Annotated in this window: 96 protein-coding genes and 2 tRNA genes (1 of these 98 running past the window's edge); 43 read left to right on the top strand and 55 right to left on the bottom strand. The window is 72.5% G+C overall.

Annotation, left to right across the window (positions count from 1 at the left end):
* The 3 genes from DPM19_RS25030 to DPM19_RS25020 all read right to left on the bottom strand — a co-directional run.
* Window positions 1-776, bottom strand: the 5' portion of a protein-coding gene (locus DPM19_RS25030) for a Cmx/CmrA family chloramphenicol efflux MFS transporter (protein WP_111870469.1). The gene continues 400 nt to the left of window position 1, outside the view; only the first 776 of its 1,176 coding nucleotides appear in the window; it begins with the start codon at window positions 774-776; its stop codon lies beyond the left edge, outside the window.
* Between the two features lie 301 nt (window positions 777-1,077).
* Window positions 1,078-3,363 (bottom strand): molybdopterin-dependent oxidoreductase, encoded by a 2,286-nt coding sequence (locus tag DPM19_RS25025; protein WP_111870468.1) that lies wholly within the window; start codon window positions 3,361-3,363, stop codon window positions 1,078-1,080.
* A gap of 181 nt (window positions 3,364-3,544) precedes the next feature.
* Complete coding sequence (locus tag DPM19_RS25020; protein WP_111870467.1) at window positions 3,545-3,967, bottom strand: MerR family transcriptional regulator; 423 nt, start codon at window positions 3,965-3,967, stop codon at window positions 3,545-3,547.
* A 28-nt stretch (window positions 3,968-3,995) separates the two neighbouring features.
* Between DPM19_RS25020 and DPM19_RS25015 the strand changes: the two genes are divergently transcribed.
* Window positions 3,996-4,682, top strand: coding sequence for a methyltransferase domain-containing protein (locus DPM19_RS25015; protein WP_111870466.1), 687 nt, complete (start codon window positions 3,996-3,998; stop codon window positions 4,680-4,682).
* Between the two features lie 64 nt (window positions 4,683-4,746).
* Here the strand turns inward: DPM19_RS25015 and DPM19_RS25010 are convergent, their stop codons facing one another.
* The 5 genes from DPM19_RS25010 to DPM19_RS24990 form a co-directional block, all read right to left on the bottom strand.
* Window positions 4,747-5,535: a VOC family protein gene (locus DPM19_RS25010; protein ID WP_111870465.1), complete on the bottom strand. Its 789-nt coding sequence runs from the start codon at window positions 5,533-5,535 to the stop codon at window positions 4,747-4,749.
* Between the two features lie 115 nt (window positions 5,536-5,650).
* A complete protein-coding gene (locus DPM19_RS25005) occupies window positions 5,651-7,399 on the bottom strand; it encodes a class I adenylate-forming enzyme family protein (protein ID WP_199485271.1) in 1,749 nt (582 codons plus the stop codon).
* Window positions 7,400-7,465: 66 nt separating this feature from the next.
* Entirely contained in the window at window positions 7,466-9,631 is a 2,166-nt protein-coding gene (locus tag DPM19_RS25000; protein WP_111870464.1) for an acyl-CoA dehydrogenase, read from the bottom strand.
* Window positions 9,632-9,639: 8 nt separating this feature from the next.
* Window positions 9,640-10,503 (bottom strand): amidohydrolase family protein, encoded by an 864-nt coding sequence (locus DPM19_RS24995; protein ID WP_111870463.1) that lies wholly within the window; start codon window positions 10,501-10,503, stop codon window positions 9,640-9,642.
* Between the two features lie 11 nt (window positions 10,504-10,514).
* Window positions 10,515-11,693, bottom strand: coding sequence for an amidohydrolase family protein (locus tag DPM19_RS24990; RefSeq protein ID WP_111870462.1), 1,179 nt, complete (start codon window positions 11,691-11,693; stop codon window positions 10,515-10,517).
* Window positions 11,694-11,851: 158 nt separating this feature from the next.
* Between DPM19_RS24990 and DPM19_RS24985 the strand changes: the two genes are divergently transcribed.
* A complete protein-coding gene (locus DPM19_RS24985; RefSeq protein WP_199485270.1) occupies window positions 11,852-12,478 on the top strand; it encodes a TetR family transcriptional regulator in 627 nt (208 codons plus the stop codon).
* Window positions 12,479-12,491: 13 nt separating this feature from the next.
* Here the strand turns inward: DPM19_RS24985 and DPM19_RS24980 are convergent, their stop codons facing one another.
* The 6 genes from DPM19_RS24980 to DPM19_RS24955 all read right to left on the bottom strand — a co-directional run bounded on the left by DPM19_RS24980 (window position 12,492) and on the right by DPM19_RS24955 (window position 18,280).
* The gene (locus DPM19_RS24980) at window positions 12,492-13,343 is read right to left on the bottom strand and encodes an SDR family oxidoreductase (protein ID WP_111870461.1); all 852 of its coding nucleotides are present in this window, start codon (window positions 13,341-13,343) and stop codon (window positions 12,492-12,494) included.
* A gap of 220 nt (window positions 13,344-13,563) precedes the next feature.
* Entirely contained in the window at window positions 13,564-14,880 is a 1,317-nt protein-coding gene (locus tag DPM19_RS24975; RefSeq protein WP_111870460.1) for an ABC transporter substrate-binding protein, read from the bottom strand.
* A 10-nt stretch (window positions 14,881-14,890) separates the two neighbouring features.
* Entirely contained in the window at window positions 14,891-15,916 is a 1,026-nt protein-coding gene (locus DPM19_RS24970) for a branched-chain amino acid ABC transporter permease (protein ID WP_111870459.1), read from the bottom strand.
* The gene (locus DPM19_RS24965) at window positions 15,913-16,806 is read right to left on the bottom strand and encodes a branched-chain amino acid ABC transporter permease (RefSeq protein WP_111870458.1); all 894 of its coding nucleotides are present in this window, start codon (window positions 16,804-16,806) and stop codon (window positions 15,913-15,915) included. Before DPM19_RS24965 ends, DPM19_RS24970 begins: the two co-directional genes overlap by 4 nt.
* Window positions 16,807-16,808: 2 nt before the next feature.
* The gene (locus tag DPM19_RS24960) at window positions 16,809-17,519 is read right to left on the bottom strand and encodes an ABC transporter ATP-binding protein (RefSeq protein WP_111870457.1); all 711 of its coding nucleotides are present in this window, start codon (window positions 17,517-17,519) and stop codon (window positions 16,809-16,811) included.
* Complete coding sequence (locus DPM19_RS24955; RefSeq protein WP_111870456.1) at window positions 17,516-18,280, bottom strand: ABC transporter ATP-binding protein; 765 nt, start codon at window positions 18,278-18,280, stop codon at window positions 17,516-17,518. The genes DPM19_RS24960 and DPM19_RS24955 overlap by 4 nt, the downstream gene beginning before the upstream one ends.
* Before the next feature lie 526 nt (window positions 18,281-18,806).
* On the opposite strand from DPM19_RS24955, the gene DPM19_RS24950 reads away from it, so the two are divergent.
* Complete coding sequence (locus DPM19_RS24950) at window positions 18,807-19,367, top strand: SDR family oxidoreductase (protein ID WP_111870455.1); 561 nt, start codon at window positions 18,807-18,809, stop codon at window positions 19,365-19,367.
* Between the two features lie 16 nt (window positions 19,368-19,383).
* Here DPM19_RS24950 and DPM19_RS24945 read toward each other — a convergent pair whose 3' ends face one another.
* Window positions 19,384-20,310: a hypothetical protein gene (locus DPM19_RS24945; protein ID WP_111870454.1), complete on the bottom strand. Its 927-nt coding sequence runs from the start codon at window positions 20,308-20,310 to the stop codon at window positions 19,384-19,386.
* A gap of 622 nt (window positions 20,311-20,932) precedes the next feature.
* Here DPM19_RS24945 and DPM19_RS24940 point away from each other — a divergent pair.
* From DPM19_RS24940 to DPM19_RS24895, 10 genes are all read left to right on the top strand, one after another.
* Window positions 20,933-21,718 (top strand): MlaE family ABC transporter permease, encoded by a 786-nt coding sequence (locus tag DPM19_RS24940; RefSeq protein ID WP_111870453.1) that lies wholly within the window; start codon window positions 20,933-20,935, stop codon window positions 21,716-21,718.
* A complete protein-coding gene (locus tag DPM19_RS24935; RefSeq protein ID WP_111870452.1) occupies window positions 21,718-22,584 on the top strand; it encodes an ABC transporter permease in 867 nt (288 codons plus the stop codon). The genes DPM19_RS24940 and DPM19_RS24935 overlap by 1 nt, the downstream gene beginning before the upstream one ends.
* Window positions 22,581-23,603, top strand: a complete 1,023-nt coding sequence (locus DPM19_RS24930) for an MCE family protein (protein ID WP_111870451.1) — start codon at window positions 22,581-22,583, stop codon at window positions 23,601-23,603. Before DPM19_RS24935 ends, DPM19_RS24930 begins: the two co-directional genes overlap by 4 nt.
* A gap of 1 nt (window position 23,604) precedes the next feature.
* Window positions 23,605-24,753, top strand: a complete 1,149-nt coding sequence (locus tag DPM19_RS24925; RefSeq protein ID WP_111870450.1) for an MCE family protein — start codon at window positions 23,605-23,607, stop codon at window positions 24,751-24,753.
* Window positions 24,754-25,794, top strand: coding sequence for an MlaD family protein (locus DPM19_RS24920; protein WP_111870449.1), 1,041 nt, complete (start codon window positions 24,754-24,756; stop codon window positions 25,792-25,794).
* Complete coding sequence (locus tag DPM19_RS24915) at window positions 25,791-26,834, top strand: MCE family protein (protein WP_111870448.1); 1,044 nt, start codon at window positions 25,791-25,793, stop codon at window positions 26,832-26,834. Before DPM19_RS24920 ends, DPM19_RS24915 begins: the two co-directional genes overlap by 4 nt.
* Window positions 26,831-27,847, top strand: coding sequence for an MCE family protein (locus tag DPM19_RS24910; protein ID WP_111870447.1), 1,017 nt, complete (start codon window positions 26,831-26,833; stop codon window positions 27,845-27,847). The genes DPM19_RS24915 and DPM19_RS24910 overlap by 4 nt, the downstream gene beginning before the upstream one ends.
* Complete coding sequence (locus tag DPM19_RS24905; protein WP_111870446.1) at window positions 27,844-29,109, top strand: MCE family protein; 1,266 nt, start codon at window positions 27,844-27,846, stop codon at window positions 29,107-29,109. The genes DPM19_RS24910 and DPM19_RS24905 overlap by 4 nt, the downstream gene beginning before the upstream one ends.
* An 18-nt stretch (window positions 29,110-29,127) precedes the next feature.
* Window positions 29,128-30,027: a nuclear transport factor 2 family protein gene (locus DPM19_RS24900; protein ID WP_111870445.1), complete on the top strand. Its 900-nt coding sequence runs from the start codon at window positions 29,128-29,130 to the stop codon at window positions 30,025-30,027.
* 71 nt (window positions 30,028-30,098) lie between these two features.
* Window positions 30,099-30,767: a TetR/AcrR family transcriptional regulator gene (locus tag DPM19_RS24895; RefSeq protein WP_111870444.1), complete on the top strand. Its 669-nt coding sequence runs from the start codon at window positions 30,099-30,101 to the stop codon at window positions 30,765-30,767.
* 19 nt (window positions 30,768-30,786) lie between these two features.
* On the opposite strand, the gene DPM19_RS24890 is transcribed toward DPM19_RS24895, so the two are convergent.
* From DPM19_RS24890 to DPM19_RS35415, 7 genes are all read right to left on the bottom strand, one after another.
* Window positions 30,787-31,677 carry an enoyl-CoA hydratase/isomerase family protein gene (locus tag DPM19_RS24890; RefSeq protein WP_111870443.1) on the bottom strand — a complete coding sequence of 297 codons (891 nt, stop codon included), beginning with the start codon at window positions 31,675-31,677 and terminating at the stop codon, window positions 30,787-30,789.
* Between the two features lie 81 nt (window positions 31,678-31,758).
* A complete protein-coding gene (locus DPM19_RS24885; RefSeq protein WP_199485269.1) occupies window positions 31,759-32,529 on the bottom strand; it encodes an SDR family NAD(P)-dependent oxidoreductase in 771 nt (256 codons plus the stop codon).
* A gap of 249 nt (window positions 32,530-32,778) precedes the next feature.
* Window positions 32,779-32,851 (bottom strand) — tRNA-Glu (locus tag DPM19_RS24880).
* 125 nt (window positions 32,852-32,976) lie between these two features.
* Window positions 32,977-33,048, bottom strand: a tRNA-Gln gene (locus DPM19_RS24875).
* Window positions 33,049-33,141: 93 nt separating this feature from the next.
* The gene (locus tag DPM19_RS24870; protein WP_111870441.1) at window positions 33,142-33,906 is read right to left on the bottom strand and encodes a fumarylacetoacetate hydrolase family protein; all 765 of its coding nucleotides are present in this window, start codon (window positions 33,904-33,906) and stop codon (window positions 33,142-33,144) included.
* 288 nt (window positions 33,907-34,194) lie between these two features.
* The gene (locus tag DPM19_RS36820; RefSeq protein ID WP_111870440.1) at window positions 34,195-35,652 is read right to left on the bottom strand and encodes a cellulose binding domain-containing protein; all 1,458 of its coding nucleotides are present in this window, start codon (window positions 35,650-35,652) and stop codon (window positions 34,195-34,197) included.
* Between the two features lie 80 nt (window positions 35,653-35,732).
* The gene (locus DPM19_RS35415; protein ID WP_158566883.1) at window positions 35,733-36,098 is read right to left on the bottom strand and encodes a hypothetical protein; all 366 of its coding nucleotides are present in this window, start codon (window positions 36,096-36,098) and stop codon (window positions 35,733-35,735) included.
* 261 nt (window positions 36,099-36,359) lie between these two features.
* Between DPM19_RS35415 and DPM19_RS24855 the strand changes: the two genes are divergently transcribed.
* Window positions 36,360-36,713, top strand: coding sequence for an antibiotic biosynthesis monooxygenase family protein (locus DPM19_RS24855; RefSeq protein ID WP_111870438.1), 354 nt, complete (start codon window positions 36,360-36,362; stop codon window positions 36,711-36,713).
* Between the two features lie 40 nt (window positions 36,714-36,753).
* On the opposite strand, the gene DPM19_RS24850 is transcribed toward DPM19_RS24855, so the two are convergent.
* From DPM19_RS24850 to DPM19_RS24815, 8 genes are all read right to left on the bottom strand, one after another.
* Window positions 36,754-37,038, bottom strand: a complete 285-nt coding sequence (locus DPM19_RS24850; protein WP_111870437.1) for a GNAT family N-acetyltransferase — start codon at window positions 37,036-37,038, stop codon at window positions 36,754-36,756.
* A 38-nt stretch (window positions 37,039-37,076) separates the two neighbouring features.
* On the bottom strand, window positions 37,077-38,654 hold the full coding sequence (gene cimA / locus DPM19_RS24845) for a citramalate synthase (RefSeq protein WP_111870436.1): 1,578 nt from the start codon (window positions 38,652-38,654) through the stop codon (window positions 37,077-37,079).
* Window positions 38,655-38,895: 241 nt separating this feature from the next.
* Entirely contained in the window at window positions 38,896-40,008 is a 1,113-nt protein-coding gene (locus DPM19_RS24840) for a branched-chain amino acid aminotransferase (protein ID WP_199485268.1), read from the bottom strand.
* Window positions 40,009-40,154: 146 nt separating this feature from the next.
* The gene (locus DPM19_RS24835; RefSeq protein ID WP_111870434.1) at window positions 40,155-41,210 is read right to left on the bottom strand and encodes a 3-isopropylmalate dehydrogenase; all 1,056 of its coding nucleotides are present in this window, start codon (window positions 41,208-41,210) and stop codon (window positions 40,155-40,157) included.
* Between the two features lie 248 nt (window positions 41,211-41,458).
* Window positions 41,459-43,051, bottom strand: a complete 1,593-nt coding sequence (serA, locus tag DPM19_RS24830; RefSeq protein ID WP_111870433.1) for a phosphoglycerate dehydrogenase — start codon at window positions 43,049-43,051, stop codon at window positions 41,459-41,461.
* Window positions 43,052-43,203: 152 nt separating this feature from the next.
* Complete coding sequence (locus tag DPM19_RS24825) at window positions 43,204-45,792, bottom strand: FtsX-like permease family protein (RefSeq protein WP_111870432.1); 2,589 nt, start codon at window positions 45,790-45,792, stop codon at window positions 43,204-43,206.
* Window positions 45,789-46,505, bottom strand: coding sequence for an ABC transporter ATP-binding protein (locus tag DPM19_RS24820; RefSeq protein ID WP_111870431.1), 717 nt, complete (start codon window positions 46,503-46,505; stop codon window positions 45,789-45,791). The genes DPM19_RS24825 and DPM19_RS24820 overlap by 4 nt, the downstream gene beginning before the upstream one ends.
* Window positions 46,502-47,083, bottom strand: coding sequence for a PadR family transcriptional regulator (locus DPM19_RS24815; protein ID WP_111870430.1), 582 nt, complete (start codon window positions 47,081-47,083; stop codon window positions 46,502-46,504). Before DPM19_RS24815 ends, DPM19_RS24820 begins: the two co-directional genes overlap by 4 nt.
* Window positions 47,084-47,224: 141 nt before the next feature.
* Between DPM19_RS24815 and DPM19_RS24810 the strand changes: the two genes are divergently transcribed.
* Complete coding sequence (locus DPM19_RS24810; RefSeq protein ID WP_233510721.1) at window positions 47,225-47,974, top strand: hypothetical protein; 750 nt, start codon at window positions 47,225-47,227, stop codon at window positions 47,972-47,974.
* Window positions 47,975-48,062: 88 nt separating this feature from the next.
* Here the strand turns inward: DPM19_RS24810 and ilvC are convergent, their stop codons facing one another.
* The 4 genes from ilvC to DPM19_RS24790 all read right to left on the bottom strand — a co-directional run bounded on the left by ilvC (window position 48,063) and on the right by DPM19_RS24790 (window position 54,331).
* Window positions 48,063-49,046: a ketol-acid reductoisomerase gene (ilvC, locus tag DPM19_RS24805; RefSeq protein WP_111870429.1), complete on the bottom strand. Its 984-nt coding sequence runs from the start codon at window positions 49,044-49,046 to the stop codon at window positions 48,063-48,065.
* 60 nt (window positions 49,047-49,106) lie between these two features.
* Window positions 49,107-49,631 (bottom strand): acetolactate synthase small subunit, encoded by a 525-nt coding sequence (ilvN, locus tag DPM19_RS24800; RefSeq protein WP_111870428.1) that lies wholly within the window; start codon window positions 49,629-49,631, stop codon window positions 49,107-49,109.
* Between the two features lie 5 nt (window positions 49,632-49,636).
* Window positions 49,637-51,385 carry an acetolactate synthase large subunit gene (locus tag DPM19_RS24795; RefSeq protein ID WP_267900912.1) on the bottom strand — a complete coding sequence of 583 codons (1,749 nt, stop codon included), beginning with the start codon at window positions 51,383-51,385 and terminating at the stop codon, window positions 49,637-49,639.
* A 195-nt stretch (window positions 51,386-51,580) separates the two neighbouring features.
* Window positions 51,581-54,331: a putative bifunctional diguanylate cyclase/phosphodiesterase gene (locus tag DPM19_RS24790; RefSeq protein ID WP_111870426.1), complete on the bottom strand. Its 2,751-nt coding sequence runs from the start codon at window positions 54,329-54,331 to the stop codon at window positions 51,581-51,583.
* 306 nt (window positions 54,332-54,637) lie between these two features.
* Between DPM19_RS24790 and DPM19_RS24785 the strand changes: the two genes are divergently transcribed.
* On the top strand, window positions 54,638-55,729 hold the full coding sequence (locus DPM19_RS24785; RefSeq protein ID WP_111870425.1) for a PQQ-dependent sugar dehydrogenase: 1,092 nt from the start codon (window positions 54,638-54,640) through the stop codon (window positions 55,727-55,729).
* Window positions 55,730-55,785: 56 nt separating this feature from the next.
* Here the strand turns inward: DPM19_RS24785 and gatB are convergent, their stop codons facing one another.
* Genes gatB through gatC form a run of 3 tightly spaced genes read right to left on the bottom strand, consistent with a single transcriptional unit; the run spans window position 55,786 to window position 59,096 of the window.
* Entirely contained in the window at window positions 55,786-57,270 is a 1,485-nt protein-coding gene (gene gatB / locus DPM19_RS24780; RefSeq protein ID WP_111870424.1) for an Asp-tRNA(Asn)/Glu-tRNA(Gln) amidotransferase subunit GatB, read from the bottom strand.
* Window positions 57,271-57,303: 33 nt separating this feature from the next.
* Window positions 57,304-58,797 (bottom strand): Asp-tRNA(Asn)/Glu-tRNA(Gln) amidotransferase subunit GatA, encoded by a 1,494-nt coding sequence (gene gatA, locus DPM19_RS24775; RefSeq protein WP_111870423.1) that lies wholly within the window; start codon window positions 58,795-58,797, stop codon window positions 57,304-57,306.
* Entirely contained in the window at window positions 58,797-59,096 is a 300-nt protein-coding gene (gatC, locus tag DPM19_RS24770) for an Asp-tRNA(Asn)/Glu-tRNA(Gln) amidotransferase subunit GatC (protein ID WP_111870422.1), read from the bottom strand. The genes gatA and gatC overlap by 1 nt, the downstream gene beginning before the upstream one ends.
* Before the next feature lie 183 nt (window positions 59,097-59,279).
* Here gatC and DPM19_RS24765 point away from each other — a divergent pair, with 183 nt between their 5' ends.
* Entirely contained in the window at window positions 59,280-59,525 is a 246-nt protein-coding gene (locus tag DPM19_RS24765; protein WP_111870421.1) for a DUF6458 family protein, read from the top strand.
* Here the strand turns inward: DPM19_RS24765 and DPM19_RS24760 are convergent.
* From DPM19_RS24760 to DPM19_RS24750, 3 genes are all read right to left on the bottom strand, one after another.
* Window positions 59,519-61,573 carry a putative bifunctional diguanylate cyclase/phosphodiesterase gene (locus DPM19_RS24760; protein WP_111870420.1) on the bottom strand — a complete coding sequence of 685 codons (2,055 nt, stop codon included), beginning with the start codon at window positions 61,571-61,573 and terminating at the stop codon, window positions 59,519-59,521. The two genes, DPM19_RS24765 and DPM19_RS24760, sit on opposite strands and share 7 nt — an antisense overlap.
* Window positions 61,574-61,787: 214 nt before the next feature.
* On the bottom strand, window positions 61,788-63,968 hold the full coding sequence (gene ligA, locus DPM19_RS24755) for an NAD-dependent DNA ligase LigA (RefSeq protein ID WP_111870419.1): 2,181 nt from the start codon (window positions 63,966-63,968) through the stop codon (window positions 61,788-61,790).
* A gap of 61 nt (window positions 63,969-64,029) precedes the next feature.
* Window positions 64,030-65,040: a methionine synthase gene (locus DPM19_RS24750; protein ID WP_233510720.1), complete on the bottom strand. Its 1,011-nt coding sequence runs from the start codon at window positions 65,038-65,040 to the stop codon at window positions 64,030-64,032.
* Between the two features lie 61 nt (window positions 65,041-65,101).
* On the opposite strand from DPM19_RS24750, the gene DPM19_RS24745 reads away from it, so the two are divergent.
* The gene (locus DPM19_RS24745) at window positions 65,102-65,656 is read left to right on the top strand and encodes a hypothetical protein (RefSeq protein ID WP_111870417.1); all 555 of its coding nucleotides are present in this window, start codon (window positions 65,102-65,104) and stop codon (window positions 65,654-65,656) included.
* 214 nt (window positions 65,657-65,870) lie between these two features.
* Here the strand turns inward: DPM19_RS24745 and DPM19_RS24740 are convergent, their stop codons facing one another.
* Window positions 65,871-66,338, bottom strand: coding sequence for a MarR family winged helix-turn-helix transcriptional regulator (locus DPM19_RS24740; RefSeq protein WP_158566882.1), 468 nt, complete (start codon window positions 66,336-66,338; stop codon window positions 65,871-65,873).
* Between the two features lie 98 nt (window positions 66,339-66,436).
* On the opposite strand from DPM19_RS24740, the gene DPM19_RS24735 reads away from it, so the two are divergent.
* A complete protein-coding gene (locus DPM19_RS24735) occupies window positions 66,437-67,612 on the top strand; it encodes a PP2C family protein-serine/threonine phosphatase (protein ID WP_146778984.1) in 1,176 nt (391 codons plus the stop codon).
* Here DPM19_RS24735 and mnmA read toward each other — a convergent pair.
* Window positions 67,609-68,685: a tRNA 2-thiouridine(34) synthase MnmA gene (mnmA, locus tag DPM19_RS24730; RefSeq protein WP_111870414.1), complete on the bottom strand. Its 1,077-nt coding sequence runs from the start codon at window positions 68,683-68,685 to the stop codon at window positions 67,609-67,611. The two genes, DPM19_RS24735 and mnmA, sit on opposite strands and share 4 nt — an antisense overlap.
* A gap of 123 nt (window positions 68,686-68,808) precedes the next feature.
* Here mnmA and DPM19_RS24725 point away from each other — a divergent pair, with 123 nt between their 5' ends.
* Window positions 68,809-69,843, top strand: a complete 1,035-nt coding sequence (locus DPM19_RS24725; protein WP_111870413.1) for a DUF695 domain-containing protein — start codon at window positions 68,809-68,811, stop codon at window positions 69,841-69,843.
* Here the strand turns inward: DPM19_RS24725 and DPM19_RS24720 are convergent.
* Together DPM19_RS24720 and DPM19_RS24715 are read right to left on the bottom strand one after the other, a co-directional pair.
* The gene (locus DPM19_RS24720) at window positions 69,831-70,688 is read right to left on the bottom strand and encodes a DUF1206 domain-containing protein (protein ID WP_111870412.1); all 858 of its coding nucleotides are present in this window, start codon (window positions 70,686-70,688) and stop codon (window positions 69,831-69,833) included. The two genes, DPM19_RS24725 and DPM19_RS24720, sit on opposite strands and share 13 nt — an antisense overlap.
* A gap of 68 nt (window positions 70,689-70,756) precedes the next feature.
* Window positions 70,757-71,908: a cysteine desulfurase family protein gene (locus DPM19_RS24715; protein WP_199485267.1), complete on the bottom strand. Its 1,152-nt coding sequence runs from the start codon at window positions 71,906-71,908 to the stop codon at window positions 70,757-70,759.
* A gap of 84 nt (window positions 71,909-71,992) precedes the next feature.
* On the opposite strand from DPM19_RS24715, the gene DPM19_RS24710 reads away from it, so the two are divergent.
* Both DPM19_RS24710 and DPM19_RS24705 read left to right on the top strand, forming a co-directional pair.
* Window positions 71,993-72,520 carry a TetR/AcrR family transcriptional regulator gene (locus DPM19_RS24710; RefSeq protein ID WP_111870411.1) on the top strand — a complete coding sequence of 176 codons (528 nt, stop codon included), beginning with the start codon at window positions 71,993-71,995 and terminating at the stop codon, window positions 72,518-72,520.
* An 82-nt stretch (window positions 72,521-72,602) separates the two neighbouring features.
* On the top strand, window positions 72,603-73,799 hold the full coding sequence (locus DPM19_RS24705) for an MFS transporter (protein WP_111870410.1): 1,197 nt from the start codon (window positions 72,603-72,605) through the stop codon (window positions 73,797-73,799).
* 51 nt (window positions 73,800-73,850) lie between these two features.
* On the opposite strand, the gene DPM19_RS24700 is transcribed toward DPM19_RS24705, so the two are convergent.
* The 7 genes from DPM19_RS24700 to DPM19_RS24670 form a co-directional block, all read right to left on the bottom strand.
* Entirely contained in the window at window positions 73,851-74,801 is a 951-nt protein-coding gene (locus tag DPM19_RS24700) for an electron transfer flavoprotein subunit alpha/FixB family protein (RefSeq protein ID WP_111870409.1), read from the bottom strand.
* Between the two features lie 20 nt (window positions 74,802-74,821).
* A complete protein-coding gene (locus tag DPM19_RS24695; RefSeq protein WP_111870408.1) occupies window positions 74,822-75,601 on the bottom strand; it encodes an electron transfer flavoprotein subunit beta/FixA family protein in 780 nt (259 codons plus the stop codon).
* Between the two features lie 217 nt (window positions 75,602-75,818).
* The gene (locus tag DPM19_RS24690) at window positions 75,819-77,318 is read right to left on the bottom strand and encodes a serine/threonine-protein kinase (protein WP_158566881.1); all 1,500 of its coding nucleotides are present in this window, start codon (window positions 77,316-77,318) and stop codon (window positions 75,819-75,821) included.
* Window positions 77,319-77,380: 62 nt separating this feature from the next.
* Complete coding sequence (locus DPM19_RS24685) at window positions 77,381-79,147, bottom strand: serine/threonine-protein kinase (protein ID WP_111870406.1); 1,767 nt, start codon at window positions 79,145-79,147, stop codon at window positions 77,381-77,383.
* A 241-nt stretch (window positions 79,148-79,388) separates the two neighbouring features.
* The gene (locus tag DPM19_RS24680) at window positions 79,389-80,333 is read right to left on the bottom strand and encodes an acyl-ACP desaturase (RefSeq protein ID WP_111870405.1); all 945 of its coding nucleotides are present in this window, start codon (window positions 80,331-80,333) and stop codon (window positions 79,389-79,391) included.
* A gap of 95 nt (window positions 80,334-80,428) precedes the next feature.
* Window positions 80,429-81,211: an SDR family NAD(P)-dependent oxidoreductase gene (locus tag DPM19_RS24675; RefSeq protein WP_111870404.1), complete on the bottom strand. Its 783-nt coding sequence runs from the start codon at window positions 81,209-81,211 to the stop codon at window positions 80,429-80,431.
* 30 nt (window positions 81,212-81,241) lie between these two features.
* The gene (locus DPM19_RS24670) at window positions 81,242-82,021 is read right to left on the bottom strand and encodes an enoyl-CoA hydratase/isomerase family protein (RefSeq protein WP_111870403.1); all 780 of its coding nucleotides are present in this window, start codon (window positions 82,019-82,021) and stop codon (window positions 81,242-81,244) included.
* Window positions 82,022-82,221: 200 nt separating this feature from the next.
* Here DPM19_RS24670 and DPM19_RS24665 point away from each other — a divergent pair, with 200 nt between their 5' ends.
* Window positions 82,222-82,788 (top strand): Uma2 family endonuclease, encoded by a 567-nt coding sequence (locus DPM19_RS24665; protein ID WP_111870402.1) that lies wholly within the window; start codon window positions 82,222-82,224, stop codon window positions 82,786-82,788.
* A gap of 12 nt (window positions 82,789-82,800) precedes the next feature.
* Here the strand turns inward: DPM19_RS24665 and DPM19_RS24660 are convergent, their stop codons facing one another.
* On the bottom strand, window positions 82,801-83,403 hold the full coding sequence (locus DPM19_RS24660; protein WP_111870401.1) for a Uma2 family endonuclease: 603 nt from the start codon (window positions 83,401-83,403) through the stop codon (window positions 82,801-82,803).
* 103 nt (window positions 83,404-83,506) lie between these two features.
* Between DPM19_RS24660 and DPM19_RS24655 the strand changes: the two genes are divergently transcribed.
* The 6 genes from DPM19_RS24655 (at window position 83,507) to DPM19_RS24630 (ending at window position 90,002) form a co-directional block, all read left to right on the top strand.
* Window positions 83,507-86,479, top strand: a complete 2,973-nt coding sequence (locus tag DPM19_RS24655; RefSeq protein WP_111870596.1) for a DEAD/DEAH box helicase — start codon at window positions 83,507-83,509, stop codon at window positions 86,477-86,479.
* Window positions 86,479-87,237, top strand: coding sequence for an SWIM zinc finger family protein (locus DPM19_RS24650; protein WP_111870400.1), 759 nt, complete (start codon window positions 86,479-86,481; stop codon window positions 87,235-87,237). The genes DPM19_RS24655 and DPM19_RS24650 overlap by 1 nt, the downstream gene beginning before the upstream one ends.
* 94 nt (window positions 87,238-87,331) lie before the next feature.
* The gene (locus tag DPM19_RS24645; RefSeq protein WP_111870399.1) at window positions 87,332-87,895 is read left to right on the top strand and encodes a hypothetical protein; all 564 of its coding nucleotides are present in this window, start codon (window positions 87,332-87,334) and stop codon (window positions 87,893-87,895) included.
* A 149-nt stretch (window positions 87,896-88,044) separates the two neighbouring features.
* Window positions 88,045-88,614 (top strand): NADAR family protein, encoded by a 570-nt coding sequence (locus tag DPM19_RS24640; RefSeq protein WP_111870398.1) that lies wholly within the window; start codon window positions 88,045-88,047, stop codon window positions 88,612-88,614.
* Between the two features lie 306 nt (window positions 88,615-88,920).
* A complete protein-coding gene (locus DPM19_RS24635; protein WP_111870397.1) occupies window positions 88,921-89,412 on the top strand; it encodes a SigE family RNA polymerase sigma factor in 492 nt (163 codons plus the stop codon).
* A gap of 38 nt (window positions 89,413-89,450) precedes the next feature.
* A complete protein-coding gene (locus DPM19_RS24630) occupies window positions 89,451-90,002 on the top strand; it encodes a hypothetical protein (protein ID WP_111870396.1) in 552 nt (183 codons plus the stop codon).
* A gap of 368 nt (window positions 90,003-90,370) precedes the next feature.
* On the opposite strand, the gene glgP is transcribed toward DPM19_RS24630, so the two are convergent.
* Window positions 90,371-92,947: an alpha-glucan family phosphorylase gene (gene glgP / locus DPM19_RS24625; RefSeq protein WP_111870395.1), complete on the bottom strand. Its 2,577-nt coding sequence runs from the start codon at window positions 92,945-92,947 to the stop codon at window positions 90,371-90,373.
* A 402-nt stretch (window positions 92,948-93,349) separates the two neighbouring features.
* Between glgP and DPM19_RS24620 the strand changes: the two genes are divergently transcribed.
* From DPM19_RS24620 to DPM19_RS24560, 13 genes are all read left to right on the top strand, one after another.
* Window positions 93,350-95,320, top strand: a complete 1,971-nt coding sequence (locus DPM19_RS24620) for an alpha-1,4-glucan--maltose-1-phosphate maltosyltransferase (RefSeq protein WP_199485280.1) — start codon at window positions 93,350-93,352, stop codon at window positions 95,318-95,320.
* A gap of 119 nt (window positions 95,321-95,439) precedes the next feature.
* On the top strand, window positions 95,440-97,164 hold the full coding sequence (gene treS / locus DPM19_RS24615) for a maltose alpha-D-glucosyltransferase (protein WP_111870595.1): 1,725 nt from the start codon (window positions 95,440-95,442) through the stop codon (window positions 97,162-97,164).
* 3 nt (window positions 97,165-97,167) lie between these two features.
* The gene (locus tag DPM19_RS24610; protein WP_111870393.1) at window positions 97,168-98,532 is read left to right on the top strand and encodes a maltokinase N-terminal cap-like domain-containing protein; all 1,365 of its coding nucleotides are present in this window, start codon (window positions 97,168-97,170) and stop codon (window positions 98,530-98,532) included.
* A gap of 260 nt (window positions 98,533-98,792) precedes the next feature.
* The gene (locus tag DPM19_RS24605; RefSeq protein ID WP_111870392.1) at window positions 98,793-99,638 is read left to right on the top strand and encodes a glycosyltransferase family 2 protein; all 846 of its coding nucleotides are present in this window, start codon (window positions 98,793-98,795) and stop codon (window positions 99,636-99,638) included.
* Window positions 99,635-100,705 (top strand): GNAT family N-acetyltransferase, encoded by a 1,071-nt coding sequence (locus DPM19_RS24600; RefSeq protein ID WP_111870391.1) that lies wholly within the window; start codon window positions 99,635-99,637, stop codon window positions 100,703-100,705. Before DPM19_RS24605 ends, DPM19_RS24600 begins: the two co-directional genes overlap by 4 nt.
* Window positions 100,702-101,709 (top strand): glycosyltransferase family 2 protein, encoded by a 1,008-nt coding sequence (locus DPM19_RS24595; protein WP_111870390.1) that lies wholly within the window; start codon window positions 100,702-100,704, stop codon window positions 101,707-101,709. The genes DPM19_RS24600 and DPM19_RS24595 overlap by 4 nt, the downstream gene beginning before the upstream one ends.
* Entirely contained in the window at window positions 101,706-102,473 is a 768-nt protein-coding gene (locus DPM19_RS24590; protein WP_233510717.1) for a polysaccharide deacetylase family protein, read from the top strand. The genes DPM19_RS24595 and DPM19_RS24590 overlap by 4 nt, the downstream gene beginning before the upstream one ends.
* Entirely contained in the window at window positions 102,470-103,804 is a 1,335-nt protein-coding gene (locus DPM19_RS24585) for a lipopolysaccharide biosynthesis protein (RefSeq protein WP_111870389.1), read from the top strand. The genes DPM19_RS24590 and DPM19_RS24585 overlap by 4 nt, the downstream gene beginning before the upstream one ends.
* 2 nt (window positions 103,805-103,806) lie before the next feature.
* On the top strand, window positions 103,807-105,993 hold the full coding sequence (locus DPM19_RS24580; protein WP_111870388.1) for a hypothetical protein: 2,187 nt from the start codon (window positions 103,807-103,809) through the stop codon (window positions 105,991-105,993).
* Between the two features lie 13 nt (window positions 105,994-106,006).
* Window positions 106,007-106,915 (top strand): glycosyltransferase family 2 protein, encoded by a 909-nt coding sequence (locus DPM19_RS24575; RefSeq protein ID WP_111870593.1) that lies wholly within the window; start codon window positions 106,007-106,009, stop codon window positions 106,913-106,915.
* Window positions 106,912-107,295: a hypothetical protein gene (locus DPM19_RS24570; protein ID WP_111870387.1), complete on the top strand. Its 384-nt coding sequence runs from the start codon at window positions 106,912-106,914 to the stop codon at window positions 107,293-107,295. The genes DPM19_RS24575 and DPM19_RS24570 overlap by 4 nt, the downstream gene beginning before the upstream one ends.
* Window positions 107,296-107,412: 117 nt before the next feature.
* Window positions 107,413-108,222: a hypothetical protein gene (locus DPM19_RS24565; protein WP_111870386.1), complete on the top strand. Its 810-nt coding sequence runs from the start codon at window positions 107,413-107,415 to the stop codon at window positions 108,220-108,222.
* Between the two features lie 127 nt (window positions 108,223-108,349).
* On the top strand, window positions 108,350-112,978 hold the full coding sequence (locus DPM19_RS24560; protein WP_146778983.1) for a hypothetical protein: 4,629 nt from the start codon (window positions 108,350-108,352) through the stop codon (window positions 112,976-112,978).
* 494 nt (window positions 112,979-113,472) lie between these two features.
* On the opposite strand, the gene DPM19_RS24555 is transcribed toward DPM19_RS24560, so the two are convergent.
* Both DPM19_RS24555 and DPM19_RS24550 read right to left on the bottom strand, forming a co-directional pair.
* On the bottom strand, window positions 113,473-114,060 hold the full coding sequence (locus DPM19_RS24555; protein WP_111870384.1) for a hypothetical protein: 588 nt from the start codon (window positions 114,058-114,060) through the stop codon (window positions 113,473-113,475).
* A gap of 5 nt (window positions 114,061-114,065) precedes the next feature.
* The gene (locus tag DPM19_RS24550; protein WP_233510715.1) at window positions 114,066-114,476 is read right to left on the bottom strand and encodes an ATP-binding protein; all 411 of its coding nucleotides are present in this window, start codon (window positions 114,474-114,476) and stop codon (window positions 114,066-114,068) included.
* 236 nt (window positions 114,477-114,712) lie between these two features.
* Here DPM19_RS24550 and DPM19_RS24545 point away from each other — a divergent pair, with 236 nt between their 5' ends.
* Window positions 114,713-115,219 carry a Scr1 family TA system antitoxin-like transcriptional regulator gene (locus DPM19_RS24545; RefSeq protein WP_111870383.1) on the top strand — a complete coding sequence of 169 codons (507 nt, stop codon included), beginning with the start codon at window positions 114,713-114,715 and terminating at the stop codon, window positions 115,217-115,219.
* Window positions 115,220-115,343 lie beyond the last annotated feature (124 nt).

The raw sequence follows: 115,343 nt of genomic DNA, 5'->3' as shown, positions 1-115,343 counted from the left end.
GCGGCGGTGACACCGGCGAGGGAACCGGCGCCGAAGAGCACCAGGGCGACGGAGATCCACAGCTCGCCCAGCCCGGCGGTCCCGGTCACGACGGGGGCGAGGAAGGTGAAACTGGCGAAGGTCGCCGCGTTCACCAGCGCGCCGAGCAGCATGGCCCGGAGCAACCGTGGGCTTTTCAGCCGGGCGAGCTCCGCTCGCAGGGCCGGCCCGCCGGCCGTGCCGTTCCGCGCACGGCGTGCGGGGATTCCGGCGAGGATGCCGATGGCCGCGGGCAGGCAGAGGGCGGTGACGGCCCAGAACGTGGCCCGCCAGCCGAGCAGCGTGCCGAGTACCGACCCCCCTGGGACACCGGCGATCGTGGCCACCGTGGTGCCCGAGAGCAGCACGGCGAGCGCGCGTCCCTTCCTGCCGGGCGGGACCAGCGTGGTGGCGGTCGTGAGGGCCACGGCGAGGAACCCCGCGTTCGCGAGCGCGGCGACCACCCGGGTCGCGAGCAGGATCGGGAAGCTCGTGGTGGCGGCGCCCACGGCGTGGGCCGCCGAGAACACCAGGACGAACCCGAACAGGCTGGACCGTCCGGGCCAGGTCCGGGCGAGCCCCGCCATGAGCGGGGCACCGACGACCATTCCGATCGCGAAGGCCGAGGTGAGCGTGCCCGCCGTTCCGACCGGGACGTCGAGGTCGGAGGCGATGTCCGGGAGGAGGCCGGCGAGCATGAATTCGGAGGTGCCCATGGCGAAGACCGCCAGGGCGAGCAGGTACAGCGGAAGAGGCATCGAGTGGCTCCGAGGTGAGGAGAAGGACGAGAAGGTCATCCCGTCACCGCGGTCAGCGCCCGGGGGCGCACCCGTCCGGCCGCGGAACGCGGCGGGACGGCGGCTATGAACTCAGTGGTTCAGGGGGCTGACGGCGTGACCGAAAGCCCCCACCTTGGCCGACTCGGGACTCGACATGGCCCGCACGCTACCCGACCGGCGCCCGGCCGGGCATCTCCGTTTCGCAGCCGCCGGCCTCCTCGGACAGCGCGCCCAGGGCGGTGCGTGAACGGCCGCACGCCGGGCAGGTCCTCGAAACGGATCACGTCGTCCTGCCCGGCCGTGCGGTTCTCTCCGAGACCGGTTCCCAGGGGGTGGCGGGGGTGACGGTCACCTCGAAGCCGTTGACCATGGCGTTACCGGAGAGGACGTCGACCAGGTGGCCGGGGGACAGGGTGTTGGTGTTGACGCCCGGCCGGGTGGCGGCGACCGCCAGGCGGGCGCCGTCCTTGCCGTGGCCCCAGCCGTGGGGGGTCGAGACGACGCCGGTCATGATGCCGTCGTCGATCTCCAGGGGGATCTCGATCGAGCCGCTCTGGGAGGTGACGCGGACGAGGTCGCCGTCGGCGAGGCCGCGGCCGGCGGCGTCCTCGGGGTGCATGAGCAGGGTGCAGCGGTTGGTGCCCTTCACCAGGTTCGGGACGTTGTGCAGCCAGGAGTTGTTCGAGCGCAGGTGCCGCCGGTTCACCAGGACCAGTTCGGGGCGGGGACGGTCGAGGCGTCCCTCCAGGCGGGTCAGGTCGGCGGTGATGTACGGCGGAGCGAGGACGAGCCGGCCGCTCTCGGTGTCGAGGACGTCACGGAGCCGGGGGCGCATCGGGCCCAGGTCGATGCCGTCGGGCCGGGACCGGACCTTGTCCAGGGTGAGGCCGTCGGGGTCCTCCCCGTACCGGTCGCCGAACGGGCCGGAGCGGATCTGCAGGTCGAGCAGCCGCATCGGCCCGCCCTCGGTGTAGTGCGCGCGGGCGGCCGCGCCGTCCACACCGTGCGCCATCGCGAGGACGTCGAAGAACCCGTCGTCGATGGTGGCGACGTCGAGGTCGGCCATCGGCGTGCCGAGGCAGGCCCCGGCGAGCCGGATCAGGATCTCCCACTCCCCCGGCCGTTCCTCGACCGGCTCGAACACCGGTGGGGAGAACTTCGCGCCGCTGCGCACCGCGAACATCCAGATCATGTCGTCGAAGTGCGGCGACTCCAGCGCCGAGAAGCCCGGAAAGATCACGTCGGCGTGCCGGGTGGTCTCGTTGATCCACAGGTCCAGGCTGATCATCGCGTCGAGCCGCGGCAGCGCGGCGTCGAGCCGGTCCCCCTCGGGCGAGGACAGGACGGGATTGCCGGCGACCGTGAACAGGGCGCGGATCCGGCCCTCGCCGGGCGTGGTGATCTCCTCGTGCAGGCAGGACACCGGGACGTGCCCGAGCACCTCGGGAGCCCCGCGCACCCGGCTGCGCCACCGGCCGAAGTTGGGCGCGCCCTTCTCCAGCCCGGGCATCGGCAGGTCGCTGACCGTCCAGGCCGCCGGGAGCGGGAACATCAGGCCGCCCTCGACGTCGAAGTGGCCGGTGAGGATGTTCACGACGTCGACCAGCCAGCTCGCGAGCGTCCCGAACTCCTGGTTGCACAGGCCGATCCGGCCGTACAGCACCGCGCGTCGCGTGGTCGCCAGCTCCCGGGCGAGGCCCCGGATCCGGTCCGCGGGGACGCCGGTGGCCCCGGCGACCCGTTCCGGGGTCCACGGCCCGGCCAGCCGTCCGAGCGCGTCGACGGCGTCCCGGCCGCCCTCGACCAGTTCCGCCACGTGCCCGAGCTCGACCAGGCCCTCCGCGAAGAGCACGTGGACCATCGCCATCAGGAACGCCGCGTCGGTGCCGGGCACGATCGGGATCCACTCGTCGGCCTTGGCCGCGGTGCCGGTGCGCCGCGGGTCGACCACGACGACGCGGCCGCCCTCCCGGCGGATCCGCGAGATCTCGCCCATCACGTCCGGGCACGCCATCAGCGAGCCCTGCGAGGCCTGCGGGTTGGCGCCCATGGCGATGAACAGGTCGGTGCGCTGGACGTCCGGCACCGGGATCTTCCACATGCCGCCGTACATCAGGTGGGCGCCGACGTTCTTCGGCCACTGGTCGACGACCCCGGGCGAGTAGATCATCGGGATGCCGGACATCCCGATGAGGATGCCGACGTACCGGCTCAGGTCGAAGGCGTGCGCGAGCGGGTTGCCGACGTACGCGGTGACCGCCTCGATGCCGTGCTCGGCGATGACCGGTGCGAGAAGCTCGTCGCAGCGCGCGTACGCCTCGGCGTAGGAGACCTCCTTGAACGTCCCGTCGGGCTGCTTGACCACGGGACGCCGCAGCCGGTCGGGATCGTGGTGCAGGGCGCCCAGCGTGGTGCCCTTCGGGCAGATGTGGCCCTTGGACCACACGTCGTCCGCATCCGGTGTGATCTTCTCGACCTCGTCGCCGCGTACATGGATCTTCAACCCGCACATCGCTTCGCACAGCGGGCAGGTGCGCCGATGCACCGCCAAGGGGATCTCGACCATGGCGTCACGGTACGCCTGGTTTCCAGCCGATGCTAGAACCTGTTTCAGTTAAGCCGGGGGTACGGCCGGAGTCCGTTTCCGGGGCCTGCCGAGGGGGCGTTCGACCGCTCACGCTGGATAGATGGCTCAGCCGGAACCATCACCACCGACCCGGCTCCGTACCCAATCCAGGAAACAGGTTCTAGCTCCGGTCGGCGGTGCGGCGGTCCGGTTCCGTCGCGGCAGGCGACTGCAGCCGGTCGGCCAAAAATCCCTGGAAATGCGGGCACGTCATGATGTCGTCGTGCGGGCATTCCAGGCCGCCCTCCAGCATGTCGAGTGCGGCCTGTGCCCGGGCGATCCGCGCCAGCAGCCTCTCGCGGTGGCGGGCCATCACCTCGTGGCGGGCCGGTGCGGTCCGGGCGGCCAGCATGGTCCGGATGTCCGCGAGCCCGAAGCCCGCCTCCTTCGAGATCAGGATCGCCGCCACCTGGTACAGGTCCGCGTCGGTGTAGCGGCGGCGGTCGCCCGCGCGGGCCGGTGCCAGCAGCCCTTCCGCCTCCCAGTGGCGCAGCACGTGCGTCGGCAGCCCGAACCGGGCCGCCACCTCGCCGATTGACTTCATGTCGACATTAAGTCGCACAATGACGACCATGTCCACGTTGCTTGCCGTCCTCGACGCTCTTGACGACCTGCCCCAGGCCCGCGACCTGCGGGAACGCACGTACCGAGCGCTGGGCGACACCGTCGTCGACGTCGGCTGCGGCGGCGGGCGCGCCGTCGGCGAACTGGCCGCCCGCGGGGTGCGGGCCATCGGCGTCGACCTGGACCCCGCCATGATCGAGATCTCCGCCGAGCGCTGGCCCGCAGGCGAGTTCCATGTCGCCGACGCCACCGCGCTGCCTCTCGACGACGGCTCGGTCACCGGCTACCGCGCCGACAAGGTCCTGCACACCCTCGACGAACCCGGGCGAGCCGTCGCCGAGGCCCGCCGGGTCCTGGCCGGGAACGGCCGCGCGGTGCTCGTCGGCCACGACTGGGACACCTTCGTGATCGACTCCGGTGACCCCGAACTCACCCGCGCGCTCGTCCACGCCCGCGCGGACAGCATGCCCAGCCCGCGGGTCGCCCGCCGCTACCGGAACCTGCTGCTGGACAACGGGTTCACCGACGTCACCGTCGAGGTCCACACGATCGTGTGGACGGGCGCCGCGGGCCTGCCGGTGCTCGCCACCCTCGGAGCGGGCACCTGGCTCGACGACCAGGCCGCCCGGGCACGCGACGACCGGCTGTTCGTCGCCGTCCCGGTCTTCCTCGCCGCCGGGACCCGCGCCCGCTGAGCACCGGCCCGGCGGCGGGCGATGCCCGGTTGCCGGACCTCGCGTCCGGCGCCCGGGCCCGAGGTCATGAAGGGACGATCAGCGAGAGCCCGAGGTCGGGCAGGTGGCCGGTCTCGGAGAAGCCCGGGGCGACCGGCGAGGCGGGCAGGTCCAGGTCTCCCCGCGGGCGGATGCCGATGGAGCGGACGCCGGGGCGGCCGGGCAGGTCCGGGCGGGCCGCGAGGATGACGTCGGCGCCCTGCGGCCAGGTGAACCGGGCCGCCTGCCAGCCGGGCTCGGCGTCGAGGGGTTCCTCGGTGCCACCGAGGATGTCGCGGAGGACGGTGCGGCCGGCGTCCAGCGCGGTGACCTGGGCGAGGACGAAGGTGACGTCCGCGGGGGGCTCGTCCTCCCGGGTGATCCAGGGGGCGGGCACTCCGTTGACCGAGTTGGCGTCGGAGGGGTTGATCGGCGACTCGACGAACTGGATCAGGAAGCCCAGGCCGGTGTCCCGGGGGTGCAGGAACGCCTCCATCCAGAGGTCGTTGGCGGTGTTGACCAGGATGGGTTCGATGCCGTGCCGGGATGCGGCGGCGAGGGTCGCCTGGATGTCGGTGACTTTGAACATGACGTGGTGGGGGCGGCTCGCCCAGCCGGACTGCTCCAGGAAGCGCCGGACGAACGAGTCGGGGGCGGAGCCGGGGGCGAGGAGTTCGATGCGCATGTCGTTGCCGTACAGGACCTGGCAGACGTTCATGTGCGGCAGGTGCGCCCCGTGGCCCCAGTGACCGCCGAGCGCGTCCGCGAGGACGGGGCCCGCGGGAGCCCAGTCGGGCATGGCGATGGCGATGTGGTCGAGCGAGTACGCCGGCATGGCGTCTCCTTCCTGCGAGGGGGTGCGCGCCCGCCGTGCCCCCGTGGGCGTGGACGGCGGGGCGCGTGGTCACCGGCGCGCCGCGGCGGGACGGGCCGCCGCGGCACGCCGGGGGCTAGGGCGTGCCGGACTCCTCCTCCAGGAGGCGTTTCATCACCTTTCCGGTCTCGTTGTAGGGCAGCGAGTCGCGGAACTCGACGTGGGCCGGGACCTTGAACGAAGCAAGCGTGGCGGCGGCCCACTCCCGGACGTCCTGCCCGGTGAGCGTCCGGCCCGACTCGGGGACGACGAACGCCTTGACCTCCTGGCCGAGGACCTGGTGCGGGACGCCGATGACGCACGCCTCGGCGATGTCGGGGTGCTCGACCAGGCGGTACTCGATCTCGATGGGGTAGATGTTCTCGCCGCCGCGCAGGATGAGGTCGCGCATCCGGCTCTCCAGGTAGAGGAGGCCGCCGGTGATGCGCCCGTAGTCGCCCGTCCGGTACCAGCGGCCGGGGGCCAGCACGGCCTCGGTGGCCCCGGGGTTGCGCCAGTAACCGAGGAAGACCCCGGGGCCCTGGATGTGGATCTCTCCGACCTCTCCCTCGGGCAGCGGCTCGCCATCGAGGTCGCGCACCTGCACCCGGGTGCAGGGGACGGCGGGCCCCACCGTGCCGGGGTGTTCCTCCAGCAGCGCGCCGTTGATGAGGGTGCCGGTGCCCAGGGTCTCGGTCATCCCGTAGCCGTTGCCCAACTGCACGCCGGGCATCCGCTTCTGGATGGACCGCATCAGCTCCGGCGCGAAGACCGCGCCGCCGCTGCCGGCCATGGTCACCTGATCGGTGCGGTACCGGTCGAAGTCGGGGTGGTCGAGCAGCCGCCAGTAGTGGGTGGGCACCCCGCTCCACTGCGTGATCAGGTGCTCGTCGGTGAGCTTCAGCACCCGCTCGGCGTCCCACCGCCCGGGGCCGGGGAAGACCACCTTGATCCCGACGACCGGGGCGACGGCGATGACGACGCCCGCGCCGGACACGTGGAACAGCGGGCTGGCGCACAGCGTCACGCGCTGGCCGTCGGGAGGCTGCTGCCGGTAAAGTCCGGCGTCCCGCATCGCGTTCACCGCGCCGCCGAGCATGCCGTGCATGGTGAAGTACACGAAGTTGCGGTGGGAGATCGTCGCCCCCTTGGGCCGGCCCGTGGTGCCGCTGGTGAACATGATCGCGGCGGGGTCGTCCTCGTGCAGATCCACCGGGGGCAGTTCGGTGGGCGCCCGGTCCAGGGAGAGCGCCGCCCGGTGCAGTTCCTCCAGAGCGACGACCGGGGTGCCGGTCCGCCGGATCCACGGAACGCCGGACACCCGCTCCAGGGGCCTGCCCGACCCCAGGACCACGGCGGGCTCGGTGAGCTCGACCCCGTGGTCCATCTCCGCGGGGGTCCACCAGCCGTTGAGGCCGACGAGGATCGCTCCGAGCGACACCGTCGCCCAGTAGGCCAGGACGTACTCCCTGGTGTTGGGGGCGGCGACGGCGACCCGGTCGCCCTTGGTCACCCCGTGGCGGTCGGCGAGCACCGCGGCGTAGGCGGCCGCCATGGCGTGCGCCCGGGCGAAGGTGAAGGTCTCCGGTCGCGGGCCGTCGAACACCAGGTAGGGCAGGTCGGGGGTGGTGGTGCGGGCCCGGTCGAGCAGTTCCGGGAGGCTCCGGGGACGCTGCGCGAACACCTCGACGGGTGTGCCGAGCACGTCTTCGGTGGTCCGTTCGAAGGGGGCGCCGGGGCCGCACAGCATCGCCCAGGACGCTTCGTCCAGCAGGCGGTCGCCGGGCCAGGTGAGGGTGACGGGCGCGGGGGCGCGCCGGCCGGGGTCGTGGAGAGTGTCGGTCACTGGGTCCTCCGGCGTGGGTGGGGGTGGAGGGGCCGCCCCGGGGCGGGGCCGGGGCGGCGGGCCGGGTCAGCCGCGGGGCAGCCCGAGGATCCGCTCGGAGATCACATTGAGTTGGATCTCCACCGTTCCGCCGCCGATGAGCTGGGGCGGGACGGAGAGGTAGGCGTGGACGGCGTCCCCGGCGGGCCCGTCCTCGGCGGCGCCCGCCGCCCCCGCCCAGCCCAGGGCGGCGTCGGAGACGGCGGCGACCTGCCAGCCGGCCGCGACCTTCGCGACGCTGGCCTCCGCGCCCGGCCGCAGGCCGGAGACCCGGCGCAGGGTGGCGCGCAGCCCCATGGCGGAGATCGCCTGGATTCCGGCCGTCAGCCTGCCGAACTCGCGTGTCACGTCCTCGTCGGCCGGGGCGCCGGCCGCGCGGGCGAGGGCGGGCAGGTCGAGGGTGGTCACGCCCATCCCGCCCATGCTGACGCGCTCGTTGCCGAGGGTGGTCCGGGCGAGGGACCAGCCCTGGCCCGGCTCCCCCACCAGCCGGGCGTCCGGGACGAAGACCTCGGTGAGGAAGACCTCGTTGAACAGGTGCCCGCCGTTGGCCTCGCGCAGCGGGCGGACCTCCACCCCCTTCGCTCGCATGTCGACCAGGAAGTACGACAGGCCCTTGTGCTTGGGGACGTCCGGGTCGGTGCGGGCGAGGCAGATCCCCCAGTCGGCCTCGTGCGCGCTCGACGTCCAGACCTTCTGGCCGGTGATCTGCCAGCCGCCGTCGACCTTGACGGCGCGGGTGCTCAACGAGGCCAGGTCCGAGCCGGCCCCGGGCTCGCTGAACAGCTGGCACCAGGTGATCTCGCCGCGCAGGGTCGGCGGGATAAACGCCGCGATCTGCTCCTCGGTGCCGTGCGCCAGGACGGTGGGCAGCGCCCAGTCACCGATCACCAGGGACGGTGCGGTGACCCCGGCGCGCTCGTACTCCTGTGCGATGACGATCTGCTCGGTGGGCGTGGCGGCGCGCCCGTACGGCTTCGGGAAGTGCGGCGCGACCAGGCCCGCCGCGGCGAGGTGCCGCCGCCGGCCGGGTTCGGGGAGCCCGGCCGCCGCGGCGATGACCTCGGCGACCTCGGCCCGGAACGCCATGTCCTCCTCCGGCAGGTCGATGGCGAAGTCGCGCTCCCGGGCGAGGGCGCCGCGGCCGAGGACGCGCTCCCACCCGGCCGGCGGGCCGAGCAGGCTGCCCAGGCTCATCCCCCGGCGCCAGTAGAGGTGGGCGTCGTGCTCCCAGGTGTAGCCGATGCCGCCGAAAAGGGTGATCGTCTCCAGGCCGAGCCGCCGCGCGGTGTGCACGCACACCAGCGCCGCCGTCGCGGCGGCGAGTTCGAGCTGGTCGTCGGGCCCGCCCACGGCGCGGGCGGCGTCCCAGGCCGCGGCGGCCATCGTCTCCAGTTCGACGAACATCCGGGCGCACTTGTGCTTGACCGCCTGGAACGACCCGACGGGACGGCCGAACTGCTCGCGCGTCTTGACGTAGTCGAGGCCCGTCTCCAGGCACCAGCGGACCAGCCCCACCGCCTCGGCGGCGAACAGCACGGCGGCGACGTTCCGGACCCGGTCGCCGTCCACCGCGACGAGCCGGTCCCGGGAGACCGGCAGCTCCCGCAGGGTGATGCGGCCCAGGCCGCGGGTCGGGTCGACGCCGCCGGAGGGGGCCAGGTCCCCGGGCGGCCCGTCCAGGAGGAACCAGACCTCGCCGTCCTCGGCCCGCGCGCCGAGCAGGAGCAGGTCGGCGCTGGCCGGGGCGAGCAGGTGGCCGGTGGTGCCGGTGACGAGGTAGCCGTCACCGGATCGCACTGCGGTCAGGCCGTCCGCGCTCAGCGCGCAGCAGCCGCGAGCCCCCGCGGCAAACCGGTCCAGGACCGACTTGGCGGTGGTGCCGCCGTCCAGCCAGGTCAGGACGGCGCTGGTCAGGACGGTGGGCAGGAACGGCCCGGGCAGCAGCCCCCGCGCCGCCTCCTCAACGACGACGGCGAGGTCCGCAGCCGTGCCGCCGGCGCCGCCGTGCTCCTCCGGCAGGTGCACCGCGAGCAGGCCCTGGGCGACCAGGGCATCCCAGCTCTCGGGCGGGTCGCCGGCGGCGAGCCGGTCCAGCGCCGCCCGGGTCCGCTCGCGGGGGGCGTGCCGGGCGACGAAACCGGCGACCGAGCCCGCCAGCTCGTGCTGTTCCTCGGTGAGTCCGATGGTCATGAACGCTCCTACTGGTCGAGCTTGAGCAGGCGGCGGGCGTTCTCGTGCAGGAACTTGGGCCAGACGTGCTCGCGGAAGGGAACGTTCGGCATGTCGGTGAAGATGCGCTCCAGCGAGAGCCCCATGGGGAAGTAGCCGCCGTACAGGACCTTGTCGGCGCCGCGGGTGTTGGCGAAGTCGACGATGGCCTGCGGGTAGTACTTCGGCGCGAACGCACTGGTGGAGTAGTACAGGTTGGGCCACTTGAGCAGCAGTTTGACCGCCAGGTCGGTCCACGGCTCGCATCCGTGCCGGGTCACGAAGACCAGGTCGGGGAAGTCGTACATGACCTCGTCGATGAGCTCGACGCGCTGCGGTTCCATCCGCAGCCGGGGCCCGGGCACCCCGGCGCAGACGAAGATCGGGATGTCGAGTTCCACGCACTTGGCGTAGAACGGGTACATCTTCTTGTCGTTGATGGCGACCTGCGGGAACGTCCCGGAGGGGAAGGCGCCGACCGCGCGGATCCCGAACTCCTCGTACTCGCGGACCAACTGGCGGACGCCGTCCATGCCGGTGTTGGGATCGACGTTCCCGGAGGCCACGAACCGGTCGGGGTGCCGTTTGAGCGCCAACCGGGAGGTCTCGTCCTCGACCCCGATCATGCCGCGTTCGATGTTGTGGCGGTCCATTTCGCGCAGCGTGACGCTGACGGGGTCCTCGGTCGGCAGGTCCTTGGGCACCTCCTTGAACATGTACTCGGCGGGGAACTCCATCTGTTCCTTGGACTCGGCGTCCTTGGTCTGCCTGCGGATGAAGTCGTACTGCGCGGTGCCCTCCTGCGGGAAGCCGATCATCGTGTCGATGACGGGAACGCCCTGGGGGAATGTCATGGCCGTGCCTTTCAGGCCTGGGGGCGGACGAGCGCGGCGGCGTTGTCGTGCACGACGAGCTGGATCTCGTCGTCGCTGTATCCGGACTGCTCCAGGTCCTTGACGAAGGCGAGCGGCTCGGCGAGACCCTCGACGTGCGGCCAGTCGGAGCCCAGCATGATGCGCTCGGCGCCGACCTGCTCCTTGAGTTCCGAGAGGTCGTTCTCGTGGAACGGGGAGATCCACACGTGCCGGCGGAAGGTCTCCCGCGGGTCGGCGTCCCACATCTGGGGGTTCTGCACGAAGGACTTCTTCAGCAGCTTGAACAGCGGCCCGAGCCAGTCGGACCCGGTCTCGATGGCGGCGACCCGCAGGTGGGGGAACCGGGAGAACATCCGGTAGGCGAGCATCGACGCGAGCGTGTCGGCGATGGGCGAGGGCGACAGCAGGCCGCGCAGCGGGGTGCCGCGGAACGCCTCGACCTCGCCGGACTCGCCCCACCAGGCGGTGATGTCGCTGTAGACGGTGTCGCCGCCGTGGTAGGCCACGACGATGCCGGCCTCGTTCACCCGCGCCCAGAAGGGGTCGAACAGCGGGTCGCCGGGGTTCTTCCAGCCGCGCTCGGTCCAGATCGGGCCGGCCTGCATCACCACGACGCGGGCGCCGCGCTCCAGCACCCAGTCGAGCTGGGCGACCGCGTTGCCGACGTCCGCGAGGGTCAGGTAGGGGGCGCCGAAGATCCGCTCCTTGTAGTGGAAGCCCCAGTCTTCGTCCAGCCAGGCGTTGAAGGCCCGGAAGGCCGCGGTCATCGCGGGCAGGTCGTGGCGCAGCGACTGCTCCATCCCGACGCCGAGGGTGGGGAAGAACAGCGCGCCGTCGAGGCGCAGCTCGTCCATCGCCTTGAGTCGCTCGTCGCGTTCGCGGTACTCCCTGCGGGTCGGCTCCAGCTCGCCGAACAGCGTGACGACCGAGCCGCCGGCGTTGCCCCGGAAGTACTCCTCCAGGACGCCGGGGCGGGCCAGCTTGCTGAACGTCGGGTCCGGGATGAACCGGTTGACCTTGCCGCCGACCAGCAGGCGGGTCTTGCCGTCGACCTGGGCCCACTGCATGGCCCGCTTGGCGTACTCCGGCTCGATGTGCCGGGTGAACGCGTCCAGCGCCTCGTAGTAGTGGTTGTCGGCGTCGAAGCCGCGCCATTCGCGCTCTGCCATGTGCGTACCCCTTTCCTGGTACCGGCCCGTCACGGGCTACGTGAAACCTGATTCTGAAACGTGGTTCTAGACATGTCAAGGGATCCTCCCTTCTCGATCTCCGCGGCGTGATGCCGGAAGGCCGATAGCTGAAACACGGTTGCCGTAAGCTGAGCGGCGTGAGTCACGACTTCTTCCGAGCGACGGTCGGCACCATGACCCCGAGCCAGCTCGCCCGCCGCCGCAGGCTCACCGAAACGGTGATCGAGATCGTTTCGGAGACCGGGCCGGAAAACCTCCAGATGCGCGAGGTCGCCGAGCGTTCGGGCGTGGCGCTCGGCACGGCCTACCGCTACTTCGCCTCCAAGGACCACCTGCTGGCCGCGGCGTGGGCCGACTGGCACGGGCGGCTCAGCGAGAAGGTGATCAGCGACCTCTCCAAGCAGCCCGGCGGGCGCTCGGAGGACGGCTCCGCCAGCGTCTGCGAGCGGGTACTCGCCTTCGTCCTGCGCGAGATGCGGGCGTTTCAGCACAACCCGAACTTCGCGCGGCTGGCCGTGCACCTGGAGGCGTGCAACGACCCGTACGTCAGCGAGACCCTGGTGGGCCTGGGCGAGGAGAACGAGCGCGTCATGCGCGCGCTGATGGGCGACCTGCCCGAGGAGGTCGCGCGCCCGGCCCGGGTGGCGATCAGCTCCACCCTCGGCATGGGGCTGACCTCGTGGACGACGGGCCGCACCACGGTGACCGAGGCGATGCGGAACATCGAGGAGGTCACCCGGCTGGTCATGCGCGACATCGGCTGAGGCGCGACGGCCGCTACCGGCCCCGGAGCAGAGGCGACGCGAGGTCGAGGCTGCCGGTGCGGATCGCGGCGGTGACCCCTCCGTCGACGAGGAGGTCCGTGCCGGTGATGAAACTGGCCGCCGGCCCCAGCAGGAACTCGGCCGCCGCCGCGACGTCGCCCGGGGTGCCGACCCTGCCGACGGCCGACCCGTCGATCATCTCCTTGAGCGCCGGCCCGTTCGGCGACTCCAGTTCGGCCAGCCCCGCCGGGGTGGAGACGACCCCGGGACTGATCGAGTTGATCCGCGCGCCCACATGCCCCCAGGACACGCTGGCCGCGCGCACCCGGAGCCGCCCGGCACGCTTGGCGAAGGCATGGGCGTGCTCACCGTCGGCGAACCGCCGGGCCGCCAGCATCGGCGACCCCGCCAGCTCACCGCTCGGCAGCTCGGCGAGCCGGTTCTCGTGCTCGTAGGGCAGTTCCTCCAGGCCGTGCCCGGCCATGCCCGTGATCACGACGCCGGCACCGCCCGAGGCGATCACCCGCCGGAACTCCTCCAGGACGTACGCGACCCCGAGGAGGTCGACGTCGATGATGTCCTGGACCGGCGCCCGGGCGGGCGAGAGCCCGGCGGTGTGGGCCAGCCGCAGAACCGGGCCGAGAGCCGCGGCACGCTCGGCCAGCGCGGCGACCGAGCCCCGCACCGACACGTCGGCGGGCTGGGCGACGACCTGCTGCCCCTCCCGGGAGAGCGCCGTCGCCGCGGCCTCGAGCACCGCCTCGTCGCGGTCGGCCAGGAGCAGGTCGTATCCGGACCCCAGCCGGCGGGCGATGGCGAGGCCCATACCGCCCACCCCGATGACCACGAACACGCCCTGCGCCATTCCGCTCCCTGCCCGACCGGCCGGCACCCGGCCGCCCACGGGAGACGGTCGAGGACCCGATCCAGAGTGGATTCTGGTTCTGAAATGCTATTCCACGAATGTGCGCCACGCCACACCCTGGAGCTCCGACTTTCCCCGGACCGGACACCTTACAGAAACCATGTTTCAATCTTCTCCGACCCGCCGGGGTCCGGGGCCGTCGACCCCGGACCCGGCGCGCTCAGCCGGTGACGGCCTCGTACTTCACCTGCCCGTCGATGTCGATCACCTCACCGAAGGGGACGAGGTGCCCCTTGCCGCGGTCGAAGCGGTGGAACCGCAGCCCTTCGAGCAGGTGCGGGTCGCCGGGCGTCGTCCTGATCTTGATTCCGGGAAGGGTGAACGTCGGCCCGGTGTAGTCGAGGTTGCGGGCGGACTCCATCACGCCGGCCCGGTCCATCGACTTGGCGTGCTGCACCGTCCAGTCGAACAGGCGCCCCTGGGTCCAGCCGAGCGAGGCGCTGATCGGGTCGATCTTGTCGGCACCGGGCGTCCTGCGCAGCCACTGCAGGTAGAGCTGGTATTCGGCGCTGTTCCGCACCACCTCGGGGTTGGTGAAGTCCTGGCCGGTGGTGCCGAGGATGAGCTTGTCGCCCGCCCCGGGCTGCAACTTGTTCAGCAGCGGCGTCGGGAGCTGCGACACCTGGATGACCTGCGGCTTCCACCCCGACTCGTGGACATGGTTCAGCGCCTGCAGCCCGGTCAGGCCGGACGAGATGTTGAAGTAGAGGTCGGCCTTCGTGGCGGCGAGCGTGGTGATCTGGTTCTTGACGTCGGGGTCGCTGGCCTCGAACGTCTCGGTCTTGACGACCTTGACCCCGGAGCCCGCGATGGCCTGGTCGAAGCCCTGCCGGTACGCCTTGCCCAGGTCGTCGTCCTGTTCGAGCACCGCCACGGTGGCGTTCGGGGTGGTGTCGCGGACGTACTTGCCGAGGATGCGGCCCTCGACCATGTAGCTGATGGACCCGGCGATCGCCCAGGGGTACTTCGGGTTCGCCAGCTCGGGCGCGCCGGTGGTGGCGAACAGTGAGGGGACGCACTGCTGGGCGATCACGGGCCGTGCCGCCAGGTTGCCGGCGGTGCCGAACTGCCCGAGCAGCGCGAACACCTTGTCCCGGTTGATGAGCTGGTCGACGTTGGCCTTGGCCTTGGTGGCGGTGTAGGCGTCGTCCTTGTAGACCAGCTCCACCTTGCGCCGCTTGCCGTCCGGGCCCTTGATCCCGCCCTGGGAGTTGATGTAGCCGAAGTACGCCTGCATCCCGTAGAGCTGCCCGCCGACGGAGACGTACGGCCCCGAGAGCGGCTGGGACAGCCCCAGCTTGATGGTGGTGTCGGTGAGACCGGTGGTGCCGTTGTCGGGGCAGTTCCTCGTCAGCCCCGAGCCGCCGGCGGCGGCGCCCGAGGTGTCGTTGACGGCGCCGCCGCCGCAGGCGCCCGCGGCGAGGCCGACGGCGCCGAGCGCCGCGGCCATGAGCATGATCTTCGGTCGGGGGTGCACGGCATCGCTCCTAGGGGTTCGGGGTGGAGGAGGTGAGCTGCGAGACGGGCCGCGCGGGTTCCCCGGCCGGCGGCGAAGGCTTCCGGGCGGTGGAGAACCGCTTCGCGAGCTGGGCGAGCCCGCCCGCCGCACCGCCCGGCAGGAAGTAGACGACGAGGATCAGGACCAGGCCGTACAGGACGGGCGTGAGCACCGGGTCGATCCCGGTCGCGGTGACCGCGTCGGGCACGTAGTGCAGGAACGCCGCGCCGATCACGGGCCCGAGCAGGGTGCCCGAGCCCCCGACGGCCATGCCGAGGAGCAGGTTGATCGAGACGAGGACGGTGAAGTCGCTCGGGCTGACGAACTGGTTGGTGACGGTGAACATCCACCCGGCCAGCCCGGCCATCCCCGCGCTGACGGCGAAGACCGAGATCTTCGTGGCGGCGACGTTGACCCCCGCGGTGTGCGCGGCGATCGGCTGGTCCCGGATGGCGATGATGGACCTGCCGAGGCGGCTCGCCCGGGTGTTGCGCACCAGCCAGAACGCCAGGACCGCGAGGGTGAGGAGCACCCAGTACCGCCAGGCCACGTCCGAGACGGCCAGGAACGCCGGGGCGCCGAGCGACTCGTCCAGGATCATGCCCTGGGTGCCGCCGGTCTCCTCGGTGAACCGGACCGGGAGCTGCGGGAACACCATGGCCAGGCCGAGTGTCACCAGCGCCAGGTTCATCCCCCGGATGCGCAGCGCGGGCACCCCGGCCGCCGCGCCGACGAGCGCCGCGACGAGGACCGACGCCGGCAGCGCCGCCCAGTACGACCAGCCGTGGCTCTGCACCGCGAGGGCGGTGAAGTAGGCCGCGATGCCCATGAAGGCGCTGTGGCCGATCGACGCCTGCCCGTTGAAGCCGGTCAGGACGTTGAGGCTCATCACCGCCACGGACAGATAGATGACCTTCTGGAAGGCGGAGATCTCGACGGTGCCGACGAAGAAGGGCGCCAGGACGAGCGCGCCCAGCAGCACCGCCCAGAGAATACGGTTCGTCGTCTTGTTCACACCCGCTCCACCGGAACTCGACCGAACAGGCCCTGCGGCCGGACCAGCAGGACCGCGAGGATGAGGGCGAAGGCCGTGGCCAGCTGCAGCTGGGTGCCGATCGCCGAGACGTAGCCGCTGACCAGCGCCTGGGTCACACCGACCACGACGCCGCCCACCAGCGCCCCGGGGGCGCTGTCAAAGCCGCCGAGGACGGCGGCGGCGAACCCGTACAGCAGCAGGGTCTGCATCATGCCGGGGCTGACGAAGACGGCCGGGGCCACCAGCGCGCCGGCCAGCGCGCCGATCGCCGCCGACAGCCCCCACCCGACCATCAGCATCCGGCTCACGTCGACGCCGAGCAGCCGGCTGGACTCGGGGTTCATGGACGCGCCGCGCATGGCCAGGCCGAGCCGGGTGCGCCCGAACAGCTCGCGCAGCAGCAGCGCCATCACCAGCAGGACCCCCACCACGCCGAGTTCCTGGTAGGAGAGCGACACCCCGCCCAGGTGCAGCGCGCCCGAGGGGAAGGGCGAGGCGAGGCGCTGGGTGTCGGCGGTGAAGATCCACGCGGCGAGCGCGTTGATCGCCAGGAACAGCCCGAGTGTGACGATCATCTGTCTGAGGTGGTCGGCCGACTCGAACGGGCGGATGACCACGCGTTCGAGCGCCATGCCGAACAGGAACCCGAAGGCCACCCCGCCGGCGATGCCCACCACGATGGGCAGCCCGATCCCGAACTGGTGGTCGGCCAGCTTCCAGGTGACGAACGTACAGAACATGGCCATCTCGCCCTGGGCGAAGTTGACCATTCCGGTGGCCCGGTAGATGAGGACGAGCGCGAGCGCGACGGCCCCGTAGAGCATGCCGTTGCCGATGCCGTCGATGACGCGTTGCAGGAAGAGAGCCACGATCAGACCCCCAGGTAGGCGCGGCGGACCGAGGCGTTGCCCGCGAGCTCGGGCCCGGTTCCGGTGAGGACGATGCGGCCCGACTCCAGGACGTGGCCGCGGTGGGCGATGGTCAGGGCGACCGCGGCGTTCTGCTCGACGAGCAGCATCGCCGTGCGCGACTCCGCGTTGATCCGGCCCAGCTCGGCGAAGAGCTCGGCGGTGACCTGCGGCGCCAGGCCCATCGAGGGTTCGTCGAGCAGGAGCAGCCGGGGCCGGGTCATGAGCGCCCGCGCGACGGTGAGCATCTGCTGCTCGCCGCCGCTCAGCCGGCCGGCGGCCCGGTCGCGCAGCGGGGCGAGCTGCGGGAACAGGCCGTAGGCGTGGTCCAGGGCGGCGGGGACCTCCCGCCGGGGCAGCCGGAGCCCGCCCATCCGCAGGTTCTCGTCGACCGTGAGGTCACCGAAGGTCCCGCGTCCCTCGGGGGCGTGACCGAGCCCGAGCCTGGCCCGGGCGTCGGCCCGCCTGCCCTGCAGTTCCTCTCCGTGCAGGGCGACGCTCCCCGCGGCGGGGATGAGCCCGCTGAGCGCGCGCAGGGTGGTGGTCTTCCCCGCCCCGTTCGCGCCGAGGATCACCACGATCTCGCCCTCGCCAACCGTGAAGCCGACCTCGCGCAGGACCGTCAGCGAGCCGTACCCGGCGGTGAGCTCGTGGACCTCCAGGACGGGGCTCATGCCGCCTCCCCGAGGTAGGCGGCGATCACGTCGGGGTCGCGCGACACCTCGTCCGGCGTGCCCTGGCAGATCCGGCGGCCCAGGTTCAGCACGACGACCTTGTCGGAGATCGACATGACCATGCCCATGTGGTGCTCGACGAGGACGATCGACAGCCCGAGCTCCGTGCGGATCCGCGCGATCAGGTCGCCGAGGTCGGCGACCTCACCGTGCGGCAGGCCGGCGGCGGGCTCGTCCAGCAGGAGCAGCCGGGGCCGGGACATCAGGGCCCGGGCCAGCTCGACCCGTTTGAGGGTGCCGTAGGGCAGCCCCGCGGCGAGGTGGTCGGCCAGGGACGCCAGCCCGAGCAGTTCGAGCACCTCACCGGCCTCCGCGCGGAGCGCCCGCTCGGCGCGGCGGTGCCGCGGCAGGTGCAGCGCGCAGGCCAGCGGGCCGGACCGCTGGTTCAGGTGGCCGCCCAGCAGCACGTTCTCCAGGACGGTCAGCCGGGGGAACAGCGCGAGGTTCTGGAACGTGCGGGCGACGCCCGCCGCGGCCACCGCGTGCGCCGGGAGCCTGAGCAGGTCCTGCCCGTCGAAGACGACCCGGCCGGCCGAGGGGCGGTAGAGCCCGGTGACGCAGTTGAACACGCTGCTCTTCCCGGCCCCGTTGGGGCCGACCAGGGCACACAGCGAGCCCTCCGCGACCTCGAACGACAGCTGGTCGAGCGCGCGGATGCCGCCGAAGCTCAGCTCCAGGTTCTCGACGCTCAGGCCCGGCATGTCGGCCCGGCTCCCTCGACCCGAGCGGCGGTTCCTTCCGGGGGTTCTCGGTGGGCGAGTGAGGTCCGCTGAGTCATGACCTGATCCCTTCGATGGCCCGGCGAACCGCCGAGCAGCGTGAAACCAGATTTTGAAACTCGGTTTCAGACATGTCAAGGACGGATTTCGCGGATCACCCCGAGAACGAGCCGAACGCGACCCGGTTCGCCGGATCACCGGCGAAACATCAGCCCGATCGGCGACGTAACCCCCTCATCACCTACTCGCGGGTAGTGAGTCCACCGGCCACCGGGCCACGGCCGCCCGGCCCACCTGCACCATCAGGACACCGAACAGGACACCGCACCTTGACATCAATTGAAACAATGTTTCAGAATCGGCTCGCATCACCTGGTCGGCACAGCCTCGTCGGGAGCACGTGATCCATGGAGTCCGCACCGTTGAACGGCCGGCGCGCCCTGGTCACCGGCGCGGGGCTCCCCGTCAACGGCGGCATGTCCGCCTGGTACCGGAAAGCAGGTGCCCGATGACCGACTTCTCGTTCCGCCGGGGAACGGCCATGGTGATCGGCGGCGGCGATCCCGCCGTGCAGGCCATCGCCTCGCGGTTCGTCCAGCTCGGCAGCATGGTGACGGTCCTGGGCGAGCTCCCACCCTGCCCGGCCGGCATCCCCGACATCACTCCCGAGCTGCACACCTGTGTCCTCGTGCTGCGGCCGGGAACGCCGCATCCCCGCGCCGTCGCCGAGCTGGTCTCCGCGACGCTCCCCCGGCTACGCCGCACCCGCGGCAGCGCCGTCGTGGTGACCTCCGCCGTCCGGGACCGGGAGCGCGACCTCGAACTGGACGACCTCGTCAGGAGCGTCGCCGCCGCCGAGCGCACCCACGGTGTCCGCGTCAACCGGGTGACCGTGGGGTCGCTCTCCGACGAGCTCCCCGTCGAGGACGAGTCGCCCTGGCCGCCCCTGTACGGCACCGTCGACGACGTCGCCGAGGCGGTCTGCTTCCTGGCCAGCGACCGCGCCGGGTTCATCAGCGGCCAGCACCTCGGTGTCGACGGCGGCCTCGGCCTCTCTCACGCGAGCTGATCCGGAAGAGGCCCGGTCACCAGGGCCGTTCCCGGTAGGGAGGCCAGGCGGGCTGCGGCCGGACTTCCTCCCTCCGCTTGGAGATCTCGTGGTGCGGCAGGACGGCGATCGCGAGGAAGGAGAGGGTCAGCCCCGCGATGAGGAAGCCCCGCGCCGGCTGCCCGGGCCATCCGTACCCGTACAGGACGATGGACGTGCCCAGCAGATAGGTCTTGGCGGTCACGGTCGCGATGATGCCGATCATGACGAGCCGGCAGCGTTGCAGGGCGATCTGCAGCTGGGCGATCCCCATCGCGGCCGCGGTGACGAGAAGGTACGGGTAGGGCGTGGCCACGAGCGGGGTGTCCGTGTGCCGGAGCAGCGTGATCCCCCCGAGCGCCAGCTCGGCGGTGCCGACCAGGATTCCCGCGCTGACGCCGTAGGCGACGCCGGTGAGCGGGCGGGCGTGCGTGCCGGCCGGGGAGAGTTCGCCGGCGGAGAACAGCGCCAGCGGCAGCACGAGCGAGGGCAGTGCGAGGGCCGCGAGCAGCGCCGGGGAGGGCAGGCCCGCGGCGGGCCCGAAGTCCGCGCCGGACAGCGCGACCATGAGCGCGGCCAGGCCGGTCAGCCCGACGCATCCCCATTCGCGGCGGTTGAGCCGCTCGCCGAGTTCGGCCGTCGCGAAGATGAGCAGCGCCGCCAGGCCGGCGAGCAGCGCCGGGTGCGCGGCGGGCAGCGTGAGGGAGGACAGGGCCATCCACTGCAGGGCCGCTCCCGCCACGGCGAGGACGGCGCCGCCGCACCATGTCCGGCTGGTGAGCATCGCGGCGGCCAGCCTGACGGGACGGGTGCCGCGCAGGGGTTCCATATCGCGGGCCGCGACCTTGAACGAGGCGATGCCGAGCAGGTAAGCGCTGCTCGAAACGACCGCGACGGCGGTCGCCCATGGTGTGTCCACGTCCATGACGGCTCCTGTCCGACCAGCTGAACCCTAGATGATTATTAGCGGACCGCCAATACCTATTGGCAAGTCGCCAATAATCATCTAGCGTTCCGGCTACCCGAGGCGGCGGAGCAGTGACGCACGGCCCTCCCCTCTCGTGCCGGCCCGTCCGGCCGCGACGAACGACCCCGCGTCGCCCACGAGAAAGGCGAAGGCATGACCGAGCGGAAACGACTCCTCGTGCAGCCGCTCACCCCGCGGTCTCGCCGCCGGACGCGACGGCACCGGAGCGCCCCGGTCCGCTCCCCCGGACCGGGGTGCCACCGCAAGGGCGGCCCCCCGGCATCGACCGTGCCCCGCGGCACCTCCCGGGACACGGTCGGTGCCCGGCCCATCACGCGCCACGCCGGCCTCAGCGGTCATGGAGCCAGATGTACCCCCACGCGCCGGCCCCTGAATTGTCACTTGGTGAGCAGTGACGGGGCGGATTTCATCACCCGGGGACTGTCGGTCCCCGGGGAATGCCGATCCTATTGACGTCTAGATGGAAACCATTGTCGAAGTGTCAACAACTCACTACTGTGGCCCCGCCGCCGGATCGGCGATCGGGTGGCACGGCACTCCAGGGAGGAGGTGACGGTCCATGGCGACGGTGCAGGTACCGGCACGGATCCACAACCTGCTCGGCGAAACGGGCGAACTATTCGTCATCGCGCTGGAAGGGCTACGGCGCACCTGGGACGTGCGCACCTGGTTCTGGGAGTTCGTCGAACAGGCCTGGTTCCTGGCCCGCGTCACGAGCCTGCCGGTGATCCTGGTGTCACTGCCGCTCGGCGCCACGGTCGCGCTCCAGGTGGGCCAGCTCGCCGCGCAACTCGGCGCGCAGTCGGCGACGGGCGGCGCGGTCATCGTCGGCCTGGTCCGCGAGGTCGCGCCGATCGCGGCCGCCCTCATCATCGCCGGCGCGGGCGGCGCGGCGATGACGGCCGACATGGGCGCCCGCCGCATCCGCGATGAGTTGTCGGCCATGGAGGCGATGGCGGTCAACCCGATCCACCGGCTGGTCACCCCCCGGCTGTGGGCGGGCAGCCTGGTGGCGATGCTGCTGGCGTCCCTGGTCATCATCGCGGGAGCCGCCGGCGGGTTCGTGTTCAACGTGCTGCTGCAGGACGTCACCCCCGGCGCCTACTTCGACGGCGCGGTGTCCCTGCTCCAGATATCCGACCTGATCGTCACGCTGCTGAAATCGTGGCTGTTCGGGCTGGTCGCCGCGATCGTCGCCGCCTACATGGGGATGAACTGCGCCACCAGCCCGGTCGGGGTGGGCCGCGCGGTCAACCGGGCGATCGTGGTCGCCTTCATGCTGGTGTTCGCCCTCAACTACGTGATCACGACGGTGTACTTCGTCGCGTTCCCGCCCAAGATCTGATGGCCGGCCCACTCCTCCCCACCCGGGTCGGCACCCGCACGGCGCGCTCCGCCGAGGCGGCGCTGCGGCGGCACAGCGACCTGGCACGGTGGCCGGTGTTCATCCACCGGGTGCTGCTGTACTCGGTGCGCGACCTGGTGTGGCGCCGCAGGTACGCCCGCGTGGTCGCGCGGCACGTCAGCGATGTCGTGGTGGGCACCGGCGCCACGGTCGTCGGCGGCGGCATGATCTTCGTGATCTTCACCATGGCGTTCTTCGTCGGCACCGAGGTCGGGCTGCAGGGCTACACCGGCCTGCGGTCCATCGGCGCCGAGTCGTTCATGGGGCTGGTCGGGTCGTTCGCCAACGTCCGGGAGATCACCCCGGTGATCGCCGCCACCGCCCTGGCCGCCCAGTGCGGATCGGCGTTCACCGCCGAACTCGGCGCGATGCGCATCTCCGAGGAGATCGACGCGCTGGAGGTGATGGGCATCGACTCCCTCGCCTACCTGGTGTGCACGAGGGTGGTGGCCGCGCTGATCGCGCTGGTGCCGCTGTACCTGATCGCGCTGTTCGCCAGCTTCTTCGCGACCCGGCTGATCAGCACCGAGTTCTTCGACCTGGCGCCGGGCGTCTACGACCACTACTTCCGGCTGTACCTGCCGACGATCGACCTGGTGTACAGCTCCATCAAGGTCGCGGTGTTCGCCTTCGCGGTGATCGCGATCCACTGCTTCTACGGATACCACGCCACCGGCGGCCCCGCCGGAGTGGGACACGCCGCGGGCCGCGCGATCCGGCTGTCCATCATCACCATCGTCACCCTGAACCTGCTGCTGTCCTACGTCTTCTGGGGCAGCGGTGCGACCGTGAGGCTGACCGGATGAACTACGACATCCCGCTCCGGCGCTCGCTCCTCATCTCGCTGGGCACCGTGGTCGCCGCGGCGCTGGCGGTGTACGTCCTGGTGGCCCGCCCGTTCCAGGCCGAGGGAACCCGGCTGACGGCCGAGTTCGGGCGGGCCGGGCAGGGCCTGGGCGACGGCGCCCCCGTCAAGATCCGGGGCGTGACCGTCGGTTCGGTGGAGCGGGCCGAGCTCACCGGCGCCGGACGCGCCCGCCTGACCCTGCGCCTGAACCCGGGCGTCCGCGTGCCGGTCTCGGCCACCGCGTCGATCGAACCCGCGTCGGCGTTCGGCCCCAAGTTCGTCGACCTGCTCCCGGGGCCGGGCGAGCGCGGCGGCCCCTACCTGGCCTCCGGCGCCGGCATCGCCCGCACCCACGACCCCCAGGACCTCTCCGACCTGATGAGCGACGCCGACGCGACCCTGCGCGCGATCGACCCGACCGAGGTGTCCACGATCGTGCGCACCCTCGCGCAGGGCCTGGACGGGCAGGGCGGGCGGCTGCGCGCCACCGTCGGCCACACCTCCACCCTGGTGGACGTCGCGCACCGGCGCCGGGCCGAGGCCCGCCGGTTCCTGGCCGACTCCGCCGACCTGACCGGGGCGCTGGCGGGAGCCGGCACCGGCGGCGACCTGACCGCCGTCGCCGGCGACGCCAACACCCTCATCACCAGCACGGCCGCGGGCGGGCGGGACCGCCTCGGGCAGTTCGCCGACCAACTCGCGGAGATCTCCGCGCTGGTGTCGCACGGCTTCGACAAGCGCGGCGGGCAGGTCGGCGAGGGCTTCCGGTCCGCCGAGCGCGTCGCCGCGCTGATCCACGCCCAGCTCGGCCTGACCGGGAACGCGGTGCGCACCGGCAACAAGCTGCTCCCGCAGTACGGGGAGCTGACCTCGCTGCCCGGCCCCGAAGGCAAAAACTACATGCGCACCCAGGGGTACCTGCCCAGCGACCCCTGCCAGCTGATCATCGGCCTGTGCGGTTCGACGGGAGGTCGCTGACATGGCACGACCGACGTTTCCGCGCCGCGCGCCCCGCCTCCCGGCACGGCTGTCCCCGCGAGGACGCGCCCGCGCCGCGCTGGCGACCCGCCTGGCGGTGTTCGTGACCGTGACCGGGCTGCTCACCGCGTACATCGGGGCGCAGATCGCCCGGGTGAACCTGGAGGACGGCTGGCCGCTGACCGCCACCTTCGACGACGCCAGCGGCCTGGAACCCGGCGACCAGGTGAAGATCGCCGGAACCCCGGTGGGGTGGGTCGACGAGCTGCGCATCGTCGACGGCCGGGCCCGGGTGCACCTCACCGTGAACACATCGGTCACCGTGCCCGCCGACAGCGAGGCCGCCATCCGCTGGCGCGACACCATGGGACGCCGGGTCGTCTACCTGATCCCCGGCACCAGCCCGGCGCAGATGCGCCCGGGCGCCCACATCACCCGAACCCGGTCGGTGATCGACTCGCGGGCGCTGGTCGACCAGCTCATCCCGCTGGCCCGCAGCGTCGACCCCGGCCAGGTCAACCAGGTGCTGATGTCGCTGTCGCAGGCGCTGAACGGCAACGCCGGCGAGCTGGACCAGCTGATCGTGAACGTGGAGGAGCTGTCGTCCACGATCGCGGTGCGCCGCGCCACCCTGCGGCGGATGCTGGCCGACTACGCGACCGTCACCGAGATCATCGCCCGCCGCGACAAGCAGATCGCCACCGCCGTGGACGACCTGGTCAAGCTGAGCGGAGCGTTCGCCGACAACCGCCGGCTCATCGACCAGGCCCTGGTCGAGCTGGCGACCATGAGCCGCACCTCGGACCAGGTACTGGCGGGCAACAGCCGGGAACTGGCGTCCGTCATCTCCCGGCTGTCCGACTTCACCGCCGGCGTGCAGCGCAACAGAGGCGCGCTGAACGCGGTCCTGGGGTCGGCGGCACCCAAGCTGCAACGCATCTTCGCCGCCGTCGACAACGGGGGCTACGCGGAGGCCTCGATCCCCTGCATCAGCCTCGCCGCCCCGCCGTGCCCCTACTCCACCCGCCTGCCCGGCCCCCGCGAGACCGGCACCGCCGGCGTCGCGCCGAGCAGCTCCGGAACCGGGGCGCGCATCGTTCCCCTCGACTCGTCCGACGCGCTGCGGCACCTACTGGTCGGAGGCGGCTGAATGGCGCTGAAATCGTTCCGCGACCGCAACCGGATCACCGTCGGGCTGGTGTCGTCCACCGCGCTGATCGCCCTGGTCGCCGGGGTCTACCTGGTCGGCACCCGGGGGCTGCTGCAAGACCGCTACACCGTCACCGGAGAGTTCGCCGACACCGGCGGGCTGCGCTCCGGCGACCAGGTGCGGGTCGCCGGCATCCGGGCGGGCGAGGTCACCTCGGTGCGCCCGGACTTCACCCGGGGACGCGTGCTGGTCACCTGGAAGATGGAGGCCGAGGTGGACCTGGGCCCGGCCACCCGCGCCGAGGTCAAGGTCACCAACCTCCTCGGCGGCCGCTACCTGCACCTGTCCGGCCCGGTCACCACCCCGCACCTGGCCGACCTGCCGGACGGGCGCCGCCGCATCCCCCGGGAACGCACCGCGACACCGGCCGCCGCCGACGACCTGCTGAGCACCACGACCACGACCATCACCCGGCTCGACACCCAGTCCATCAACCGGATCATGTCGGAGCTGGGGCAGGTGAACGCGCGCGACCGGGGCCGGCTCGGCCGCACCCTGAGCGACCTCGCCGAGCTGGCGCGCACCGTCGAGGAATCCGATCCGCAGATCGACAAGCTGCTCGTCAACGGCGAACGCGTGATGAACCTCGCCCGCGCCAAGGAGCAGCAGCTCTCCCGGCTGCTCACCAACGTGCAGATCATGCTCGACGAGCTGCGGCGCCGGCGCAACGAACTCTCGACCTTCCTGGGCAGCGGAGGCCAGACGGTCGCCGCGATGACCCGGCTGATCGACGAGCAGCAGCGGAAGCTGCTCCTCGTCATCGACGACCTGAACCGCACCCTGGGCACCCTGCGCCCCACCACGAAGAACTTCAACGAGCTGCTCGCCTGGGCGGGCCCGACGCTGAGCGGGCTGGCGGGCACGGGCGGCAACGGCCCGTGGCTGGAGGTCGTGTCCACCGGCCTCGGGCCGCTGTCGCCCCGGGACCTGGCCGAGCTGGCCCGGCAGGCGCCGGCCGGCGCCCGGAGAGGAGGATCATGAGACGTCTCACCGCGGCGGCGTGCGCGCTGGCCCTGACCGCGAGCAGCGGAGGATGCGCGGTGGTGGGGGCCGGCGACGACAGCTACCGGATCACCGTCCACTTCGCCCGGACGACCTCGCTGTACGAGCAGTCGCGGGTGCGGGTGATGGGCGCCGACGCCGGAAGCATCACCGGCATCCGGCACGAAGGCGGCCGGGTGCGGGTGGACCTGGCCATCGACGGATCGGTGCCGGTGCACCGGGACGCGCGGGCCGTCATCGCCTCCGCCGACACGCTCGGGGAACGGTACGTCCGGCTGGAACCGGTATGGCAGCCCGGCCAGCCCAAGGCCCCGCCCGGAATGGTCATCCCCCAGGAACGCACCGAACTACCCGTCGAGATCGACGACGCGCTCGCCGCGTTCGCCCGGCTGAACCGGTCGATCGACACGCAGCGGCTCGGCACGGCCGTGGGTCGCGGCGCCGACAGCCTGCAAGGCCACGGCGGCGACATCAACGAGGCACTGCGCGGCACCGCCTCCCTCACCCACAACCTGGCGGCCCACGACCGGCGGCTCGTCTCGCTCGCCGAAGGGCTGCGGACCCTGGCGGCCGACCTCAACCACCGCGACCGCCGCCTCGGCGAGCTCATCAACTCGTTCTCCACGACCAGCCGCTCGCTGGCCGAGGAACGCGCCCGGCTGAGCGAGTTCGTCGCGGGGCTCGCCGCCGTGATCCGCAAGAGCGACGTCCTGGTCACCGCCTACCGGGAGACCCTCCCCAGCACCGTCTCCGACCTGTCCAACATCGTGATGACGCTCAAAGCCAACGCCGGATCGCTGAACCAGGCCATCGCCGCCCTGGGCCGGTTCGCCGACGTGGCCGTCCAGGCGTGGGACCGCAAGAACCATGCCGCCACCATCCGCCTGGTCGTGCACGGCACCCTGCGCGCCTGGCTCCAGCCGCTGTTCACCGCGATGGGCTGGGGCACCGTGCCCTGCCTGCAAGGCAACCCCGAGCTGGCCACCTGCGCCGACCCGCCCCGGAGGGCGCCCCGATGAGAAGACGCCAGCCCCTGGCCGCCGTCCTCGCCGCGCCCCTGGCGCTGGCCCTGGTCACGAGCGGCTGTTCCCTCCAGACGATCGGCGCGCCGCGCGGCGACCTGACTCTCACGGCGACGTTCGACGACGTGCAGAGCCTGGTCGTCGGGCACAGCGTCCAGATCTCCGACATCCGCGTCGGCACCGTCACCGCCATCGGCCTGACCGGATACCGCAGCAAGGTGACGATGTCGCTGCGCGACGACCGCCGCATCCCGACCGGCACCACCGCGACCATCGCCAAGACGTCGCTGCTGGGCGAGAACTACGTGCGGCTGGACCCGCCCCCGGGGCGCGACCTGCGCACCGGGCCGTTCCTGGCCAGCGGCGCCGCGATCGGGCAGACCTCCGTCCAGCCCGACCTGGAACAGATCAGCCGGCAGCTCAGCCCCCTGCTGGCCGCGCTGGGCGGCCAGGACCTGGCGACGATCACCGGTGAGTCCGCGACCGCCCTCGGCGGCGAGGGAGACCGGCTCAACACCCTCATCAAGAAGGCCTCCGCCGTCTCCGACAGCTACGCGGCCGCGAGCCGGGACCTGGGCCGCACCCTGGACGGCCTCGCCCGCATCGGCGCGTCGCTGCACGCCGGGCGGCAGCAGATCGACCGGCTGCCCGGCGCCATCACGGTCGCCACCAAGCGGCTGCAGGACGACCGGGCCCAGCTCAAACGCGTCGTCGAGCAACTGCTGGAACTGGCCCGTTCGGTCAACGCCAGGATCCAGGGGCGCCACGCCGCGCGCCTGGCCACCCTGCTGCAGCGCGCCGACACCATGCTCGCCGCCGCCGTCCGGGGCAGCCAGGACCTCAAGGCACTGGCGAACGCCGTGCTCGCCTTCCTGCGCGGCCCGTCGGTCTCGCACAGCGGCCAGGCGCTGCTCTTCCTCTGGATCAAGGGCTTCCTGCCGCCGCCCGAAACCGCCGCCCAGGCCACCCAGCGGCGGCCCTGGACTGAGCTGATGGGGCCGCGCTCATGAGAGAACCCCGCATCCTCGTCAACCTGTGCTTCTTCGCCCTGCTCGGCGTGATCCTGGCGGTGTGGGCGGTACGGAGCATCATCAGCGTCGACGCGCTCGAACGGCCCTTCCATGTCACCGCGGACTTCGCCACCTCCCCGGGGCTGAACTCCGACCTGGAGGTCACCCACCTGGGCGTGCGGGTCGGCCGGGTCGGTGACGTCCAGCTGCGCCAGGGGCACGTGGCGGTGCGGCTCGACCTGAACCGGGACGCGCGCATCCCCGCGGACGTCGGGGCCCGGGTGCTGCGCAAGTCGGCCATCGGCGAGCCGTACATCGAGCTGACCCGGCCGTCCCTGCCGGCCCGGCCCGGGACCGCCGCGCTCAGGGAGGGCGACCGCATCCCCCTCGCCCGCACCTCCGGCACCGTCGACTACCAGGAACTGTTCGCCGGGCTCAGCACCACGCTGCGGTCCGTCGACCCGCGCGACGCGCGCACGCTGGTGCACGAGGCGGCCACCGGGCTGGAGGGCCGGGGCACCTCCATCCACGACATCATCGGCGACACCCACCAGCTCACCCAGACCCTCGCCGGCGACGCCGGGACGCTGGACGCGCTGTCGGTCGAACTGACCCGCCTCACCGCCACGCTCTCCGGCCACCGGCACCAGCTGGCCTCGGGCACCAACGACCTGGCCACGCTCACCGCCTCGGTGCGGCAGAGCCGCGCGAACCTCGACATCGTCCTGGCGGAGGGCCCCGGCCTGCTGCGGGACGCGAACCGGCTGCTGCGCGACGCGCGCCCCGGGCTGGGCTGCCTGCTCACCGCCGCCGGCACGCAGACCACACCGCTGCTCACCAACGAGAACTCGGCCCGGGTCCGGCACGTCCTGACGATGGTGCCCACGCTCCAAGCGCTGGTCACCGACGTCACGGCCCGGGACGCCTCCGGCGCCTACCTGCGCGTCATACCGGTGATCACCATCGGCGGGTCCAAGGCCGCCACCGAGTACAACAAGCCCGCCCCGCGGCCCGTACCGCCCGCCGTTCGCCTGTGCCCGGCGACGGAGAAGACCTCCGGGAAGCTCACGTCCGCCCGGAAACCCGTCGCGCGGGCGACCCCGGCCGCCGGGTCCACCCTGCCGGCCCAGCGGGTGAACTCCACCGGCGAGCCGAGCGCGACCGGACGCTGGCTTCCGCTGCTGCCGCCGGGGATCGGCGCGGCGGTGCTGCTGGTCGTCGCCGTCCGGGCCGCTCGAACCCGTTTCCGCACGCGCAGATGACCCCTTGGAAGGAGAGCAGTGCCAGCCGAGACGACGACCGGAGACCAGGACACCGACGCTCTGGAGACCGCGGAGCCGGAGACCACGGAGCCGGAGGACGCGAAGGCCACGGGACCGGAGGCGGACAAGCCTGAGAACGCGAAGGCCGACGAGCCGGAGAAGCCGGAGGCCGACGAACCGGAGGCCGCGAAGGCCGACGAACCGGAGGAGCCGCGGGCAGGCGGGGCGAAGAAGCCGAAGACACCGAAGAAGACGAAGACGCCGAACGCGAAGGCGAAGAAAGCGAAGGCGGACGAACCGGAGAAGGCGGAGCGCGAGGAGCACGATTCCTCCCGCCGCCGGGTTCTCTCGGGGGCGACGCTGCTCAAGGCCGCCCTCCCGGTCGCGCTGGTCGCCTCCGTCGTCACCGCCGGGCTGCAGTGGTACCAGGCCGACCAGGCCGCCCAGCGGGAGGCCGACCGGCAGGCCGTGCGCGCGCGGGCCGGCGAGTTCGGGCGGGCGCTGCTCAGCTACGACCACCGCAACCTCCAGGCGGCCCGGAACCGGGTGCTGTCGCTGGCCTCCGACGACTTCGCCAAGACCTACGACGCCGCGTTCACCGGCGGCCTGGAGGGCGTCATCGCCCGGCTCAAGGCCGACGCGACCGCGACCGTGCGAACCGTCTACCTCGGCGACATCGAGGGCTCCACGGCCCGGGCCATCGTGGTCATGGACTCGGAGGTGCGCAGCTCCGCCGGCACCCGCCGGGTCCTGGGCTCCCACCTGGACATGCGGCTGATCCGTACCGGCGAGCGGTGGCGGATCACCGAGGTGACCTCGATCGGAGCCGCCAACGAGACCATGGTCGACGGCGACGGCAAGCAGCGTCAGGGCGGCGGGGCACCGCTGCCGAACCCCTCCCCGTCGTCCGGCGGTTGAGGCGCCCGGCCGCGCCGTACCCCCCACGGGTAGGGTCGGGTACCGGTGCCGGTGACAACAGCGAGGACACGATGAGCGAGCAACGGGTGAACGGTACGACGCCGCGCCGTGTCCGCAAGGAACCCGACGAGCGGCGCGACCAGATCCTGGCCTGCGCGCGCGAGCTGTTCAGCCGCCGCCCGTACACGACCGTGTCCAATACCGAGATCGCCGCCGCCGCCGGGGTGAGCCGCGGCCTGCTGAACCACTACTTCGGTACCAAGCGCGAGCTGTACCTGGCGGCCGTGCGGCAGATGATGAGCGTGCCACCGGTTCCCGTCCCGCCGTTCGTGGCGGGCGCCAGCGTCTCCGACCGCGTCGACGAGAGCATCGACGCCTGGCTGGAACTCCTGGAACGCAACCGCGAGACCTGGATCGTCGCCCTGGACATGACCTCGGCGGGAGGCGACGTGGACCTGGGAGGCATCCTCGACAGGGCCCGCGACATCGCCGTCGACCACATGACCGAGGTCGTCGGCCTCACCCGGATGTCGCGGGAGCACCCGGAGATCCGGGCGGCCTTCCGCGGCTACTCCGCGATGGCGGAGGCGCTCAGCCGTGAGTGGCTCAAGCAGGACCGCCTGACCCGTGACCAGGTGCGCCTGCTCCTGCGGGAGGTCCTGCTCCACCTCATCGGCGACGTCCTCTCGTCCCTGGTGGAGAGCACGCCGGCGCCGGCCGCCGCGGCGTCGCCCGAGTGACCGCGCGTTCCGGCCGGTTTCAGGAGTCGGTGTAGGTGGGCGCGCGCCGTTCGAGGAAGGACGTGACCTGCTCGGTCTGGTCGCGGGTGTAGGAGGTGAGGATCTGGGTGCGGTTCTCCAGGTCGATGCCGGCCTGGAGGCTGGAGACCTCCAGCTGGCTCCACGCGACCTCCTTGGTCATCCATACACCCATCGGGCTGTTGGCGCAGATCTGGGCGGCGGTCTCCAGGGCCGCCTCGACGACGGCGCCGTCGTCGACGACCCGGCTGACCAGGCCGATGCGCAGCGCCTCCGCGGCCTCGACGAAGCGGCCGGTGAGCAGCAGTTCGTGCGAGAGCCCGGCGCCGATGAGGCGGGGCAGCAGCCAGCTGACGCCGATGTCGCAGCCCGACAGGCCGATGCGGACGAAGGCCGCGTTGAACTTCGCCGTCGCGGAGGCGATGCGGATGTCGCTGGCCAGGGCGAGGGCGAAACCTCCGCCGGACGCGGGCCCGTTGACCGCGGCGATGACCGGCTGGCGCAGGTTGCGTAGCTTCGGCACGAGCGCGGCGATGGCCTGCTGGACGTGCATGCCCGCCTGGGGGCTCCGCCGCCGGGCGGGTTCCTCCTCCGCGGCGGCCGGGGCGGCCGGGGCGGCCGAGGCTACGTCGCGGGCCGGGGGTTCGTGCAGGTCCAGGCCCGCGCAGAACGCCCGCCCCGCGCCGGTGAGGACGACGACACGGCAGGAGTCGTCCACGGCGACGTCGTCGAGCGCGGCGTGCAGGTCCTTGATCAGCTCGCCGGACATCGCGTTGAGCCGGTGCTCCCGGTCGAGGGTGAGCAGCCGGACGCCCGGTGCGGGCTCCGTCACGCGCACCGTCCGGCCCGATGCGGGGGTGTCGCGCAGGTAAGCGTCGCCGTTGGTCAGCATGGGGTTCCTTCGTTTCGTGGGGCGGTGCGTTCCCGCCGCAGGTTCAGGGGGTCGCCGGCGGGTCCCGATCCGAGCGTGTGATCAACGCGGAACCAGGCCGCCGTCGGCGAGGAGGACCTGCCCGGTGACGAAGCTGGCGGCGTCGGAGGCCAGGAACAGCGCCGGGCCGACCATCTCGTCGGGACTGGCCATGCGCTTCTGCAGGGCGGCCTGCTCCATGGCGCTCTGGAACTCGGGCGGGTTGTTGCGGACCATGTCGGTGTCGACGGTGCCGGGCGCCAGGGCGTTGACCCGGATGCCGCGCGGTGCGAACTCGGCGGCCATCGAGCGGGTGTAGGCCACCATGGCGGCCTTGGCCGCGGCGTACATCGACACGTACGGGGAGAACAGGAAGGCCCCGGCGGAGACCACGTTGACCACCGCGGCGCAGGGGCTGTCGGTGAGGTGGCCGAGCGCCTGCTGCACCAGGAAGACCGGGCCGCGGACGTTGACCTCCTGGGACTTGGCGAACGCCTCCGGCGTGATCGCCCCCAGCGGCGACGCGAGGGCGTTCGCCGCGTTGTTGACCACGATGTCGAGCCTGCCGAAGGTCTCGACCGTCCGCGTCACCAGGGCGTCCAGCGCCTCCAGGTCGCCCAGGTGCGTGGGAACGCCGAGGGCGGCCCCGCCCATCGCCTTCAGCCGCGCCTCGGTCTCGGCGCAGGCCTCGGCCTTGCGGCTGGCCACGACCACGCTCGCACCGGCGGCGACGAATCCCTCGGCGATCGCCCGCCCGATGCCCCGGGTACCGCCGGTGACGATCGCGACCCGGCCGGTCAGGTCGAACAACGACCGCAGCTTCTCTGCGTCCACAACGTCTCCGTCCGTCTGCCCCGAGCGCCACACTCCGCCGCCATATTCTGCGACATCCACCTCATGCGGAAGAGGGCGCCACCCCATCACCGGCGGAGCAATGCACCGAAGCCTTCACCGCGGTCCGGGTGGTCGTCTCGAACGGTCCATGCCACTGCGATCGTTGCACCATCGCCGACGACGACCGACACGTCCTTAAAACGCAAACCGCAGGCCGGGGATCATATCCCTGACCTGCGGTTTTAGCTGTACCCCCGAGCGGATTCGAACCGCCGTTACCGCCTTGAGAGGGCGGCGTCCTAGGCCACTAGACGACGGGGGCCGGACTTTTTCCCTTGCGGATCTGTTCCGCTTGGGCCTCGCCCAGCTTACCGGACGAGGTTCCCTAGTTCGAATCGATTGTCGCGAATCGCCTCGACAAGGGAAAAGGCCGATCTCTCGGCCTCGCTGGGGTACCAGGACTCGAACCTAGACTAACTGAACCAGAATCAGTCGTGCTGCCGATTACACCATACCCCAGTGCGGTCAGCGGGCCTTGGGCCGCTGGCGCGTGAGAGAGCTTACCGGACCTGGGGACCCTGAACCAAAACGATTACCCGGTCGATGAACCGCTCAGTCACGCGCGACGACCCGATTGGCGAGGGTGCCGACCGACTCCACGGTCACCGCGACCTCGTCGCCGATGGCCAGTGGTCCCACTCCGGCGGGCGTGCCGGTCAGGATGACGTCGCCGGGCAGCAGCGTCATCACCTGGCTGACGTGCGCGATCAGCGTCGGTACGTCGTGCACCAGCTGCGAGGTGCGGGCCCGTTGCCGGACCTCCCCGTTCACCGTGGTGGTGATCTCCAGGTCCGAGGGGTCGGCCTCGGTCTCGATCCACGGGCCCAGCGGGCAGAAGGTGTCGAACCCCTTGGCCCGGCTCCACTGGCCGTCGCGCTGCTGGAGGTCCCGGGCGGTGACGTCGTTGGCGCAGGTGTAGCCGAGGATCACCTCGGGGGCGCGCTCCACCGGTACCTCCCGGCACATCCGGCCGATCACCACGGCCAACTCGCCCTCGTAGTCGACGCGCTGCGACAGCTTCTCCGGGTACGCGACGGCCTCCCCGGGGCCGATCACGGCGGTGGAGGGCTTGATGAAGACCACCGGCTCTGCCGGCTGCTCGCCGCCCATCTCCTGGACGTGCTCGGCGTAGTTCTTGCCGATCGCCACCACCTTGCTCGGCAGGATCGGCGCCAGCAGCCGCACGTCGGCGAGCGCGAACCGTTGCCCGGTCGGCACCAGCTCACCGAAAGGGTGGGCCGCGATGGCGGCGACCTCCTCACCCTCGATCACCCCGAAGGACATCCCACTGTCAGTCGAAAATCGCGCAATACGCACTTAACGCCCCGTAAACCTCGATGGAACTTGGCCCGACGAGCCTAACCAGCCACCCGATCCGTCCCGCACCCCGGTCGGCCGTTGCCGGCACCGGCCGGCGGAGACCTCCCCGCCGCCCGCGACGCCCACCCCCGCCCCCGGGCACAACCCCATGATCCTTCAACATCCGGGACGCCAGGACACCCGGAATACCGAAGGATCACCCGAGCGAACATTCGGGTGATCCTTCGGGATCCGAGGTGCTATGACCCCTTCAAGGCTGACAGGTCATGGCTGCGCAGCGGCTCCTCAGAAGCCGCAGGGCTTCTTGTTGAACAGGCACTTCTGCGGGACCTGCGGGTGGCCCTCGGCGCCGTACCGGATCTCCCACGCGGCCCCCGGCGGGATCGGCGGGGCGTCCTTCAGGCTGCGGATGATCGCGTGCTCGCCGCGGCGGACCAGCTCGCCGCCCCAGATGTTCTTGACGTTGTCGCCGGGGGCGGTGAACGTCAGCTCCCAGGCCCGCAACGGCCTGGTGCCATCGTTGGTCACGGTGAGCAGGACCTCGTAGTAGCCGGGGTCCTGCTGGACGAGCCGGTACTCCAGCCCCTGTCCCGGGAGCACCGGGCCGATCGGCGCGGTGGGGGCGTCCGACGGCACGGGCGGGGCGCCGGACGGCACGGGGGCGGGCCCGCTGCCGGGACCCGACGGCACGGGGGCGGGTGCGCCCGGTGAGGGCGCGGGCTCACCGCCCGGGCCGCTCGGCTCCGGAGTGGGGGTCACCGACACCACGCCGCCGGGCAGTCCGGTGGCCGGTTCCTTGCCGGAGTTCGGCCACAGCAAAACCGCCGCCACACCGGCCAGCACGATGAGGGCGGCGGCTCCGGCGACGAGCGCCAGCACCCGCCGGCCACCGGAACGCTGCCGCCCGGGCGGGGGCGGCGGCAGGGGCGTACCCGCGGGCTGCTGCGCCGGCGGCAGCCCGGGCATCGGCCGGGGTTCGGTCCCGCTCTCGGATCCGAACTGGCTCGTCCACGGTCCCTCCGGCGGGGCGGGCGGCACCCCCTCGGACCGGGCCTCGCTCCGCCACTGTTCCTGCGGCGCGGGAGGTGGTGCACCCTCGGACCCGAACTGCGCCGTCCACGGGGTCTCCTGCGCCGGGGCCGGCGGCCCCACCGGACCCGGCTCGCTCCGCCACTGCCCTTCCGGCGCGGGCGGCGGCGTTTCCGCGGAGCCGAACTGCGCCGTCCACGGCCCTTCTGGAGCCGGCTCGGCGGCCGGGGCGGTGGGCTCCCCCGGCCCGGGCGCCGGCAGGCCACTGAGGCCGTACTGGATCGGGGGGAGCGCTCCGTCCGCGGGCGGCTCCCCCGGCCCGGGGGCCGGGGTTTCCGGGCCGTACCGGGTCGCCCGGTCCCGCTGCGGAAGCGCGTCCGCCACGGGCGGCATCGGCATCTCCTGCGGGACGGCGGGCGCCGGGGGGTCCTTCAGCATGTACGTGGGCGAGGGGAGTTCGGGCTCGGGTGCGGGGCGGGGGGCGGTGTCGGCCTCGGCCGTGCGCCCCGCCCACTCGCCCTCGCCGGGGGGAGCCCCCAGCTCGACCGGCACGTCCGTCACGGTGTCCTCGGCGACTCCAGGCGACGGCGGGTCCGTGACGGTGGACTCGGGGCCTGCCGGGTCCGCGGTTCCGGACTGGCCCGGAAGCGTGAACTCCGTGGTGGTCTTGTGATCCGGTGGCGTGCGCCCCGGCTCCTCCGGCTGGCCGTTCAACTGGTCACCTTCCACAGTGTTGGAACCCACTGAGTCCGACGACCGTAGCGCCTGAGCGGTTCATCCGGCTTTCGGACGCCCTATCCGACGGTGACCGAGTCCCCACCACGGCGGGCGGCCAGTCGCTGGTGCCGGTTGAGCGTATCGGTGATCAGCCCGATGGCCGCGGGGCTGGTCGCGTCGGAAGCCCGGGAGATCCACCGGATGGCCTCGGCCAGCAGTACCTCGGAGGACTCGGGCCGGTCGTCGGCGAGCCGTCCCAGCACGTCGGCGAGCCGGAGCGCCGCCCCGGGCCAGCCGGTTTCGGCCGCACGGCGGAACCAGCGTGCCGCGCGGTCCAGGTCGCCCTCGCGGTCGCACCGGTCACCGAGGCGGTAGGCGACCTCGGCCAGCGCCCGGCCCGCACGGCGCCCGTCGGCATCGGGAGGCGGCAGGGGGGCGGGCATAGATCAACTCCAGTGCAGGATCGAAGAGGCCGGTGTGGTGCCGGCACACATATCCTGGCCGCCGGATGGGCTGTGCGCCACTGATTTCACGGTATTCCACGGGATTTCTCGAAAGTCTCCCGGTGATCCGGTTCCCGGCGAGTGAGTCCTACCGTGATCTTCCCACCGGCCCGGATCACCGTACCGGCCGGCATGCCCGGACACCACCTCGCCCGGTGCCGCTGGATAGGCTCGATCACGCCCTACTGAGGAGGCCTCGCGATGTCCGTGGTGAAGATCAACGTACTGACCGTGCCCGAGGAGATGCGTTCCGAGCTCGAGCGGCGGTTCGCCGGGCGAGCCGGGCTGGTCGACTCGGCCGAGGGATTCGAGGGGTTCGAACTGCTGCGCCCGGTCGACGGCACCGACCGGTACTTCGTCTACACCCGCTGGCGCAGCGAGGAGGACTTCCAGCGGTGGACCGAGAGCCAGGCCTTCCAGCGCGGCCACGCCCAGGCCGCCGCCGAGCAGGCCGGCACGGGGCACGGGCATGGGCACGGGCACGGCGGCCCGGCCTCGTCCGGTGCCGAGCTGTGGTCCTTCGAGGTCATCCAGGCCGCCGAGCCCAAGCAGTGACCCCACGGCGGGCCGCCGGACGGCCGGCGGCCCGCCGGGGTCAGTCCCCGAGCAGGTCGGCGTACTCGGGATGCCGGTCCATGTAGGACTTGATGAACGGGCACAGGGGCGTCACCTTCCCGCCGTCCGCGCGCACCGCGTCGAGGGCGCCGCGGGCCAGCGCGCTGCCGACCCCCTTGCCCTCGTACGCGCCGTCCACCTCGGTGTGGGTGAACACGACCCGGTTGCCGGGGCGCACCCGGTACTCGGCGAACCCGGCGAGCGCGCCGTCCACCCGGATCTCGAACCGGTTCTCCGCGGCGTTGTTGGTGATCTCTCGACTCATGTCGGGATCAATGCCCGCGCGGGCCCGGGGATTCCCGTTCAGCCGACCTCGTATCCGGCGTGCAGCAGGCAGTAGGTGACGGCCTCCTCCAGGGCCTGCCAGGACGCGGCGATCACGTTGTCCTCGACCCCGACCGTGCCCCACTCCCCCTGACCGTCGCTGGACTCGACCAGCACCCGGGTGCGCGCGTCGGTGCCGTGCGTCCCAGCCAGGATGCGGACCTTGTAGTCGACCAGTTCCAGCCGGGCGAGCTCGGGGTAGAGCCGTTCCAGCGCGATCCGCAGCGCCCGGTCGAGCGCGTTGACCGGGCCGTTGCCCTCACCGGTGGCGACGATCCGCTCGCCCTTCGCGTGCAGCTTGACCGTGGCCTCGCTGACCATCGTCCCGTCGGGACGGCGCTCGACGATGGTGCGCCAGGACTCCACCTCGAAGTGCCGCTGCCGGACCCCGGTCAGCTCCTCGCGCAGCAGCAGTTCGAACGAGGCGTCGGCGGCCTCGAAGGTGTAGCCCTCGGCCTCCAGGTCCTTGACCCGGTCCACCACCTGCTTGGCCTTCTCGCCGGACAGGTCGTAGCCCAGCTCCCGGCCCTTGAGCTCCACCGAGGCGCGGCCGGCCATGCTGGAGATGAGCATCCGCATGTCGTTGCCCACCTGGGCGGGGTCGATGTGCTGGTAAAGGTCGGGGTCGACCTTGACCGCGGAGGCGTGCAGCCCGGCCTTGTGCGCGAAGGCCGAGACCCCCACGTACGGCTGCTGCGGGCCGGGCGTGATGTTGGTGACCTCGGAGACCGCGTGCGCGATCCGGGTCATCTCGGCGAGCTGCGGGTCGGTCACCACCCGCATCCCCCGCTTGAGCTGGAGGTTCGCCACGACGGTGAAGAGATTGGCGTTGCCGCTGCGCTCGCCGTAGCCGTTGGCGCAGCCCTGGACGTGGGTGGCGCCCGCCCTGACGGCGGCCAGGGTGTTGGCCACCGCGCAGCCCGAGTCGTCGTGGCAGTGGATGCCGGCCCGCGCCCCGGCCGACACCACCTCGTGGACGACCTCGGCGAGCTCGTCGGGCAGCATGCCGCCGTTGGTGTCGCAGAGCGCCACCACGTCGGCCCCGGCCTCGGCGGCGGTGCGGACGACCTCCAGCGCGTACGCCCGGTTGGCCTTGAAGCCGTCGAAGAAGTGCTCGGCGTCCAGGAAGACCCGTTGGCCCTCCGCACGCAGGTGGGAGACCGTGTCGCGGATCATCGCGAGGTTCTCTGCCAACGTCGTGCGGAGGGCCAGTTCGACGTGCCGGTCGTGGCTCTTGGCGACAAGGGTCACGACCGGCGCGCCGGATTCGCGCAGCGCGGCCACCAGAGGGTCGTCCGCGGCCTTCATCCCGGCCCGGCGGGTCGCGCCGAACGCGGTGAGCTGCGCGTGCTTCAGGTCGAGCTCGGTGCGAGCCCGCCGGAAGAACTCGGTGTCGTTGGGGTTGGCTCCGGGCCAGCCGCCCTCGATGAACCCGACGCCCAGGTCGTCGAGGTGCCGGGCGATGGCCAGCTTGTCGCCGACGGAGAGGTTGAGCCCCTCCTGCTGGGCCCCGTCGCGCAGCGTCGTGTCATAGACGTGGAAACCGTCGTCGAGCATCGAGCTCCCCTGTTCGTGTCGGGTGGGTGGCGACCGGGCGCGCCGGGCAAACAAAAAGACCCCTCACGGACGTGAGAGGTCTGCGCGCCGGCGGTGTCCCTTAGCTACCGGCGCGCCAGCCGATAATGAGCAGGCTGTGGCGCATGATGCGAGCCAGTCTGCCACACGCTCATCTTGTGGTCACATCTGTCTCAGCATCCGAGATGGCCGCGGGACCGACCACGGTCCCGCGGCCCGTGGATCAGTCCGAGGTGATCTCGTGGATCCAGCCGTAGGGGTCCGGGCGGGTGCCGTACTGGATGCCGATCAGTTCCTCGCGCAGCCGCATCGAGACCGGGCCGGGCTCGCCGTCGCCGATCGTCCACGCGCGACCGCCGGCGCCCTTCACCCCGCCGACCGGGCTGATGATCGCGGCGGTGCCGCAGCCGAACACCTCGGTGATCTCGCCGTCGGCGCAGGCGCGCTCCCACTCGTCGATCGAGATGCGCCCCTCCTCCACCGGGAGGCCGAGGTCGGGGGCGAGCTTGAGCAGCGAGTCGCGGGTCACCCCGGGCAGCAGCGTCCCGGTCAGCGCGGGCGTCATCAGCCGGGCCTGCGCCCCGCTGCCGTGCACGAAGAACAGGTTCATCGAGCCGACCTCCTCGACCCACCGGCGCTCGGCGGCGTCGAGCCAGACCACCTGGTCGCAGCCGGCCTCCAGGGCCTGGGCCTGGGCGACGAAGGAGGCCGCGTAGTTGCCGCCGCACTTGGCCTCGCCGGTACCGCCCGGAGCGGCCCGGGTGTAGTCGTCGGACGCCCACACGGTGACCGGCTTGATCCCGCCGGAGTAGTACGAGCCGGACGGGGAGGCGATCACCAGGAACAGGTACTCCTGCGACGGGCGCTGCACCCCGAGCGCCCGGCTGGTGGCGATCATGAACGGCCGCAGGTAGAGGCTGTGGCCCTCCTGCGTCGGCACCCAGTCGCGGTCGGCGCCGACCAGCAGTTCCAGCGCCCGGACGAAGACCTCCTCGGGCAGGGTCGGCATCGCCATCCGCTCGGCCGACCGGTTGAACCGGGCCGCGTTCATCCGGGGGCGGAACATCACCAGCGTCCCGTCGGGCTGAAGGTAGGCCTTCATGCCCTCGAAGATCTCCTGCGCGTAGTGCAGGACCTGCGAGGACGGGTCGAGCGGGATCGGCCCGTAGGGCTGGAGTTTCGCGTCGTGCCAGCCGCGGTCGGGCGAGTAGCTGATCGCGATCATGTGATCCGTGAAGTGCTGGCCCCAGCCGGGGTTCGCCAGGATCGCCTCGCGCTCGGCCGCCGGCACGCGCCGGGCGGAGAGTTCGATGTCGAAGTCCAGGGTGCTGCTCATTGTGCGGATCCTCTCCCGGATCATGCGGCCCGGCCCCTTCGCCGTCAGCCGGTATCCCTATTGTCGTCCTTCATCACCAGGGGTCGGGTGCACACGAAAGACCGGGCGCACCCGAAGGGCGCGCCCGGTCACGTTTCCGCGCGCGCCTAGCCGACTACTCGCTTGGCGATGGCGTCACCGATCTCGGCGGTGGAGCGGGCCGGCGCGCCGGCGCGCTCGGCCAGGTCGGCGGAGACCGCCTGCTCGACCCGGCGGGCCGCCTCGGCGAGCCCGACGTGGTCGAGCAGCATGGCGACGGACAGGATCGTGGCGGTCGGGTCGGCCTTGCCCTGCCCGGCGATGTCGGGGGCGCTGCCGTGCACCGGCTCGAACATCGAGGGGGCGGTGCGGTCGGGGTTGACGTTGCCGGAGGCGGCCAGCCCGATGCCGCCCGCGATGGCCGCGCCGATGTCGGTGATGATGTCGCCGAACAGGTTGTCGGTGACGATCACGTCGAAGCGCTGCGGCTGGTTGACGAAGAACATGGTGGCCGCGTCGACGTGGCAGTAGTCGACGGTGACGTCGGGGTACTCCTCGGCGACCCGCCGCAGGGTGCGCTGGTAGAGGTCGCCGGCGAAGGTCAGCACGTTGTCCTTGTGCACCAGGGTGAGCTTCCGGCGCGGCCGGGCCTGCGCCTGCTCGAAGGCGTACCGGATGACGCGCTCGACGCCGAACGCGGTGTTGACGCTCTCCTGGGTGGCGACCTCGTGCGGGGTGCCCTTGCGCAGCACGCCGCCGACCCCGGTGTAGGGGCCCTCGGTGCCCTCACGGACGACGATCATGTCGATGTCGTCGGGGGTGGCGCCCGCCAGCGGGGTGGTCACGCCCGGGTACAGCTTCACCGGGCGCAGGTTAACGTAGTGGTCGAGTTCGAACCGCAGCCGCAGCAGCAGCCCGCGCTCCAGCACCCCGCTCGGCACGGTGGGGTCGCCGACGGCGCCGAGCAGGATGACGTCCTGCCCGCGCAGTTCCGCCAGCACCGAGTCGGGCAGGACCTCGCCGGTGCGGTGCCAGCGGGCGGCGCCCAGGTCGTACGTCGCCTGCTCGATCGCCAGGTCGTGGGCGGGGGCGACGGCGTCGAGGACCTTCAGGCCCTCGGCGACGACCTCGGGGCCGATGCCGTCACCGGCCACGACGGCGAGGCGGATAGTGCGGGATGCCATGGGTGAACCTTAGTCCAAACGTCTCAGCTGTTGAGCGGCCTTCTCGGCTTCTGAGACTATCGCGGGCCGCCGCCGTCTCGGCGGTCGAGCGCGGTCTGCAGGGCCTTGGCGGCCTCTTCCTGGGGGTCCGGGGTGCTCATGGCCGCCCATCGTAGGACATCCGTCTCGTTTTTTGAGCACCCTTCTCACATGTCGAGACAAACGCGCCCCGATCTCTCCGGAGACCGGGGCGCAGCGAGCGGCTTCGCTCAGTCGTCGGCGAGGTCGACGCGGCGGCCGACCTCGGCGCCGATCGCCCCGACGATCTGGTCGAGCACGTCGGGGGTGATGGCCGAGTCGACGGTCAGCGCGGTGAGCGCCCTGCCGCCCTTGGCGTCCCGGCCCACCTGCATGCCCGCGATGTTGATGCCGAGGTCGCCCAGCAGCTTGCCGACGATGCCGACCACGCCGGGCCGGTCGACGTAGCCGAAGAACGCCATGTGCGCGGCGGGCACCAGCTCCATCTGGTAGCCGTTCACCTCGACGATGCGCTCGATCTGCTTGGGCCCGGTGAGCGTGCCGGAGATCGAGACCACGGCGCCGTCGGCCATGGTGCCCTTGACCTGCACCACATTGCGCCAGTCGGGGCTGTCCTCGCTGGTCGTGAGCGTCACCTCGACGCCCCGGTCACGGGCCAGCAGCGGCGCGTTGACGAAGGTCACGGCCTCCTCGACCACGTCGAGGAACACGCCCTTGAGCGCGGCGAGCTCGAGGACCTTGACGTCGTGACCGGTGATCTCGCCACGGACGATCACTTCCAGCCGGACCGGCACCCCGCCGGCCAGCGCGGTGAAGATGCGGCCCAGCTTCTCGGCCAGCGGCAGCCCCGGCTTGACGTCCTCGGCGACCGCGCCGCCCTGGACGTTGACCGCGTCGGGCACGAACTCGCCCGACAGCGCCAGCTTCACCGAACGCGCGACCTGGGTGCCGGCCTTCTCCTGCGCCTCGTGGGTGCTGGCGCCCAGGTGCGGGGTGACCACCACGTTGTCGTGGTGGAACAGCGGGCTCTCGGTGCACGGCTCGGTGGTGAACACGTCGATGCCGGCCCCGGCCACCCGGCCGTCCTTGAGCGCCAGGTCCAGCGCGGCCTCGTCGACGATGCCGCCGCGGGCGGCGTTGACGATCCGGACGCTGGGCTTGACCTGCTGCAGCTCGCGGTCGCCGATGAGGCCGAGCGTCTCGGCCGTCTTGGGCAGGTGCACGGTGATGAAGTCACTCTCCCGCAGCAGCTCCTCCAGCGGGACGAGCTTCACGCCGAGCTGCGCCGCGCGGGCCGCCTGGACGTACGGGTCGTAGGCGATCACGTCCATGTCGAAGGCGGCCAGCCGCTGCGCGACGAGCACGCCGATCCGGCCGAGGCCGAGCACGCCGACGGTCTTGCCCTGCAGCTCGACGCCGGTGTACTTGGAGCGCTTCCACTCGCCCTGCTTGAGCGCGGAGTGGCCCTGTGGCACGTTCCGCGCGGTGGCCAGCAGCAGCGCGATGGCGTGCTCGGCGGCGGTGACGATGTTGGAGGTCGGCGCGTTCACGACCATGACGCCGGCCTTGGTGGCGGCCTCGACGTCGACGTTGTCCAGCCCCACCCCGGCGCGGGCGACCACGCGCAGCTTGCGGGCGTGCTCGAACACCTCGGCGGTGACCTTGGTGGCGCTGCGGACGATCAGCGCGTCGACGTCGGCGACGGCCGGCAGCAGCGCGGCGCGGTCGGCGCCGTTGACGTGGCGCACCTCGAAGTCGGCTTCGAGGACCGCGATGCCGGCGGGTGACAGTTCTTCTGCGACCAGGACGACAGGCTTACTCAAGGAAGAGTCCCTTTGAACGGTGCGGATGTTCGGGTCAGATCGCGAGACACACCCCCTCGTGCCCTCGCCCCGGGATACGAGTCTAGTCGCCCTCCGGGCACGGCTCGACGCACTCCGGATCGCCGCCGGATCCGGAGTGCGCCCGGCAGCGCCTATCCGGTGGCCCGGCGGACGAGCGGCAGCCGGGACCGGGTGAACAGCCCCGCGACCAGCGCCGCCGCGAGCGGCACCGCCACCCCGAGGACGCCGAGCAACTGCCAGGGGACGTCGACGATGACGCCGTGCGGCTCCCCCGCCCCGTACGTGTCTCCTCCGGACGTCAACGGCACGGCCACCGCAACGCCGGGGACCAGCCCGGCGGCGATGCCCAGCCAGCAGCCGAGCGCCGCGACGAAGCCCGCCTGGCCCATCATCAGCAGCCGGCGGGTGCGCGGGCGGGCGCCCACCGCGGCCAGGGTGACCAGGTCGGGCCGGGCGTCGGCCGCCGACAGCCCGGTGGCGATCAGCGCGCCGCCGAAGGCCAGGACCGTGCCCACCGCACCGAGCAACAGCAGCGGAAGGGCGAAGGTCTCGGTGAATCCCCGCTCCACGTAGAAGGGCGGCCCGTGCTCGTCGAGCGCCGCCATCCGCTCGCCCACCCGGGCCTCCTCCGCGGGGGTCGTCCGGTGCTCGGCCCGGTCTATCGAGTAGCCGAACAGGCCGGTCTCCACGCCCAGCCGCCGTGCCGTCTCGGGCGGGAGCAGGGCCCGGGCCGGAGCCTGCGCGGCGACCCCGAGGGCGGGGATCTTCACTTTCCGGAGCAACCGCTCCTCCTCGCCGCCGGTGCGGAACACGGACACGGTGGTGGTCCCGCCGGGCAGCGGGCGGGCCCCGAAGACCACCGCCCGGCCCGCCGCGAGCGCGGCCGTCACCTCGGGCTCCTCGCGGCCGAGCAGGAACCGGGCCTCGGCCACCCCGCCCACCACGAACTCCAGGAGGTTCGACCGCCCTGGTGACGCGCCGCCGAGTTCCAGGCGGAGGCATCCCGTGGCGGAGTCCGCGCAGTCGGCCGACTGCTCCCGCACGGTCCGCACGGTGCCCACCGGCGCTCCCGGCAGTTCCGCCGCGAGCGCCGCCCGGGCGTCCTGGGGCGAGACGTCCGGACCGACCTGGAGCAGCGCGGAGCCCCGGGGCAGCTTGTCGGTGTACTCCGCGCGCCGCTGGGCGAAGTCGCTCGCGCCGCCGATGGCGAGCACGGTCAGCCCCGCCACCGCGGCCAGGATCGCGGCCACCACCGGTGCCGTCCGGCCGCGGTTGCGGGCACCGTCGCGAACCGCCAGCCGCAGCGGCAGCGGCAGCGGCCCGGCGCCGCGCCCGGCCAGCGCCACGGCCCACGGGACGGCGAGGACCGCGCCCAGGATCAGCGCGACCGCCCCGGCGGCCGGCCCGTACTCGCGCAGCGGGCCCGCTCCTCCGGCGCACACCAGCACGCCGACCACGATGAGCGCGATCCCGGCGACCGGCTTGCCGCGGACGGCCCGGGCGCCGTCGCGGCGGCCCGCCAGGGCGGCCACGACGTCCATCCGGGCGGCCTGCCGGGCGGGCAGGTACGCGGCCAGCAGCCCGCTCGCCGTGCCCAGGACCATCGGGATCGCCACGAGCCGCCAGGGGATCTCGAAGGGGCCCAGTACGACGTCCGTGAAGTGCTCGACGACCGGCACGGCGAGCGCGGCCAGGCCGATCCCGGCCGCCGCTCCGAGGACCGCGGCGGCGGCGCCGACCACGCAGCCCTCGGCGAGCACGACCGTCCGCAGCCGGCGCCGGTCCCCTCCGTTGGCCGCGACCAGGGCGAGCCTGCGGCGCTGCCGGCGCAACCCCACCGCGAAGGCCGGGCCGGCGAGCAGCACGACCTCCAGCATGATCATCGCGATGGCCAGGGCGACCACCGCCTGCTCGGCCCGGTTGCGCGTCAGGCCGTCCTCGGCCGCGGGGGGCGGGTCCTCGGCCACCGCGCGGGAGAACACCGAGATCCCGATCCGGTTGAAGGCCAGCACGTCGTTCCAGCCCACCGGGCGTCCGGTGGAGACCAGCCAGGTCGCCCGGCCCGCGGAGCCGCCCGGCAGCGCGCCCGGCAGGGTCTGGAGGAGTTCCCTCCCCGGGGCGCGGGGGTCCTCGACGTGCCCGACGACCAGTTTCCGGGTGCCCTGGCGGTCGACCTCGATCGTCGTGCCGATCCCGAACCCCCGTGTGCGCAGCGGCACGGAGACGGCCACCTCGCCCGCGGTGGCCGGCGGCCGGCCCGCGGTGACGCGCAGGATGCCGCGGGCCATCGGGTCGCGCAGGTCGAGCTGTGTCACCTCCGCGAGCAGCCGGCCGCGCGGGGTCTTGACAGCGGTCCGGGGGCCGTCCAGCACCGGCAGCACCCGGGCCCCCGGCCCGTACCGGGCGGCCACCTCCCGGCCGACCCGCTCGGTGGTCCACGGCTCGTCCCGGGGGTCGCCCCGGTTCTCGACGATGCTGTAGGTGGCGCCGGCGTCCTGCTTGATCGGGCCGCTCCCCCAGCCCTCGAGCCGGGCGTCGGCCCGGCCGAGTTCGTAGGGGGCCGCCTCGGCGGGCGTCCATTCGTGGGTCCGGAACAGGACGGCCAGCGCCACGATCGCCAGCACCGGCAGGCCGATCATGCAGAGCGCCAGGGCGCTGCGGCCCTTGGCCCGCCACACGTTCCTGCGGGCCAGCCGGAACACCGCGCGCGACCCGCTCACCGGCCCGCCTCCAGCAAGGTGTCGGGACCGGGCCGGGCACCGGTGCCGTCGACCAGCGCGCCGTCCCGCAGGAAGACCACCCGGTCGGCCCAGGCGGCGTGCCGGGCGTCGTGCGTCACCATCAGGCAGGCGGCCCCCGCGTCGCAGCGGGTGCGCAGCAGCCGCATCACCTCGTCGCCCGTCTGGCTGTCGAGCGCCCCGGTGGGCTCGTCCGTCAGGACCAGCCCGCGGTCGCCGACCAGCGCCCGGGCGATCGCCACCCGCTGCTGCTGGCCGCCGGACATCTCGTCGGGGAACCGGTCGGCCAGGTCGCCGACGCCGACTTCGGCCAGCGCGGCGCGGGCCTCCCGCCGGGCGGCCCGGGTGCGGACGCCGTCGAGTTCGCGTGGCAGCATCACGTTCTCGGCCGCGGTCAGCCCGGGGATGAGGTTGAGGTCCTGGAACACGTAGCCGATCCGGCGGCGGCGGAGCGCCGCCAGCCGCGCCGGGCCGAGGGAGCCGAGGTCGTCTCCGTCGACCAGCACCTGGCCCGCGGTCGGCGTGTCGAGACCCCCGGCCAGGGTGAGCAGGGTGGACTTGCCCGAGCCGGAGGGGCCCATCACGGCGACGAACTCGCCGCCGGCCACGCTCAGGTCGATGTCGCGGAGCGCGCGGACCAGCCCCGCCCCGGAGCCGTGATCGCGGCCGACCGCCCGCATCCGGAGAACGTTCATCGGCGCGCCTCCTTGGGGGCGTCGGCGGGGGCGGCCGCCGGCCGGGCGGGCGGGGTGACGCGCACCATGAAGGACTCGCAGTGGTCGAGCCAGCGCACCTCCGCCTCGGCGTGGAAGACCATGGACTCCAGGACGAGCCGCCACGCCTGCTCGCCGGGGTCGGCCGGGGCGGCGGACGCGCCGGCCTTCAGCCGGGTGAGGTCCTGGAGGGCGCGGAGCGTGGCGGTGCGCTGCGTCTGCACGACGTCGGCCACGTCCACCCCCGGGGTGGTCACGGCCATCGCGAGCTTGATGGCCAGTTCGTCGCGGGGCCGGTCGGTGCGCTCCACGGGGGTGGCGAACCAGTGCCGCACTTCGGCCGTCCCCTCGGCGGTGATGCTGTAGACGAAGCGGCCCTCCTCGTCGGCGTCCCCGCGCAGCACGAGTTCGTCCCGTTCGAGCCGGGACAGCGTGGAGTAGACCTGGCCGATGTTGAGGGGCCAGGTCGAGCCGGTGGAGGACTCGAACTCGGCCCGGAGCTGGTAGCCGTAGCGGGGGCCCTGGGCGAGCAGGGCGAGCAGGCCATGACGGATCGACATACCTACGCAGTATGCATACCGCGTATGCACAAGGCAATACCGCGTATGCATCGAGAGGGCGCGACACGCGCCGCCGGGTTACCGGACGGCGGGCCGAGCAGGCCCTACCCTGCCGCATGTCCCCGGTCTAGGAGAGTCCCGTTGCCGCCCGCGATCGACGCCGTGCACGACGCCCTGCGCGTCTACGACCAGCGTTTCCTCGACCTGGCGCCCGACGAGCGGAGCCGGCTGGTGCAGGGCACCCGGCGGGTGCTCGGGAGCGGGCTCGACCCCGGGGTGCGGGCCGCGCTGCCCGCCGCCTACCGGCTGCGCGCGTTCTGCATCCAGCACGGGATGGACGAGGAGCTGGAACGGCTGATCCGGGACGAGCTCGCCGGGCACCGGGAGGGCGCCGTGGTGGTGGGCGGCCGGGCCTACGTGATGTACCCGTACCTGCGCGGCGTGCCCCGGCAGGACGCCGACATCACCGCCGAGGTCGACGTTGAGCACCGGCTGGACGCCTTCGGCTGGCACGGCGGGCTGCTGCGCGTCCGCGGCCACGCCTCGATCGCCCGGGTCGAGTCGCCCCGGACCGCCGTCACCCTGCTGCTGCGCGCCGGCGAGACCGAGCACCGCTTTCCCGCCACGGCGGACGGGCCGGACTTCGAGGTGCCGGTCGACCCGGCCGGGCTCACCGCCGGCCGGTGGGAGGCGCACGTGTCGGCACGGACGCTGGGCCTGACCCGCGAGGCCCCGTTCGGTGCCGTCCGCGGCCCCCGGCTCGGGCGCGGATCGCGCAAGGGAGCCGCGGCCACCGCGCGGCTCGCTCCCGACGGCCCGCTGGTCGTCGAGGTGCACGGAGCACGCCGCATCGTGCCGCTGCTCACCCGGCTGCGCGGGCGCGTGCGCTGAACGATGCTCCGGCCGGCTACGGACGCGCCGACCGGGTGCACCGGTGTCCGGGCGGCGGCCCCGTCTCGGGGCCGCCGCCCGGAAACGCTCAGTCGTTCAGCCAGCTCATCATCGGGCGGAGCTTGGCGCCGGTCTCCTCGATCGGGTGGCCGGCGAGCTCCTCGCGGTACTTGCGGAAGTCGGCCTGGCCGCCGTCGAACTCCGCGACCAGCTCGCGGGCGAACTCGCCGGAGCGGATCTCGGCGAGGATGCGCTTCATCTCCTCCTTGGCGGCGGGGTTCACCACGCGCGGGCCGCGGGTGTACCCGCCGTACTCGGCGGTGTCGGACACCGACCAGTACATCTTGGAGATGCCGCCCTCGTACATCAGGTCGACGATCAGCTTCACCTCGTGCAGGCACTCGAAGTAGGCCACCTCGGGCTGGTAGCCGGCCTCGATCAGCACCTCGAACCCGGTCTTGATCAGCTCGGAGAGGCCACCGCACAGCACGGCCTGCTCGCCGAACAGGTCGGTCTCGGTCTCCTCGGTGAAGGTGGTCTTGATACCGCCCGCGCGCAGCCCGCCGATGCCCTTGGCGTACGACAGCACCAGCGGCCACGCACCGCCACTGGCGTCGTTCTCCACCGCCACCAGCACCGGGACACCCCGGCCCGCGGCGAACTGGCGGCGGACCAGGTGGCCCGGGCCCTTCGGCGCGACCATGGCGACGTCGACGCCCTGCGGCGGCTCGATGAGGCCGTAGCGGATGTTGAGGCCGTGCCCGAAGAACAGGGCGTCGCCCTCGACCAGGGCGGGCTTGATGTCCTTCTCGTAGATCCCGCGCTGCAGGTGGTCGGGCGCCAGGATCATGATGAGGTCGGCTTCCTCGGCCGCCTCGGCGGGTGTCACCACGCGCAGCCCGTCGGCCTCGGCCTTCTCCCGGCTCTTGGAGCCCTCGGGCAGGCCGATCCGCACGTCGACGCCGGAGTCGCGCAGCGAGAGCGCGTGCGCGTGGCCCTGGCTGCCGTACCCGATCACGGCCACGTGCCGACCCTGGATGATGCTCAGGTCGGCATCGTTGTCATAGAACATCTCAGCCACTTGCTTCTGCCTCTTTCTCGGATAGGGAATGAACCGGCCGTGACCCGGTCGTCAGGCGCTGCGCTCCAGCGCGCGCAGCGAGCGGTCGGTGATGGAGCGGGAGCCGCGGCCGATGGCCACCATCCCCGACTGCACGAGTTCCTTGATACCGAACGGCTCCAGGACCCTGATCAGGGCCTCCAGCTTGTCGCGGTTGCCGGTGGCCTCGATGGTCACCGCCTCGGGCGCCACGTCGACGACCTTGGCCCGGAACAGCTGGACGGTCTCCAGCACCTGCGACCGGGTCTCGGCGTCGGCGCGCACCTTCACCAGGACCAGCTCGCGCTGCACCGACTGCGCCGGATCGAGCTCGACGATCTTGAGCACGTTGACCAGCTTGTTGAGCTGCTTGGTGACCTGCTCCAGCGGCAGTTCCTCGACATTGACCACGATCGTCATCCGGGAGATCTCCGGATGCTCGGTGGTGCCGACCGCGAGCGAGTCGATGTTGAACCCGCGGCGGGAGAACAGGGCCGCCACCCGGGCGAGGATGCCGGGCTTGTTCTCGACCAGCACCGAGAGGGTGTGTCTGCTCATGTCCCCTAGTCCTCGTTCTCCCACTCGGGCGCCATGTCACGCGCGATCTTGATGTCGTCGTTGCTGGTGCCGGCCGCGACCATCGGCCACACCATCGCGTCCTGGTGGACGACGAAGTCGATGACCACGGGGGCGTCGTTGATCTCCATCGCCTTGGCGATGGTGGCGTCGACGTCCTCGGGACGGTCGCAGCGGAGCCCGACACAACCGTAGGCGTCCGCGAGCTTCACGAAGTCGGGAATCCGCCGGGAATGCAGGTTCGTGTTCGAGTAGCGCCCGTCGTAGAACAGGGTCTGCCACTGCCGGACCATCCCCAGGTTGCCGTTGTTGATCACGGCGACCTTGATCGGGATGCCCTCGATGGCGCAGGTGGCCAGCTCCTGGTTGGTCATCTGGAAGCAGCCGTCGCCGTCGATCGCCCAGATCGCCGCCTCCGGGGCGCCGACCTTGGCGCCCATGGCCGCCGGGACGGCGTAGCCCATGGTGCCCGCGCCACCGGAGTTGAGGAAGGCGCCGGGCCGCTCGTAGCCGATGAACTGGGCGGCCCACATCTGGTGCTGGCCGACCCCGGCGACGTAGTAGGCGTCCGGCCCGACGAGCCGCCCGATCCGCTCGATCACGTACTGCGGCGACAGGGACCCGTCCTCGGGCAGGTCGTAGCCCAGCGGGTACGTCTCGCGCCAGGCGGCCAGTTGCTTCCACCAGGCGGCGTAGTCGCCCCGCCGGCCGGCGTCGTGCTCGGCCTGCACCGCGACGATCAGGTCGGCGATGACCTCGCGGGCGTCCCCCACGATCGGCACGTCCGCGTGCCGGTTCTTGGAGATCTCGGCCGGGTCGATGTCGGCGTGGACGATCTTGGCGTGTGGGGCGAACGTGTCCAGCCGGCCGGTCACCCGGTCGTCGAACCGGGCGCCCAGGGCGACGATCAGGTCGGCCCGCTGCAGCGAGCCCACGGCGCCCACGGTGCCGTGCATGCCCGGCATGCCCATGTGCTGCGGGTGGCTGTCAGGGAAGGTGCCCTTGGCCATCAGGGTGGTGATGACCGGGGCCCCGGTGAGCTCGGCGAGCACCCGCAGCTCGGCCGACGCGCCGGCCTTGAGCACGCCGCCGCCCACGTACAGCACCGGGCGCTCGGACTCGACGATCAGCCGGGCGGCCTCGCGGACCTGCTTGGAGTGCGGCTTGGTGACGGGCCGGTAGCCGGGCAGTTGCAGCTGCGGCGGCCAGCTGAACTCGAAGGTGGCCTGGAGGGCGTCCTTGGAGATATCGACCAGGACCGGGCCGGGGCGTCCGGTCGAGGCGATATGGAAGGCCTCGGCGATCGTCCGGCCGATGTCGGCCGGGTCGGTGATCAGGAAGTTGTGCTTGGTGATCGGCATCGTGATGCCGGCGATGTCGGCCTCCTGGAAGGCGTCCGTGCCGATCGCGGCGCTGGGCACCTGGCCGGTGATCGCGACCATCGGCACCGAGTCCATGTAGGCGTCGGAGATCGGGGTCACCAGGTTGGTGGCGCCCGGGCCGCTGGTCGCCATGCAGACGCCGACCTTGCCGGTCACCATCGCGTAGCCCTGCGCGGCGTGCCCCGCGCCCTGCTCGTGCCGCACCAGGATGTGCCGCAACTTCTGGGAGTCGAAGAGGGGGTCGTAGGCCGGAAGGATCGCTCCCCCCGGGATCCCGAACACGGTGTCGACCCCGACGTTCTCCAGCGCGCGGACCAGCGCCTGGGCTCCCGTCATCTGCTCGGTCATCTGCAAGTTCCTTGGGTGGGAGAAGGATCCGGCCAACAAAAAACCCCCCGTGCCCGAGGGCGATCGAGGGGAGCGCGCAAGCCGACTGCTCGGGTCAGGCCGCGCGCCTGCCGAGTACTACAAGGATCATGGGACTGCTCTGCACGCGTCCACAGTGGCCGACTTCCGGCCACCGGTCAAATCCGTGGACGGTTTGTCTCATCATCCGAGAACCACGCCCTGCAACGGGATCCCCGCGCCGCCCTGCAGGCCCGTCCGGACCAGCGACTCGGCCCGGCCGGCGGCCATCGGACGGGCCACCAGGAAGCCCTGGCCGCGCGGGCAGCCCATCTCGCGGAGCAGTTCCAGTTGCTCGGGCCGCTCGATGCCCTCGGCCACCACGGTCAGGCCGAGGTCGCTGCCGAGCCGCACGATCGTCCGGGTGAGCAGGGTCAGGGTCTCGTCCCGGCCGAGGCCGGCCACGAACGACGGGTCGATCTTGATCACGTCCACCGGGAGCTGCCCGAGGTAGGCCAGCGAGGCGTAACCGGTGCCGAAGTCGTCGATGGCCAGCCGCACCCCCAGCTCGCGCAGGGCCGACAGCCGCTCGACGTTCTGCCCGCCGTCCTCGACCAGGACCTCCTCCTTCACCTCCAAGGTGAGGGCGTGCGGCGGGAAGCCGGTCTCCTCCAGCGCCTCGGCCACCGACTCGACAAAGCGGGGGGCCGCGATCTGCCGGGCGGTGAAGTTGACCGACAGCCCGACCTCCCAGGACTCCTGTCGCCAGCGCGCCACCTCCCGGCACGCCTCGCGCAGCGCCCAGTCGCCCAGCGGGATCATCAGCCCCGACTCCTCAGCCGGGCCGATGAACTCCCGCGGCTGCACCGCCACGCTGCCGCGCCACCAGCGCAGCAGGGCCTCCACCCCGGTGACCCGGGAGGTGGCCAGCTCGACGACCGGCTGGAACTCCACCGTGAACTGCCGCTCCGACAGCGCCCGGCGCAGCTCGCTGCCCAGTTCGAGCCGCTGCACGACATCGGTGTGCATGTGCGCGGCGAACACCTCGACCCGGCTGCCGCCCAGTTCCTTGGCCCGGGCCATCGCCAGGTCGCCGTTGCGGATCAGCTCAGCACCCGCCTTGGCGGGAGGGTCGGCGTCGTCCTCCGGGCAGCCGCCGGCCGCGAAGGCGATGCCGAGCGAGGCCGACAGCGCGATCCCGCTGGTGCCCACCCGGTACGGCTCCTCCGAGAGCACCCGCAGCAGCCGCTCGGCCAGTTCCACCACCGGCTGCGTCTCGGCCCCGTGCGGGTCGCGGGGGTACTGCACCAGCACGGCGAACTCGTCGCCGCCCCAGCGCGCCACCGTGTCGTCGGCCTGGACGGTCGCGCGCAGCCGCCGCGCGGCCTGGGCCAGCACCTGGTCGCCGGCCGCGTGCCCGGCGGAGTCGTTGACGGCGGTGAACCCGTCGAGGTCGACGAAGACCACCGCGATCCCGGCCTCCTCCTGCCGCCGCGACAGCAGTTCCCGGGTGCGCTCCTCGAAGTAGGCCCGGTTGGGCAGCCCGGTCAGCCCGTCGTGGAAGGTCAGGTGGGCGACCTGCCGTTGCAGCGCCACCTGCTCGCTGCGGTCGCGGGTGGTGACCAGCAACCGCTCCTCGCCCTCGGGCCCGCGGGCGTACCGGGTGATGGTGGACTCGGTCGGCAGCCAGGTGCCGTCGGTCCCCCGAACCCGGCAGGCCACCCGGAGCACCGGCTCGTCGCCGCGGATGAACGCGCGGAAGGCGCTCTGCACCCCCGGCAGGTCCTCGGGGTGGATGATCTCCTGGATCGGACGGCCCAGCAGGAAGTCGGGGGCCATGCTGTAGGTCCGCTGGGCGCCCGCGCTGGCGTACTGCACGATGCCGTCCGCGTCGAAGATCAACACCACGTCGTTGATGTTCTCGGCGAGCGTGCGGAAATGCGCCTCGCCGCGGTCGGCGGCGCGGCGCAGCCGTTCGTTCTCGGCCAGCACGTCGACCAGCCGGGTCAGCAGGACCAGCGCGGCCGAGGCCGCCACGATCGGCACCACCGGTTCGAGCCCGTTCGCGTCGGTCAGCGAGCGACCCGCGATGAAGATCGCCGCCGCGGCGGCGCCGGCGGCCGTGATGATGCCCGGGCCGACCACCCGGCCCCGCTCGTCGTCGCCCCCCGGCCGGGGCTTGGCCGAGCCCGCCCAGGGCACCAGCCCGAGCAGCAGCAGCCCGCCGACCCGGGCGATGTCGCCGGGGTCGTCGGCCGGTAGCCCGCCGCCCAGCCGCTGCACGGTGGTGATGATGTCGGCCGTCGCGAAGGCGAGCAGTGCGAGGTAGGCCAGCCCGCTGCCGCGGCGCAGCCCGCGGGCCGCACCCAGCACGAAGGACAGCGCCGCGCAGACCAGCACCGTGTCGATCAGCGGGTACAGCAGTTCGAGCAGGAACTCCGAGGGCGACTCCGCCGAGAGGCCGTAGAGGCGCCCGAACTGGGTGACCCAGCCGAGCACGAACAGCGCGCACACCAGGACGTAGGTGTCGGCGACGTACCGCAGCCAGGTCCGCGCCTCGCGGGGCGGCCGGACCGGCACCACGAAGCCGGTGGCCAGCGCGATCATGCCGGCCAGGTAGAACAGGTCGGCCAGGGACAGCGCCACCGCGGCCCGACTCAGCACGATGGCCGAGACGGCGTTGACGGCCGCGCCCGCGCACCAGCACAGCGCGGAGACGCCGAACCAGCGCCACGAGTCGCGCCAGACGCCGCCGACCGCGCCTCCCGGCGGGCGGCGGGCCGCGTAGAAGAACGAACCCGCCGCGGACGCGGCGGCCACCACCTCGGCCCAGGCCGTGAACGAACGGCCGCCCCAGCCGGACAGCGAGGCCACCGCGTAGAGCACGCCCGCGAGCGCGGCCACGCCGATCGGCACCGCCCGGAGCGGCAACCGTCTGGTGGTCTCGTCGCTCATCTGAACTGCGCGCTCCTGTTCACTCGCCCGCACAACGCCTTGTGGGTGAGGAATCATGCCCGATCGGCGGCTCTGCCGCGGGGCTCACCCGTCCCTGGACGGGACGTGGTGCGGCGTCGATGACGGTCCGGTGGTGGGATCACCGTGCTGCTCAATGTACGTTCCGTAGGTCACGGACCGATTGAGGCTCAGCGTCCTCCCGGCCACGTGGCGTGATCGGGCCCGGGGTTTCGTCGCCTTGGTGGGGAAATATCACGATCTTGAGATCACCGAACCCGGTTCCATGGATATGCGAGGGTGAGCGGTATGAGACGGCGTTCGTTGCTCACCGCGACCGCGGCCGTGCTGCTCCTGGCCGGTTGCTCCGACAGTCCCCCGACCGGTGGTCCGACCACTCCGCCCCCGCTGCCCTCGACGTCCTCCCCTGGTCAGCGGCTTCCCCAGGTCCGGGTACTGGCCACCGGGCTGGCCGTGCCGTGGGCCGTGGCGTTCCTCCCCGACGGCGACGCGCTCGTCACCGAGCGTGACAGCGCCCGTCTGCTGCGGGTGACACAGGGCGGGCGGGTCACCCCGGTCGGCCGGGTCCCTGGGGTCGAGCCCGGCGGTGAGGGCGGGCTGATGGGGGTGGCGATCTCGCCCTCGTACCCGCAGGACAGATACGTCTACCTCTACTTCACCGCCGCCTCGGACAACCGGGTCGTCCGGTTCCGGCACACCGACGGCGGGCTGGAGAACGCGACCCCGATCGTCACCGGCATCCCCAAGGGGGGCAACCACAACGGTGGCCGGCTGGCGTTCGGGCCCGACAAAATGCTCTACATCGCCACCGGAGAGGTGGGGGACGTCCGGCTCGCCCAGGACCGCGACTCGCTCGGCGGCAAGATCCTCCGGGTCACGGCCGAGGGCCGCCCCGCCCCCGGCAACCCGTTCGGCACCCGGATCTGGAGCTACGGCCACCGCAACGTCCAAGGCCTGGCTTGGGACGAACGCGGCCGGCTGTACGCCACCGAGTTCGGCCAGGACCGCCTCGACGAGATCAACCAGATCACCAAGGGCGCGAACTACGGCTGGCCCGAGGTCGAGGGCTCCGGCGGCGACGACCGCTTCACCGACCCGCTGCTGACCTGGACGACCGACGAGGCGTCGCCGTCCGGGCTCGCCTACACCTCCGGGTCGCTGTGGGCCGCCGGCCTGCGCGGCCGCCGGCTCTGGCAGGTGCCCGTCGGCGCCGACGGCCGGGTCGGCCGGTCGGTGGCACGCCTGGAGGACCAGTACGGCCGGCTCCGCGCGGTCGTCCCCGCCCCCGACGGTTCCCTCTGGGTCACCACCAGCAACAAGGACGGCCGCGGCGACCCCACCGCGGACGACGACCGCATCCTCGTCATCCCGCCACACTGACCCGCCGCACCCCGCGGGTGATCCTTCGGGATCACCCGGACAGGGCGAGCGGCGGGTCAGGAAGCGCCGAGGCGGTCCAGGATGAGTTCGCGGGCGCGGGCGGCGTCGGCCTGGCCACGGGTGGCCTTCATGACGGCGCCGACCAGGGCACCGGCCGCTGCGACCTTGCCGCTGCGCACCTTGTCGGCCGCGTCGGCGTTGTCGGCGATCACCTTGTCGACGATCGAGGCGAGCTCGCCGTCGTCGCTGACGACCTTGAGGCCGCGGGCGGCGACGACCTCGTCCGGGCCGCCCTCCCCGGCCAGCACGCCCTCGAAGACCTGCCGGGCGAGCTTGTCGTTGAGTTCGCCGGCGGTGATCAGCTCCTGGATCCGGGCGACCTGCCCGGCGGTGATCGGCAGTTCGGCCAGCTCGACGCCCTGCTCGGTGGCCCGGCGGGACAGCTCGTTCATCCACCACTTGCGGGCCGCCGCCGGCTCGGCGCCGGCCGCGACGGTCTCCTCGATCAGGTCGACCGCCCCGGCGTTCACGACGTCCCGCAGCTCCAGGTCGCTGAGCCCCCACTCGCGCTGCACCCGCCGGCGGCGGGCGGCCGGCAGCTCGGGCAGCGTGGCCCGCAGCTCCTCCACCCACGCGCGGGGCGGCGCCATCGGCACCAGGTCGGGCTCGGGGAAGTAGCGGTAGTCCTGTGCCTCTTCCTTGCTGCGCCCGCTGGTGCTGCGCCCGGTGTCCTCGTGGAAGTGCCGGGTCTCCTGCACCACGCGCCCGCCGGCGGCGAGCACCCCGCCCTGCCGCTCGATCTCGCTGCGCACCGCCCGCTCGACCGACCGCAGCGAGTTCACGTTCTTGGTCTCGGTACGGGTGCCCCACTCGGTGGCGCCCCGCGGCATCAGCGACACGTTGACGTCGGCGCGCAGGGAACCCTCCTCCATGCGGACGTCGGAGACCCCCAGCGTCCGGATCAGCGCGCGCAGCTCGGTGACGTACGCCCGGGCCACCAGCGGGGCCCGGTCACCGGTGGCGGTGATCGGCTTGGTGACGATCTCGACCAGCGGGATGCCCGCCCGGTTGTAGTCGACCAGCGAGTGGTCGGCCCCGTGGATGCGGCCGGTGGCGCCGCCGACGTGCAGCGACTTGCCGGTGTCCTCCTCCATGTGGACCCGCTCGATCTCGATCCGGTACGTCTCGCCGTCCACCTCGACGTCGAGGTGACCGTCGATGCAGATCGGCTCGTCGTACTGCGAGATCTGGTAGTTCTTCGGCATATCCGGATAGAAGTAGTTCTTCCGGGCGAACCTGCACCACTCCACGACCGAGCAGTTCAGCGCCAGCCCGATCCGGATGATCCCCTCGATCGCCGCCCGGTTGGTCACCGGCAGCGACCCGGGCAGCCCCAGGCAGACCGGGCACACCTGGGTGTTCGGCGGAGCCCCGAACGCGGTCGGGCACCCGCAGAACATCTTCGAGGCGGTGCCCAGCTCGATGTGCGTCTCCAGCCCCAGCACCGGCTCGTACCGCGCCAGCGCCTCGTCGTAGCCCATCGGCGTCTCGACAGTCACAGGTATCCCAATCCCTTACAGCTCGGGGGCCTTGGCCAGCAGCGGGCCGTTCCAGCGGGACTCCAGGGCCCGCTCGACGGCGGCGGCGACGCGGTAGACGCGGTCGTCGGCCAGCGGCGGGGCCATGATCTGGAGGCCGACCGGGAGGCCGTCCTCATCGGCCAGGCCGCACGGCACCGAAATGGCCGCGTTGCCGGCCAGGTTGGACGGGATGGTGCACAGGTCGGCGAGGTACATGGCCATCGGGTCGTCGGCGCGCTCGCCGATCGGGAAGGCGGTGGTCGGCGTGGTCGGCGACACCAGCACGTCGACCTGCTCGAACGCCGCCTCGAAGTCACGCGTGATCAGCGTGCGGACCTGCTGCGCCTTGCCGTAGTAGGCGTCGTAGTACCCCGACGACAGGGCGTAGGTGCCGAGCATGATGCGCCGCTTGACCTCGGGGCCGAAGCCCTCGGCCCGGGTCAGCGCCATGACCTCCTCGGCCGAGCGGGAGCCGTCGTCGCCGATCCGCAGGCCGTACCGCATGGCGTCGAAGCGGGCCAGGTTGGACGAGCACTCCGACGGCGCGATCAGGTAGTACGCGGGCAGCGCGTACTCGAAGTGCGGGCAGGACACCTCGACGACCTTGGCGCCCAGCGACTCCAGCAGTTCCACGGCCTCGTCGAACCGGGCCGTCACCCCGGCCTGATAGCCGTCGCCGGCGAACTCCCGGACCACGCCGACCCGCAGGCCGGCGATCTCGGCGCGGCGGGCGGCCTCGACGACGGGCGGCACCGGCCGGTCGATGGACGTGGCGTCCATCGGGTCGTGGCCGGAGAACGCCTCGTGCAGCAGCGCGGCGTCGAGCACGGTCCGGGCGAACGGGCCCGGCGTGTCGAGCGAGGAGGCGAAAGCGATCAGGCCGTACCGCGACGAACCGCCGTAGGTGGGCTTGGCGCCGACGATGCCGGTGACCGAGGCGGGCTGGCGGATGGAGCCGCCGGTGTCGGTGCCGGTGGCCAGCGGCGCCTCGTACGCGGCGACCGCGGCCGACGAGCCGCCCGACGAGCCGCCCGGGATCCGGGACGTGTCCCACGGGTTGCGGGTGGGGCCGTACGCGCTGTTCTCGGTGGAGGAGCCCATCGCGAACTCGTCCAGGTTGGTCTTGCCGAGGATCACCAGCCCGGCCGCGCGCAGCCGGGCGGTCACGGTCGCGTCGTAGGGGGGCCGCCAGCCTTCGAGGATCTTGGACCCGGCGGTGGTCGGCATGTCCCGGGTGGTGAAGACGTCCTTGTGCGCGATCGGCACCCCGGCCAGCGGGCCGAGTTCCTCGCCCGCCGCGCGCCGGGCGTCCACCGCGCGGGCCTGCTCCAGCACCCCCTCGGGGTCCGTGTGCAGGAACGCCTCGATCCGGCCGTCGACGGCGGCGATCCGGTCGAGGTGGGCCTGGGCGACCTCGACCGCGGAGGTCTCGCCCGCGGCCATCAGGGCGGCCAACTCGGCCGCGGTGCGCCTGGTCAGCTCGGTCATCAGGCCTCCTCTCCGAGGATCCGCGGGACGCGGAAACGCTGGTCCTCGGCGGCGGGCGCGCCCGCCAGCGCCTCCTCCGGGGACAGCGACGGGCGCACCTCGTCGGGCCGGTAGACGTTAGTCAGCGGCAGCGCGTGCGAGGTCGGCGGGATGTCCTCCGCCGTGACCTCCTGCACCCGCGCGACCGCGGAGATGATCACATCGAGCTGGGCCGCGAGGTGGTCGAGCTCGTCCTCGCCGAGCGCCAGCCGGGAGAGCCGGGCGAGGTGTGCCACCTCGTCGCGGGTGATGGCGGACATGTCGGAACCGTTTCTGCGAGCGATGGAGTCCCCGCCATCCTATGGGTGCTCCGCACCTTCCCCTGACTCGTTTTCACCGGTGGCCGGGGGCGCGGGCCGGGCGCTTTGCCAGTTCTTTGTTTGCGGCCCGCTCACCGGGAACCCTCCTCCCTACGTTTTCAACCGACGAGAGAGGAGACGGCCGTGACCATTGGAGGCAGCCTCGCGCTGATCATCATCGGGGCGATCCTGGCCTACGCGGTCGAGTTCTCGATCAGTGGCCTCGACATCGAGGTGGTCGGCGTCATCCTGATGATCGGCGGACTGGTCGGTCTGGTCTTCGGTGTCGCCCGGCTGGCGAGCACGCGCCGCCGTACGGTGGTGCGCCCCGCGCGCCCGGCGCACTACGAGGAGGAAGTGACCTACGAGGACCGCCGTCCCCGCTACTGAGCGGCGGGGGCCGGGGCCCGCTCCATCCTGCGGCGCAACCACGCGGTGGCCGCGGCGGCGTCCATGGGCCGGCCGAAGTGCCAGCCCTGGGCCGCGTCGCAGCCCATCTCGTGCAGTGCCCGGGCCGTCTGCGCGTCCTCGACGCCCTCGGCCACCGAGCGCAGGCCGAGGGTGCGCACCAGGTCGATGATGGACTGGATGATCACCGCGTCCTCGGCCGAGTCGGTCAGCCGGCGGACGAACGAGGCATCAATCTTGATCTCTTCCACCGGCAGCCGTTTCAGCCGGACCAGCGAGGAGTACCCGGTGCCGAAGTCGTCGAGGCTGAGCGGGATGCCCAGGTCGGCGAGCGCCACCACGGTGTCACCGGCGTAGGCCGGCTTGTTCATCAGGACGCGCTCGGTGATCTCCAGTTGGAGCGCGCGGGCCGGCAGGTCGTGCCGGCTCAGCCCGGCCTCGATGGTCTCGCTCAGCCCGGTGTCGAGCAGGTCGCGGCCCGAGGCGTTGATCCCCACCTGGACGGTGAGGCCGGCGCGCCACCACCGGGCGGCCTGCGCCAGCGCCGAGTCGACCACGTACTGGGTGATCGCCCGCATCAGGTAGGTCTGCTCGGCCACCGGCAGGAACTCCTCGGGGCCGATCAGACCCCGGGTGGGGTGGTGCCAGCGCAGCAGCGCCTCCAGGCCCACCACCTCGCCGTGCCCCAGCCCGATCTTGGGCTGGAAGAGCAGTTCCAGCTCGTCGCGGTCGACGGCCCGGCGCAGGTCGCCGAGCATCCCGAGCCGGGCCGGCGAGTTGCGGTCCTTGGCCGGCGAGTAGAGCTCGACCCCGGACCGGTTCTCCTTGGCGACGTACATCGCCACGTCCGCCCGCTGCAGCAGCAGTTCGAAGTCGGAGGCGTCATCGGGGTACAGCGCGATGCCGACGCTGGCCTCGATGTCGAAGGTCATGCCGTCGAACCGGACGGGCTCGCTGAGCGCGGCGCGCAGCCGGGCCGCCACCTCGCGGGCCGCCTGCGCGTCACGCACCGACGGCAGCAGCACGGCGAACTCGTCGCCGCCCAGCCGGGCCACCAGGTCGCCGGGGCGCACGCTGTGCGTGAGCCGGTGCGCCACCAGTTGCAGCAGCCGGTCGCCGGTGGCGTGCCCGAGGGTGTCGTTGACCTCCTTGAACCGGTCGAGATCCATCAGGAACAGCCCCACCCGGGCCGCCCGGCGCGCGGCGTCGGCCAGCGCCTCCTCGGTGCGGCCGATGAGCAGCTTGCGGTTGGGCAGGCCGGTCAGCCCGTCGTGCAGGGCCTGGTGCTCCCTGCGGACGGAGGCCGAGGCGTTGAGGTAGACCGCGATGAACGGCAGCACCATCAGCGGCATGAAGGCGGCCGAGCGGTGCATCGCCACGACCACCAGCGGCGCCAGGCCCAGCAGCGCCAGGTGGACCAGGACCTGGTAGCCCAGGTCGCCCCGCAGCGCGCGCAGCAACGAGACCCGCTCGTGCAGTGCGACCGCCGAGCAGACCAGGATGTCGTTGCCGAGGAAGTAGACCGCCCCCGCCAGCGCCACCACCGGCAGGTCGCCGCCCTCGGGCACCCACAGCCCGGACGGCGCCGGCCCGGGGTCGATGCCGAACAGGGCCAGCACCACCGCCGCGGCACCCAGGCTCAGGGTGAACTGCGCGACGTTGAACGCGGTGCGGTGCACGGCCCGGCGGCGGAACACCCCGCAGATCACCACCGCGAAGGCCTGGAGCAGGGCCGCGACCGGCAGCCCGGCGTACAGCAGCGCGGCAAACGCGAAGGTGGTGGAGGTCTTGGCGCCGTTGTTCTCGGTCAGACCGGGGGTGATGATCGGCCGGAGCTCACCGAACACGATGAAACAGCCCAGGGTCCAGAACACCGGGTTGCCGACCAGCGCGTCGACCTCCGGGCCCGTCAGCCCGCCGAGCGCGTAGGCCAGGGCGGCGGCGCCGACGGCGATGACACCGACCAGGTAGATCCACAACGGCGATCCCCGCCGCGGCATGGTGTCCCGCGTGTTGTTCGGGTCCTTCATCTGGATCCTCGGGGGGTTCCGGCTGCGTTCTCGTGGTCAGGGGCAGGAGGGACGATTGATTCGATGAAGAGGAGAGTACGGCCTTTCCTCAACTTCGCGGAACCAGTTGCGCACGTTGCGTTACACCAGTTCTCCGCCACCGACCACCGGTGGGTAATGAAATAATACCCCTCGGTAATTTCCCGCTGGTCGAGTACGCCGTGGGCGCGGGCGGTCATTCCTCCGGAACGGGGATTGCGGCCTTGGCCGCATCCGGACCTTTGGACAGCAGAATTCGGAAACCGTCCTCGTCGAGGACCGGCACCCCGAGCTTGACCGCCTTGTCGTACTTGGATCCGGGGCTGTCCCCCGCCACCAGGAAACTCGTCTTCTTGGAGACCGCACCGCTGACCCTGCCGCCGAGCTCCTGCACCGCCTCGGTGGCCGAGTCACGGCTGTAGCCCTCCAGCGACCCGGTGATGACCACGCTGACTCCGTCGAGCGGGCGCGGCCCGGTGTCGGCCCCCTCCTCCGCCATCCGGACCCCGGCGTCCCGCCACTTCTGGATGATCTCCAGGTGCCAGTCGACCTCGAACCAGGATCTGATCGAGGCCGCGATGGTCGGGCCCACCCCGCTGACGGCGGCCAGTTCCTCCTCGGTAGCGTTCATGATGGCGTCCATCGAGCGCAGTTCACGGGCCAGCTCCTGGGCCGCCCGGGGCCCGACGTGCCGGATCGACAGGGCCACCAGCACCCGCCACAGCGGCTGCTGCTTGGCCTTCTCCAGCTCCTCGAAGAGCTTCTCGACCGTCTTCTTCGGCTCGCCCTCCTTGTTGGCGAAGAACGTGACGACCTTCGGCTCGCCGGTCTTCTCGTCGATCTTCGGCATGCCGGTGCGCATCTCGCGCACCTGGCTCTTGATCGGCAGCAGTTGCCCGACCGTGAGGTGGAACAGGTCGCCCTCGTTGCGCACCGGCGGCTCGGCGGGTTCGAGCGGCTGGGTCAGCGCGGTCGCGCCGACGTACCCGAGCGCCTCGATATCGAGCGCGTTCCGGCCGGCCACGAAGAAGAGCCGCTCGCGCAGCTGGCCCGGGCACAGCCGGGCGTTGGGGCACCGGATGTCGGCGTCGCCCTCCTTCTCGTACGCCAGTGCGGTGCCGCACTCGGGGCAGGTCGCCGGCATCTCGAACGCGCGCTCGGAGCCGTCGCGCATCGCGGGAACCGGCGCGACGATCTCGGGGATCACGTCGCCGGCCTTGCGCAGCACGACGGTGTCGCCGATCAGCACGCCCTTGCGCCGGACCTCTCCGGCGTTGTGCAGCGTCGCGTAGGCGACCGTGGACCCGGCCACCGTGACCGGCTCCATCACGCCGTACGGGGTGATCCGCCCGGTGCGGCCGACTCCGACCTTGATGTCGAGGAGCCTGGTGTTGACCTCTTCGGGCGGGTACTTGAAGGCGATCGCCCAGCGTGGCGCCCGGCTGGTGGAGCCGAGCCGGCGCTGCAGCGCGAGCTGGTCAACCTTGATCACCACGCCGTCGATCTCGTACTCGGGGTCGTGCCGGTGCTCGCCGTAGTAGGCGATGTACTCGCGCGCCGCCGCGATGTCGTCGACCGCCCGGTAGAGGTCGCCGACCGGCAGCCCCCAGCCGCCCATCAGCTCGTACGCCTCGGCCTGGGTCTCGGGCCGGGCGCCGCCCCGCCAGGCGCCGAAGCCGTGCACGATCATGCTCAGCGGGCGCTGTGCGGTGACCCTCGGGTCCTTCTGCCGCAGCGACCCCGCCGCCGCGTTGCGCGGGTTGGCGAACGGCTCGCTGCGGCCCTCGACCAGGCTGGCGTTGAGCCGCTGGAACGCCTCCACGGACAGGTAGACCTCGCCCCGCACCTCCAGCAGGTCGGGGACGCCCTCGCCGGTGAGCTCGGTGGGCACGACCGCGATGGTGCGCAGGTTGTTGGTGATGTCCTCGCCGGTACGGCCGTCGCCGCGGGTGGCACCGCGGACCAGCCGCCCCTGCTCGTACAGCAGTGCCACGGCCAGGCCGTCGATCTTCGGTTCGCAGATCAGCCGGGCGTCCGCCACGCCCTCCCGGACCAGCCGGTCGGCCCAGCCCAGCAGCTCGTCCTCGTTCATCGCGTTGTCGAGGCTCTGCATCCGTTCCAGGTGCTCGACGGTGGCGAAGTCGGTGGTGATCGGGGCACCGACCCGCTGGGTCGGGGAGTCGGGCGTCACCAGCTCGGGGTGGCGCTCCTCCAGTTCGTGCAGCTCGCGCATCATCCGGTCGTAGTCGGCGTCGCTCAGGGTCGGCGCGTCGAGAACGTAGTACCGGTAGTTGGCCTCGTCGATCTCCCGGCTCAGCTCGGCATGCCGCTTCACCGCCGCATCGGGTACCCCGGGAACGCCCGCACTCAGACTCATGACGTCATTTTCGCGCGCCCCACCGACAGTTTCGCGGCACGCCGCGCCTGGTGAGAGGCCATCAGTCCGGGGATTCGTGGAGCATCCGGGCGACCTCGCGGCAGCGCCCCAGGGCCGCGCGCGCGTACCCGGGGGACGCCCCGGCCAGCCCGCAGGCGGGGGTGACCACCACCTGCTCGGCCAGCCGCGCGGCCGGGAAGCCGAGCCGCCGCCACAGCGCGCGGATCGGGGCCGCGGTGGCGGCGAGCGGGGGGAGCGCGGTGTCGGTCGCCGGCACCGCGCCCAGCAGCAGCCCGATCCCGGCGTCGATGGTCTCGCCGATCTCGTCGTCCTCGCGCCGGGGCACCAGGCTCAGGTCGATCGCGATCGCCTTGGCCCCGGCCCGCCGGAGCAGCGCGTACGGGACCCGTGGGGCACAGCAGTGCACCAGCGGCCAGGCGTCCGTCGCGGCCAGCATCCGGCGCAGCCCGTCCTCGGCGACCGGCGCCTCGACGGCGGGCAGCCGGGCGAATCCGCTGGCGGTGGGCACCGTCCCGGCCAGCGCCGCGGGCAGCCCCGGCTCGTCAACCTGGAGCAGGACCTGCGCGCCGGGCACCCGCTTGCGCACCTCGGCGACGTGCCGCGCCGTGCCCTCCGCCAGTGAGTCGATCAGGTCGCGTACCGCGCCGGGGTCCTTGAGGGTCCGGTCGCCGTGCCGCAGTTCGACCGCCGCGGCCAGGGTCCACGGCCCGGCCACCTGGATCTTGAACGGCCCTTCGTATCCGGCCGCCAGTTCCTCCAGTGTGTCGAGGTCGCGGGCGAGGTGGTCGCGGGTGCGGCGGGCGTCCCGGCCCGGCCGGTCGGCGAACCGCCAGCCGGAGGGCTGGAGTTCCACCGGCAGCTCGACCAGCAGGCCGGCGGTGCGGCCGATCATGTCGGCGCCGGGGCCGCGGCCGGGAAGCTCGGGCAGGTACGGCAGTTCGGGCAGTTCCCCCAGCACCACGCGCTGCGCCTCCGTCGGGTCTCCGCCGGGATGGGAGCCCAGCCCGGTCGCGGTGCCGGTCGGCCAGGGGTGGCTCACGCGCTCTGTCACGACCGGCAGCCTACCGGCGGGTATGGCTCCTGCCTGGGCTTCGGCCCTAAAGTGACCGCCCATGGGTCCCTGGCACCGGACGACCGGCTCGCTCCTCGCGCTGATCTGCGTTCTCATCCCGAGTGCGGGATGCTTTTCGGGCACGCCCGGTGCCGCGCCGGTCACACCCGGCGCCCGGCGGACCCCGCCGGCGCCCGACCTGTGCGCCAAGATCGACCAGAAGGTGGTGACCGCCGCGCTGCGCGGCAAGGCCGACCGCTGTGCGGGGGCGCCTGGGAAGAGTGTGTTCACCGTCACGTTCACGGGCACGGCCCGGCTCTCCGCCGAACGGATCCCCGCCGTCCTGACGGTCTCGTACGCCCTCCGCCGGGACCCTGAGTCCGGCGAGGACCTCTGGCGCATCGCGGGCGGGACGGGTGGCGACCGGGTGACCCTGTTCGGGGTCGGGGACGACGCCGTCTTCAACGCGCGGGCCGAGCCGCAGCCGCAGTTGGTGACGGTCAAGGGCGACCTCATGGTCGCGGTGGGGCTGGACTTCACCGGGCGGGACGTGCCGCAGGCAGGGCTGCCCGACCGGTTGATGGAGGTCGCCCGGCAGGCGCTCGCCGCGACCTGATCCGGCCCTTCCTCCGCACGTCGCCTTTCACGCTCCGCAACGGGCCAAACGCTTCTCCTGGGGTACCCGCTAGAGGTGCGCCGATGTTCGCGACCGGGACACGAGGCGATCATTCGGCGGTAAAGTGTTTGCCCGACGACAAATACCTGCGGACGACCGCGTAACAGAAGGTGACGATCCCGATGACGGCGCTTGCGACGGTGACTCGGCCCGGTCACGCGAGCAGTTCGTTGTACTCTCCGGCGTCCTCCGCTGCCGCGCGGAAAGCCGTCAACCCCTCCAACAGCGCGGCCTGCGACGTGGGGGTCATCCGGGCCAGAATCGCCGCCAGGTCGTCCCGGCGGCGCCGGCCGAGCTCGGCGAGCAGGTTGCCGCCGGCCGTGGTCAGCGAGACCGACACCTCCCGCCGGTCGTGCTCCCCGGTGCTGCGCACCAGCAGCCCCGCGGCCTCCAACCGGTCGCAGAGCCTGCTGGTCGACGACGGGATCGCACCCAGGTGCTCGGCCAGCCCATTGATGGTGAGCGGCCCCGCCCGGGCCACGATCAGCAGCACTCTGAGCTGGGGCGCGGAGGCGTGCGTGCCCAGCGCCTCCTGGGCCCGCCCCCAGAGCACAATGAGCGCTTCGGCGGAAGCCTCCACCGCCGCCGGAAGGTCCGGCGGCAGGCGCGGGGAATGTCGCATCACAGGCACCCTCCCACCATGGCACACTCGCGCAGCGGCGCCACGGACTTCCTCGCCCGGCAAGAACGACTCTCTCCCCCATGAGGAAGGCGCCATTCATGTCTCATGATGACCGATTGTGGAAAATCCGCTCGGCGCTCTTCCAGGTCCCGGCCACCCGTCTGGTGGAGGAGTTCCGCGCCGCCCTGACCTCCCACTTCGGTGTCCTCGGCGTCGAAGTGCTGCTCGCCGACTACCGGAACACCACGCTGCGTCCCGTCGACTCCCCGGTGCCCAAACCCGCCACCGTCCCGGTGGACGGCTCGGCCCAGGGCCGGGTCTTCGCCGCACAGGAGCCGCTGCGCCCCAGCCCCGACCGGCTGCTACTCCCGCTGACCTCCCGCGGCTCCCGGCTGGGCGTGGTGGAACTCCGGCTGCCGCCCGGCGCCGACCCGCAGCCGATCGACGACCTGATCGCCGCGATCGGCGTCTGCGCCGAGGCCCTGGAACTCGCCGACCGGGAGACCGACCACTTCACCAGGGCCCGGCGACACCGCCGGATGACCGTCGCCGCCGAGATCCAGTGGGACCTGCTGCCGCCCACCTCGTTCGCCCGGGACGAGTTCGCGCTCGCCGCCCGGCTCGAACCCGCCTACGCGGTGAACGGCGACTGCTTCGACTGGTCCGCCGACGGCGACCTGCTCACCGTCACGGTGACCAACGGGATGGGCCACGGCGTGCCCGCCGCGCTGCTGACCGCGCTCACCCTCGGCGCGCTGCGCAACGCCCGCCGGTCCGGCGCCGACCTGTCCGAGCAGGCCGGCCAGGCCAACGACGCCGTGCACGCCCGGTACGGCGGCAAGGAGTTCACCGAGACGCTGCTGCTGGAGATCGACATGCGCTCCGGGGTGCTGCGCGCGGTGGACGCCGGCTCACCCCTGCTGCTGCACTACCCGGCGGACGCCGACCGCCGCCCGGGCGTGCTCGCCGAGCGGATGACGCTCGCCCAGCAGCTTCCGCTGGGCATGTTCCCGGGGACGGCCTACGCCGTCCAGGAGTTCCGGCTGCGGCGCGGCGACCGGCTGGTCGCCATCAGCGACGGGCTGAACACCGCCACCTCACCGGCCGGGGAGCGGTTCGGCGAGCGGATGCTGGACCGGGTGCTGCGCGCCACCCGCAGGCTGTCGGCCGCCGAGACGGTGCGCTCGCTGATCCGCGAGCTGGTCACCTACCACGCCAGCGACGACCTCTCCGACGACGCCGTCGCCATCTGCGTGGACTGGACGGGGGCCTAGACCGCGGCGCGCTCGGCGGCGGCGATGGTGACGGAGCCGAGCACCCGCTCGCCCGCGTAGAGGACCGCCGCCTGCCCGGGCGCCACACCCCGGGCCGCGGCGTGCAGGTCGATCCGCAGCACGGCGCCGTCGAGCACGGCGGTGCAGTCGTACACCTCGCCGTGCGCCCGCAGCTGCACCCGGCACTCCAGCGGGCCGTCGGGCGGTGGGGCCAGCCACACCGGCCGCTCCCCCACGATCTCGCGCACGTCCAGCGCCTCGCGGGGGCCGACCGTGACGGTGTTGGTGACCGGGGAGATGTCAAGCACGTACCGGGGCCGGCCGTCGGGGGCCGGCCGGCCGATCCGCAGGCCCTTGCGCTGGCCGACCGTGTAGCCGTGCGCGCCCTGGTGCTCGCCCACGACCTGGCCGTCGGTGTCGACGATCGGGCCGGGCGCCGAACCCAGCCGTTCGGCCAGGAACGCCTGGGTGTCGCCGTCGGCGATGAAGCAAACGTCGTGGCTGTCGGGCTTGTCGGCGACCTGCAGGCCGCGCCGCGCCGCCTCGGCCCGGACCGCGGCCTTGGTGCTGTCGCCGAGCGGGAACATGGCGTGCGCGAGCTGCTCGGGCGTGCATACCGCCAGGACGTAGGACTGGTCCTTGTCGGGGTCGACGCTGCGCCGCAGCACCCCGTCGGACAGCCGGGCGTAGTGCCCGGTGCAGACCGCGTCGAAGCCCAGCGCCCGGGCCCGGTCGAGCAACGCGGAGAACTTGATCTTCTCGTTGCAGCGCAGGCACGGGTTGGGGGTGCGGCCGGCGGCGTACTCGGCCACGAAGTCCTGCACCACGTCGCGGTCGAACCGCTCGGCCAGGTCCCACACGTAGAACGGGATGCCGATCACGTCGGCGGCCCGGCGGGCGTCGCGGGAGTCCTCCAGCGTGCAGCAGCCGCGGGCGCCGGTGCGGTAGGACTGCGGGTTGCGGGAGAGGGCCAGGTGCACACCGGTGACGTCGTGGCCGGCCTCGGCCGCCCGGGCGGCCGCGACCGCCGAATCGACGCCGCCCGACATGGCGGCGAGTACGCGCAAAGTCATAACCCTTCGAGGGTACGCGCAACCGGAGGCCGGCACCGACCGGTTATCCGCGCCCCCCTCCTGCGGAGTGCGCGCGTTTCGTGCTGCCGACCTGCGGCGCGTCCGCGTACGATGATGCCCGCTATGGGAATCTTCCGCCGCCCTCGTGACGCGTCCTCCACGACCACGCCCGCGATCGCCGAGTTCTGGGAATGGTGGGAGCGCGCCGGACCCGCCGTCGCACAGACGCTCGGCGACGGGCCGCCGACCGAAACGATCGAGGAACTGTCGCTGCGGATCCACAAGATCCACCCCGAGCTGCAGTGGGAGCTCGGCCCCGGCAGCGGCGACGCCGGGCCGGTGCTGACGGTGACCGGCGGCGGGCGGCCCGAACTGCGCGGCCTCACCGAGCGCTGGCGGCTGGCCGCCCCCGCACGCGGCGACTGGACCTTCCACTCCGCCCGGCAGGCCGACCCGGAGATGCTCGGCCAGCGGCTCTCCCTCGAAGACCACGAGTTCGACCTGGAGTACGTCCGGCTGGGCATGCGGGCCGACCCCGGCCGGGCCCGCATCGACGTCACCGCCTACCACCCCGACTTCCTGTTCGTCGCCGAGGAGGCCCGGTTGCAGGTGGCCTACCACGTGCTCGACTGGGCGCTCGGCGAGGACGACGTGGCCCGCTGGATCGGCGAGGTCACAACGGTCACCGAGGCGCCGATCGACGCGCTGCCGCCGGCCATGCTGCCGGCCGTCGCCGGCCAGGTCTCCGAACCGTTCCGGGAGCCGTCCTGGCTGAGCGGCGAGGGGCGCACCCCGCGGGGGCACCCGGCCCGGCTGGGCGCCCGGTTCCCGCTGCACCGGCAGGACTACCCGCTGTGCGACCTGCACGTGGCCGTATCCGTGCCGTACGCCCACAGCAACCCCGACCGGCTGCCGGTCGAGCCGTCGGCGTCCGCGCTGCGCAAGTTCGAGAAGCGGCTCACCCAGCTCGGCGGCCGGGCCGTGCTGGCCTTCCGGGAGACCGGGGACGGGTTGCGGGTCTTCCACCTGTACGCCGACCCCGACTCCGGCGTGGTCGGCGAGCTCGACCAGCTGGCCGCCGGGTGGTCGGAGGGCAAGGCCAAGGTGTCCTCGACCCCCGACCCCGGCTGGCGGGCGCTGGCGCCCTACCGGCCCTGACCCCGGCCCACGGTCTCCACCTTGCGCCAGCGGGCCTCGCACAGCGAGTAGAGCCCGAAGACGACCAGTCCCACGGCGACCGCGACGAGCAGCCAGGGGCCGGCGGGCGTCTGCGCGAACTCGCGCAGCGTGCCGTCCAGGCCCTTGGCCTTGTCGGGGTCGAAGGTGATCGCCGCGTGGGCGATGAAGACCCCGGCGGCGGCGAACACCGCGCCCCGCGCGATGTGGCCGACGACACCGAGCGACTTGACGATCTGCCGGGTCCGCGGGTCCATCTCGCCGGTCCGCAGCGTCTCCAGGAACTTGTGCCGGACGCCCGTCACCACCTTGGCCACGCCGTAGGCCAGGAGGACCAGTCCGAGGGCCAGCACCGCCCAGCGCCCGCCGGTGTGGGACATCGCCTCAGCGCTGAACGTTTTGGACTGCTCGTCGGTCGTCTGGGTCTTGCGGCCGAGCACGTAAGCCAGCGCGCCCGCGAAGACGGCGGTGTAGACCACGCCGTGGACCAGCGACTCCAGCCGCTTGACGGGCTTGTCGCCACCCGGCACCGGCTGCCCGTACAGCGCCTCGGCATAGCGCCACAGCGCGAGCCCGGCGAATCCGACGACGAGCAGCCACAGCGCCACGGTGCCGCCGGGGGTGTCCGCGACGACCTGCAGCGCCCCCTTCTTCTCGGCCGTCTTGCCTTCGTCGCCCAGGCCGATCTGGACGGCCAGCGCGCCGATCAGGATGTAGTTGACGCCCCGCGCCGCCAGCCCGGCCCGGCAGAGCCGGTGGAACATGGGGTGGCCGGCGGCCCGCCGGCTCGCCCGCCCGACGTCGTTCCCCGCGAGGTTCGCGGCCATGTGACACCTCCTCGAAAACCGGCTGGGGCCTGCCCTGAGGGGTGAAGGTCAAACTTTCGCCAAGCGGCTCAGCTCAGGCCGGCGCGGCGGGCGCGCTCCACCACCGGGCCGATGGCCTGGGCGAGCGCGGTGACGTCCGCCTCGGTGGAGGTGTGGCCGAGGGAGAACCGCAGCGAGCCGCGCGCCCGGTCACCGTCGGCCCCCATCGCCAGCAGGACGTGGCTGGGCTGGGAGACGCCGGCCGAGCACGCCGATCCGGTGGAGCAGGCGATGCCCCGCGCGTCCAGCAGCATGAGCAGGGAGTCGCCCTCGCAGCCCGGGAAGGAGAAGTGCACGTTGCCCGGCAGCCGGTCGGCCGGGTCTCCGTTGAGGATCGCGTCGGGCACCTCGCGGCGGATCGCGGCGATGAGGGCGTCGCGCAGCCCGGCCAGCCGGGCGGACTCCGCGGCCCGGCGCTCGGCCATGATCTGCACCGCCGTCGCGAAGCCGACGATGGCGGCGGTGGCCAGCGTGCCGGAGCGGACGTCCCGTTCCTGGCCGCCGCCGTGCAGTACGGGGACCGGATCGACGCCCTTGGCCAGCAGCAGTGCGCCCACTCCCGGCGGCCCGCCGAGCTTGTGCCCGCTGAGGCTGAGCGCGACGGCTCCGGACGCGGCGAAGTCGACGTCGAGCTGGCCGGCAGCTTGCACCGCGTCGGTGTGCAGCGGGACGCCCTCGGCCGCCGCGGCCAGCGCGGCGACCGGCTGCACGGTGCCGACCTCGTTGTTGGCCCACATGGCGGTCACCAGCGCCACGTCCGGCCCGATCATCTCGCCCAGCGCGGCCGGGTCGATCAGGCCGCGCTCGTCCACGGGGATCAGGTCGACCCGGGCGCCCTCGTGGTCGGCGAGCCAGTGCACCGCGTCGAGGACCGCGTGGTGCTCGATCGCGCTCACCAGCACCCGGTCACGGCGGGGGTCGGCGGCCCGGCGCGTCCAGTAGATGCCCTTGACGGCGAGGTTGTCGGCCTCGGTGCCGCCCGCGGTGAAGATCACCTCGCTGGGGCGGGCGTTGAAGGCCGCCGCGATGATCTCCCGCGACTCCTCCACGGCGCGGCGGGCGCGGCGGCCCGGCGCGTGCAGGGACGACGGATTACCCAGCTTGCCCAGTTCGGCCGTCATCGCCTCGATGGCCTCAGGCAGCATCGGGGTGGTGGCCGCGTGGTCGAGATACGTCACCATGGCGACTCCAGCCTAATCGCGCTCTCGCCGGAGATCGCGCCCCGGTTGGCGACTGTACCGTCCGGACGGTACAGTTGGGGCGTTATGACCCGGAATGCCCTTCTTGATGCCGCTGAGTGCGTCCTCTTCGAGGACGGCACCCAGGCGCTCACGCTCGCCTCGGTGGCCGAGCGCGCCGGCGTCAGCAAGGGCGGGCTCCTCTACCACTTCCCGACCAAGGAAGCCCTGCTCACCGGGTTGATCGAACGGGTCATCGCGGAGTTCGACGCACTCGTCGCCCGCCACGACGACGGCACCCCCGGCTCCTACACCCGGGCCTATGTCGAGGCCACGTTCGAAATCCTGACGGACGGTGAGAACGCGGGCTCCCGCCGACGATGGTCGGCCATCACCGCGGCCGCCACCGGCCCCGAGCTGGGCGCCCCGCTGAACGCGGCAATGACCCGCTGGCATCGCCGCGACCCGGCCGAGGATCCCGATCCGCTGGCCGCACTGGTGGTGCGGCTCGCCGCCGAAGGCCTGTGGGAAGTGCTCAGCCACGATCCCGATCTGCTCGACGCGGACGGCTGCAGGGCGCTGAAACAACGCCTGCTGAGCATGCTCGACTCCTAGCCCCACCCCCCTCTCCCGCTCCACCCTGCCGCGCCCCGCCCTGCACGGGCGCGCGCCAACCCCCCGCGAAAGGAATGAGAAGTTGCTGCGTCGTGCCCGTTGGGGGACGTTCCTGACCTACGCCCTGGCCGGCCTGCTGTGCGGCGTCTGGGTGACCCGGCTGCCCGCGCTGGCCACCGAGTTCGGCATCGCGGAGGGGCGGGTCGGGGTCGGCGTCCTGGTCTGGGGGCTGGGTGCCCTCGCCGCCATGCAAGGGCTGCGCGGCGTGCTGGCCCGGGCCGGCAGCCGCGCCTCGCTGCGAACCGCGCTGCCGCTCACCGCGGTCGCGTTCGCGCTCGTCGCGCTCGCCCCCGGCTACGGGACGCTGCTGGTCGCGCTGGCGCTGTTCGGCATGGCGTTCGGCGTGACGGACGTCGCCATGAACGCCCAGGGCGGCGCCGTCGAGCGCGCCTACGGGCGTCCCGTCATGAACGGGATGCACGCGGGCTGGTGCGTCGGCGCGATGACCGGCGGGCTGTACGGCTCCCTCACCGCCGCGCTGGGGCTCGGCTTCACCCCGGCCATGCTCTCCGTGGCGGTCACCGCGCTGCCGGTGGCGCTGGCGCTGCGCTCCACCTACCTCGCCGACCCGGGCGACGCCCAGGCGACCACGGAGGGCCGGCGGGCCCGGCTGCCCCTGGCCGTCTACCTGATCGGCGCGCTGGCGTTCATCGCGTTCATGGCCGAGGGTTCCATCGCGGACTGGAGCGGGCTGCTGCTGCACGGGGAACTGGGCGCGAGCGAGGCGCTGGCCGCGCTGGGCTACCCGCTGTTCGAGACGGCCATGCTGATCGGCCGGCTGGTCGGCGACCGGCTGCGCACCGCGCTCGGCACTCGCCGGCTGCTGGTCGCGGCCGGGCTCGGCACGGCGGTCGCCATGACGGCCGTCGTGCTGGCCCCGGCCGCCCCGATCGCCCTCGCCGGGTTCTTCCTGGCGGGGTTGGCGATCTGCACCGTGGTGCCGATCACCATGTCGGTGGCCGGGACGATCGCGCCCGGCCAGGCGACCGCGGCGATCTCGCAGGTCGGCATGATGGGCTACGGCGGGCTGCTGCTGGGGCCGGTGGTGGTCGGCTTCCTGTCGGAGGCGACCTCGCTGCGGGCCGGGCTGGCCGTGGTGATCGGGCTGGCCCTCATCGTGGCGCTCGGTGCCCGGTTCGTCCCGATCAACCGCCGGGCTCGCATCTCCGTCGCCGCGGCGGAGCCGGCCGCGGCCGAGCGCGCACCGGTGGCGGCCTGAACACGACGGAACGGCCGGGACGAGCGCTCGTCCCGGCCGTTCCGCGCGGTGCTACTTACGCTTGTTGATCTCCTCGGTGAGCTGCGGGGCGACCTGGAACAGGTCACCCACCAGCCCGAAGTCGACCAGCTCGAAGATCGGCGCCTCGGGGTCCTTGTTGATGGCGACGATCGTCTTCGAGGTCTGCATGCCCGCCCGGTGCTGGATGGCCCCGGAGATGCCGACCGCGACGTAGAGCTGCGGCGACACGGTCTTGCCGGTCTGGCCGACCTGGAACTGGTGGGGGTACCAGCCGGCGTCGGTGGCGGCGCGGGAGGCGCCGACGGCCGCGCCGAGGGAGTCGGCCAGGTCCTCGATGATCTTGAAGTTCTCCGCGTTGCCCACGCCGCGGCCACCGGAGACGACAATCGCGGCCTCGGTCAGGTCGGGGCGCTCGCCCTTCTCCTGGACGACCTTCTCCACGACCTTGGCGGCCTTGGCCGCGTCGGACAGGGCCACCGACACCTGCTCCTCCGCCGGGGTGCCCGGGGCGGCCTCCGTGGCGATGGCGTTGGGGCGCACGGCGATGATCGGGGTGCCCTGCCGCACCTTGGCGTGCGACACGATGGCGCCACCGAAGATCGAGTGCTCGCCGACGAAGCCCTCGGTCACGTCCACGACGTCGGTGAGGACGCCGGAGCCGGTCCTGACCGCCAGCCGGCCGGCGATCTCCTTGCCCTCGCCGGTCGCGGAGACGAGCACGGCGCCGGGCGACTTCTCGGCCACCAGTTGGGCCAGCAGCTCCACCTTGGGGGCGACGACGTAGGAGGTCAGCTCCTCGTCGGCGGCGACGTAGACCTTGGCCGCGCCGTACTCGGCCAGCTTGTCCTTGGCGTTCTCGTAGCCGGGGCCCACCCAGACCGCCGCGGCCTCGCCCAGCCGGCGCGCCAGCGTGAGCAGTTCGAGAGTGACCTTCTTGACCTCACCGTCGACGTAGTCGACGAGGACGAGAATCTCCGCCATGTTCCTGTTCCCTTCCTCGCTCAGACGAACTTCTTCGACGCGAGGAAGTCGGCGACCTTCACGCCGCCGTCACCCTCGTCGGTGACGATCTGGCCCTGCGCCCGCGGCGGGGCCTCGGCGAAGTCCACCACCTCGGTGGCGGCGTTGGCCAGGCCCACCTGGGCCGCGTCGATGCCGGCGTCGGCGACGCCCAGCGTCTCGACGGGCTTCTTCTTGGCCGCCATGATCCCCTTGAAGGAGGGGTAGCGCGGCTCGTTGGTCTTCTCCACGACGCTCACGACCGCGGGCAGGCTCGCCTCGACCTTGTCGTAGCCGTAGTCGGTCAGCCGCTGCACCGTGATGCTGGAGCCGTCGATGTCGACCTTGTTGGCGAGGGTGAGCTGCGGGACGCCCAGCCGCTCGGCCAGCATGGCGGGGAGCATGCCGGTCCGCGCGTCGGTGGACTCGGCGCCCAGGACGACGACGTCGAACCCGGTCCGGCCGAGCACCTGCTGGAGGGCGTACGACGTCTGCAGCGCGTCGGAACCCACCAGCGCGTCGTCGACCAGGTGGACGGCCTTGTCCGCGCCCATGGCCAGGGCCTTGCGGATCGAGTCGGTCGCCTTCTCGGGGCCCATGGTGAGGACGGTCACCTCACCGCCGTGGGCCTCCTTGATGCGCAGCGCCTCCTCGATGGCGTACTCGTCGAGCTCGTTGATGACACCGTCGGCGGCGCCACGGTCGAGCGTCTTGTCATCGGACTTCAACTTGCGCGGGCTCTCGGTGTCGGGAACCTGCTTCACGCAGACGACGATGTTCATGGCCGGTGGCCGACCTCCCTGCACTCAGTTGGCCGTTGCGATCACGGCCGGGGCGCCGCCCGAAGCGGGTCGACGCGGGCTGGTTGCGTTTCGTTCCCCACAGCCTCCCAAACGCCCGAACCGGCTTCGGCTCCGGGTCCTCGGTTGGCTATGAGACCTAAATGTTACCGGTGAGTAGCCATAGCGCAAATCGCCCTTCACCCGCCGGGGCCGAGGGTCAGCCGACGGCCTCCTGGAAGCGGGTCAGCGAGCTGTCGAGGGAGTTCTGCAGGCCGTACATCGGAGCCAGGCTCGGAGTCAGCGAGACCGCCCCGACCACGGACAGGAAGGCCAGCGTGCCGAAGGCCACGCCGACCAGCCCGATCCGGCGAGGGCTCGCGGCCGCCCCGCCCAGCAGCCGGCGCAGCCCGCGGGCCGGGCCGCGCACGCCGGGCCCCGCCCACAGCACGTACACCCCGGCGCCCGTCCCCCAGGCGCAGGCGCCCACCGGGTCGGTGGCGGCGCCGACGGCCACCAGGGCGGCCAGCAGCACGGTGACGACCAGGGTCACCACGGCGGCGTACGGCACCGTGGCGGCCGTCCGGCCCAGGGCGTGCACCAGCGCGCCCGGCGAGACCGGCAAGGCCGCGCCCGCCCGCAGCGCGAAGACCGCGCCCAGGGAGAGCACGACGCCCACCACCGGCATCATGATCGTGACCCCCACCGCGGTGGTCACCACCATCGCCGACAGCAGCCGGGTCCAGGTCGGCGCCACGGCCAGCCGCGACGGTCCTGGCAGACCTTCGCCCGGCCCGGCGATCCGGGTGGGCGGGGCGGCGGAGACGGGCCGGGCGGGCTCGGCCGGTGGCGGGACGATCGCGGTGGCCTGGATGTCCGGGGCCGGGGCGTCCGGGGCCGGGGCGTCCGGCACGGTGACCTCGGCCGGGCCCAGGTCGAGCGCGGTCGCGGCCTCGATCAGCTCGGCGGCCGTCGGCCGCGCGGCGGGGTCGCGGGACATGGCCGAGCGCAGCAGCGGCAGCAGCGGCTCGGGCACCCCGTCGAGCTGTGCCCGGCCGTTCAGGATCCGCAGGAAAACGGCCTCCATCGCGCCCTGCCCGAACGGCGGGAGGCCGGTGGCGGCGAAGGCGACCGTGACGGCCCAGGCGTGCACGTCGGACGCCGAGGTCGCGCGCTCGTCGTCGAGGATCTCCGGGGCGAGGTAGCCCGGCGTGCCGGTGAGCATCCCGGTCTGGGTGAGCCGGGTCGAGTCGATGGCCTGGGCGATGCCGAAGTCGATCACGACCGGCTCGCCGTCGACCAGCAGCACGTTGCTCGGCTTCAGGTCGCGGTGAACGATGCCCGCCTCGTGGATGGCGGTCAGCGCCTTGGCCAGCCCGATCGCCAGGCGGCGCAGCGCGGGGCCGGTCAGCGGGCCGTGCTCGGCGACGACCTCGTCCAGCGGGCGGCCCGGGACGAAGCGCGTCACGATGTAGGGGTGGTCGGCGGTCACGTCGCCGTCGAGCACGTCGGCCACGTGCGGGCTGAGCACCCGGCGCATCATGTCGACCTCGCGCGCCAGCCGGCGCAGCGCGGTGGGCTCGCGGGCAACCTCGGGCTTGAGCACCTTGATCGCGACATCACGGCCTGCCGGGTCGGCGCCCCGGTAGACCACGCCCATGCCGCCCTCGCCGAGCCGGGCGAGCTGCCGGTACGGGCCGATCTGTCGCTGCTGTCTCACGTCCCCGTCCATCGCGCTGGCCACCCTACCGCCGGGTCATGGAGCGGTGCGGGGACAACGGATCACCAGGGCAGCAGGCTGCGCAGATCGCCCCGGACATCGCGCAGCGTGCCGCTCTGCTCGCCCAGCGGCCGGAGGTCGGGCTCCTGCTCGGGGGCCAGCCCGATCAGGACCACCGCGAGCACCCCCAGGACCAGCGCCATCGCCATCGCGGGCTCGCGCCGGGGCAGCAGCGCTCCCCAGAAACGGGCCAGTTGCCGGCGCGGGCCGACGCTGCCCGGCCCCAGGGAGAGCAGCAGGACGATCGCCATCACGGCGTAGGAGAGGGCCCGGGCGGTGTCCGTATCCGGCCGCATCACCGCCAGCGTGAGCACCACGGCCAGGCCGAGCAGCACCCCGATCGGGACCAGCAGGGTGGTCGTCAGCAACGCCCTCGGCACCGCCAGCGGGGACCTCACCACAGCGCCGACGACGTCGCCCGAGCTGGGCCCCCGGCGGGTGCGCCGGGACTCCAGCTTGCTCGCGGCCCGGTCGCCGATCCGCAGCAGCAGGACCCCGGCCAGGGTCGCCAGCAGCGCCACCGTGGGGGCCAGCGCGGCGAGGCCGAGCAGCCCGGCGAGCACGGCGAGGCTGCACAGGCGGTACCAGCCGAACGGCTTGCGCTCCTCGGCGCGGCGCGTGTCGGGGCGGCGCTCCTCGGGTGGCGGCGGGGCGGGCCGGTACTGCTCCTGGGGCGCGTACGGGTCGTAGGGCACCGGCGGCGGAGGCGGCGGGTACTCGGGGCGCCGCTGCTGCTGCTCGTAGTGCGGCCGCTCGTACGGGGCCGGCGCGGGCGGCGCCGGAGCGGGGGCCGGGGGCGGCGGTGGGGCGGCCGGCGGCAGCATGCCCTTGAAGTCGCGCGGCTGGGCCGGCACCGGCTCCGGGTGCGGGGGCGCGGGGGCGTACATCTGCATCGACTGCGGCCCCTCGGCGGGCCGGTCGACCCGCCGGATCGTGTCGATCCGGGTCTGGTCGGTGATGGTCGCCTCAAGGCTGAGGCGCCGGCTGAGCTGCACGAGCTTGACTGCGGTCGGTCGCTCGGCCGGGTTGCGGGCCATCGCCGTCCGGATCAGCGGCAGCAGGGCGTCGGGCACCCCGTCGAGGTCGGGGGTGCCCTGCATGATCTTGTAGAAGATCGACTCGAAGGTGCCGGAGCCGAACGGCGGCCGGCCGGTCGCCGCGTAGACCAGCGTGCTCGCCCAGGAGTGCACGTCGGACGGCGGGCCAGCGTCCTCACCCTCGATGATCTCGGGCGCCAGGTAGCCGGGGGTGCCGATGACCATGCCGGTGGCGGTCAGCCGGGTGGCGTCCATGCCCTGCGCGATACCGAAGTCGATCACGACCGGCTCGCCGTCCAGGAACATCACGTTGCCCGGCTTGAGGTCACGGTGGATGATGCCCGCGCCGTGGATCGCCGACAGCGCCTTGGCCAGCCCCGCGGCCAGCCGTTGCAGGGCCGTTCCGGACAGCGGGCCGTCGTCCTCGACGGCCTGTTCCAGGGTGCGGCCGGGCACGTACTGGGTGATGATGTAGGGCCGCTCGGCGGTGACGTCGGCGTCGACGATCTCGGCCACGTTCGGGCTGTGCACCCGGCGCATCGAGTCGACCTCGCGGGCCAGCCTGCGCAGCGCGGTGGCGTCGGCGGCCACCGAGGCGCGCAGCACCTTGATGGCCACCTTGCGCCCCTCGGGGTCGACCCCGAGGTGCACGACGCCCATACCGCCTTCCCCGAGCGTCTCGAGCAGGCGGTAGCGGCCGATGCGTTCCCCGGACGTGGCAACCCCCTTCATCGCTGCCGCAACCTTACCCCCGCGGGGGCGCCCGGCCCGAGGGCTCGGAACATCCCGCTGAACGGGCGTGGTGGGCACTTCTGCGGTCGGTCGGCTCGCGCCATGCTCCCGTCCCCGTCAAGATCCGCCTGCGGCTCCGGTCTCTAGGACGGTGGAAGGAACGCGGAGGTTCCCACCGAAATGCGATGATCTTGCACAGATCGCCAGGGATCCGCGCAAGATCATCACAAGTCGGCGCAGGTCAGCCGCGGGCGGCCTGCCGGGCGCGGCGCTCCTCGCGGCGGGTGGTGAACTTGGTCGCGGCCTGGTCGAGCTGCTCCATGAACTCGGCCAGCTCCTCGCGAGCCTTCTCGCCGTCGCCGCCGAGACCCGCCATGTTCCAGACGTCCCACTTGCGCAGGATCGGGGCGAGCACGTCGTCGTGGTGCAGCCGCAGGTCGTAGATGCCGGCGTTGGCGATGATGACCGACTTCCGGAGGAACCCGTCGATGGTGTAGCCGGGCATCTGGAAGTTCTTCACCACGTCGGTGACGGCCCGCATGGTCCCGTCGGGGTCGACCTTGAAGGCCGCGTCGAGCAGGTTGCGGTAGAAGATCATGTGCAGGTTCTCGTCGGCCGCGATCCGGGCGAGCATCTGGTCGCACAGCGGGTCGCCCGAGGCCTTGCCGGTGTTGCGGTGGGAGACCCGGGTGGCCAGCTCCTGGAACGAGACGTAGGCGATGCCGTGCAGCATCTTGTCGCCGTGGTCGGCCGCGTAACCGATCTTCATGTGCTGCATGCGGGCGCGCTCCAGCAGCACCGGGTCGATCGCCCGGGTCACCGTGACGTAGTCGCGCATGACGATGCCGTGCCGGTTCTCCTCGGCGGTCCACTGGTTGACCCAGGTGCCCCAGGGGCCGTCCATGTTGAAGACGGTGCCGATCACCCGGTGGTAGCCGGGCAGGTTGTCCTCGGTGAGCAGGTTGACCAGCAGGGCCTCGCGGGCCTCCGGGGTCACCTTGGACTGCTCGACGTCCCAGGCCTCGCCGTCCATGGGGCCGTCGAAGTCGCGGCCCTGGCTCCACGGCACGTACTGGTGGGGGAACCACTCCTTGGCCATGGAGAGGTGCCGGTTGAGCTCCTGCTCCACCACCGGCTCCAGCTCCCGGAGCAGTGCGATCTGGTCCTTCGGTGCGGAGGACGACATGTCGGACCCCTCGTGCAGACATTACAACTTTCGGGACAGTAACTTACGGCTCCGTAGGTAAAGCGTCCAATGGCGGGGACCACAAAACTCGCGGCTCAATGTTTGTCGGCATGCGTGGCCACCGCGCGGCCCCACATGCGTTGCACCGCCGCCCGCAGCACCGGCCGCGGGACCAGCTTCAACGCCGGCAGCGCCGTCCGGTACTGGGCTCCGGGAACGCACAGCGCCCGGCCCCGCGCCACCGCGTCCAGGCCCGCCCGCGCGACATCGGCCCGGCGCAGCCACAGCAGGTTCGCGCCCACCGTCTCATCGGTACGGGTGAAGCCCGGGCAGAGCGCGGTCACGTGCACGCCGCGGCCGGCCACCTCGGCGTGCAGGCTCTCGGAGAAGGCGGTCACGTACGCCTTGGTCGCCCCGTAGACGGCGCTGCCCGGCGAGGGCACGAACCCCGCCATGGAGGCCACGTTGAGGACGCCGCCCCGGCCCTGGTCGAGCATCGCGGGCAGCGCGGCGTGGGCCAGCCGCATCAGCGCCACCACGTTGAGCTCAACCTCCTTGAGCTGGTCGTCCAGGGAGATCTCGGCGAAGCCGCCGAACGCGCCGTAGCCGGCGTTGTTGACGAGCAGGTCCACGGGCTCGGCGCGCAGCAGGTCCTCCACCGCGCCGCGCCCGGCCGGGTCGGTCAGGTCCGCGGGCAGCACCTGGACCGAGACCCCGTCCCGGGCGCGCAGGCCGGCCGCGAGATCGGCCAGCAGGTCGGCCCGCCGGGCCACCACCACGAGGTCGGTGCCGCGGCGGGCCAGCAGCCGCGCGAAGGCCTCGCCGATGCCGCTGGACGCGCCCGTCACCAGGGCGCGCCGGTACGCATGTCGTCGCATGCGCGGGATGTTACTGACAAGTCGTCCACATCACCGGCCGGCGAACTTCGCCTTCCCGGGGCCCTCCTCGACGAAGCTCCGCATGCCCGTCTTCTGGTCCTCGGTCGCGAACAGCGCGGCGAACTGCACCCGCTCGATCTCCAGCCCGGTGGCGAGATCGACCTCCAGGCCGGCGTTGACGGCCTGCTTGGCGGCGCGCAGCGCGAGCGCCGGCCCGGCGGTGAACTCCGCGGCCCAGGCGCGGGCGGCGGTGTAGACCTCGGCGTCCGGGACGACCCGGTCGACCAGGCCGATCGACAACGCCTCGGCGGACCCGACGTGCCGGCCGGAGAAGATCAGGTCCTTGGCGCGCGCCGGGCCGACCAGCCGGGCGAGCCGCTGGGTGCCGCCCGCGCCCGGGATGATGCCGAGCTTGATCTCCGGCTGCCCCACCTTGGCGCCCTCGCCCGCCACCCGGAAGTCGGCGGCCAGCGCCACCTCCAGCCCGCCGCCCAGGGCGTAACCGGTGATCGCGGCGATCACCGGCTTGGGGATGGCGGCCAGCGCGGTGGTGAACTCCTGGAGCAGGGTCGAGTGCGCGGACATCTCGGCATACGACATGTCCGCCATCTCTTTGATGTCGGCCCCGGCCGCGAACACCCGCTCGCCGCCGTACACGATCACGGCGCGCACGTCCGCGTCGCCGGTGACCACCGTGGCCGCCTCGATCAGCTCCCGCTGCACCTGGGCGTTCAGCGCGTTCATCTTCGGCCGGTCCAGCCGGATCGTCCCGACCCCGTCCCCGACCTCGACCCGCACGAACTCGCCCACGACGCCTCCTCGATCGACTGCCTCTCCCGCTGACACTAACGGGCACGATCACGGCCGAAACCCCCGCACCCCGACCCACCGGCCGCTACGCTTCGGAGCGAAACGGACACCGACCGTCCGATGCAGCCCGGCCGTATCATCGGACCAAGGGCTCCGTAGCGGACGGCCGCCCGGTCAGGTTCCTGGAGAGGTGCACCGCGATGACAGCGCTTCCCGACTGGATGCTCTCGGAGATCACCGCCGAGGAGTACGCGAACCTGCCGGAAGAGGTCTGCCGGCGTATCGAGATCGTGGACGGGAGAGTCCTGGTGAGCCCCTCGCCGACTCCGCTGCACAACGATGTCACTTCGGAGCTGCGACGGGCCATCAAGTCACAGTGCCCCGCCGAGTGGCAGGTGACCACGGAGACCGACGTGCGCATGCACGAGGTACCGCTGCACGACCGCAAGCCCGACGTCATCGTCTACAGCGCGTCCGTCCCGCGCACCCGGGTGCCGATCCCCGTCACCGAGGTGCTCCTCGCGATCGAGGTCATGTCGCCCGGCTCGATCATCACCGACCGGATCGACAAGCCCGCGCAGTACGCCCACGCGGGAATCCCGCACTTCTGGCGGGTCGAGATGGACGAGAACGGCGAACTGGTGATCCTCACCCACCAGATCACGCCCAGCTCCCGGCGCTACGAGCAGACCGGCGAGTACCGCACCCTGCTGAAGACCGAGACGCCCTTCCCTCTGGAGATCGACGTCCAGAGCCTGCTGGACTGATCCGGCGGCTCGCTACCGCCCGCCCAGGCCCAGCAGATCGGCCGGGACGACGGTGATCTCGAACGGTTCGGTGACCGTCAGCGCCTGGTCGTCGACCGCTATCTGAGTGGTCTCGTAGACGCCCTTTTCGTTGCGTTCGAGCACCTCGATCCGGGGCACCGGCCGGAAATCCACGATCCAGTACCGGGGCACCCCGCTCCGGGCGTACTCGGCGCGCTTCACCACCCGGTCGTGGGCCTCGCTGCCGCTGTGCCGAGAGACCACTTCCGCGACCAGGAGCGTGTCCGCGGGGTCCAGCAGGATCTCGTCCGCCGCGCAGGCCGCGTGGATGGCATCCGTGTCGATGACGAAGACATCGGGCTTCCGAACGCCCGAGGAGACGGCGAACTCGTACTCGCTCCCATCCACGAACACGTCGGCGCCCGCTTGTCGTGCGGCCGCGATGAAGACCTCGCGCAACGCTGAGGAGACCGCGTTGTGCCGGACGGAAAACGCCTTCTTCTCGATCAGCCAACCGTTCCAGAGCTCGAAACCCTTGCCGTCCTCGGGTGCCTCGTGCAGGTCCTCGATGGTGTACGGCCCCCAGCCCTGGAGGGGCTCGTACGCGACGCTCATCTTCTCCTCCTGCAGGGCGGCTACTTCCGAGCGTAGGCCGGATGCCGGGTGCCGTTGGTAGGTTCTGAGCGGCCGTTTCGTCGAAATGTTCGGGGGATCCTTCGTGCTCGTCGCGCACGCGCTCTGGTACGGCGGGGCGCTCTGCGTGTGGGCGGAGGGCTCCGATCTCAACCTGGGCGACGGGCATCCGTTCGCCACCCGGGACTTCGGCGGGACCTCCTACGAGCCGCTGGTGCGCGGGGCGGGGCGCGTCGCGCTGGACGTGCTGCTGCCGTCCGCCGGCGGGCGCCCGCTGCCCTCGCCGGAGCTGGGGGCGGTGGCTCCCGAGGGACGGCCGGAGCTGGTCTCCTGGCGGGTGCCGGCGCTGGTGCTGGAGCCGTTCCCGGCGATGGCGCTGCTGTGCGCGGCCGAGGGGGCCGCCGACGTGGTGCCGGGCACCGACCTGCGGTTCCTGGCGCTGCTGGCCGCCGAGGCGCTCGACCTCACCGCCCGGGGGCGGGTGCTGCCCACGCTGGTCCGCGAGGACGGCGACCTGGCGGCGCGCTGGCGGCCGGTCTTCACCGACCCCGAGCGGTTCCGGCGGCTGGCCCGCGCGATGCCGCCCGCCTGCCGGGCCGCCGACCCCGGGCGGCCGGTCGGCGAGGTGCTGCGCGAGGCGCTGTCCGGGCTGGCCGACACCGCCGTCCGGGGGGTGCTCCCGCACCCGCTGCTGCCGTCCCGCACCGGCCGGGCGCCCGACCGGCTGCCGCTGGCCGAACGCTGGGCGGCGGCGCTGGCCGGGCCCGATCCGGCGATCTCCCGGGAGCCCGGTGACGACCCCCGGGAGCTGGCGGCCGAGCTCGACGCGTGGGCCGCGGCGGCGGTCCGGCCGGTCGGGCCGGTGCGGCTGTGCTTCCGGCTGACCGAGCCGCCGGAGGCCGAGCCGAAGGGGCCGTGGCGGATCGAGTTCGCGTTGCAGGGCACCGACGACCCGAGCCTGCTGGTGCCCGCGTCCCTGGTCTGGGCGGGCCGGGCCGGGCCGGTCGAGGACGCCGAGGAGACCCTGCTGGCGGGGCTGGGCCGGGCGTTGCGGATCTTCCCCGGGCTGGTCGAGGCGCTGCGCGACCCGGCCCCGGCCGAGCTGCGCACCGACGCGGCGGGGGCGGCCGAGTTCCTGCGCGGGACGGCGCCGCTGCTGGCCGCCGCGGGGTTCGGGGTGCTGCTGCCGACCTGGGCGGGCACCGCCCGGCTGGGCATCCGGCTCGCCCTGCGCGGCGGTGACGAGGAGGCCAGTTCCGGCTCGGCCGCCTCGTCCGGGTTCGGGCTGGGCGACCTGGTGCGGTTCCGCTGGACGCTGGCCGTCGGCGACGAGGAGGTCGACGAGGGCGAGCTCGCCGAACTCGCCCGGCTGAAGGCGCCGCTGGTCCGGCTGCGCGGGCGCTGGGTCGAGCTCGACGAGGAGCGGCTGGCCGCCGCGCTCGACTTCGTCCAGCAGCGCAGGCATGGCACCATGACGGCCGGCCAGGCGGTCCGGGCCGTCATCCACTCCGGGAGCGTGGCGCTGCCGCTGGTGGAGGTCACCGCCGACGGGCCGCTCGGCGACCTGCTGTCCGGCGACGCCGCCCGGCGGCTGGTGCCCGTCCCGGCCCCGCCCGGGGTGGAGGCCACGCTCCGCCCCTACCAGGAGCGCGGGCTGGCCTGGCTGTCCTTCATGGACGGCCTGGGGCTGGGGGCGCTGCTCGCCGACGACATGGGCCTCGGAAAAACGATCACCGTGCTGGCGCTGCTGGAGCACGAGCGGACCGGTGGCTCCCCGGCCGGGCCCACGCTGGCGGTGCTGCCGATGTCGCTGGTGGGCAACTGGCGGCGGGAGGCGGCCCGGTTCACCCCCAAGCTGCGGGTGCACGTCCACCACGGCGGCGGCCGGCACCGCGACGACGACCTCGTCCGGGCCGCGACCGACAGCGACCTGGTGCTGACCACCTACGGCACCGCCGCCCGGGACGCCGAGACGCTCGCCCGGGTCGAGTGGGGGCGGGTGGTCTGCGACGAGGCGCAGGCGCTGAAGAACAGCGGCACCAGGCAGGCCCGGGCCGTGCGGAGCATCCCGGCCCGCACCCGGATCGCGCTGACCGGCACCCCGGTGGAGAACCACCTCACCGAGCTGTGGTCGATCATGGAGTTCGCCAACCCGGGGCTGCTCGGGCCGCGCCCGGCGTTCCGGGAGCGGTTCGCCATACCGATCGAGGCGCACGGCGACGAGGCCGCCGCCGCCGCGCTCCGCCGGGCCACCGGGCCGTTCGTGCTGCGCCGACTCAAGACCGACAAAACGATCATCTCCGACCTGCCGGAGAAGCAGGAGATGAAGGTCTACTGCAACCTGACCACCGAGCAGGCCTCGCTCTACCAGGCCACGGTCGACGACATGCTGGAACAGATCGCCGAGAGCGACGAGCGGCAGCGGCGCGGGCTGATCCTCGCCACCATGGCCAAGCTCAAGCAGGTCTGCAACCACCCCGCCCACCTGCTCAAGGACGGCTCCCGGCTGCCCGGCCGCTCGGGCAAGCTGGAGCGGCTGGAGGAGATCTGCGCCGAGATCACCGAGCGCGGCGAGAAGGCGCTGGTCTTCACCCAGTACGCGGAGTTCGGCACCATGCTCCAGCCGTACCTGGCGACCCGGCTCGACCGCCCGGTGCTGTGGCTGCACGGCGGCACCCCGCGGGAGCGGCGCGACGAGATGGTGGCGTGGTTCCAGTCCGACCCCGGGCCCGCGGTGTTCCTGCTGTCGCTCAAGGCGGCCGGCACCGGGCTCACGCTGACCGCCGCCAACCACGTCGTGCACCTCGACCGCTGGTGGAACCCGGCGGTGGAGGACCAGGCCACCGACCGGGCCTTCCGGATCGGGCAGACCCGCGACGTCCAGGTCCGCAAGTTCGTCTGCGTGGGCACCCTGGAGGAGCGGGTGGACGACATGATCGAACGCAAGAAGGCGCTGGCCGACAGCGTGGTCGGCACCGGCGAGGAGTGGCTGTCGGAGCTGTCGGTGGCCGAGCTGCGCGACGTGCTGCGGCTGTCCCCCGAGGCGGTGAGCGCCTGATGTCGCACTCCGAGCAGGCCCCGGGGTGGACGCGGCGGTTCGTCGCCCTGATCGAGTCCTATCCCGACGTGGAGCGGCTGCGGCAGGGTCTCTCCTGCGCCCGCGAGGGCCGGGTGCTCGACCTGCGGGTCGGCCCGCACGAGGTGACGGCGCGGGTGCGGGGCTCCGGCCCCGACCCGTACCGGGTCGCGATCGGCATCGACGCGATCGACGGCGCCGACTGGCGGGCGATCGAGGCGGCCCTGGCCGGGCGGGCGGTGTTCCGGGCCCGGCTGCTGGCGGGCGAGTTCCCGCCCGAGATCGACGACGTCTTCGCCGAGTTCGGTGTCCCGCTGCTGCCCCGCTCGCCCCGCGACCTACACCTGATGTGCGACTGCCCCGGCTGGGGCGATCCGTGCGAGCACGCGGCGGCGGTGCTCTACCTGCTGGCCGGCTCGTTCGACGACGACCCGTTCCTGGTCCTGGCCTGGAACGGCCGCACCCGCGAGCAACTGCTCACCGCCCTGCGCCGGGCCTCCTCCGCCACGGCCGACCCGCTCGCCGTCGAGGATCTCCCGCTCACCGCCGACGGCTTCTGGTCCCCCGGCCCCGGCCTGGCCGCGCTCCGCGAGCGCCCGCCCACTCCCCCCGCCCCACCCGACCTGCTGCTCCGCCTGCTCGACCCGCCCGCCGTCAAGGTCCGCCGCCGCCCCCTCACCGAGTTCCTCACCCCCGCCTACACCGCCCTCACCCAGGCCGCCGACACCCCGCAGGAATGACCCGCCCGGCCGCGGGACGCAGGGCGCTGACCAGCGCGGGGAGGCCGGCCGTATACCGGTTGACCGTAACCGCGGCGTGGGGAAACACTGCCCCGTGACCTACGCACCGGACGAAACCCCCTCACCCGAACTCGTCCGGGCTTGGGGGGTCTGCGATTTCCCGCTGGCCACGGACCGGGTGCCCTGGTGGGCCGCGCAATGGCTCGCCGACGGCATGGACGGCGTGGCCCTGCGCACGCTCGCCGGACTCGACGGCACCGATTCCCGAGATGTCCGGGACCTGCTCCCCGACGTCCTCGTCGAGACCGACGCCCGGGTCCTCGATCTGCCTGCGGCGATCGACATCGTCTACACCGACCTCGCCCGCCGTCACCTAACCGGCCGTCTCAGCGCCCCGCGCACCATTACCGCGGTCGAAGCCCTCGCCGTCGGTGCCCTCGCCGCCGACGCGGATTCAGCGGAGTGGGATTTCTACACCGATCCGCCACTCGGTCAGATCTACGGCATGGGGGACGAATGGGGATGGGCATGGGGCCGTAGCAGAGAGGAACTCGAAAACGCTCTCCGCACCGCCTGCATCGAGCAGATCCACGCCTCCTCGGCACGGGGCAGCGCCATCGGCGCCATCCCGTCCCAGGACGATGCCGGCACCGCCTGACCGGGAGTGCGGGTCCGCGGTCCACGTTCATGTCGTTCGGCTCGCCGGAGCGGGCGCGGAGCTTCCTGGGGCGGCTGGCCGACGTCCGGCTGGTGTGGGTGGACCGGGCATCTGCCTGAGCGGTGGGCGGAAACCGGTGGTGCGGGCGGATGCGGACCGCCAGTATCGGCGGCATGGACGTGGGCGAACTGGTCGCGCTGGAGGCCCGGGGCGGGTTGCCGGAGTTGCTGCTGTTCTGGGGGCACCGGCCGCCGGCGGGCGGCGGGCTCGGCAAGGGGTGCCTAAGCCAGTGGTACCCGGCGCCGTTCACCGCGGACGGGGTCCGGTACCCGACGGCCGAGCACTACATGATGGCGGGCAAGGCCCGGCTGTTCGGGGACGAGGCGGGCGTCGGGCGGGTGCTGGCCTCGCCCGACCCGGACGCCGCCAAGGGGGCGGGGCGGAAGGTGCGCGGGTTCGACGAGGAGACCTGGGCGCGGCACCGGTACGAGATCGTGGTGGCCGCGAACCGGGCCAAGTTCGGCACGAACCCGAGGCTCCGGGACTTCCTGCTGGCGACCGCCGGCAAGGTCCTGGTGGAGGCCAGCCCGTACGACACCGTCTGGGGCATCGGCCTGTCCGCCGACCAGCCGGAGGCGCGGCGACCATCGGCCTGGCGCGGTCTGAACCTGCTCGGGTTCGCGCTGATGGACGTCCGGGACGAACTCGCCGCCGGCTGAGCCCCCCGATTCACGCTCCCGGTGCACGGCGTCCCCCGACCACCCTGCCGGACGGCCAGCACACCGCCCACCCTCCCTGGGCCGCCGTGGAACTTCCGAGGCGCTGCGACACCTCGGATTCCGGTGAGAGCGCACGCCAGTGATCCTGGAGGATTCAGGGGGCTGGAGCCCCCTGAATCCTCCAGGATCACCCGGGGCGTCAGCCTCCGCCGCCGATCGAGCCGGACGATCCTCTCGCGGCGCGCAACGTTCCGCGGGGGCTCGGCGGTAGTAGTCGGCGACGGACCGCCGGCCGAGGGGTGAGAGATGACGGGCAGACCCGAGTTCGGGGAGTACGCCGCGGACAGGTCCACGCGGCTGCTGCGCACCGCGTACCTGCTCTGCCGCGACTGGGCGACTGCCGAGGACCTGGTGCAGACCGCGCTGACGAGGGCGTGGCTGGCCTGGCACCGGATCGGCGACGACCCGGACCCCTACGTCTACCGGATCCTGGCGAACTCGCACGTCTCCTGGTGGCGGCGGCGCTGGCACGGCGAGGTGCCGACCGAGCGGCTGCCCGACCTGCCGGGGCCGCAGAGCACCGAGGTGGAGGACCGCGACCTGCTGTGGGACGCGCTGGGCCGGCTGGGCCGGCGCGAGCGGGCCGCGGTGGTGCTGCGGTACTACGCCGACCTGGAGCACGTCGCGATCGCCGAGATCCTCGGCTGCTCGCCGGTGACCGTGCGCAGCCAGATCAGCCGGGCCCTCGCCAAGCTCCGCGCCGACCCGGCGGTCGCACCGATACGGGAGAGGACCTGAACAGCGCCATGTCACGCCCGCACGAAAAAGAACCCGAGATGTCACCGATCGAGGAGCGGCTGCGCCAGGTTCTGGCCGAGCACGTCGCCGCCCGCTCAGCACCGCCCGACCTGCCCGACCGCGCGGAGCGCCGCGGCCGGCGGGCGCGGCGCAACCGGCGCGGCGCGGGCGCCGCCCTGGCCGTCGCCGCGGTCGCCGCCGCCGGGCTCGGCACCCTCTGGACACCGGACCGGTCCGCACCGGCCCAGCAGGTCCAGCGGGTCGTCGCCACCCCGACAGGAGTCGCCATCCCGAGAGGAGAGGACGCCCGGCCGTATCCCCCGGCCGCCCTGCACTGCCTGCGGCTCGCCCACACCCGGTCCACAGCGGCCGACGGCCGCAAGGAGGTCCGCATCGTCGTCATGGACTGCTCGCGGCAGGCCGATCAGAGAAGGATCGACGAGGTCGAGGCCGGGCTCGACCGGACGTGCCCGGGAGTGGCCGAGCGGCGGCGGGACGGCACGAACACCACGATCGTCCTGCGCGACCTGCCCTGCACCGACAAGGCACTGCGGGCCATCGGGATCGTGGTCCCCCCCTCACCCGGCTGACCGACCGTCCCGAAGCCCAAGGCCGCTGTGCCCGCGCCCGGCCCCTCGCCGACATGATCGTTGAGGATGGGTGGGCCTGCAGGCCCACCCATCCTCAACGATCATCGGCGCAGGCGCTTGTGGCGGGCTTCTGGTCAAGTCGACGGGGTGAGCCGGGCCGGTGCCGGCGGCCCCGGCGGCACGTCACCTGCAAGGCACTCCCGCCAGGACGGCCGAGTCCTGGACGAGCGAACGAGGACCACCGGCAACCCGGCCACTTCGAAACACGCCTCACTGAGTGGCACTGGCCCGAAGCCCCGTTCCCGGGCCGCCTGCGCGGCCCGGGGACGGAAGGGCTCAAGCCCGCGCGGCCCGGGGAACGGGTGGGCTCAGCGGAGGTCGCCGGTGGTCATGCCGTGCGGGGCGGACGGGAGGGCGACCAGGCCGAGTTCGGTGCGGCTGGCCAGCAGCGGGTTCCGGGGTACCACCCGGACGCTGTAGCCGAAGGCGCCTGTGCGGTCCAGCGGGACCTCGCCGACATAGCGCCGCCGGCCGTTCTCGGTCGTCTCGACGTCCACCAGTTCCCGGTAGACCGGCTCGACCAGGGTGTCGCTCTCGTCCACCCGGCCGTAGGCCACCTCGACCGCGGCGTCGTCGGGCGACAGGTCACCGAGTTGGACGAGCGCCTGCACGGTCAGCCGGGCGCCCACCTCGGGGCTCTCGGCGCCCGAGGTCTCGACGTGGTCGACCACCACACCGGGCCAGGACTTGGCCACCCGCTGCTTCCACTCGGCCAGCGCCCGGGCGCCGGCGTAGGAGTCGGCCGCCATCACCCGCGCCGCCCGGCCGGCGGGGGCGTACAGGGTCTCGGTGTAGTCGCGCAGCATCCGGGTGGACACCACCTTCGGGCCGAGCGAGGCCAGCGTGTGCTTGACCATCTCCAGCCAGCGCCGGGGCAGCCCGGACGAGTCACGGTCGTAGAACATGACCGAGACGTGGTCCTCGATCAGTTCGTACAGCGCGGCGGCCTCCAGGGTGTCGCGGCGGTCGGCGTCGCCGAGCCCGTCGGCGGACGGGATGGCCCAGCCGTTCTGCCCGTCGTACCACTCGTCCCACCAGCCGTCGCGGATCGACAGGTTGAGCCCGCCGTTCAGCGCCGCCTTCATGCCGGACGTGCCGCACGCCTCCAGCGGGCGCAGCGGGTTGTTCATCCACACGTCGCAGCCCTGGACGAGCATCTGCCCCAGCGCCATGTCGTAGTCGGGCAGGAAGACGATGCGGTGCCGCACCCCCTCGCGGTCGGCGAACCGCACGATCTCCTGGATCAGCCGCTTGCCGCCCTCGTCGGCAGGGTGCGCCTTGCCCGCGATCAGGATCTGCACCGGCCGCTCGGGGTCCAACAGCAGCGCGCGCAGCCGCTCGGGGTCGCGCAGCATCAGGGTGAGCCGCTTGTAGGAGGGCACCCGGCGGGCGAACCCGATGGTCAGCACGTCGGGGTCGAGCGCGTCGTCCACCCAGGTCAGCTCGGCCTCCGCGGCGCCGCGCTGCCGCCAGGACTCGCGCAGCCGGCGGCGGGCGTCGCGGACCAGCCGGTCGCGCAGCACGCGCCGCACCCGCCAGATCTCGCCCTCGGGCAGTGCCTCCGCGCCCGCCCAGCCGCCGCGCGCGGACCGGGCGACCAGGTCGAGCATCTCGCGGGCCACCCAGGTGTCGGCGTGCACACCGTTGGTGATGAAGCCGATCGGTACCTCGTCGAGGTCGAACCCGCCCCACAGCCCGCCGAACATCTCCTGGCTGACCCGGCCGTGCAGTTCGCTGACCCCGTTCACCCGCTGGGCCAGCCGCATGCCCATGACGGCCATGTTGAAGACGGTGCGGTCGCCGTCCTCGTAGGTCTCGGCGCCCAGCCCCAGCACCTGGTCCACCGGTACCCCGGCGGCCTCGACGTCGCCGCCGAAGTACTTGTGGATCAGCTCGCGGGGGAACCGGTCGATGCCCGCCGGAACCGGGGTGTGGGTGGTGAAGACGGTGCCCGCCCGGATGGCCTCCAGCGCCTCGTCGAAGGACAGGCCCGCCTCGGCGATGAGCTCGCGGATGCGTTCGAAGCCGAGGAACCCGGCGTGCCCCTCGTTGGTGTGGAACACCTCGGGGGCGGGGTGGCCGGTGATCCGGCAGTAGGCGCGGATGGCCCGCACCCCGCCGACGCCCAGCAGCATCTCCTGGAGCAGCCGGTGGTCGGTGCCGCCGCCGTACAGCCGGTCGGTGACGTCGCGGGCGGCGGGGTCGTTGTCCTCGACGTCGGAGTCGAGCAGCAGCAGCGGCACCCGGCCGACCTGGGCCACCCACACCTGGGCGTTCAGGTGCCGCCCTTCGGGCAGGTTGATGGTGACGCGCACCGGCGACCCGCCGGGTTCGCGCAGCGGGGTGAGCGGCAGCCCGTTGGGGTCGATCGGCGGGTAGTGCTCCAGTTGCCAGCCCTCGCGTGACAGCGACTGCGAGAAGTAGCCGTGCCGGTAGAGCAGGCCCACCCCGACGATGGGCACGCCCATGTCGCTGGCGGTCTTGAGGTGGTCGCCGGCCAGGATGCCGAGGCCGCCGGAGTACTGGGGCAGTGCCGCGGTGATGCCGTACTCGGGCGAGAAGTAGGCGATCGCCGCGGGCGCGTCGGCCAGCGACTGGTACCAGCGGGGCGCCGTCAGGTAGTCGCGCAGGTCTTCGGCGTCGTGGCGCAGCCGGCGCAGGAACTTGCGGTCGGCGGCGAGCGCCGCGAGGCGGTCCGGCGAGACCTCGCCGAGCAGTTTCACGGGGTCGTGCCGGACGGCCTCCCACAGCTCGGGGTCGACCGCACGGAACAGGTCCAGCGTCTCGTGGTGCCAGGACCAGCGCAGGTTGAGGACGAGCTCTTCCAGCGGCCGCAGCGGTTCGGGCAGAACGGTTCGTACGGTGAATCGTCGGATGGCCTTCACGTTCAGTCACGCTATGCGGTCACACCCGCTGCTCGCGACCGCGGGGGGCCATCTGGCCCCATGGGGTTAGCGAAGAGTGCCGCCCAGGTTCGATCTTGCGGCCTGTTGCGGCCATCCGGGCCGTCGCCACCAGCGTCGCTGTGGAACGGACCACCGGTGGTGGAGACGTTGCCCAAACTTAACGAACGGTACGGGGCGGTAACGGCCGGATCCCGGGCATGGTCACGTCTGGAGCACACCGACCGGGGTGAACCACAGCAGCTATTTAATCCGTTTTGACGCCTTTGGAGCGGTTAGAGGTGAGGCATGCCAGTTGAGTCGGGGACCGGGTCGGGTACGAGGAACCAGCGGACACCCAAGTCGAGAGCGAAGCCGCGGCCGAAGAAGCCTCCCGCGCCGGAGATCATCGGCCGGATCCCGATCCTCGACGTCGAGCCCACCGTCCAGTGCGGGCGCTGGCCGGCCAAGACCATCGCCGGTGAGACCGTGGAGGTCTCCGCCACCATCTTCCGCGAGGGGCACGAGATGCTCGGCGCGGCCGTGGTGCTCCGCTCCCCCGACGGCGAGGCCGGCCCGCTGATGCACATGGCCGAGGTGACCCCCGGCACCGACCGGCTGGCCGCCGAGGTCACCCCCACCAAGCCGGGCGACTGGCAGTTCCGGATCGAGGCCTGGGGCGACCCGATCGCCCACTGGCGGCACGACGCGGAGATCAAGGTGCCGCGCGGCCAGGACGCCGACCTGATGTTCCTGGAGGGCGCCCGGCTGTTCGAGCGCGCCGCCGCGCAACTGCCCGGCAAGGACCGCCCGACGCTCACCCGGCTCGCCCGCGACCTGGTGGACGAGACCATCCCGGCACTCGACCGGCTGGCCGCCGCCGGCTCACCCGACGTCCTCGACCTGCTGCTGCGGCACCCGCTGCGGGAACTGGTCACCACCACCGACTGGTTCCCGCTGACCGTGGACCGCGAGCGCGCGCTGTACGGCTCCTGGTACGAGTTCTTCCCCCGCTCCGAGGGGGCGTCCTTCGACCCGATGGGCCGCCGGGGCCCGATGTCGGGGACGTTCCGGACCGCGATGAAGCGCCTGCCCGCCATCGCCGACATGGGCTTCGACGTGGTCTACCTGCCGCCGATCCACCCCATCGGCCAGGTGTTCCGCAAGGGGCCCAACAACACGCTCAAAGCCGGTCCGTACGACCCGGGCTCCCCCTGGGCGATCGGCTCGGCGGAGGGCGGGCACGATGCGATCCACCCCGATCTGGGCTCCCTGGAGGACTTCGACGCGTTCGTCGGCTACGCGGGCGACCTGGGGATGGAGGTGGCCCTCGACCTGGCGTTGCAGTGCTCCCCCGACCACCCCTGGGTGACCGAGCACCCCGAGTGGTTCACCACCCGCGCCGACGGCACCATCGCCTACGCCGAGAACCCGCCCAAGAAGTACCAGGACATCTACCCGCTCAACTTCGACAACGACCCCGAGGGCATCTACCAGGAGGTGCTGCGGGTCGTCCGACACTGGATGGACCACGGCGTACGGATCTTCCGCGTCGACAACCCGCACACCAAGCCGGTCGGGTTCTGGCAGCGGCTGCTGGCCGAACTGCACACGACCGACCCCGACGTGCTGTTCCTGGCCGAGGCGTTCACCCGGCCGGCCATGATGCACACCCTGGCCAAGGTCGGCTTCCACCAGTCGTACACCTACTACACCTGGCGGAACTCCCGGGACGAGCTCCAGGACTACCTCACCGAGCTGAGCGGCGACGCCGCGAAGTACATGCGGCCCAACTTCTTCGTCAACACCCCCGACATCCTCAACGAGTACCTGGTGCACGGCGGCCGGCCGGCGTTCGAGATCAGGGCGATCCTGGCGGCCATGCTGTCGCCGACCTGGGGTGTCTACTCGGGCTACGAGCTGGTGGAAAACACGCCGGTGCGGCCGGGCAGCGAGGAGTACCGCGACTCCGAGAAGTACCAGTACCGGCCGCGCGACTGGGAGGCCGCCGAGAGCGAGGGCACCTCGCTGGCCCCGCTGCTCACCCGGCTGAACGAGTTCCGTCGCAACCACCCCGCCCTGCAACGGCTGCGCAACCTGCGGTTCCACCACGTCGACCAGGGGGAGATCATCTGCTTCTCCAAACGGCTGGTCGACGACGTCGTCCTCGTGGTGGTGAACCTCAACCCCCATCAGGTACGCGAGGCGACCGTGTACCTGGACATGCCCGCCCTCGGTCTCGACTGGTCCGACGAGTTCACCGTCGTCGACGAGCTCAGCGGGGAGTCCTACCAGTGGCGGGAGGCCGACTACGTGCGGCTCGACCCGCATGTCCAGCCGGCCCACATCTTCACCCTGCAAAGAGGCGAGAGTTGACGACTTCCCACTCCTCACCGCCGGGCCCGGCGGCGCCCTACCCGGGTGCCGGCGCGCCGGGCGGGCTCGACGGTGTACCCCGCCCCGACGACCCACCGGCCGAACCGCCGATCGAGGCCATGCCTCCGCTGGTCGAGCCGGTACCCGACACCTTCAACCAGGACACGCCCGGCGACCCGTACTGGTACAAGCGGGCCGTCTTCTACGAGGTGCTGATCCGCGGGTTCCGCGACTCCGACGGGAACGGTACAGGCGACTTCCGCGGCCTGATCGCGCAGCTCGACTATCTGCAGTGGCTGGGCATCGACTGCCTGTGGCTGCTGCCGATCTACGAGTCGCCGCTGCGCGACGGCGGGTACGACATCAGCGACTACACCCGGATCCTGCCGGAGTTCGGCGACCTCGGCGACTTCGTGGAGCTGATCGACCAGGCGCACGCCCGGGGCATCCGGGTCATCGCCGACCTGGTCATGAACCACACCAGCGACCAGCACGCCTGGTTCCAGGCGTCGCGGTCGGACCCCGAGGGGCCCTTCGGCGACTTCTACATGTGGGCCGACACCGACGAGGGCTACCCGGACGCGCGGATCATCTTCGTCGACACCGAATCGTCGAACTGGACCTACGACCCGGTGCGCGGCCAGTACTACTGGCACCGGTTCTTCTCCCACCAGCCCGACCTCAACTACGACAACCCGGCCGTGCAGGACGCCATGCTGGAGGTGCTGCGGTTCTGGCTGGACCTGGGCATCGACGGGTTCCGGCTGGACGCGGTGCCGTACCTGTACGCGCGGGAGGGCACCAACTGCGAGAACCTGCCCGAGACGCACTCCTACCTCAAGCGGGTGCGGGCCGAGGTCGACCGGCTCTACCCCGACCGGGTGCTGCTGGCCGAGGCCAACCAGTGGCCGGCCGACGTGGTGGAGTACTTCGGCGACCCGGCCACCGGCGGCGACGAGTGCCACATGGCGTTCCACTTCCCGGTGATGCCGCGCATCTTCATGGCGGTCCGGCGGGAGCAGCGCTACCCGATCTCGGAGATCATGGCCCAGACGCCGAAGATCCCCGAGAACTGCCAGTGGGGCATCTTCCTGCGCAACCACGACGAGCTCACGCTCGAAATGGTGACCGACGAAGAGCGCGACTACATGTACACCGAGTATGCCAAGGACCCGCGGATGAAGGCCAACGTGGGCATCCGCCGGCGGCTCGCCCCGCTGCTCGACAACGACCGCAACCAGATGGAGCTGTTCACCGCGCTGCTGCTGTCGCTGCCCGGCTCGCCCGTCCTCTACTACGGCGACGAGATCGGCATGGGCGACAACATCTGGCTGGGCGACCGGGACGGGGTGCGTACCCCGATGCAGTGGACGCCCGACCGCAACGCGGGCTTCTCCGGCTGCGACCCCGGCCGGCTCTACCTACCGGTGATCATGGACCCGATCTACGGGTACCAGGCCATCAACGTGGAGGCGCAGCAGAACAACCCGGGCTCGCTGCTGCACTGGACCCGCAAGATGATCGAGATCCGCAAGCGGCATCCGGTCTTCGGCCTGGGTTCCTACGTGGAGCTGTCGGCGTCCAACCCCAGCGTGCTGGCGTTCGTCCGGGAGTACGGCGACGACCGGGTGCTGTGCGTCAACAACCTCTCGCGTTTCCCGCAGCCGGTGGAGCTGGACCTGCGACGGTTCCAGGGCTCCACCCCGATCGAGTGCATGGGCGGCGTGCGGTTCCCGGCGGTCGGAGAGCTGCCGTACCTGCTGACCCTGCCGGGGCACGGTTTCTACTGGTTCCTGTTGCCCCCCGCCCCGCCGACCGCCCCCCGTGGAGAAGAGGTGAAGTGACCCGTGCGGGCGCCCGAACGACTCGAAGAGTCGCTGGCCCGATGGCTCCCCCAGCAGCGCTGGTACGCCGGGAAGGGCCGCGAGATCGGCGATGTCACGATCGTGTCGGACACCGAACTGGTGATCGGCGACCCGGGGCTGCGGCACCTGATACTCGCCGTCCGCCAGGGCGACGTCGTCGACCACTACCAGATGCTCCTGGGCACGCGGTCGGAGCTGCCGCGCCGGCTGGAGTACGCCGGGATCGGTGACGAGGGGCCGTTCTCCTACGACGCGGTGCACGACCCCGAACTCACCCGGGTGCTGCTGCGCCGGCTCGCCGAGGAGGCCCGGTCCGGGCCGCTGGCCTTCCGCCACTCCCCCGGGTCGGAGATCGAGACGGACCTCGACAGCCTGGCCAGCCCCGCCGAGCAGAGCAACACCTCGCTGATCTACGGCGAGACCTACGTCTGCAAGCTGTTCCGGCGGATCAGCCCCGGGCTGAATCCGGACCTGGAGCTGAACCGGGGGCTGGCGGAGGCGGGCTGCTCGCACGTCCCGCAGCTGCATGGCTGGATCGAGATGGAGCTGGCCGGTGAGACGACCACGCTGGCGATGTTGTCGGAGTTCCTGCGGGCCGCCACCGACGGCTGGCAGCTGGCCACCACCAGCGTCCGCGACCTGTACGGGTCCGCGGAACTGCCCGCCGACCAGGCCGGCGGTGACTTCTCCGCCGAGGCCGAGCGGCTCGGCGCGGCCACCGCCTCCGTCCACAACGACCTGGCGGCGGCCTTCGGGGTGGCCGAACTGCCGGTGGGCGAGGTGCGGGAGATGGCCGAGCGGATGCACGACCAGCTCGCCGAGGCGTGCGCGGTGGTGCCGGCGCTGAAGCCGTACGGGGAACGGATCGGCGCGGCCTTCGACGACCTGGCGAAACGGGCCGAGCCGATGCCGGTGCAGCGGCTGCACGGCGACTACCACCTGGGCCAGGTGATGCGCACCAGCAGCCGGCCCGGCGCCGACTGGGTGCTGCTCGACTTCGAGGGCGAGCCGGCCCGGCCGCTGGCCGAGCGGCGCAACCGCGGCCACCCGCTGCGGGACGTCGCCGGGATGCTGCGTTCCTTCGAGTACGCCGCGCGGTTCCTGCTGCCCGGGTACGACGACGAGGACAGCGGGCTGGAGGCACGGGCGCACGAGTGGGCCGACCTCAACCGGTCGGCCTTCTCCCGGGGGTACGCCGCGGCGGGCGGGCCGGATCCGGCCGCGCACCGCGCGCTCACCCGTGCCTTCGAGTTCGACAAGGCCGTGTACGAGGTGCTGTACGAGGCGCACAACCGCCCGGACTGGCTGCACGTCCCGCTCGGCTCGCTGGCCCGACTGACGGCATGAGACTGCATACCCGCAGGTAACCCGATGGGCGTCCGGGGGACGGGTGGCCGGATCCGGCCACCCGGAGACGCCGACTCCGCGTGACCGGGCCGTGCCGCCCGGTCGCCGGGCCGGTGATGGCGCTCTAACCTGCTGGAGCGGTACCAGGTGCGTAGTAACCCCTGCGTCACCTTAGGGAGTGCTCCCGCACATTCACCAAAACATCATGAGACGACCCGACATCTAAGTGGTCAAGCCAACAACGTCCCACGGGGGCTCCCATGCACACTCCTGATCCGCTAGTGCGTGCCACCAGCGGCGCGAGGACCACTCCCGCACTCCACCGCCACCGATTGGACCTGTCCCGGCGCCGCACCCAGTGGCCGACGGTGACGGCAATGATTCCGACCCTTAACGAAGCCGACAACCTGCGCTGGCTGCTGCCGCGACTGACCGCCGTGGACGAGATCGTCATCGTGGACGGGGAGTCCACCGACGGCACCGTGGAAATCGCCCGGCTGCTCCGCCCCGACGCCCGGATCATCGTCGAACCGCCCACGGGGAAGGGCACCGCCATGCGGACGGGGATGGCCGCGGCGACCTCCGACGTGATCATCATGCTCGACGCGGACGGCAGCATGGACCCCGCCGAGTTCGACGCCTTCCTGGCGCTGATCTGCCGCGGGTTCGACTTCGTGAAGGGCACCCGGTACGGCTGCGGCGGCGGCTCCGACGACCTGACGGGGCTGCGCCGGCTGGGCAACTCCCTCCTCACCCGGCTCGCCAACCTGCTGTACCGCCAGCACTGGTCCGACCTGTGCTACGGCTACGTGGCGGTGCGCCGCAGCGCGGTCGACCGGCTGCGGCTGGAGTCCACCGGCTTCGAGATCGAGACCGAGATGTGCGTCAACGCCGTCCGTGCGGGGCTGCGCATCGCCGAGGTCGCCAGCCACGAGACCGAGCGCCGGTTCGGCGAGTCCAACCTCAACACCTTCCGCGACGGCTGGCGGGTGCTGCGGACCATGGTGCGGCTGCGCTTCGCCGGGCCACTGGACCGCGAGCCCGCCCGGACCCCCTCCGGCCGGCGCTTCACCACGCTCGGCACCGATTCGCGGGGCGCGGAATGAAGGTCACGGCGATCCGGCCGGACGACCTGGGCGCCGCCGAGATCGAACGATGGCGGGCCATCCAGGCGACCGACCCGGCCCTGGCGAACCCGTTCCTGGCGCCGGAGTTCACGCTGGGAGTCGGCCGGGTGCGTCCCGCCGTCCGGGTGGGTGTGGTGGAGGACGGCAGTGACATCATCGCCTTTCTGCCCTTCGAGCGGGGGCCGCTCGGCGTCGGCCACCCCGTCGGGTTCGGCCTGACCGACCTGCAGGGCGTCATCGCCCCGCCCACCCTCGGCTTGAACGCGCGGACGCTGCTGAAGGGCTGCGGGCTGTCCGTGTGGGACTTCGACCACGTGCTCGCCCACCAGCCCACGTTCCGTCCCTACCACACGGTGCGCCGGGTCGAGCCGATCATCGACCTGAGCCCCGGTTTCGACGTCTACCTGGAAGAGGCGCGCCGGGCCGCGCCCAAGACGCACAAGACGATCCGCTACAAGGAGCGCAAGCTCGGCCGGGAGGTGGGCGAGTTGCGGTACGAGTTCTCCTCCGCCGACCCCGCCGACCTGCGCCGGCTGATGGACTGGAAGTCCGACCAGTACACCCGCACCGGCCGCACCGACCGGTTCGCCCGCCCCTGGATCGTCACGCTGGTCGAGCACTTCCACCGCACCGGCTTCGGCGTGCTGAGCGTGCTGTACGCGGGGGACGAACCGGTGTCGGCGCACCTCGGGCTGCGCAACGGCGGCGTGATGGCCGGCTGGTTCCCCGCCTACGACCCGCGGTTCGGCAAGTACTCCCCCGGCATGATCGGGCACCTGCGGCTGGCCGCGGGCTGCGCGGCGGACGGGATCACCGAGATCTTCATGGGCCGGGGCGGCAAGGAGTTCAAGGAAGGGCTGAAGAGCCGCGAGATCCCGATCGCCGAGGGCCGGGTGGCCCGGCCTTCGCTGGGCGCCGGGCTGCACTGGGCGCGCACCACCCCGCTCAACAAGGCCCGCGACGCGGTCCTGAAGAACCCGAAGCTGTACGCGCGCGCCGACCGGGTGCTCAAGACGTACGCCCGGCTGCGCGGAGCCCGATCATGAACGTGACGCCGCTGCACCCGGTGACGATCAGCGTGGTGATCTGCGCCTACACCGACCGGCGCTGGGACGACATCCACGCCGCGGTGGCCTCGGTCCGGGCGCAGACGCACGCCCCGCACGAGATCGTCCTCGTCGTCGACCACAACCCGGCGCTGCAGGCCCGGCTGGCCGACTCGCTGCCGGACGTGGTGGTGGTCGCCAACCGGGAGGACCGGGGGCTGTCCGGCGGCAAGAACACCGGTGTCGCGGTGGCCCGCGGCGAGGTGGTGGCCTTCCTCGACGACGACGCGGTGGCCGCCCCCGGCTGGCTGGCCGCCTTCGCCGCCGGCTACGACGACCCGGCGGTCGCCGGGGTCGGCGGGCTGACGCTGCCGCTGTGGCCCGGCTCGACCACCTCGGCCGAGCTGGTCTCCGCGCCGGTGCCCGCCTCGACCGGCCGCCGGCCGCGCTGGTTCCCCGAGGAGTTCGACTGGACGGTCGGCTGCACCTACCGGGGCCTGAAGCCCGGCCCGGTGCGCAACGTGATGGGCGGCAACGCGTCGTTCCGGCGCGAGGTGTTCGCCGTCGCCGGCGGGTTCAGCAGCGGCATCGGCCGCACCTTCCACAAGCGTCCCCTCGGCTGCGAGGAGACCGAGTTCTGCATCCGGCTGCGGCAGCGCAGGCCGGCGGCGGAGCTGCTGTACGACGACCAGGCGATCATCTGGCACCGGGTGCCGGTCGAGCGCGCCCGGTTCGCCTACTTCCGGGAGCGCTGCTACGCGGAAGGGCTGTCGAAGGCCCTGGTCACCCGGAGCGTGGGCGCCCAGGACGGGCTGGCCAGCGAGCGTGCGCACGCGCTGAAGACCCTGCCGCTGGGCGCGCTGCGGGGGCTGGGCGCCACCCTGCGCGGCGATCTGGCCGGCGCCGGCCGGGCCGCCGCGATCACCGTCGGGCTGGCCTGGACCGCCTGGGGGTACGGCATCGGCAGCACCGCCGGCGCCCGGACCGCGAGGGCCGCCCGGTGATCCCCGTGCTGATGTACCACTCGATCCACGCCCGGCCGCCGGCCGGGACCGCTGATCTGGCGGTGCATCCGGAGGCGTTCGCCGACCAGATGGCGCTGCTCGCCGAGCGGGGCTTCACCCCCGTCCCGTTCTCGGCGCTGGACACGCCCGCCCGCAAACCGATCGTGATCACCTTCGACGACGGCTACGCGGACTTCCACGACCACGCGCTGCCGGTGCTGGCCGGGCGGGGTTTCCCGGCCACCGTCTTCGTGACCACCGGCTGGCTGGCCGACGCCGGGGCCGACGCCGCGGGCCGGCCGCTGGACCGGATGCTCTCCTGGGGGCAGGTCCGCGAGGCCGCGGCGAGCGGCATCGAGATCGGCGGCCACAGCCACAGCCACCCGCAGCTCGACCAGTTGCGCGACGCCGCGCTGCGCGAGGAGCTGACCCGGAGCAAGGGTCTGCTGGAGGACCGGCTGGGCCGCGAGGTCGCCACCCTGGCCTACCCGTACGGGTACTCCAGCGCGCGGGTGCGCCGGGCCGCCCGGCGGGCCGGGTACACCGCGGCCTGCGCGGTGGCCAACGCACTGGCCGGTGCGCGGCGCGACCCGCTGGCCGTACCGCGGCTGACGGTGCGCGCGACGACCTCGCCGGAGACGTTCGCCCGGGTCGTCGAGGGCCGGTCGGTGACCCGCACCTACCTCAGGGACCGGATGCTCACCAAGGGATACGCCGTGGTCCGGCGGTCCCGCTACGCCGCCGGACGGGTGACCAGCCGATGACCGGGAAGACCGCCCCCGCGCCGCCGTCGGCGGCCGCCCGCCGGTTCGCGTCGCTGCGCGGCGAACTGGACAACCCGCTGTTCCGCAACGCCTACGCCCTGATGATCAACGGCGGGCTGACCGGGGTGCTGGGGCTGGGCTTCTGGGCGGTCGCCACCCGGCTGTACCCGCAGGACGTCATCGGCCGCAACACCGCCGAGATCAACGCCATCATGTTCATCGGCGGCCTGACCATCCTCAACTACATGCTGCTGCGGTTCATCCCGCAGTCGGGCCGCTCGACCGCGTCGCTGGTGCTGCGCACCTACGCGGTGGGCTCGGTGGCGGCGGTCGTGCTGGGCACCGGCTTCCTGTTCACCCTCGACTGGTGGGGGCCCAACTACGCGCACCTGGACGGGCCCGTCCCGGGGCTGCTGTTCCTGGTGTTCATCGCCGCTTGGAACGTCTTCACCCAGCAGGACGGGGTGTTCACCGGGCTGCGCCGGGCCGGCTGGGTGCCGGTCAAGAACACCGCCTACGGCGCCGCCAAGTTCGCGCTGCTGGCCGGGACCCTGGTGATCATGCCCGCCGACGGCATCGTGCTGGCCACCATGATCCCGGTGCTCATCGCGATCATCCCCGGTGACCTGCTGATCTTCAAACGGCTGATCCCGGAGCACGTGCGGCGCACCGACGGCATGCACCGCACCCCGACCGGCCGGGAGATCAGGCGCTACCTGGCCGGCGACTACGTCGGCACGATGTTCTCGCACGCGGCGTTCAACTTCATCCCGGTGGTCGTCGCCGTCCGGGTCAGCGACACCGCCAACGCCAGCTTCGCGATGGCCTGGATCCTCGGGCTCATGCTGGAGCTGTTCGCCCTGAACATGGCGATGTCGCTGACCGTCGAGGGGGCGTTCGACACCACCCGGCTGGCCGAGACCTGCCGGGCCGCGCTGCGGCGGACCGTCATGCTGGCGGTGCCGGCGACGCTGGTACTGGTGCTGATCGCCCCGTACGTACTGCAGATCTTCGGGCCCGCCTACGCCGACCAGGGCGGGCCGGTGCTCCAGTTGCTCGCCCTGGCCACGCTGCCCAAGGCGCTGATCGAGCTGTACATCGGGGTGCTGCGGGTGCAGTCACGCACCCATGTGGTGGCGCTGTTGCAGGCCGTCCGGTTCCTCGGCGTGCTCATCCTGATCCTGCTCTTCCTCGACAGCGATCATCTGGCCGCCGTGGGCTGGTCCGTGCTGGCCGTGCAGAGCGCGGTCGCACTCGCCGTGCTGCCCGCATTGCTGCGGGCGGCCCGGATTCCCTCTTCCGCTGACGACGCAGGCCGGGGTATGTCTTGATCGTGACGGTCCGCGAAGCGCCGGACGCCGAGTCCGCGCCTCCCTCCGCGACACCCACCGCGGCCCGCAGCCGGCCGGTGGTGCTGGTGGGCCTGCTGGTGGCCCTCGGCCTGGCGCTGTACTGGGCACCGCTGCGCGGGCTGGACCTCGACGCGATGAACGGGTACGGCCTGATCTCCATCCTGCCGCCGGCCACGCTGGCCGGGCTGGTGGTCCTGATCGCCGCCTACATGATGACGCTGGCGATGAGCCGGCCGCACCGGCTGCTGCTGCTCGCGCAACTGGTGCTGGCGGTGTTCGCGCTGCACGGCATCACCCAGGTGGTGGAGCCGTACGCCCGGTTCCCCACCGCCTGGACGCACGCCGGGTTCATCGAGTTCATCACCCGGACGCAGACGGTCGACACCGGGCTCGACGCCCGGTACAGCTGGCCCGGCTTCTTCGCCCTGGTCGCGTTCCTGATGAAGGCGACCGGCCAGCAGGACATCGAGCCCTGGCTGCGCTGGGCGCCGCTGGTGATGAACCTGGCCTTCCTGGCGCCGTACTACCTGATCCTGCGGGTGATGCGGGCGACCTGGCGGGCCAAGTGGTTCGCCGCCTGGCTGCTGGTGGTGGCCAACTGGGTGGGCCAGGACTACCTGGCCCCGCAGGCGTTCGGGTTCCTGCTCTACCTGCTGTTCGTGGCGATCCTGGTCAACTGGTTCCGGCACCAGGACGACGTCCGGCGCCGGACCTTCCAGGAGGGCCGCCGCCGCACCGCCGAGACCCGGGAGCGCACCGGGCCGCGCTGGGCCGTCTACAACACGATCTTCGGCTCCAAGGACCCGGGCGAGCTGCCGCCCCGGGAGGTCGGGTACCGCGAGCACGTCATCCTGCTGTTCCTGGCCACCGGCCTGCTGCTGGTCGCCACCGTGAGCCACCAGCTCACCCCGTTCCTGATGATCATCGCCTGTGCCGGGCTGGTCGTCATGCGCCGCTGCTCGGCCCGGGGGCTGCCCATCCTGGGCGGGGTGATCTTCGTGGCGTGGGTCAGTTTCATGACCGTCGTCTACTGGGCGGGCCGCAAGCAGGAGCTGTTCGGCAGCCTGGGCAAGGTCACCGAGAACGTCGGCGGCAGCGTGGCCGGGCGGCTCAACGAGGTCAACCCGCAGGTGACCCAGGTGCAGCAGCTGCGCATCGCGCTGTTCCTGCTGGTCTGCGGGCTGGCCGCGCTCGGGCTGCTGCGGCGCCGGCACCGGGGCATCGACGACCGGGTGGCGCTGGTGCTGTTCGTGGTGCCGGTGACCTCCTTCGGATTGCAGAACTACGGCGGCGAGATCGCGCTGCGGATCTACTTCTTCATGCTGCCGGGGGCGTGCCTGCTGGCCGCGTACCTGTTCTTCCCGCAGCCGTTCGACACGCCCGCGGTGCGCGACCCCCGGGTGCGCATCCGGCTGGCCCGGCTGCGGGCGGGGCCGCGGCGGCACTGGCCGGCGGTGGCGCTGGCGACGGTCTTCGCGTTCCTCCTGTGCGGCGGCTTCATGGTCGTCCGGTACGGCAACGAGAAGTACGAGCAGATCCGCCCGGCCGAGGTCCGCGCCTACGACACGGTGCTGCGGCAGACCCCGCGCACCGTCACCCTGGTGTGGCTGACCGCCGACGACCCGTCGGTGAGCATCACCCCGGTCGCGCCCTGGGGTTACCGGAGCATGGAGCGGTTCGACTACCGGCCGGTGCGGGCGACGAACAACCCCACCGACATCGCCGCGATCGTCGCGGCGATGCGCTCGGTGGGGCCGCACGGCTACTTCATCACCACCCGCGGGCACGAGGCGTTCAACGAGCTGACCGGCGGGCTGGGCGGGAACCACGCCGACCGGATGCGGAAGACGATGGCCGCCTCCCCCCTGCTGCGGACGGTCTACTCCCACCCGGACGCGGCGGTGTTCGCGCTGCGCCGGCCCCCGAACTCGCCCGAACCGCAGCCGGTCCGGCCGCCCGAGGGGGTGCTGATCGGCTCCACCCCGTGGACGCCGGCCGGGCTGGTGTACGTCCCGGTGCTGCTGGGCGTGCTGGTCGCCCGGGAGATGCGCCGGCTGCGGCTGGCGCCGGGCGAGTACCACCGGCTGCGCCCGCTCACGGTCCTGACGATCCCGCTGCTGGTCGGCGTGCTCGCGGTGATCATCGAACGTTTCATCGTCATCAGCTGATCGTGGAGAAATGATGTCCGATGCCCCCGCGGTGACCATCGTGGTCCCCACCCGCAACCGCAGCGCGCTGCTGGCCGAGACCCTGGCCTCCCTCCTCGACCACGACTACACCGGCGACCTGACCGTGCTGGTGGTGTTCGACCAGAGCACCCCCGACCCGGGGCTGGTCCTCGACCGCCCGGGGCGCCGGGTGCGGGCGATCGCCAACTCCCGCACACCCGGGGCGGCGGGCGCCCGCAACACCGGGATCCTGGCGGCCCGGACGGAACTGGTCGCGCTCTGCGACGACACCGACCTGTGGCTGCCCGGCAAGCTGAACGCCCAGGTCCCGCTGTTCGACGACCCCGCCACCGAACTGGTGGGCTGCGGCCTGCGGCTGTTCACCGAGGACACCCGGTTCGACCGGGCGGTGGCGTCCACCCGGGTGTCGGAGGCCAACCTGCTCAACGGGCACCTGCCGGCGCTGCACCCGTCGGGGTTCGTGCTGCGGCGCTCCGCCGCGGTCGACGGGTTCGGGCTGTTCAGCGAGGACATCCCGGGCAGCTACGGCGAGGACTACGAGTTCCTGCTGCGTGCCGCGGCGAGCTCGCCGGTGCGCAACCTGCCGACGATCGGGGTGGCCATCCGGATGCACAAGGAGTCCTACTTCTCCGCGGCCGACAACGGGCCGGTCATCGCCGAGGCCGGGCGGTGGCTGCTGGACCGCTACCCGTTCCCCCGGGCGGGGTACGCGCACTGGGCGGGCAAGGTGGCGTTCGCCGAGGCGGTCAGCGGGGCCCGGGGGGCGGCGGTGCGCTGGGCGGGCCGGACCATGCTGCGCCGCCCCTACGACCCGCGGGCCGCGCTGGCGCTGGCGGTGGCGACCGGGGTTCCCCCGCGCTTCGTGCTGCGGCAGCTCGACCGGATGGGGCGGGGGCTGTGACGTTCCTGATCCTGCTGGTGATGCTCGTCGTGCTGACGGCGTGCTTCTCCCTGCTGCTGCCGGGGATGGACCCGGCGGGCCGGGCGATCGTCTCCGCGGCCGCGGCGGTCTGCATCCTCACCCTGATCGCCCAGGCCATGCTGACGTTCGGCCTGTGGTCCCCCGGGGCCGGGCTGGTCGTGGCCGGCGTGGTCTGCGCGCTGCTGGCCGGGACCGGCCGGGTGCTGCACCCGCGCTCGGCACGCCCGGCCGCCCCGTCCCGCCCGGCCGCTCCCCCGGCTCCCGAACCGCAGCCGGAGCCCGCCAAGATCACCCGGCATGACGGCGTCCCCCTGCCGAAGCGCTCCGAGGACGGCGAGGAGTGGATCTACCGCTCCTGATCCGCGGGGTCCTGCCCGGCGCGGCCCGGTGGGGCATCCGCCACGCGGTCACGCCGTGCCGGCGAAAGTTCACGCCCCGGCCGACCGAAGGCGGCCGACCTGGGAAGGTCCGGGAACGTGGAGTGGGACGTGGGCATGGACGCGGTGTACGTGCCGGCGGAGCGGTACGCCGCGGTGGCGCTGCTGCTCGGGCTGGTCGGCGGCTTCGGCTTCATCCGGACGAGCACCCGCATGATCCGCGCCCGGGTGCGCTGGTGGCCGGGGAACGTCTCGGCGGGCGGGGTGCACCTGCACCACGAGTTCTTCGGAATGCTGATCATGCTGGTGGTGGGCGCCGTCGAGTTCGGCGTGCCGCTGCCCGCGCAGTGGCGGGTGCCGCTGGCGCTGCTGTTCGGGATCGGCGCCGGCCTGGTGCTGGACGAGTTCGCCCTGCTGCTGCGACTGCGGGACGTCTACTGGACCAGGGAGGGCCAGGCGTCGATCGACGCCGTCGTGGTGGCGGTGCTGATCACCGGGATGCTGGTGGTGGGCGCGATCCCGTTCGGCATCGAGGACCTGCGAGGCACCCACGCCGCGGCCCGCTGGGCGGCGATCACCCTGGTCTGCGGGAACCTGGCGTTCACCCTGCTCACCGCCTACAAGGGCAAGCCCTGGCTGGCGCTGCTGAGCGTCGCCCTGCCACCCGCCGGCTGGGTGGGCGCGTTCCGGCTGGCGGCGTCCACCAGCCCCTGGGCCCGCCGCCGCTACCGCGCCCGCCCCCGGAAGGCGGCCCGAGCCGCCCGCCGCACCACCCGCTGGCACCGCCGAAAGGAACGCCTGGTCGTCCTCGTCGGCGGCGCCCCCGACGACCTGCCGGACCCCGACGGCGACGGGCGCCGCGGCACCACGGCCTCCCCTGACGGCGGGTGCCCCGAAGAGACGCCGTGAAGAACCCGCAAGCGGGTTCCGCCGCGTTCACCTGCCGGATCACAGCGCGCACCCACCGGAATTCGGGTTTGCCGAAATTGAGGTGATACGGCGGTCGCTGTCTGGGGCGGCTGCAATCATCGTGCGCATGTCGACACTTCCCGCCGATCCCTCCTCATCCGCGCTGTACCTCGACTGGGTGCGGGTCCACGCCCCGGAGTGGGAGAAGGACGCCGAGCGCCTCCTGGACAAGGTGCGCGAGGGAATCGGACGCGCTTACAGCAAGCCCGGGCGGTTCATCGACGACATGAAGATGCACGCCCGGCAGCTGCCCGCCGAGCATCTGCCCTGGTTCTGGGACACCGTCGGGCAGCGGCTCACCACGCGCACCCCCCGGCCCGCCGGAACCGCCTACGGGCTGGCCCGCGAGGCCGAGCGCGAGCACCGGCTGCCGATCGACCCCGACCACCACCTGGCGAACGCGCTGCGGTTCGCCCGGGCCGGGGCGCTGGCGGGCAAGGAACTGCGCGCCCACCAGCAGTGGCTGGCGGGCGCCTTCCCCGCCGGGCGGGCGCACGAGGAGTTCCTGCGGTTCGTCCGGGCGTGGAGCGCGAGCGGCGCGCCTCCGGCGGCCGACCTGCACACGCGGCTGCGCGCGTCCGCCAGGGCGGCAGGTCTGGGCGACGACGAGGTCGCACGCGTGCTGGCCGAAATGCTGGCCGGGGCCAAGGGCGTCGAAGTGCCGAACGGGCTGCTGGACGGCGCCGCCAAGCTGTTCGCCACATTCCCGGTCGACGACGGGGTGCGGCAGGCCCTGGTGGATCTGTTCCCGCCCACCAACACCGACGGCGCGGCGTTCCTGCGGCTGTTGCTGGCCAGCGGCACCGTCGCGGCGATGGCCGACGGCAAGGTGACCCCGGACGGCGGCCTGGCCCGCTGGCTCGGCCGCTACACCTACCACTACTCCTACCAGCGCGCGTCCGGCGGCGCCATGCAACGCTCGCTGCCGGACGAGCTGTACGAGGTGCTGCCGCGGCTGGCGCCGCGGCTGCGCGCCGCCGGCATCCCCGTGCGGCTGCACGAGAGCCGGTACCGGATCACCAACTTCGACGCCGACCTGGTCGACGCCTGTCTGGCCGAGGGCATCACGGTGGAGGATCCGGGGCCGGACGTGCGGCTGGACCTGTGGGGCGACCGCTCCCGCCGCGACCTGAAGGCGCTGGCCGCCCATCCCGTGCTGGGCCGGCGCCTGGAGGGCACGGTGCACGCCCGGCGGGGCCCCAGCGCGAGCGGCACGGCCATCACCCACCTCGCCGACACCCCGCAGATCGCCGACAGCGTCCGGGAACGCGTCACGCACCTGATCGGCCACGTCGCCGGCGGCGCCCTCGGCGCGGCGGAGCGGGCGGTCGACGCCCTGGACGGCCTGCTGGACACGCCGACCGCCCTGGCGCTGGACGGCATCGACGAGGCGCTCGACCCGCTCGACCTGACGGGCCCGCTGCTGCGCACGCTGCGCGCCGGCCTGCCGGACGAGCTGGGCTGGCCCGCGCTGGACGAGGCGGCGGCCGAGCTGACCGCCACGGGCGCCGACATCGAGGGGGTCACCTCGACCTGGCCCGTGCTGACGCTGTTCTCCACCGACCGGGCGATCGCCGTCGACCACCGGGGCAGGCGCGGCGAGTGCGCCTTCTCGGTGCCCGAGGACGCGGCCATGCGCGTGGTGTTCCACGTCGGCGGCGACTTCCTGGTCGGGTGGTCCGGGAAGGACCAGTCCCGCGCCGACCAGGCGTACTGGGCCAGCGCACCCCAGGCGGTGTTCGCGTCCGACGACCTCTGGGGCATGAGCCCGGCGTCCGGGCGGTACCGTGCGTTCCTCGGCCACCAGCCGGAGACCGCCGACGGCGGCGGGCGCCACGACGGCCGGCGCGCCCTGCGGCCCGGGGACCGGTCCGGCCCCGGCTGGCAGCCGTTCGAGCTGCTCGGTGACGGCACCGGCCTGTGGACGGCCCCCGAAAGCCTCGCCCGGGACGAGGGCTGGCAGGAGGTGGATCCGAAGACGGGCGAGACGCGCGAGGCGCGCTCGCTGCCCGCGTTCTTCGCCACGCCGCCGCCCGACGGCATGGCCTGGGCGTATGAGCTGCTGTCCCTGACCCGGCTCCCGGAGGGCGTGACCGGGTCGCCGCTGGGCCAGGCCGAGGGCCTGGCGGGGTTCCGTGTCACGCATCCCGAGACCGACCGCGGCCGCCACCCCGGCAGCCACACCCTGGAGGGCGTCGACGGCCGGCGCGCCCGGCTGCCGCGCACCAAGGACGGCGGGGACCCGTGGGGGATCATCCGGCTGCCGGACGGCCCCGACCTCGTCACCGGAACCGGCCGTGAGACGTCCCTGGAGGTGTCCTGCCGTGACGCCGAGGACGGCTCGCTGCTGTGGGAGGTGCGCGGCTTCGCGGGCGTCCGCCCGCGGCACGGCCGGACGGTGTTCCCGCCGCCCGCGTTCTGGCACTTCCTGCGGCCCCGCGACCCCGGCTCGTCGCGCGCGCTGCGCCGGGCGACCCCGGCGGCCGTGCGGGAATTGCTGGACGCCGCGCGGCACGGCACCACGGGCGTCCGGGAAGCCGTGGCGCGCGTGCTGCCCGAGGTCACCGACCGGCGCGTCGCCGACGGCGTGACGGCCTTCGTGGAACAGGCCGCCGCGGTGCTCCGGCGCCGCGAACGCCTCTCCCGCCGGGTGGCGACGGTCCGGTCCGGTGCGCTGGTACGGCCGCCCGCCGAGGCCCCTGACGCGCACCTGCTGGCCGCGCTGCGCGGGTTGATCCTCGGCAAGGTCCCGCACCAGCCGACGGCGCAACCGGCCCTGGTCACCGCCGTCGCCTCCGACGGCCGGTACCTGGACGGCGGCGTCGACGACCGGGTGCGGTGGCTGAGCCGCCCCGCCGCCACCGAGGACTGGACGGTGCTGCTCGGCCGCATCGACGCCGTGGCCTGGCGGCTGCTGGCCGCCCCCACCTCCGACCAGGACCGCGCGGCCCTCGTCGCGCTGCTGCGCACCTGGGCCGAGCAGCCGTTCGCCCGGCCGGGCTCCTGGCGGGTCGGCTCGGCCACCGGCGCCGCCCTGGCGCCGCTGGGCGAGGCGGGGCATGCTCTCGTGACCGGTTCCCCGGCCGGCTCCCTCGCCCCCGACCGCTCCTACCGCTTCGCCCAGCGCGCGGACTCCCCCGTGCCCCCCGGCGCCGACGACGTGCAGACGGTCACCGTCGACCGCGACGACTCGACCCGGCTGCGGCGGCTGCTGGAACTGCTGGACGAACGCGGGCCGGTCCCGTTCGGCGAGGCGGCGGTCGAGGCGTTCGCGCGCCGCACCGGCGTGCGGCGGGCCGTGGCCGCGCTGGCCCTGGCCGGGCTGCCCAGGAAGGCCGAGTTCGGCGGCGACCTGGTCACCCGGTACGAGGCGCACAAGAAGATGCTGCGTGCCAAGCCGTTCCAGGCCACCGGGCAGGCCGCCGACGAGGCCGAGTCGCTGTCCCGCGAGCTCGGTGTCGCCGGGCGGCTGCGGGTGCTGGCCGCCGCGATGCCCGACGACCCCGCCGAGCTGTGGGCCGGCGGCGGTCTCGTCGCCGCCGCCGAGCGCATGGCCGGCGAGTGGGCGCGGCTGCTGGGCGCCCAGGCGGGCATCGACGAGGCCACGGCCACGCAACTGGAGAAGGATCTCGGGCTGGGCTCCGACTGGGCCGCCGCGCTCGGCGATCCCGCGGCCTCGCGGCTGGCGACCCGCGACGTCCGCCACGTCCTGGTGGCGAACACCTACGGCAGCCAGGAGACGCACCTGCCGGGCGAGGACGGCGAGATCAACCTCCGGACCCGTGACCGCGGCACGCTCTACCCCTCGCTGGGCGCGCTGCTGATCTGGGCGCTCACCCAGCGCCCGGTCGGCCATCCGGCCATCGCGGGGGTTCCCGAGCTGCACGACCGGCTGCGCGCCCGGCTCGACAACCCCGACCTCTTCCTGCCGCTCGGCCTGGTCCGGATCGGGAGCGGTCACGAACAGCTGCGTGCGCTGTTCGGCCCCCGCACCGTCCCGGTGCGTCCCGCCGACAAGCCGTTCAACGACCGGGCCCGCGAGCCGCTGGCCTACGACGACGGCCTGCTCGTCGTCGACGGGCAGTCCAACCTGCAGTCACCGTACCTGCGGCCCGCCGGGTTCGCCGACCCGGGCGCGGTGGAACGGGTCGCCCGGCTGTGCGCCGACCATGGTCTGCCCGACCTGCTGCGCCAGGTCAGGCAGTTCGAGGTCCTCTACAACGGCGGCCTGGCGCGCATGGTGGCGCGCGCCGCGAACACGCCGGTACCGCCCGGCGGCTACGAGGCCAACCCGCTGCTGAGCGTCCCGGACCTGGTGGACGAGGTGGCCAAAGCGCTGCGGGCGAGCCGGGACGCGGCCGCCCTCTACCTGCAACTGCTCACGCTGGCCCGGCCCACCGACCGCAACGTCCGCACCTGGAACGGCTGGACCGCGGCCCGGCACAAGGCCGCCCAGGCCGAACTGCTGGAACGCGAGGCGGTCGTCCAGGACAAGCGCCCGCGCGCCGGGCGCACCACGTTCATCCCCAGCGGCTGGACCGAGGTGAAGGCCCCGCACCTCCCGCTGGAGACCTACAAGCTCGACCTGCACCTGGCCGCCGTGAACTCGCAGAAGGAGGTCAACGCGCCCGTCACCCGCCTCCTACCGCCCAAGCCGCTACACGAGATGTTCACCGAGACCTGGCGCGGCCGCTGACCTTCGGTGACCGCGAGTACCCATGACACTCGGCTTAGGGCCTGTCTCGAAGTGAGGTCACAAGCCCCTGCGGTACCGCCAACGGCTGGGCCCGCCCCGCTCCCTTGCCGACGTGATCGTTGAGGATGTATGCGCCCGGTGACGGGCTTTTGATCAGGTCGGCGGGGTGGCCGGATCTTTCGCGAGTGAACCAGGGCCAACAGCACCCTGCCCACTTCGAAACACCCCTTAGCAGCGCATAACTACAACTTTCTTTTAGTTTCACGCCAGCCGTGAACATGAAACTAAAAGAAAGTTGTAGTTACACGTCGCGCTCGCCGTTCGGGCGCGGCCCTCGCGGGGACGAGCGGCTGTGCCAGAGGAGGCGTCAGGGGCGGTCGAAGGTGAAGGGGAGGTGCTTGATGCCGTTGTCGAAGTTGTTCGGGAGATCGAAGCTTGCGTTCGTGCTGCCGTCTCAAGGGGGAGGACACGACCGGCGGCTGATCCCTGATCGATCAGGCACGGTTCTCCCGGCTGCGGGTGTATTCGGTGGCGAGGCGGTCGAGTGGGAGGGCGGGCCAGCGGGTGAGGCGGCCGGTGCGTTTGTCCACGATGAGGACGTGTTCGCGGCCGGTGGGGTGCTGCCGGGCCTGGTAGTGCCAGGGGGCGGGCCAGGCGACGTGGCCGCCGGGGATCTCCTGGATGCCGACGAGCACGCTCGCGCCGCTTGCGGCCAGGGCGTTCTCGGCGCGGCGCCAGGCTTCGGCCCGGTCGAGTTCGACGGGTCCGGGCAGGTAGGCGGCCAGCACCTCGGCGATCCGGCGCACGGTGGGGCACACCCGGGACGTCCCGCAACTGCGGCAGACCGGGGTCCGGTGCGGGCCGGGCACGTACCGGTGGACCTCCAGCACGGCACCCAGCGCCACTGCGGTCGCCAGGAGGTTCCGCCGAGCGTGCCGCACCAGGTGGGCGGTGTACCGGTCGGCCGGGACGTTCGCCAGGACGGTCTCGGCGCCCGCCGGGTCGGCGCGCATCGCGGCGGCGGCCATCTGCTCCAGCGTGAGCCGCATCCGCTCGTGCAGTTCGGCCGGGGGCGGCGGCATCGCCCTCACTCCGCGAAGAACGCGGTCACGGTCCGGCCCGACACCCCGCCGCACCACCGCCACCAGGTGGCGTACGCCGCCACCGTGAGCAACCCCCGCCCGCCCTCGGCGAGCGCGTCCAGGGTCTCCCCCACCGTCCGGGCCACGGGCTCACCCGGCCCACCCTGATCGGTGACCGCGACCGCCACACCCCGCCGGCAACACCGCAACTCCACACCGACGGCCCCGCCCGGACCCCCGGACGCGGTATGCCGGATCGCGTTGGCCACCAACTCGGTCACCACCACCAGCACGTCCCCCAGCACCGGCCGCCCGTCCAGCAGCACCTTCGCGAAGTCCCGCGCACACCGCGCCTGCACCTCGACCCCGGGAAACGTCCGCCGCCAGCGCATCACCGCCGAGACGTCCTGAAGCACAGATGGGGCTCCATACCTCAGTGGGCTGATCCGAGCGGCTTGATCGTCCATGTCCACGGCATGACTCCTGCGAATGGGGGCTTTGATCCGCATGGCCACTGATCAAGTGACACACTGCGCTCTGTGTTGGAATCATCACCCTAGCCAGGACCATTTTGCAACTCCCACGAGAGAACTCCCATAAGATTCTTTGGCGGCGATCGCCGCAGCCATGCTTAGGAAGGAAGAGTCCCAACTTGATCAGCTACAGCCCGACTCTGCGCCGTCGCCGCCTCGCCACGCTCCTGCACCGCCTCCGGGAGGAAGCCGGGCTCACGGCGGAGGAGGCCGCCACGGAGCTGCGCAACATGGGAGGCCGGTGGTCAAAATCCAAGATCAGCAGAATCGAGGACCCGCGCTACCCGGCTCCCAGCCCACGTGACGTCCGCGACATGCTTGAGGTCTACGGTATGCCCGACGAACGTCGGCGCGACGCCTTTTTCCAGCTCACTGCCGATGCCGCCCAACAGGGGTGGTGGACCGCCTACAAGGACGTCCTTTCCGGAAGCTACATCGACTTCGAGGCGGAGGCATCCTCGATCCGGACCTTCGAGCCCCTGGTCATCCCCGGCCTGCTCCAGACCCCGGCCTATGCAGCCGAGATCATCAAGGCTGGTCTGGTACGTGACCCGGCAGAAATCGAACGCCGGGTCGGCCTCCGGATGAACCGACAGAAAATCCTCGACCGGACCAGACCACCCTGAGGTTCCCCCCGTTGCACGGACACCTGCGGTGAGGTCACTCGGCGGTGTCTGAGGGCAGGTTGAGCCCTTCGAACGTGACGGGGCTGTGCATCCCGATACTGGAATGACGCCTGTAGGGATTATA

It is taken from the genome of Actinomadura craniellae (genome assembly GCF_003289645.1).
GTDB lineage: Bacteria > Actinomycetota > Actinomycetes > Streptosporangiales > Streptosporangiaceae > Actinomadura_D > Actinomadura_D craniellae.
The sequence above is the reverse complement of the archived record's forward strand: the minus strand, read 5'-3'. Positions and strand labels throughout refer to the sequence as shown.

Excerpts from the sequence above, each read along its gene's own strand:
- DPM19_RS25025 (WP_111870468.1), bottom strand. The coding sequence starts at position 3,363 with ATGGTCGAGATCCCCTTGGCGGTGCATCGGCGCACCTGCCCGCTGTGC.
- DPM19_RS25020 (WP_111870467.1), bottom strand. The coding sequence starts at position 3,967 with ATGAAGTCAATCGGCGAGGTGGCGGCCCGGTTCGGGCTGCCGACGCAC.
- DPM19_RS25015 (WP_111870466.1), top strand. The coding sequence starts at position 3,996 with ATGTCCACGTTGCTTGCCGTCCTCGACGCTCTTGACGACCTGCCCCAG.
- DPM19_RS25010 (WP_111870465.1), bottom strand. The coding sequence starts at position 5,535 with ATGCCGGCGTACTCGCTCGACCACATCGCCATCGCCATGCCCGACTGG.
- DPM19_RS25000 (WP_111870464.1), bottom strand. The coding sequence starts at position 9,631 with ATGACCATCGGACTCACCGAGGAACAGCACGAGCTGGCGGGCTCGGTC.
- DPM19_RS24995 (WP_111870463.1), bottom strand. The coding sequence starts at position 10,503 with ATGACATTCCCCCAGGGCGTTCCCGTCATCGACACGATGATCGGCTTC.
- DPM19_RS24990 (WP_111870462.1), bottom strand. The coding sequence starts at position 11,693 with ATGGCAGAGCGCGAATGGCGCGGCTTCGACGCCGACAACCACTACTAC.
- DPM19_RS24980 (WP_111870461.1), bottom strand. The coding sequence starts at position 13,343 with ATGGCGCAGGGCGTGTTCGTGGTCATCGGGGTGGGCGGTATGGGCCTC.
- DPM19_RS24960 (WP_111870457.1), bottom strand. The coding sequence starts at position 17,519 with ATGAGCCCCGTCCTGGAGGTCCACGAGCTCACCGCCGGGTACGGCTCG.
- DPM19_RS24955 (WP_111870456.1), bottom strand. The coding sequence starts at position 18,280 with ATGCCGGGCCTGAGCGTCGAGAACCTGGAGCTGAGCTTCGGCGGCATC.
- DPM19_RS24950 (WP_111870455.1), top strand. The coding sequence starts at position 18,807 with ATGACCGACTTCTCGTTCCGCCGGGGAACGGCCATGGTGATCGGCGGC.
- DPM19_RS24945 (WP_111870454.1), bottom strand. The coding sequence starts at position 20,310 with ATGGACGTGGACACACCATGGGCGACCGCCGTCGCGGTCGTTTCGAGC.
- DPM19_RS24940 (WP_111870453.1), top strand. The coding sequence starts at position 20,933 with ATGGCGACGGTGCAGGTACCGGCACGGATCCACAACCTGCTCGGCGAA.
- DPM19_RS24935 (WP_111870452.1), top strand. The coding sequence starts at position 21,718 with ATGGCCGGCCCACTCCTCCCCACCCGGGTCGGCACCCGCACGGCGCGC.
- DPM19_RS24930 (WP_111870451.1), top strand. The coding sequence starts at position 22,581 with ATGAACTACGACATCCCGCTCCGGCGCTCGCTCCTCATCTCGCTGGGC.
- DPM19_RS24925 (WP_111870450.1), top strand. The coding sequence starts at position 23,605 with ATGGCACGACCGACGTTTCCGCGCCGCGCGCCCCGCCTCCCGGCACGG.
- DPM19_RS24920 (WP_111870449.1), top strand. The coding sequence starts at position 24,754 with ATGGCGCTGAAATCGTTCCGCGACCGCAACCGGATCACCGTCGGGCTG.
- DPM19_RS24915 (WP_111870448.1), top strand. The coding sequence starts at position 25,791 with ATGAGACGTCTCACCGCGGCGGCGTGCGCGCTGGCCCTGACCGCGAGC.
- DPM19_RS24910 (WP_111870447.1), top strand. The coding sequence starts at position 26,831 with ATGAGAAGACGCCAGCCCCTGGCCGCCGTCCTCGCCGCGCCCCTGGCG.
- DPM19_RS24905 (WP_111870446.1), top strand. The coding sequence starts at position 27,844 with ATGAGAGAACCCCGCATCCTCGTCAACCTGTGCTTCTTCGCCCTGCTC.
- DPM19_RS24895 (WP_111870444.1), top strand. The coding sequence starts at position 30,099 with ATGAGCGAGCAACGGGTGAACGGTACGACGCCGCGCCGTGTCCGCAAG.
- DPM19_RS24890 (WP_111870443.1), bottom strand. The coding sequence starts at position 31,677 with ATGCTGACCAACGGCGACGCTTACCTGCGCGACACCCCCGCATCGGGC.
- DPM19_RS35415 (WP_158566883.1), bottom strand. The coding sequence starts at position 36,098 with ATGCCCGCCCCCCTGCCGCCTCCCGATGCCGACGGGCGCCGTGCGGGC.
- DPM19_RS24855 (WP_111870438.1), top strand. The coding sequence starts at position 36,360 with ATGTCCGTGGTGAAGATCAACGTACTGACCGTGCCCGAGGAGATGCGT.
- DPM19_RS24850 (WP_111870437.1), bottom strand. The coding sequence starts at position 37,038 with ATGAGTCGAGAGATCACCAACAACGCCGCGGAGAACCGGTTCGAGATC.
- cimA (WP_111870436.1), bottom strand. The coding sequence starts at position 38,654 with ATGCTCGACGACGGTTTCCACGTCTATGACACGACGCTGCGCGACGGG.
- DPM19_RS24840 (WP_199485268.1), bottom strand. The coding sequence starts at position 40,008 with ATGAGCAGCACCCTGGACTTCGACATCGAACTCTCCGCCCGGCGCGTG.
- DPM19_RS24835 (WP_111870434.1), bottom strand. The coding sequence starts at position 41,210 with ATGGCATCCCGCACTATCCGCCTCGCCGTCGTGGCCGGTGACGGCATC.
- DPM19_RS24820 (WP_111870431.1), bottom strand. The coding sequence starts at position 46,505 with ATGAACGTTCTCCGGATGCGGGCGGTCGGCCGCGATCACGGCTCCGGG.
- DPM19_RS24815 (WP_111870430.1), bottom strand. The coding sequence starts at position 47,083 with ATGTCGATCCGTCATGGCCTGCTCGCCCTGCTCGCCCAGGGCCCCCGC.
- ilvC (WP_111870429.1), bottom strand. The coding sequence starts at position 49,046 with ATGTTCTATGACAACGATGCCGACCTGAGCATCATCCAGGGTCGGCAC.
- ilvN (WP_111870428.1), bottom strand. The coding sequence starts at position 49,631 with ATGAGCAGACACACCCTCTCGGTGCTGGTCGAGAACAAGCCCGGCATC.
- DPM19_RS24790 (WP_111870426.1), bottom strand. The coding sequence starts at position 54,331 with ATGAGCGACGAGACCACCAGACGGTTGCCGCTCCGGGCGGTGCCGATC.
- DPM19_RS24785 (WP_111870425.1), top strand. The coding sequence starts at position 54,638 with ATGAGACGGCGTTCGTTGCTCACCGCGACCGCGGCCGTGCTGCTCCTG.
- gatB (WP_111870424.1), bottom strand. The coding sequence starts at position 57,270 with ATGGGCTACGACGAGGCGCTGGCGCGGTACGAGCCGGTGCTGGGGCTG.
- gatA (WP_111870423.1), bottom strand. The coding sequence starts at position 58,797 with ATGACCGAGCTGACCAGGCGCACCGCGGCCGAGTTGGCCGCCCTGATG.
- gatC (WP_111870422.1), bottom strand. The coding sequence starts at position 59,096 with ATGTCCGCCATCACCCGCGACGAGGTGGCACACCTCGCCCGGCTCTCC.
- DPM19_RS24760 (WP_111870420.1), bottom strand. The coding sequence starts at position 61,573 with ATGAAGGACCCGAACAACACGCGGGACACCATGCCGCGGCGGGGATCG.
- ligA (WP_111870419.1), bottom strand. The coding sequence starts at position 63,968 with ATGAGTCTGAGTGCGGGCGTTCCCGGGGTACCCGATGCGGCGGTGAAG.
- DPM19_RS24745 (WP_111870417.1), top strand. The coding sequence starts at position 65,102 with ATGGGTCCCTGGCACCGGACGACCGGCTCGCTCCTCGCGCTGATCTGC.
- DPM19_RS24740 (WP_158566882.1), bottom strand. The coding sequence starts at position 66,338 with ATGCGACATTCCCCGCGCCTGCCGCCGGACCTTCCGGCGGCGGTGGAG.
- DPM19_RS24735 (WP_146778984.1), top strand. The coding sequence starts at position 66,437 with ATGTCTCATGATGACCGATTGTGGAAAATCCGCTCGGCGCTCTTCCAG.
- mnmA (WP_111870414.1), bottom strand. The coding sequence starts at position 68,685 with ATGACTTTGCGCGTACTCGCCGCCATGTCGGGCGGCGTCGATTCGGCG.
- DPM19_RS24725 (WP_111870413.1), top strand. The coding sequence starts at position 68,809 with ATGGGAATCTTCCGCCGCCCTCGTGACGCGTCCTCCACGACCACGCCC.
- DPM19_RS24720 (WP_111870412.1), bottom strand. The coding sequence starts at position 70,688 with ATGGCCGCGAACCTCGCGGGGAACGACGTCGGGCGGGCGAGCCGGCGG.
- DPM19_RS24715 (WP_199485267.1), bottom strand. The coding sequence starts at position 71,908 with ATGGTGACGTATCTCGACCACGCGGCCACCACCCCGATGCTGCCTGAG.
- DPM19_RS24710 (WP_111870411.1), top strand. The coding sequence starts at position 71,993 with ATGACCCGGAATGCCCTTCTTGATGCCGCTGAGTGCGTCCTCTTCGAG.
- DPM19_RS24700 (WP_111870409.1), bottom strand. The coding sequence starts at position 74,801 with ATGGCGGAGATTCTCGTCCTCGTCGACTACGTCGACGGTGAGGTCAAG.
- DPM19_RS24695 (WP_111870408.1), bottom strand. The coding sequence starts at position 75,601 with ATGAACATCGTCGTCTGCGTGAAGCAGGTTCCCGACACCGAGAGCCCG.
- DPM19_RS24685 (WP_111870406.1), bottom strand. The coding sequence starts at position 79,147 with ATGAAGGGGGTTGCCACGTCCGGGGAACGCATCGGCCGCTACCGCCTG.
- DPM19_RS24680 (WP_111870405.1), bottom strand. The coding sequence starts at position 80,333 with ATGTCGTCCTCCGCACCGAAGGACCAGATCGCACTGCTCCGGGAGCTG.
- DPM19_RS24675 (WP_111870404.1), bottom strand. The coding sequence starts at position 81,211 with ATGCGACGACATGCGTACCGGCGCGCCCTGGTGACGGGCGCGTCCAGC.
- DPM19_RS24665 (WP_111870402.1), top strand. The coding sequence starts at position 82,222 with ATGACAGCGCTTCCCGACTGGATGCTCTCGGAGATCACCGCCGAGGAG.
- DPM19_RS24660 (WP_111870401.1), bottom strand. The coding sequence starts at position 83,403 with ATGAGCGTCGCGTACGAGCCCCTCCAGGGCTGGGGGCCGTACACCATC.
- DPM19_RS24650 (WP_111870400.1), top strand. The coding sequence starts at position 86,479 with ATGTCGCACTCCGAGCAGGCCCCGGGGTGGACGCGGCGGTTCGTCGCC.
- DPM19_RS24640 (WP_111870398.1), top strand. The coding sequence starts at position 88,045 with ATGCGGACCGCCAGTATCGGCGGCATGGACGTGGGCGAACTGGTCGCG.
- DPM19_RS24635 (WP_111870397.1), top strand. The coding sequence starts at position 88,921 with ATGACGGGCAGACCCGAGTTCGGGGAGTACGCCGCGGACAGGTCCACG.
- DPM19_RS24630 (WP_111870396.1), top strand. The coding sequence starts at position 89,451 with ATGTCACCGATCGAGGAGCGGCTGCGCCAGGTTCTGGCCGAGCACGTC.
- treS (WP_111870595.1), top strand. The coding sequence starts at position 95,440 with ATGCCTCCGCTGGTCGAGCCGGTACCCGACACCTTCAACCAGGACACG.
- DPM19_RS24605 (WP_111870392.1), top strand. The coding sequence starts at position 98,793 with ATGCACACTCCTGATCCGCTAGTGCGTGCCACCAGCGGCGCGAGGACC.
- DPM19_RS24600 (WP_111870391.1), top strand. The coding sequence starts at position 99,635 with ATGAAGGTCACGGCGATCCGGCCGGACGACCTGGGCGCCGCCGAGATC.
- DPM19_RS24595 (WP_111870390.1), top strand. The coding sequence starts at position 100,702 with ATGAACGTGACGCCGCTGCACCCGGTGACGATCAGCGTGGTGATCTGC.
- DPM19_RS24585 (WP_111870389.1), top strand. The coding sequence starts at position 102,470 with ATGACCGGGAAGACCGCCCCCGCGCCGCCGTCGGCGGCCGCCCGCCGG.
- DPM19_RS24575 (WP_111870593.1), top strand. The coding sequence starts at position 106,007 with ATGTCCGATGCCCCCGCGGTGACCATCGTGGTCCCCACCCGCAACCGC.
- DPM19_RS24560 (WP_146778983.1), top strand. The coding sequence starts at position 108,350 with ATGTCGACACTTCCCGCCGATCCCTCCTCATCCGCGCTGTACCTCGAC.
- DPM19_RS24555 (WP_111870384.1), bottom strand. The coding sequence starts at position 114,060 with ATGCCGCCGCCCCCGGCCGAACTGCACGAGCGGATGCGGCTCACGCTG.